Origin of the sequence: Sulfitobacter mediterraneus (assembly GCF_003054325.1) — a bacterium.
GTDB classification, from domain to species: domain Bacteria; phylum Pseudomonadota; class Alphaproteobacteria; order Rhodobacterales; family Rhodobacteraceae; genus Sulfitobacter; species Sulfitobacter mediterraneus.
The window spans coordinates 1-115,343 of the sequence record NZ_QBKU01000012.1 but is presented as its reverse complement, the minus strand read 5'-3'; the positions used below and the strand labels follow the sequence as shown (position 1 = coordinate 115,343).

At 58.4% G+C, this 115,343-nt stretch carries 98 protein-coding genes and 1 tRNA gene (1 of these 99 running past the window's edge); 42 read left to right on the top strand and 57 right to left on the bottom strand.

What is annotated here, in order from left to right; translation table 11 throughout:
* Window positions 1-797, bottom strand: partial view of an imidazolonepropionase gene (gene hutI, locus C8N31_RS17470; protein WP_025046400.1) — the 5' portion only. It extends 400 nt beyond the left edge of the window; only the first 797 of its 1,197 coding nucleotides appear in the window; its start codon is at window positions 795-797; its stop codon lies off the left edge, out of view.
* An 82-nt stretch (window positions 798-879) separates the two neighbouring features.
* Here hutI and C8N31_RS17465 point away from each other — a divergent pair, with 82 nt between their 5' ends.
* On the top strand, window positions 880-2,229 hold the full coding sequence (locus C8N31_RS17465) for a formimidoylglutamate deiminase (RefSeq protein WP_025046401.1): 1,350 nt from the start codon (window positions 880-882) through the stop codon (window positions 2,227-2,229).
* A complete protein-coding gene (locus tag C8N31_RS17460) occupies window positions 2,226-2,870 on the top strand; it encodes a GntR family transcriptional regulator (RefSeq protein ID WP_025046402.1) in 645 nt (214 codons plus the stop codon). The genes C8N31_RS17465 and C8N31_RS17460 overlap by 4 nt, the downstream gene beginning before the upstream one ends.
* Here C8N31_RS17460 and ptsP read toward each other — a convergent pair whose 3' ends face one another.
* On the bottom strand, window positions 2,871-5,117 hold the full coding sequence (gene ptsP / locus C8N31_RS17455) for a phosphoenolpyruvate--protein phosphotransferase (RefSeq protein ID WP_025046403.1): 2,247 nt from the start codon (window positions 5,115-5,117) through the stop codon (window positions 2,871-2,873).
* 202 nt (window positions 5,118-5,319) lie between these two features.
* Here ptsP and C8N31_RS17450 point away from each other — a divergent pair, with 202 nt between their 5' ends.
* Window positions 5,320-5,814, top strand: a complete 495-nt coding sequence (locus C8N31_RS17450) for a ClbS/DfsB family four-helix bundle protein (RefSeq protein ID WP_025046404.1) — start codon at window positions 5,320-5,322, stop codon at window positions 5,812-5,814.
* A 2-nt stretch (window positions 5,815-5,816) separates the two neighbouring features.
* Here C8N31_RS17450 and C8N31_RS17445 read toward each other — a convergent pair whose 3' ends face one another.
* The 4 genes from C8N31_RS17445 to C8N31_RS17430 all read right to left on the bottom strand — a co-directional run bounded on the left by C8N31_RS17445 (window position 5,817) and on the right by C8N31_RS17430 (window position 8,886).
* Window positions 5,817-7,055 carry an aspartate kinase gene (locus C8N31_RS17445; RefSeq protein ID WP_025046405.1) on the bottom strand — a complete coding sequence of 413 codons (1,239 nt, stop codon included), beginning with the start codon at window positions 7,053-7,055 and terminating at the stop codon, window positions 5,817-5,819.
* 191 nt (window positions 7,056-7,246) lie between these two features.
* On the bottom strand, window positions 7,247-7,891 hold the full coding sequence (locus C8N31_RS17440) for an SDR family NAD(P)-dependent oxidoreductase (protein WP_025046406.1): 645 nt from the start codon (window positions 7,889-7,891) through the stop codon (window positions 7,247-7,249).
* Window positions 7,892-7,909: 18 nt separating this feature from the next.
* The gene (locus tag C8N31_RS17435) at window positions 7,910-8,356 is read right to left on the bottom strand and encodes a DUF1178 family protein (protein WP_025046407.1); all 447 of its coding nucleotides are present in this window, start codon (window positions 8,354-8,356) and stop codon (window positions 7,910-7,912) included.
* Between the two features lie 59 nt (window positions 8,357-8,415).
* Window positions 8,416-8,886 (bottom strand): NUDIX hydrolase, encoded by a 471-nt coding sequence (locus tag C8N31_RS17430; protein WP_025046408.1) that lies wholly within the window; start codon window positions 8,884-8,886, stop codon window positions 8,416-8,418.
* Window positions 8,887-9,004: 118 nt separating this feature from the next.
* Between C8N31_RS17430 and modA the strand changes: the two genes are divergently transcribed.
* Genes modA through modC form a run of 3 tightly spaced genes read left to right on the top strand, consistent with a single transcriptional unit; the run spans window position 9,005 to window position 11,507 of the window.
* Window positions 9,005-9,736 carry a molybdate ABC transporter substrate-binding protein gene (modA, locus tag C8N31_RS17425; RefSeq protein ID WP_025046409.1) on the top strand — a complete coding sequence of 244 codons (732 nt, stop codon included), beginning with the start codon at window positions 9,005-9,007 and terminating at the stop codon, window positions 9,734-9,736.
* Window positions 9,733-10,422: a molybdate ABC transporter permease subunit gene (modB, locus tag C8N31_RS17420; RefSeq protein ID WP_025046410.1), complete on the top strand. Its 690-nt coding sequence runs from the start codon at window positions 9,733-9,735 to the stop codon at window positions 10,420-10,422. The genes modA and modB overlap by 4 nt, the downstream gene beginning before the upstream one ends.
* Window positions 10,419-11,507, top strand: coding sequence for a molybdenum ABC transporter ATP-binding protein (modC, locus tag C8N31_RS17415; RefSeq protein WP_025046411.1), 1,089 nt, complete (start codon window positions 10,419-10,421; stop codon window positions 11,505-11,507). The genes modB and modC overlap by 4 nt, the downstream gene beginning before the upstream one ends.
* A gap of 194 nt (window positions 11,508-11,701) precedes the next feature.
* Here the strand turns inward: modC and C8N31_RS17410 are convergent, their stop codons facing one another.
* Both C8N31_RS17410 and C8N31_RS17405 read right to left on the bottom strand, forming a co-directional pair.
* Window positions 11,702-12,469 (bottom strand): EcsC family protein, encoded by a 768-nt coding sequence (locus C8N31_RS17410; RefSeq protein WP_025046412.1) that lies wholly within the window; start codon window positions 12,467-12,469, stop codon window positions 11,702-11,704.
* Window positions 12,470-12,516: 47 nt separating this feature from the next.
* Window positions 12,517-13,038: a GNAT family N-acetyltransferase gene (locus tag C8N31_RS17405; protein WP_051544547.1), complete on the bottom strand. Its 522-nt coding sequence runs from the start codon at window positions 13,036-13,038 to the stop codon at window positions 12,517-12,519.
* A gap of 52 nt (window positions 13,039-13,090) precedes the next feature.
* Here C8N31_RS17405 and C8N31_RS17400 point away from each other — a divergent pair, with 52 nt between their 5' ends.
* A complete protein-coding gene (locus C8N31_RS17400) occupies window positions 13,091-13,696 on the top strand; it encodes a flavin reductase family protein (protein WP_025046414.1) in 606 nt (201 codons plus the stop codon).
* 60 nt (window positions 13,697-13,756) lie between these two features.
* On the opposite strand, the gene C8N31_RS17395 is transcribed toward C8N31_RS17400, so the two are convergent.
* On the bottom strand, window positions 13,757-15,427 hold the full coding sequence (locus C8N31_RS17395) for a SulP family inorganic anion transporter (protein WP_025046415.1): 1,671 nt from the start codon (window positions 15,425-15,427) through the stop codon (window positions 13,757-13,759).
* Window positions 15,428-15,679: 252 nt separating this feature from the next.
* On the opposite strand from C8N31_RS17395, the gene C8N31_RS17390 reads away from it, so the two are divergent.
* The 3 genes from C8N31_RS17390 to C8N31_RS17380 are packed head-to-tail and all read left to right on the top strand — an operon-like array spanning window position 15,680 to window position 17,752.
* Window positions 15,680-16,552 carry an S-methyl-5'-thioadenosine phosphorylase gene (locus C8N31_RS17390; protein ID WP_025046416.1) on the top strand — a complete coding sequence of 291 codons (873 nt, stop codon included), beginning with the start codon at window positions 15,680-15,682 and terminating at the stop codon, window positions 16,550-16,552.
* 43 nt (window positions 16,553-16,595) lie between these two features.
* The gene (locus C8N31_RS17385) at window positions 16,596-17,225 is read left to right on the top strand and encodes a LysE family translocator (protein WP_025046417.1); all 630 of its coding nucleotides are present in this window, start codon (window positions 16,596-16,598) and stop codon (window positions 17,223-17,225) included.
* Window positions 17,222-17,752, top strand: coding sequence for an adenine phosphoribosyltransferase (locus tag C8N31_RS17380; protein WP_025046418.1), 531 nt, complete (start codon window positions 17,222-17,224; stop codon window positions 17,750-17,752). Before C8N31_RS17385 ends, C8N31_RS17380 begins: the two co-directional genes overlap by 4 nt.
* Before the next feature lie 6 nt (window positions 17,753-17,758).
* On the opposite strand, the gene C8N31_RS17375 is transcribed toward C8N31_RS17380, so the two are convergent.
* The 10 genes from C8N31_RS17375 to coxB form a co-directional block, all read right to left on the bottom strand.
* Window positions 17,759-19,180: an FAD-binding oxidoreductase gene (locus C8N31_RS17375; RefSeq protein WP_025046419.1), complete on the bottom strand. Its 1,422-nt coding sequence runs from the start codon at window positions 19,178-19,180 to the stop codon at window positions 17,759-17,761.
* Window positions 19,181-19,247: 67 nt separating this feature from the next.
* Window positions 19,248-19,832, bottom strand: a complete 585-nt coding sequence (locus C8N31_RS17370) for a GNAT family N-acetyltransferase (protein WP_025046420.1) — start codon at window positions 19,830-19,832, stop codon at window positions 19,248-19,250.
* Window positions 19,832-21,094, bottom strand: coding sequence for a M16 family metallopeptidase (locus C8N31_RS17365; RefSeq protein ID WP_025046421.1), 1,263 nt, complete (start codon window positions 21,092-21,094; stop codon window positions 19,832-19,834). Before C8N31_RS17365 ends, C8N31_RS17370 begins: the two co-directional genes overlap by 1 nt.
* Complete coding sequence (gene thrC / locus C8N31_RS17360; RefSeq protein WP_025046422.1) at window positions 21,091-22,479, bottom strand: threonine synthase; 1,389 nt, start codon at window positions 22,477-22,479, stop codon at window positions 21,091-21,093. The genes C8N31_RS17365 and thrC overlap by 4 nt, the downstream gene beginning before the upstream one ends.
* A 3-nt stretch (window positions 22,480-22,482) precedes the next feature.
* Window positions 22,483-23,160: an SURF1 family protein gene (locus tag C8N31_RS17355; protein WP_025046423.1), complete on the bottom strand. Its 678-nt coding sequence runs from the start codon at window positions 23,158-23,160 to the stop codon at window positions 22,483-22,485.
* A gap of 102 nt (window positions 23,161-23,262) precedes the next feature.
* Window positions 23,263-24,072 (bottom strand): cytochrome c oxidase subunit 3, encoded by an 810-nt coding sequence (locus tag C8N31_RS17350; protein WP_025046424.1) that lies wholly within the window; start codon window positions 24,070-24,072, stop codon window positions 23,263-23,265.
* 25 nt (window positions 24,073-24,097) lie between these two features.
* Window positions 24,098-24,673, bottom strand: coding sequence for a cytochrome c oxidase assembly protein (locus C8N31_RS17345; protein WP_025046425.1), 576 nt, complete (start codon window positions 24,671-24,673; stop codon window positions 24,098-24,100).
* On the bottom strand, window positions 24,673-24,852 hold the full coding sequence (locus C8N31_RS17340; RefSeq protein ID WP_025046426.1) for a cytochrome c oxidase assembly protein: 180 nt from the start codon (window positions 24,850-24,852) through the stop codon (window positions 24,673-24,675). The genes C8N31_RS17345 and C8N31_RS17340 overlap by 1 nt, the downstream gene beginning before the upstream one ends.
* Window positions 24,852-25,787 carry a heme o synthase gene (cyoE, locus tag C8N31_RS17335; RefSeq protein WP_025046427.1) on the bottom strand — a complete coding sequence of 312 codons (936 nt, stop codon included), beginning with the start codon at window positions 25,785-25,787 and terminating at the stop codon, window positions 24,852-24,854. The genes C8N31_RS17340 and cyoE overlap by 1 nt, the downstream gene beginning before the upstream one ends.
* A 134-nt stretch (window positions 25,788-25,921) precedes the next feature.
* A complete protein-coding gene (gene coxB, locus C8N31_RS17330; protein ID WP_025046428.1) occupies window positions 25,922-26,845 on the bottom strand; it encodes a cytochrome c oxidase subunit II in 924 nt (307 codons plus the stop codon).
* Window positions 26,846-27,024: 179 nt separating this feature from the next.
* On the opposite strand from coxB, the gene tldD reads away from it, so the two are divergent.
* The 6 genes from tldD to C8N31_RS17300 all read left to right on the top strand — a co-directional run bounded on the left by tldD (window position 27,025) and on the right by C8N31_RS17300 (window position 34,684).
* Entirely contained in the window at window positions 27,025-28,446 is a 1,422-nt protein-coding gene (gene tldD, locus C8N31_RS17325) for a metalloprotease TldD (protein WP_025046429.1), read from the top strand.
* A 104-nt stretch (window positions 28,447-28,550) separates the two neighbouring features.
* Window positions 28,551-29,735, top strand: coding sequence for a DNA-processing protein DprA (gene dprA / locus C8N31_RS17320; protein ID WP_025046430.1), 1,185 nt, complete (start codon window positions 28,551-28,553; stop codon window positions 29,733-29,735).
* Window positions 29,736-29,963: 228 nt separating this feature from the next.
* Window positions 29,964-32,600: a type I DNA topoisomerase gene (topA, locus tag C8N31_RS17315; RefSeq protein ID WP_025046431.1), complete on the top strand. Its 2,637-nt coding sequence runs from the start codon at window positions 29,964-29,966 to the stop codon at window positions 32,598-32,600.
* Window positions 32,601-32,699: 99 nt separating this feature from the next.
* Window positions 32,700-33,263: a L,D-transpeptidase gene (locus C8N31_RS17310; protein WP_025046432.1), complete on the top strand. Its 564-nt coding sequence runs from the start codon at window positions 32,700-32,702 to the stop codon at window positions 33,261-33,263.
* A gap of 98 nt (window positions 33,264-33,361) precedes the next feature.
* Window positions 33,362-34,057, top strand: coding sequence for a CoA transferase subunit A (locus C8N31_RS17305; protein ID WP_025046433.1), 696 nt, complete (start codon window positions 33,362-33,364; stop codon window positions 34,055-34,057).
* A 3-nt stretch (window positions 34,058-34,060) separates the two neighbouring features.
* Window positions 34,061-34,684 (top strand): 3-oxoacid CoA-transferase subunit B, encoded by a 624-nt coding sequence (locus tag C8N31_RS17300; protein ID WP_025046434.1) that lies wholly within the window; start codon window positions 34,061-34,063, stop codon window positions 34,682-34,684.
* 145 nt (window positions 34,685-34,829) lie between these two features.
* Here the strand turns inward: C8N31_RS17300 and C8N31_RS17295 are convergent, their stop codons facing one another.
* On the bottom strand, window positions 34,830-35,582 hold the full coding sequence (locus C8N31_RS17295; RefSeq protein ID WP_249031129.1) for a lytic transglycosylase domain-containing protein: 753 nt from the start codon (window positions 35,580-35,582) through the stop codon (window positions 34,830-34,832).
* Window positions 35,583-36,002: 420 nt separating this feature from the next.
* Here C8N31_RS17295 and C8N31_RS17285 point away from each other — a divergent pair, with 420 nt between their 5' ends.
* From C8N31_RS17285 to C8N31_RS17220, 13 genes are all read left to right on the top strand, one after another.
* Window positions 36,003-36,188, top strand: coding sequence for a Flp family type IVb pilin (locus C8N31_RS17285; protein WP_025046436.1), 186 nt, complete (start codon window positions 36,003-36,005; stop codon window positions 36,186-36,188).
* A 493-nt stretch (window positions 36,189-36,681) separates the two neighbouring features.
* Window positions 36,682-37,539 (top strand): Flp pilus assembly protein CpaB, encoded by an 858-nt coding sequence (gene cpaB, locus C8N31_RS17275; RefSeq protein ID WP_025046438.1) that lies wholly within the window; start codon window positions 36,682-36,684, stop codon window positions 37,537-37,539.
* A gap of 206 nt (window positions 37,540-37,745) precedes the next feature.
* Entirely contained in the window at window positions 37,746-39,182 is a 1,437-nt protein-coding gene (locus C8N31_RS17270) for a type II and III secretion system protein family protein (RefSeq protein ID WP_025046439.1), read from the top strand.
* A complete protein-coding gene (locus tag C8N31_RS17265; RefSeq protein ID WP_025046440.1) occupies window positions 39,169-39,864 on the top strand; it encodes an OmpA family protein in 696 nt (231 codons plus the stop codon). The genes C8N31_RS17270 and C8N31_RS17265 overlap by 14 nt, the downstream gene beginning before the upstream one ends.
* A gap of 280 nt (window positions 39,865-40,144) precedes the next feature.
* Complete coding sequence (locus C8N31_RS17260; RefSeq protein WP_025046441.1) at window positions 40,145-41,383, top strand: CpaE/TadZ family protein; 1,239 nt, start codon at window positions 40,145-40,147, stop codon at window positions 41,381-41,383.
* 22 nt (window positions 41,384-41,405) lie between these two features.
* On the top strand, window positions 41,406-42,845 hold the full coding sequence (locus C8N31_RS17255) for a TadA family conjugal transfer-associated ATPase (RefSeq protein WP_025046442.1): 1,440 nt from the start codon (window positions 41,406-41,408) through the stop codon (window positions 42,843-42,845).
* A gap of 11 nt (window positions 42,846-42,856) precedes the next feature.
* Window positions 42,857-43,819, top strand: a complete 963-nt coding sequence (locus C8N31_RS17250; RefSeq protein ID WP_025046443.1) for a type II secretion system F family protein — start codon at window positions 42,857-42,859, stop codon at window positions 43,817-43,819.
* A gap of 12 nt (window positions 43,820-43,831) precedes the next feature.
* Window positions 43,832-44,806: a type II secretion system F family protein gene (locus C8N31_RS17245; RefSeq protein WP_025046444.1), complete on the top strand. Its 975-nt coding sequence runs from the start codon at window positions 43,832-43,834 to the stop codon at window positions 44,804-44,806.
* Window positions 44,806-45,384 (top strand): tetratricopeptide repeat protein, encoded by a 579-nt coding sequence (locus C8N31_RS17240; RefSeq protein ID WP_025046445.1) that lies wholly within the window; start codon window positions 44,806-44,808, stop codon window positions 45,382-45,384. Before C8N31_RS17245 ends, C8N31_RS17240 begins: the two co-directional genes overlap by 1 nt.
* A 42-nt stretch (window positions 45,385-45,426) precedes the next feature.
* Window positions 45,427-46,278: a tetratricopeptide repeat protein gene (locus C8N31_RS17235; protein WP_025046446.1), complete on the top strand. Its 852-nt coding sequence runs from the start codon at window positions 45,427-45,429 to the stop codon at window positions 46,276-46,278.
* A 4-nt stretch (window positions 46,279-46,282) separates the two neighbouring features.
* On the top strand, window positions 46,283-46,777 hold the full coding sequence (locus C8N31_RS17230) for a prepilin peptidase (RefSeq protein WP_025046447.1): 495 nt from the start codon (window positions 46,283-46,285) through the stop codon (window positions 46,775-46,777).
* 69 nt (window positions 46,778-46,846) lie between these two features.
* Window positions 46,847-48,154: an ATPase gene (locus C8N31_RS17225; RefSeq protein ID WP_025046448.1), complete on the top strand. Its 1,308-nt coding sequence runs from the start codon at window positions 46,847-46,849 to the stop codon at window positions 48,152-48,154.
* A gap of 219 nt (window positions 48,155-48,373) precedes the next feature.
* The gene (locus C8N31_RS17220) at window positions 48,374-50,827 is read left to right on the top strand and encodes a ligase-associated DNA damage response DEXH box helicase (RefSeq protein WP_025046449.1); all 2,454 of its coding nucleotides are present in this window, start codon (window positions 48,374-48,376) and stop codon (window positions 50,825-50,827) included.
* Between the two features lie 18 nt (window positions 50,828-50,845).
* Here C8N31_RS17220 and C8N31_RS17215 read toward each other — a convergent pair whose 3' ends face one another.
* Window positions 50,846-51,781, bottom strand: coding sequence for a LysR family transcriptional regulator (locus tag C8N31_RS17215; protein ID WP_025046450.1), 936 nt, complete (start codon window positions 51,779-51,781; stop codon window positions 50,846-50,848).
* A gap of 131 nt (window positions 51,782-51,912) precedes the next feature.
* Here C8N31_RS17215 and C8N31_RS17210 point away from each other — a divergent pair, with 131 nt between their 5' ends.
* The 3 genes from C8N31_RS17210 (at window position 51,913) to C8N31_RS17200 (ending at window position 54,779) form a co-directional block, all read left to right on the top strand.
* Entirely contained in the window at window positions 51,913-53,571 is a 1,659-nt protein-coding gene (locus C8N31_RS17210) for a BCCT family transporter (RefSeq protein WP_025046451.1), read from the top strand.
* 117 nt (window positions 53,572-53,688) lie between these two features.
* Window positions 53,689-54,351 carry a ligase-associated DNA damage response endonuclease PdeM gene (gene pdeM, locus C8N31_RS17205; RefSeq protein WP_025046452.1) on the top strand — a complete coding sequence of 221 codons (663 nt, stop codon included), beginning with the start codon at window positions 53,689-53,691 and terminating at the stop codon, window positions 54,349-54,351.
* A gap of 8 nt (window positions 54,352-54,359) precedes the next feature.
* Complete coding sequence (locus C8N31_RS17200; protein WP_025046453.1) at window positions 54,360-54,779, top strand: PaaI family thioesterase; 420 nt, start codon at window positions 54,360-54,362, stop codon at window positions 54,777-54,779.
* An 18-nt stretch (window positions 54,780-54,797) separates the two neighbouring features.
* On the opposite strand, the gene C8N31_RS17195 is transcribed toward C8N31_RS17200, so the two are convergent.
* Window positions 54,798-55,550, bottom strand: a complete 753-nt coding sequence (locus tag C8N31_RS17195; protein ID WP_025046454.1) for a LytTR family DNA-binding domain-containing protein — start codon at window positions 55,548-55,550, stop codon at window positions 54,798-54,800.
* 92 nt (window positions 55,551-55,642) lie between these two features.
* On the opposite strand from C8N31_RS17195, the gene C8N31_RS17190 reads away from it, so the two are divergent.
* A complete protein-coding gene (locus C8N31_RS17190; protein ID WP_025046455.1) occupies window positions 55,643-56,041 on the top strand; it encodes a DUF2306 domain-containing protein in 399 nt (132 codons plus the stop codon).
* Here C8N31_RS17190 and folD read toward each other — a convergent pair.
* The 17 genes from folD to ruvC form a co-directional block, all read right to left on the bottom strand.
* Window positions 56,038-56,940, bottom strand: coding sequence for a bifunctional methylenetetrahydrofolate dehydrogenase/methenyltetrahydrofolate cyclohydrolase FolD (gene folD / locus C8N31_RS17185; RefSeq protein ID WP_025046456.1), 903 nt, complete (start codon window positions 56,938-56,940; stop codon window positions 56,038-56,040). The two genes, C8N31_RS17190 and folD, sit on opposite strands and share 4 nt — an antisense overlap.
* 12 nt (window positions 56,941-56,952) lie before the next feature.
* Entirely contained in the window at window positions 56,953-57,834 is an 882-nt protein-coding gene (locus C8N31_RS17180) for a bifunctional 5,10-methylenetetrahydrofolate dehydrogenase/5,10-methenyltetrahydrofolate cyclohydrolase (RefSeq protein ID WP_025046457.1), read from the bottom strand.
* Window positions 57,835-57,918: 84 nt separating this feature from the next.
* Window positions 57,919-59,595, bottom strand: a complete 1,677-nt coding sequence (locus tag C8N31_RS17175; protein WP_025046458.1) for a formate--tetrahydrofolate ligase — start codon at window positions 59,593-59,595, stop codon at window positions 57,919-57,921.
* A gap of 146 nt (window positions 59,596-59,741) precedes the next feature.
* Entirely contained in the window at window positions 59,742-60,323 is a 582-nt protein-coding gene (locus C8N31_RS17170) for an MOSC domain-containing protein (RefSeq protein ID WP_025046459.1), read from the bottom strand.
* Between the two features lie 168 nt (window positions 60,324-60,491).
* The gene (gene ftsH / locus C8N31_RS17165; protein ID WP_025046460.1) at window positions 60,492-62,420 is read right to left on the bottom strand and encodes an ATP-dependent zinc metalloprotease FtsH; all 1,929 of its coding nucleotides are present in this window, start codon (window positions 62,418-62,420) and stop codon (window positions 60,492-60,494) included.
* Between the two features lie 102 nt (window positions 62,421-62,522).
* Window positions 62,523-63,779 (bottom strand): tRNA lysidine(34) synthetase TilS, encoded by a 1,257-nt coding sequence (gene tilS, locus C8N31_RS17160; RefSeq protein WP_025046461.1) that lies wholly within the window; start codon window positions 63,777-63,779, stop codon window positions 62,523-62,525.
* Between the two features lie 4 nt (window positions 63,780-63,783).
* On the bottom strand, window positions 63,784-64,611 hold the full coding sequence (gene ybgF / locus C8N31_RS17155; RefSeq protein WP_025046462.1) for a tol-pal system protein YbgF: 828 nt from the start codon (window positions 64,609-64,611) through the stop codon (window positions 63,784-63,786).
* Window positions 64,612-64,626: 15 nt separating this feature from the next.
* The gene (pal, locus tag C8N31_RS17150; protein ID WP_025046463.1) at window positions 64,627-65,148 is read right to left on the bottom strand and encodes a peptidoglycan-associated lipoprotein Pal; all 522 of its coding nucleotides are present in this window, start codon (window positions 65,146-65,148) and stop codon (window positions 64,627-64,629) included.
* 91 nt (window positions 65,149-65,239) lie between these two features.
* Entirely contained in the window at window positions 65,240-66,502 is a 1,263-nt protein-coding gene (gene tolB, locus C8N31_RS17145) for a Tol-Pal system beta propeller repeat protein TolB (protein ID WP_231014073.1), read from the bottom strand.
* A gap of 199 nt (window positions 66,503-66,701) precedes the next feature.
* On the bottom strand, window positions 66,702-67,814 hold the full coding sequence (locus C8N31_RS17140; RefSeq protein WP_025046465.1) for a hypothetical protein: 1,113 nt from the start codon (window positions 67,812-67,814) through the stop codon (window positions 66,702-66,704).
* A gap of 3 nt (window positions 67,815-67,817) precedes the next feature.
* Window positions 67,818-68,297, bottom strand: coding sequence for a protein TolR (tolR, locus tag C8N31_RS17135; protein ID WP_025046466.1), 480 nt, complete (start codon window positions 68,295-68,297; stop codon window positions 67,818-67,820).
* A gap of 3 nt (window positions 68,298-68,300) precedes the next feature.
* Window positions 68,301-68,996 (bottom strand): protein TolQ, encoded by a 696-nt coding sequence (gene tolQ, locus C8N31_RS17130; RefSeq protein ID WP_025046467.1) that lies wholly within the window; start codon window positions 68,994-68,996, stop codon window positions 68,301-68,303.
* Between the two features lie 116 nt (window positions 68,997-69,112).
* On the bottom strand, window positions 69,113-69,511 hold the full coding sequence (locus tag C8N31_RS17125) for a YbgC/FadM family acyl-CoA thioesterase (RefSeq protein ID WP_025046468.1): 399 nt from the start codon (window positions 69,509-69,511) through the stop codon (window positions 69,113-69,115).
* Window positions 69,508-70,137, bottom strand: coding sequence for a hypothetical protein (locus C8N31_RS17120; RefSeq protein ID WP_374755756.1), 630 nt, complete (start codon window positions 70,135-70,137; stop codon window positions 69,508-69,510). Before C8N31_RS17120 ends, C8N31_RS17125 begins: the two co-directional genes overlap by 4 nt.
* Before the next feature lie 28 nt (window positions 70,138-70,165).
* Window positions 70,166-71,185: a Holliday junction branch migration DNA helicase RuvB gene (gene ruvB / locus C8N31_RS17115; protein ID WP_025046470.1), complete on the bottom strand. Its 1,020-nt coding sequence runs from the start codon at window positions 71,183-71,185 to the stop codon at window positions 70,166-70,168.
* Between the two features lie 42 nt (window positions 71,186-71,227).
* On the bottom strand, window positions 71,228-71,899 hold the full coding sequence (ruvA, locus tag C8N31_RS17110; protein ID WP_025046471.1) for a Holliday junction branch migration protein RuvA: 672 nt from the start codon (window positions 71,897-71,899) through the stop codon (window positions 71,228-71,230).
* Window positions 71,896-72,399 (bottom strand): crossover junction endodeoxyribonuclease RuvC, encoded by a 504-nt coding sequence (gene ruvC / locus C8N31_RS17105; protein ID WP_174233520.1) that lies wholly within the window; start codon window positions 72,397-72,399, stop codon window positions 71,896-71,898. The genes ruvA and ruvC overlap by 4 nt, the downstream gene beginning before the upstream one ends.
* Window positions 72,400-72,734: 335 nt before the next feature.
* Here ruvC and C8N31_RS17100 point away from each other — a divergent pair, with 335 nt between their 5' ends.
* On the top strand, window positions 72,735-72,953 hold the full coding sequence (locus C8N31_RS17100; protein ID WP_025046473.1) for a DUF1127 domain-containing protein: 219 nt from the start codon (window positions 72,735-72,737) through the stop codon (window positions 72,951-72,953).
* A gap of 125 nt (window positions 72,954-73,078) precedes the next feature.
* Here C8N31_RS17100 and C8N31_RS17095 read toward each other — a convergent pair whose 3' ends face one another.
* The 5 genes from C8N31_RS17095 to C8N31_RS17075 form a co-directional block, all read right to left on the bottom strand.
* Window positions 73,079-73,390 (bottom strand): hypothetical protein, encoded by a 312-nt coding sequence (locus tag C8N31_RS17095; RefSeq protein ID WP_170116173.1) that lies wholly within the window; start codon window positions 73,388-73,390, stop codon window positions 73,079-73,081.
* 147 nt (window positions 73,391-73,537) lie between these two features.
* The gene (locus tag C8N31_RS17090; RefSeq protein WP_025046475.1) at window positions 73,538-74,410 is read right to left on the bottom strand and encodes a 50S ribosomal protein L11 methyltransferase; all 873 of its coding nucleotides are present in this window, start codon (window positions 74,408-74,410) and stop codon (window positions 73,538-73,540) included.
* Window positions 74,410-75,801 carry an MATE family efflux transporter gene (locus C8N31_RS17085; protein WP_231476669.1) on the bottom strand — a complete coding sequence of 464 codons (1,392 nt, stop codon included), beginning with the start codon at window positions 75,799-75,801 and terminating at the stop codon, window positions 74,410-74,412. Before C8N31_RS17085 ends, C8N31_RS17090 begins: the two co-directional genes overlap by 1 nt.
* A 3-nt stretch (window positions 75,802-75,804) precedes the next feature.
* Window positions 75,805-77,037 carry an MFS transporter gene (locus C8N31_RS17080; protein ID WP_025046477.1) on the bottom strand — a complete coding sequence of 411 codons (1,233 nt, stop codon included), beginning with the start codon at window positions 77,035-77,037 and terminating at the stop codon, window positions 75,805-75,807.
* A 118-nt stretch (window positions 77,038-77,155) separates the two neighbouring features.
* Window positions 77,156-79,351, bottom strand: a complete 2,196-nt coding sequence (locus tag C8N31_RS17075) for a primosomal protein N' (protein WP_025046478.1) — start codon at window positions 79,349-79,351, stop codon at window positions 77,156-77,158.
* Between the two features lie 103 nt (window positions 79,352-79,454).
* Between C8N31_RS17075 and fsa the strand changes: the two genes are divergently transcribed.
* From fsa to C8N31_RS17060, 3 genes are all read left to right on the top strand, one after another.
* Window positions 79,455-80,108 (top strand): fructose-6-phosphate aldolase, encoded by a 654-nt coding sequence (fsa, locus tag C8N31_RS17070; RefSeq protein WP_025046479.1) that lies wholly within the window; start codon window positions 79,455-79,457, stop codon window positions 80,106-80,108.
* Window positions 80,109-80,337: 229 nt separating this feature from the next.
* On the top strand, window positions 80,338-81,045 hold the full coding sequence (locus C8N31_RS17065) for a DUF484 family protein (RefSeq protein ID WP_025046480.1): 708 nt from the start codon (window positions 80,338-80,340) through the stop codon (window positions 81,043-81,045).
* A gap of 29 nt (window positions 81,046-81,074) precedes the next feature.
* Window positions 81,075-81,992: a tyrosine recombinase XerC gene (locus C8N31_RS17060; RefSeq protein WP_025046481.1), complete on the top strand. Its 918-nt coding sequence runs from the start codon at window positions 81,075-81,077 to the stop codon at window positions 81,990-81,992.
* Between the two features lie 15 nt (window positions 81,993-82,007).
* On the opposite strand, the gene meaB is transcribed toward C8N31_RS17060, so the two are convergent.
* Window positions 82,008-82,982, bottom strand: coding sequence for a methylmalonyl Co-A mutase-associated GTPase MeaB (meaB, locus tag C8N31_RS17055; protein WP_025046482.1), 975 nt, complete (start codon window positions 82,980-82,982; stop codon window positions 82,008-82,010).
* A gap of 78 nt (window positions 82,983-83,060) precedes the next feature.
* Between meaB and hrpB the strand changes: the two genes are divergently transcribed.
* Window positions 83,061-85,475 (top strand): ATP-dependent helicase HrpB, encoded by a 2,415-nt coding sequence (gene hrpB, locus C8N31_RS17050; RefSeq protein ID WP_025046483.1) that lies wholly within the window; start codon window positions 83,061-83,063, stop codon window positions 85,473-85,475.
* Between the two features lie 92 nt (window positions 85,476-85,567).
* Here hrpB and C8N31_RS17045 read toward each other — a convergent pair whose 3' ends face one another.
* The 6 genes from C8N31_RS17045 to C8N31_RS17020 form a co-directional block, all read right to left on the bottom strand.
* Window positions 85,568-86,059, bottom strand: coding sequence for a hypothetical protein (locus C8N31_RS17045; RefSeq protein ID WP_051544550.1), 492 nt, complete (start codon window positions 86,057-86,059; stop codon window positions 85,568-85,570).
* Window positions 86,056-87,699: a hypothetical protein gene (locus C8N31_RS17040; RefSeq protein WP_025046485.1), complete on the bottom strand. Its 1,644-nt coding sequence runs from the start codon at window positions 87,697-87,699 to the stop codon at window positions 86,056-86,058. Before C8N31_RS17040 ends, C8N31_RS17045 begins: the two co-directional genes overlap by 4 nt.
* The gene (locus C8N31_RS17035; RefSeq protein WP_025046486.1) at window positions 87,696-88,676 is read right to left on the bottom strand and encodes a membrane dipeptidase; all 981 of its coding nucleotides are present in this window, start codon (window positions 88,674-88,676) and stop codon (window positions 87,696-87,698) included. The genes C8N31_RS17040 and C8N31_RS17035 overlap by 4 nt, the downstream gene beginning before the upstream one ends.
* Before the next feature lie 186 nt (window positions 88,677-88,862).
* Window positions 88,863-89,390, bottom strand: a complete 528-nt coding sequence (locus tag C8N31_RS17030; protein ID WP_249031128.1) for a fasciclin domain-containing protein — start codon at window positions 89,388-89,390, stop codon at window positions 88,863-88,865.
* A 152-nt stretch (window positions 89,391-89,542) separates the two neighbouring features.
* Window positions 89,543-90,235 carry an anti-sigma factor gene (locus C8N31_RS17025; protein ID WP_025046488.1) on the bottom strand — a complete coding sequence of 231 codons (693 nt, stop codon included), beginning with the start codon at window positions 90,233-90,235 and terminating at the stop codon, window positions 89,543-89,545.
* The gene (locus tag C8N31_RS17020) at window positions 90,232-90,774 is read right to left on the bottom strand and encodes a sigma-70 family RNA polymerase sigma factor (protein WP_025046489.1); all 543 of its coding nucleotides are present in this window, start codon (window positions 90,772-90,774) and stop codon (window positions 90,232-90,234) included. The genes C8N31_RS17025 and C8N31_RS17020 overlap by 4 nt, the downstream gene beginning before the upstream one ends.
* Window positions 90,775-90,907: 133 nt before the next feature.
* On the opposite strand from C8N31_RS17020, the gene C8N31_RS17015 reads away from it, so the two are divergent.
* The 4 genes from C8N31_RS17015 (at window position 90,908) to C8N31_RS17000 (ending at window position 93,945) form a co-directional block, all read left to right on the top strand.
* Window positions 90,908-91,519, top strand: a complete 612-nt coding sequence (locus C8N31_RS17015) for a 2-hydroxychromene-2-carboxylate isomerase (RefSeq protein WP_025046490.1) — start codon at window positions 90,908-90,910, stop codon at window positions 91,517-91,519.
* 42 nt (window positions 91,520-91,561) lie between these two features.
* Window positions 91,562-92,404: an NAD-dependent epimerase/dehydratase family protein gene (locus C8N31_RS17010; protein WP_025046491.1), complete on the top strand. Its 843-nt coding sequence runs from the start codon at window positions 91,562-91,564 to the stop codon at window positions 92,402-92,404.
* 216 nt (window positions 92,405-92,620) lie between these two features.
* Window positions 92,621-93,592, top strand: a complete 972-nt coding sequence (locus C8N31_RS17005) for a response regulator (RefSeq protein ID WP_025046492.1) — start codon at window positions 92,621-92,623, stop codon at window positions 93,590-93,592.
* The gene (locus C8N31_RS17000) at window positions 93,589-93,945 is read left to right on the top strand and encodes an Hpt domain-containing protein (protein ID WP_025046493.1); all 357 of its coding nucleotides are present in this window, start codon (window positions 93,589-93,591) and stop codon (window positions 93,943-93,945) included. Before C8N31_RS17005 ends, C8N31_RS17000 begins: the two co-directional genes overlap by 4 nt.
* An 83-nt stretch (window positions 93,946-94,028) precedes the next feature.
* Here the strand turns inward: C8N31_RS17000 and C8N31_RS16995 are convergent, their stop codons facing one another.
* From C8N31_RS16995 to C8N31_RS16970, 6 genes are all read right to left on the bottom strand, one after another.
* Window positions 94,029-94,406 carry a response regulator gene (locus C8N31_RS16995; RefSeq protein WP_025046494.1) on the bottom strand — a complete coding sequence of 126 codons (378 nt, stop codon included), beginning with the start codon at window positions 94,404-94,406 and terminating at the stop codon, window positions 94,029-94,031.
* A gap of 12 nt (window positions 94,407-94,418) precedes the next feature.
* Complete coding sequence (locus tag C8N31_RS16990; protein WP_025046495.1) at window positions 94,419-96,074, bottom strand: PAS domain-containing sensor histidine kinase; 1,656 nt, start codon at window positions 96,072-96,074, stop codon at window positions 94,419-94,421.
* Window positions 96,075-96,221: 147 nt separating this feature from the next.
* Window positions 96,222-99,326, bottom strand: coding sequence for a PAS domain S-box protein (locus tag C8N31_RS16985; protein ID WP_249031127.1), 3,105 nt, complete (start codon window positions 99,324-99,326; stop codon window positions 96,222-96,224).
* A gap of 372 nt (window positions 99,327-99,698) precedes the next feature.
* The gene (locus C8N31_RS16980; protein ID WP_025046497.1) at window positions 99,699-100,748 is read right to left on the bottom strand and encodes a TIGR03032 family protein; all 1,050 of its coding nucleotides are present in this window, start codon (window positions 100,746-100,748) and stop codon (window positions 99,699-99,701) included.
* A gap of 103 nt (window positions 100,749-100,851) precedes the next feature.
* Window positions 100,852-114,957 carry an Ig-like domain-containing protein gene (locus C8N31_RS16975; protein ID WP_025046498.1) on the bottom strand — a complete coding sequence of 4,702 codons (14,106 nt, stop codon included), beginning with the start codon at window positions 114,955-114,957 and terminating at the stop codon, window positions 100,852-100,854.
* Window positions 114,958-115,252: 295 nt separating this feature from the next.
* Window positions 115,253-115,329, bottom strand: a tRNA-Met gene (locus C8N31_RS16970).
* Between the last annotated feature and the right edge of the window lie 14 nt (window positions 115,330-115,343).

Genomic DNA, 115,343 nt, shown 5'->3' with positions numbered 1-115,343 from the left:
GCGGTGGCATATTCAACATGATCTGCCGAGATCGCCCCATATTCAGCCGCCAGTTTGGTGCCGCCGATATGTGAAAGTTGTTCGGCATGCAGTTTGACCGGCAGGCCAAGTTCCCGCGCAACGTCAAAGACCCGCGCGATCTGTGCGGTGTCAAAGGCGATGCCTTCGCAAAACCCGTCCACCGCATCCACCAGCCCTTCGGCATGGGCGGCACGCAGGGCCGGAATGCACATTTCGTCGATGTAAGCATCTGCGCGGCCAGCAAATTCCTTTGGCACCGCATGTGCCCCGAGGAAACTGGTCACTACACGAATTGATCGCATCTCGCCCAGCTTGCGGGCCGCCCGGAGCATCCGCAGTTCTGTCTCAAGGTCCAGCCCATAACCCGACTTTATCTCAACGGTACAAACCCCTTCGGCGATCATCGCATCAAGGCGCGGCAAAGCGCTGGCGATCAGGCTATCGAGATCCGCATCGCGGGTCGCGCCAACGGTCGAGACAATTCCGCCCCCTGCCCGCGCGACCTCTTCATAGCTGGCCCCTTGCAGTCGCATTTCAAATTCACGGGCCCGGTTGCCGCCATGCACCAGATGGGTGTGGCAATCCACCAGGCCGGGGGTGATCAGACGCCCGCCCATATCGCGGCGTTCCGCGCCGGCAAACTCTTCTGGCAGCTCTGTTTCAGGCCCGGCCCAGCCGATCAAATCGCCGTCCAAGACAACACAGCCTGTCTCGACCAACCCATAATCAGCCCCCACCATCGTCGCCAATCGCGCATTGCAGAGCAGTTGATGCATGAATTTCCCTTTATCTCGCGGCTGATTTGTAATTATGTATAGACATATTCAGATCACACCCTGAGTCGTCAAGAGGCAAGACATGACAAAAATTAAGGCCAAAACCGCGTTGCTGCCCTCTGGGTGGGTCAATGACGTCACCCTGACCCTCAAGGACGGACGCATCGCCGCGATTGGCGAGGGGCCCGCAGACACGCAGGTTGATATCCTCTTGCCCGCGCCCACCAACCTGCACAGCCATGCGTTTCAAAGGGCGATGGGCGGGCTGACAGAACGGCGCGGAGCAGAGCCAACGGACAGTTTCTGGACATGGCGGCAGTTGATGTTCCGGTTTCTGGATCAACTGACGCCAGAGGACATTCAGGCCATCACTGCTCAGGTCCAGATGGAGATGTTGGAGGCAGGATATGCCGCCAGCGTCGAGTTCCACTACCTGCATCATCAGCCGGGCGGTCATGCCTATGACAACCGCGCCGAACTGGCCACGCGGATCGCCGCTGCGGCAGAACAGACGGGCGTTGGACTGACGCTGTTGCCGGTGCTTTATGCCCAAGGCGGCGTGGACGGGCGCGCGCTTGGCCCCGGTCAAATCCGTTTTGGCAATGATCTGGATGGGTATCAAACCCTTTGGGATGGGGCACAGGTCGCCGTGAAAGGTTTGCCAGCGGATGCAAACATCGGCGTGGCGCCACATTCCCTGCGTGCCGTAACGCCAGATCAGATCAGAGCGCTGCAATCATTTGGCGGTCCGATCCATATGCATTTGGCCGAACAGGTCGCGGAGGTCGAAGAGATCGAGACGGCCTATGGCGCCCGCCCCGTCGAATGGGCATTGGCCAATGTCGAGGTTGATCCACGTTGGTGCATGATCCATTGCACGCAGATGACCGAAGCCGAGACACGTGGACTGGCGGCCACCGGCGCGGTTGCCGGGCTGTGCCCCTTGACCGAAAGCTCGCTTGGGGATGGCATTTTTAACGGGGTGACATGGTCAGATGCCAAGGGGATCTGGGGCATCGGGTCAGACAGCAACATTCTGATTTCATTGGCACAAGAACTGCGGACGCTGGAGTATTCCCAACGCCTGAGCACTCTGAACCGGGCTGTGATGGCGACCGAAGATCGCTCAACCGGGCGGGTCTTGTTTGATGGCGCTTGCCGGGGCGGCGCACAGGCCGCTGGGCGCAAGTCCGGCGCCATCGAAGTGGGCGCCTGGGCCGATCTGATGGCGCTGGACGGCAATGCAACGGATTTGATTGGCCGGGAGGGCGACAATGTGCTGGACACTTGGATCTTTGCGGGGACCGACACCCGCGTTACGGATGTTTGGGCTGCGGGCCGCCATATGGTACAAGACGGCATGCACATTGCCCGCACCGAGATCACAAATGCCTACCGCGAGACCCTTCACCGGCTCAAGGACGTGATGTGAAACGCGGCTGGCAGGACATCCAGACCGAGGCCTTGCGGCGCATTCAAAGCCGCGAATGGCCTCCCGGCGGATTGATCCCCAACGAGGCCGAACTGGCCCGCGAGCTGGGCTGTGCCCGCGCCACGGTCAACCGTGCGCTGCGGGCTTTGGCCGAGGATGGCTGGCTCGAACGGCGGCGCCGCGCTGGCACCCGCGTGGCCCTGTCGCCGCAACGGCGCGCGCAAATGTCGGTGCCGATCCTGCGCCAAGAGGTCGAAGGACTGGGCAAAGCCTATTCCCACCGCGTAATCAGCCGCAAAATCAAGGGGGGTCTGCTGCATCTTGAGGGGCTGCATTTTGCGGACAAGGCCCCCTTTGCCGCCGAACAGCGACAGGTCAACCTGTCCGAAGTGCCGCAGATGGCCGATGTCGATCTGGACCAGATCAGCGCCAATGAATGGCTGGTTCAAAATGCCCCGTTTGACCGGGGCACCTTGGAATATGCCGCCGAGCCGGCCAGCGGTTTCGACACCAAACACCTCGAATGTGCACCCGCCGCGCCCTTGATGGTCTTGCGCCGCGAAACCTTTAGCGAAACGGCCATGGTGACCGCGGTGCGCATGTCCTATGCCCCCGGCCACGCGGTGCGACTGGTGATCTGATCAGCCCTGATGCTGGGCGCGAACATAGTCCATCACGGCGGATCGGACCGACATTTCACCGCGATCACGCGCCTCATGGATGACTTGGCGTACCTCATCCAGATTGCAGCGCCGCAGCAGGCTTTTAACCGGCCCGATGGAGGCAGGCCTCATCGACAGGCTGCGAAATCCGATGGCTGCAAAACACAGCGCTTCAACCGGACGCCCCGCATCCTCGCCGCAGAACGACAGGGCGGTGTTGGTCTCGGCGCAGCGGTCCGCGATACCTTCGAGAAAGCTCAGGAAACTGACGTTCAGCGTATCATAGCGCCGCCGCACCCGTTCGTTTTCGCGATCAGCCGCAAAGAAAAACTGTTTCAAGTCATTGCCGCCGATGGACAGGAATTCGACCTCTTCAAAGAATTTCTGCGGGGCAAAGGCAAGGCTGGGTGTCTCCAACATCGCGCCCACCTCGACGGTTTCGGGCAGGACGTGGCCCAAACGCTCTTCTCGCGCCAGCGTTTTGTCCACCTCGGCGCGGGCAGCGCGAAATTCTTCGAACTGCGCAACAAAGGGGAACATGACCGTCAAAGGCCGCCCCGCCGCTGCACGAATAAGCGCTTGAAGCTGCATCCGCATGATACCCGGTTTGTCGAGGCCCACGCGGATCGCACGCCAGCCCAACGCCGGGTTCGGCTCGTCGTTGGGTTTCATGTAAGGCAGTACCTTGTCAGACCCGATATCGAGGGTCCGAAATACCACGCGCTTGCCATGTGCCGCGTCCAGAACCCGCGCATAGAGCGCCGAAAGTTCGGACCGTTTGGGCATCTGGTTGCGCACGAGGAATTGCAGTTCGGTGCGAAACAGCCCCACCCCTTCTGCACCAGAGCCATCGAGCGAAGGCAAATCGGCCATCAATCCGGCGTTCATATGCAACGCCACAACTGACCCGCATTTGGTCTGCGCCGGTAAATCACGGATCGAGGCATAGCGTTCCTGCGCCTCTGCCTGCATGGCGATTTTGTCGCGGAAGGCCGTGGCAACGGTGTCATCAGGGCGCAGATGAACGATACCCTGTTCGCCGTCCACCATGATGTGATCGCCGTTGAGCGCGTCTTCGGTCACACGGCCTGCCCGTACAATCAGCGGAATCGCAAGCGCCCGCGCAATGATCGCGGCATGCGATCCAACAGACCCGTTATCAAGCACGATCCCGCGCAGCTTTCGCCCGTAATCCAACAATTCTGCGGGCCCAATATTACGCGCCACCAAGATCGGATCATCGGGCATCTCGGCGCCGGTATCGGCCCCCTGCCCGGTCAGATTGCGCAGCAACCGGTTGCTCAGATCGTCCAGATCACTCAGCCGTTCGCGCAGGTAAGCATCCGTAGATTGCCCCATCCGCGCCCGCGCCAGCGATTGTTCCTTTTCCACTGCCGCCTCTGCCGACAGACCACTGGCGATGTCTTCCAGCATCCGCCGCATCCAGCCTTTGGAATTGGCAAACATCCGGTACGCCTCAAGCACCTGTTGCTGGTCTTTGTCGCCCACTGCCATCGTCATCATCTGATCAACGCTGATGCGCAATTGCTCCACCGCTTCGGTCAGGCGTTCCTCTTCGCGCTGCGGATCATCGGCAATCGGATTGGACACCACAACCCGCGGCTCGTGCAGCCAAACATGGCCCTCGGCCACACCTTCCTGCCCGACAATCCCGCGTATCATCACCGGCTGGCTGTGCCGCGCCGACATCGCCGCACCTTCGCCGACAAAAGCGCCCAGCTCTGTCATTTCGGCCAGCACCATCGCCACCACTTCAAGGGCATAAACCTCATCGGCAGAGAACTCGCGCGCGGATTTCGATTGCACCACCAAAACACCCAGCGCTTCGCCCAAGCGTTGCACAGGCACACCCAGAAAGCTGGAATAGATCTCTTCACCGGTTTCCGGCATAAACCGGAACCCCGGCGCTTGCGGCGCATCGGGGGTGTTGATCACATGGCGTTTTTTTGCGACGCGCCCGACAAGCCCTTCGCCCAGACGCATCCGCGTCTGGTGGACCGCATCCGCGTTCAGCCCTTCTGTCGCGCAAAGCTCTAGCGTCTCTTCATCGCGGAAAAGATAGATCGAACAGACCTCACAGCCCATCGAATTGGCAATCAGATGCGTGATCTTGTTGAGCCGCGCTTGCCCGGCGTCATCGCTTGCCAATGCATCACGCAAACGGCCCAGCAATTTGCGGCTCTCTGTTTCAAAACGCTCTGCCATACTGGCGCGTCCCCCGGTTTGACCGTTCCCAGCTTAGACCACAGGCCGCACCAAAGCGAAATGGCTGAATTCCCTGACGTCAGGCCATTTTGCCACATGTGCCCGCTTTTTGGGCAGGCCTGCGGGCCTCGGCTCTTGGGGTTGATCTGCATCAATGGGTCAAGGATGTCCACACGCTATAATTGAGCAAAGGAGCCAAGCCATGCCCGCAACCTGCAAGTCCGATCTGATCGCCGTCACCCAACGCGAGTTTGACAAACTGATGACGCTCGCCTCCCCTTTGGAGGCCGAGGGCGCAATGCAAAAGGATGCAGATGGCGTTTCCATAAAAGACGTGGTCGCCCACCGCGCCCATTGGATTGATCTGTTCCGCGGCTGGTATCACGACGGCCAGGCCGGAAATCCGGTATTCTTCCCCGCCGAAGGCTACAAATGGAACGAATTGCCCCGCTACAACAGCGAGCTTCGTGCGCGGCAAGCCGGCCTTAGTTGGTCCAATGCGTTGGCCCAACTGGAGACCGCCCATGGCCACCTTTTGCACTTGATCGAAAGCCTCGACGAGGACGCGCTTTATGGCGGGCCGATGAAAGGCGCGAAGAACGCATGGACCACAGGCCGCTGGGCCGAAGCCGCCGGGCCAAGCCATTATCGTTCAGCCCAGAAGTTCATCCGCCAACGTTTGAAAGCGGCAGCCTAAAATCAGGCCGCCTTGTCCAGATCAAAGGCGTCATGCAGCGCCTGTACCGCCAGTTCCATGTATTTGCGATCAATCAGCACCGAGATTTTAATCTCGGAGGTGGTGATCACCTTGATGTTGATGCCCTCTGCGGACAGCACCTGAAACATCTTGGCGGCCACACCTGTGTGACTGCGCATCCCAATGCCCACAACCGAAACCTTGGCCACATCAACATCCGCAATCAGCTCATGATAGTTGATGATCTCGCCATCCTTGGCGTCTTGCATCGCCTTTTCGGCGCGTTTGACCTGATCCACTGGGCAAGACCACGTCATATCCGTGCGTCCCTCCTCAGAGATATTCTGAACAATCATATCAACGTTCACGCCCGCATCGCTCAGCGCGGTAAAGATCGTGGCGGCAATGCCCGGACGGTCCGCAACCGACACCAGTGTCATCTTGGCTTCATCACGGCTGAACGCCACACCTGCAACAACATTGCTTTCCATGATTTCCTCCTCATCACAAACGAGCGTCCCGGCATCGTCTGATTGTTCTTCAAAACTTGAGAGCACCCGCAGCTTAACTTTATAGCGCATGGCCAATTCAACGGACCGTGTCTGCAAGACCTTGGCGCCCAGGGATGCCAGCTCCAGCATCTCTTCGAACGCGATCTTGTCCAGCTTGCGGGCCTTGGCACTGACCCGTGGGTCAGTGGTGTAAACGCCGTCCACATCCGTATAGATGTCACAACGTTCGGCTTCAAAGGCTGCGGCAAAGGCCACCGCTGTTGTGTCAGATCCACCCCGGCCCAATGTGGTGATCCGCCCCTCCGGGCTGACCCCCTGGAAACCGGCCACAACCGCCACCTTCATACCTTCGGCAAACTTGGCGCGAATATTGGCGGGCGGAATATCTTCGATCCGCGCGGCGGAATGTGCCGAGGTCGTCTGCACCGGCACTTGCCAACCCTGCCAGGACCGTGCGGGCACGTCCATTTCTTGCAAGGTCAGGGCCATCAAACCCGCCGTGACATTCTCACCGCTGGACACCACCGCATCATATTCACGGGCATCATACATCGGCGAGGTTTCACCAACCCAACCCACCAATTCATTGGTTTTGCCGGACATGGCAGAGACAATGACGATCACGTCATAGCCTTTGGCAACCTCAACCCCCACACGCTTTGCCGCGCGGCGGATCCGGTCCAGCGTGGCCACCGATGTGCCACCAAATTTCATCACAAGAACAGGCATCAGACCTCCCGCCGTTCAACACGCACGCGGTCTAGCCCCATGTCCGCCCCGGCGCAAGGCGGCATCCTGTCCCTTTTTGCCGCCTTTTTGGCATTAAATACTCTGGGGGTTTGGGGGCAAAGCCCCCATTCACGCAATTGGGCAGGCCCAATTGCCAGCATCACCTGGCGGGCCTGCCCGCCTCCGCCTCTTCAATAGGGATGTGCGCGGCCATCCCAGGTCTCGAAACATCCTGTGGTTTCAAGGCTCAAAGCATCAAACCGGGCCGCCAGCCCATTCACGGCTTCATCCGTGGTGATATCCGCGGCATCCCCGCCCATGTCGGTCTGTACCCAGCCCGGATGATAGATCCCCACAGCGATGCCTTCGGGCTCAAGATCCTTGGCAAGGTTGAGCCCCAGATTAAGCGCCGCTGCTTTGGAAGACCGATAAATATAGCTGCCACCGGGCGCCCGGTTGTCAGAGGCCATCTGCGAGGAAATGATTGCGATCTTGCCAGCCTTGGCCCGTCGCAAATGCGGCATAAGCGCCTGAATGCTCAGGAAAACCCCTGTCACATTGGTGGCAAAGCTTTGCGCCCATAGATCCGCGCCATAACCGCTGTCCAGATCATGGCCCTTGTCCAGATAGACCCCGGCATTACAGACCAGCAAATCCACGGCCCGATCGCCCAATGTCTCTGCCATGGCCTTATGGCTGGCGGGCTGGTTCACATCGAGCTGCAGTTGCGCCGCTGCAGACCGGCCCGTGCCGATCACTTCATGTCCGGCGTTTTGATAATGCGCGGCCAAGCCCGCGCCGATGCCGCGACTTGCGCCTGTGATAACAACCGTCATGATCTATCCTTTTCGGGGTCAGGTGAGTTTCTGTTTGGGCCGAAATGGCAGCGGCACCAGGGGCACGCCATCCTCGATCAACTCTTTCGCCTGATCCAGACGCGCCTCGCCATAGATCGCACGCTCCGGCGCGTCACCCAAATGCATGGCGCGGGCCTCTTTGGTGAAATTCTCGCCCACGTAATCAGAGTTTTCTTCAACCTTGCGGCGCAGATCGCTCAGCGCCTGCTCAACTTCGGTGGGTAGATTGTGCAGTGCAGGCACGCTCGCCTGCTCCGGTTCTGGCGGCGCGGCCTTGGCTTTCGTGGCAACTCGCGGTGCCATGATCGCTTTGCTCACCTGAGATGATCCACAAACCGCACAGCTCAAATGCCCGGCCTTGGCCAGAACATCAAAGGCCGACGCCGATTGGAACCAGCTTTCAAACTGGTGGCCCGCCTCACATTTGAGCGCATAATGGATCATTCTACCGCGCTATCCTCTGCCACGTTGTCTTTGAAAAATGGGGCGCGCGCCGCCATAGGTCAAGCTTTTGCCATGCCGCTGCGGGGATCAAAATCCAATATCATCCGCGCAAGTTCCGGCTCCGAGACCAACCGCGCTGCCTTTTTGCGCGAAACCCAGCGCCGGCGGCGTTGACCGCGTTCAGGGAATTTCTTGGCAAGCGATTTGACTGCCACCGGGTAAAGCATCGCAAGGCAGGGCAAATCATCCGCCGCGCCCACATCCTTGGCATAGGAATAAACGCCCAGACAACTGCCAACCGACCGGCCATAGACGCCCGCTTCTTCCCAGGCCTCCTGCTTGGCTGAAGCCGCCGGTGTTTTGCCCTCCATGGGCCAGCCCTTGGGCACGATCCACCGCTTGGACCCGCGTGACGTGACCAGCAGCACCTGCACCTTGCCCCGCTTGATCCGGTAGCACAGCGCAGCAAACTGGCTGCGCACCTCGCCTTTGCGCGCCCCATGCAGCGATATGGGAAGTTGCTTGATCATAAATGTCCCATGTTCAGCGCCTGCTCGTTTTGACTGAAATATAAAAGCTCTTGCCCGCAATGACCAGCGATCAGCAATGCGCTTGTGCCGTCTTTGTGCATCGCGGATAGTGCGGCTGATGAAACGCGTCTTTGCCCTTTTGATCTGGCTCTTGGCCTTGCCGCTTTTGGCCGCTGCGCAATCGCCGCCCGTGACGGTCTTTGCAGCTGCCAGCCTGCGCGGCGCCTTGGATGACCTTGCCGCCCGATACGGCGCTCCGGTCACAGTGTCCTTTGCCGGGTCAGGCACCCTTGCACGGCAAGTGGCCGCCGGCGCCCCGGCTGATCTGGTGGTTCTGGCCAACCCCGTATGGATGGATTGGCTGGCAGAGCAGGACGTTACCTTTGCTGGGCCGACCACAGCAATTGCCAGAAATCGCCTCGTGATGATCAGCCACCAAGAAATAGAACCCTTAAATGATATCAGCGCCTTACCAGTCAAACTTGACACAGAACGCTTGGCTATGGGCCACCGCGATGCGGTGCCCGCTGGTGCCTATGCGCGGCAATGGCTGCAATCGATAGATCTGTGGAACACGCTGGAGCCGCAACTGGCCGAAACAGACAACGTGCGGTCCGCCCTCGCCCTCGTCGCACGGGGCGCGGCCCCCTTTGGCATCGTTTATGCCACTGATGCGATGGCCGAAACGCGTGTGCATACTGTCTTTGACGTGCCTGCAAGTCTGCATGATCCAATCCTCTATCCCGCCGCCGCGCTCAGCGCAGGTGGCCAAGCCTTTCTTGAGTATTTGGCCAGCCCCGCCGCGCAAGTCGTCTTTGCTGCCCATGGCTTTGCCGAGGCACCCAAATGACCGCTGACAGCGCCGCATGGGAGGCCCTCCGCCTGTCGCTTTGGGTCGCATGCTGGGCCACTGTACTGGCCGTTCCGCTGGCCCTTTGGGTGGCTTGGATCCTTGCGCGTAAATCCTTCTGGGGAAAATCCCTGTTAAATGCGGTTGTGCATCTTCCACTGGTTCTGCCTCCGGTGGTCACGGGGTATCTGCTGCTGATCAGTTTCAGCCCGAACGCGCCGATGGGCCAAGCGCTCAGCGCGATGGGTCTGCAATTGGCCTTCCACTGGACCGGTGCGGTGCTGGCCGCCATCGTGATGGGTTTTCCCCTGATGGTACGGGCCATGCGGCTGGCGATAGAGGCCGTTGATCCCAAACTGGAAGAGGCTGCTGAGACCCTCGGCGCGGGTCGCATTTCGGTATTTGCCCGCGTGACATTGCCCCTGATCGGACCGGGCATTCTGGCCGGGGCTGTCATGGGGTTCGCCAAGGCCATGGGCGAATTTGGCGCGACCATCACCTTTGTCGCCAATATCCCCGGCCAAACCCAAACATTGCCCGGTGCCATCTGGGCGGCATTGCAGATCCCCGGCGGTGAAGGGCAAGCGGTCACGATGGTCTTGATGGCCAGCGCCGTTGCGGTGGCCGCCGTGCTGCTGTCGGAGGTTCTGGCACGGCGGGTCTCGGCACGGATTGCGGCCAAATGACCTTGCAGGTGGAAATAAAGCATCAGCTTGGCGGGCTGTCCCTCAAGGTGGGCTTTGAGGCGGCAGGCGGGATCACCGCGATCTTTGGCCGCTCCGGCACCGGCAAGACCACGGTGATCAATGCGGTGGCCGGGCTGCTGCGCCCGGATGCCGGGCGGGTCAGCCTTGGTGGCGATGTGTTTGTCGATACGGCGTCGGGGCGGTTTGTGCCGCCCGCCAAACGCAGGCTTGGCTATGTGTTTCAGGACGCGCGGCTGTTTCCGCATCTCACGGTGCGTGACAATCTGACGTTTGGTGCGCGTTATGCACCGCCGGGCGCACAAGGTGCGGGCCTTGACGATGTAGTGGCACTGCTGGGTCTCGCGCCCCTAATGGCGCGGCGGCCCGGCACGCTGTCTGGCGGTGAAAAACAACGGGTCGCCATCGGCCGCGCCTTGCTCAGCCGGCCACGCATGCTCCTTATGGACGAACCGCTGGCCAGTCTGGACGCTCCGCGCAAGCAAGAGATCCTGCCCTATCTGGAACGGCTGCGCGATGGACCGCTGAACCTGCCAATCCTCTATGTCAGCCATGCAGTGGACGAAGTTGCCCGTTTGGCGGACCGGTTGGTGCTGTTGCAAGACGGCGAGGTACAGGCGCAAGGACCGCTTTATGACGTGATGGCCGATCCCGCAGCAGTGCCGCTGCTGGGCGTGCGCGAGGCAGGCGCGGTGATTGAGGCCGAGGTTATCGCCCACGCCGATGATGGGTTATCGACCCTGCGCATCAGCGCCGGAACACTTGAATTGCCGGGCGTACAAGCGGATGTCGGCGCGCGCATCCGCCTGCGGGTGTTGGCGCAGGATGTGATCCTGTCGCTGTCTCGCCCAGAAGGGCTGTCATCTGTGAATGTCCTGCCCGTCCGCGTCGAAACGGTACATCCCGGCGGAGGGCCGGGCGCCGCGATTGGACTGCGTGCAGGCAAAGATCGGGTGTTGGCGCGGGTCACAGCGCGGGCTGTCGCCGAAATGCAGCTGGCGCCGGGGCTGGATTGTTACGCGATCCTCAAGGCAACCAATGTCGCGCCCGGCAGCATCGGGCGCTGATCCTGCCGATATACCGACCACTCGGGCCAAACCGCTTGGGCAACCTTCACCGCCAAGGGGGCCAGCCCCCACCGCCGCTGCGCGGCGCTCCCCCCGGAGGTTTTTTAGCCAAATGAAGACAAGAGCGCCTTTTTCTTCATTTGGCCCTTAAACCTCTGGGGTCCGGGGCAACGCCCCGGGTGTCTGCGCCTGGGCTATACTTTTGCCGGAATTTTCCCCATCTTTTGGGCCAGCGTCGCGACCAGCATGTCGTGCGGCACATCGCCGTCTATCGCCAGTTTGCGCAGGCCAAAATGCACATGGGCCATATCTTCGTAATAGCTGGTATAGGCGTAATTTGTCGCAGCGCCCGCCACAGCGCCCAGCACAGGCACCGCTTGCGCCGCCAATTTCTGACCCATTACTACGGCCAGCTTCGGCGCGATTTTGGCAATCACGGCCTGCATCGCGCGGCCCGTCAGGGCCATACGTGCCGACAAAAACCCGAGGTCTGCGCCGTCATCGCCGGATAGGGGCCCGGCCGCGGCGAAGATATGGACGCAGTCAAACTGGACGTTCTCTGCCTCCGGATCAAACCCGTGTTCCACGGCCACCCCCTGGATCACCCGCAGCAGCAGCGTGGTCGTCACAGGCAGTTCGGCCAACGCCGTAGGCAGACCGCCCGCCCCGCCTGCCGCGCCCATGGCGGCGGTCACGGTTTGGTTGAGCCAGCTTTTCTGATCCGGCACCACCGTGCGGCTGCTATGGGCCGCCTTCATCGCGTGGTTGAGCGCCTTGACCGTCGCCGCTTCGAGGTTGCTGCGTACGCCGGAGGGCAACCGGTCGAGCAGATTTTCAGCGCTGCCGCCGATCAGGTTCAGGACATTGATCCCCAAACCGCCCGCCTGTTTGTAACGCAATGCGATTTCATCAAGCCTTGCGTCAACGTCGATCGGGGCGGGCAGATTGCTGGAAATGTCCATGGTGGTCCTTCTCTTTGCCTATGATGTGGGGCGGGACCGGCATGATTTCAATCGCTCCAGCGCCGCACATGCCCTTTGACACCACGCCAGGAATCTTTTGACAGGGTGCGGCCCAGCACCCGTTCGGGGTTTGTGGGCGGCGGCATGATCACATCTTGCAGCCGGTCAAAGCCAAAGCGATTGTAGTAGGGCGCATCCCCCACCAGCATCACTCGGTGCCAGCCAAAGGGCGTGGCCGCATCAAGGCTTTCTTCGATCAGGGCGCGGCCCAGCCCTTCGCCCTGCCGGGTGGGGTGCACCGCAACAGGCCCCAGCAGCAGCGCGTCATGAGCGCCGATATGCACCGGCCAATAGCGGATCGCGCCCGCCAGAATGCCATCCGCGTCCCGCGCCACGTGGCTGAGCCCTGCCACCGAAGGCACCCCGTCGCGCAGGCGGTATGACGACAACGCCTCGCGCCCCGGCGCAAAGCAGGTGTCATATAGCGCCTCGACCTCCCAATAATCATCAGGGGTTTCTGGGATGAGCTGGTACAAGGTGCGGTTCCTGCCCCGAATTGCGGTGGCCATGCCCCTAACATGACGTTAGCCATAGGTGCAATTGACCAAGGAGAGCGCCCCTATGTTCTATCGCCCGGAAAATGGCCACGGCCTGCCGCACAACCCGTTCAACGCCATTGTCACGCCCCGCCCCATCGGCTGGATATCTACCCGTGACGCGGACGGGCGCGACAATCTTGCGCCTTATTCGTTTTTCAACGGCGTGGCCTATGTGCCGCCACAGGTGATGTTTGCCTCCACCGGGGTGAAGGACGATGTGGATGGCACCAAGGATTCGGTTGCCAATATTCGCGAGACCGGCGTCTTTTGTGTGAACATCGTGGAATATGCGGCGCGCGAGGCAATGAACCTCAGCTCTGCCACCCTGCCCCATGACGCGGATGAATTTGCCCATGCGCAGGTCGAAAAGGCGGGGTGTGATGTGATTGATTGTGCCCGTGTGGCCAATGCTCCGGCCAGCCTTGAGTGCCGGATGACCCAGATTGTCAGGATCGAGGGCGAGGCCAATTTTGTGGTGTTTGGCGAGGTTGTTGGCGTGCATCTGCGCGACGATTGTGTGGTCGATGGCCGCTTTGACGTGACCCGGTATGAGCCGCTGTCGCGGTTGGGGTATCGCGATTACACCCGTGTCCGTGAGGTGTTTGAGATTATCCGCCCCGACGACTGATCGCGGGGGCGGAAAAATTCGCAAATGGATATGCGGTTTTTCGCGGCGGAAACGGGCCGATCAATGCCCGCCCAAGATCCCTGTGCGCACTGAATAATCCACCGCCAGTTCGTAATCAGGGTCATCATCGCTGTCGATCATCAGATGGCCCGCTTTGGTCAGCAGTTTGTGACAATCGCGGCTGAGGTGACGCAGGGCGACATGTTTGCCCGCGGCCTCGTATTTACCGGCAATCGCTTCGATCGCTTGCAGCGCGGATTGATCCACAACCCGGCTGTCTGCAAAATCGATGATCACGCGGTCCGGGTCGCCTGCCACGTCGAAGAGTTCGGCGAAGCCATCGGAGGAGCCAAAGAACAATGGTCCGTGGATCTCATAGACCTTGGCGCCTTCTTCGGAATGGGAATCGCGCGTGGTCGCGTCGATGCGCCGGGCGTTGTTCCATGCGTAGGCCAACGCCGATACAATCACGCCAACCACAACCGCCACGGCCAGGTCTTCATAGACTGTGACAACCGTTACCAGCAGGATCACAAAGGCATCTGTCAGAGGCACTTTGCGCAGGATTGTCAGAGAGTTCCACGCAAAGGTGCCGATCACCACCATGAACATCACACCGACCAGTGCGGCCAACGGGATCTGTTCGATCAGGGGGGATCCGACAAGAATGAACAACAGCAAGAACACCGCCGCGGCGATTCCGGCCACGCGGGTGCGCCCGCCGGATTTGACGTTGATCATCGACTGACCAATCATCGCACAACCGCCCATGCCCGCGAAAAAGCCGGTCACGGTGTTGGCCACACCTTGGGCAATACATTCCTGACTGGCACCGCCCCGGGTGCCGGTCATGTCACTGACCAGATTGAGGGTCAGCAGCGATTCAATCAGACCAATCGCGGCGAGGATCACCGCATAGGGCGCAATAATATAGAGTGTTTCAAGGTTGAACGGCGCCAGCGCCGTGCCATAAAGGCCGATCCCTTCGCCAAAGGGCATGTGCAACATCGGCAGGCCACCTTCGATAGAGGCCAGATCGCCCACGCGCGGCACATCCATACCGGTAAAGATCACCACAGCGGCGACGATGCCAATGCCTGCCAGCGGTGCGGGGATAAACTTGGTGATGCGCGGCATCACCCAGATGATTGCCATCGTCGCGCCCACAAGCGCCAGCATCAGGAACAGCGGCGTGCCCGACAGCCATTCACCGCCGCCCATGCCATGCCCGGTGTCCACCATGGTGCCGGGCACCTTGAACTGGCTCATCTGGGCGAGGAAAATCACAATCGCCAACCCGTTCACAAAGCCCAGCATCACCGGATGCGGCACCAGACGGATAAACTTGCCCCATTGCATCACGCCAGCAAAGATCTGGATCAACCCCATCAAAACCACGGTGGCAAAGAGGTATTCCACCCCGTGCTGTGCCACCAGAGCCACCATTACAACCGCCAAGGCGCCTGTCGCGCCAGAGATCATACCGGGGCGGCCACCGATCAAGGCAGTGATCAGGCCAACCAGAAACGCCGCATAGAGCCCAACAAGGGGATGCACACCGGCGACAAAGGCAAAGGCCACCGCTTCGGGCACCAGCGCCAGCGCGACGGTCAGGCCCGACAACAGTTCAATGCGCAACCGACCGATGGAAAACCCGTCTTCGGGCATCCAGCGCAGATCGGTGACTTCCAGATTTTTTGTAAAACTATGCAGAAGTGAGGCGCGCGCCATGGGGCATCCTTTGTCGTGAGGGATCGGAGGGGGCCTTGTTGCGTCGCAAGGCGTTGGCCGCTGCCTAGACCAGAACCGCCCAAATGAAAACCCTTTCGGCCTTGCGGTGCTGCCCCCCATGGCCATAGCGCCGACCGGTGCCGCCAAATGCTCACCCATCTGTCATCCGCGCCGCCCGTTTCCGGGGTTGAAATCAGTCCGGCGCTCTGCCTTCCTGTCGGCTGGATGCGCAGGACGTGAAAAGGGGCCGCAATGACACAGACCAAGATTGCCGTGATCGGAGGATCGGGCATTTACGAGATTGACGGCCTTCAAAACGCCGATTGGGTACAGGTGGAAACCCCGTGGGGCGATCCGTCCGATCAGCTTTTGACCGGCAGTTTGGACGGCGTTGAGATGGTGTTCTTGCCCCGCCACGGACGCGGCCATGTGCACGCGCCCAGCGATGTGCCCTACCGCGCCAATATCGACGCACTCAAGCGGCTTGGCTGCACCGATGTGATCTCTGTCTCGGCCTGCGGTTCCTTCCGTGATGAAATGGCCCCGGGAGATTTTGTCGTTGTAGATCAGTTCATTGACCGCACCTTTGCGCGGCCCAAGTCATTTTTCGGCACGGGTTGTGTGGCCCATGTCAGCGTGGCGCATCCGACCTGCCCGCGCCTTGGAAACGCCTGCGAGGAAGCGGCCAGAGACGCCGGTATCAACGTGCATCGTGGCGGCACCTATCTGGCCATGGAAGGCCCGCAGTTCTCGACATTGGCCGAATCCAAGTTGTACCGCGAAAGCTGGGGCGCGGATGTGATCGGGATGACCAATATGCCCGAGGCCAAACTCGCCCGCGAGGCAGAGCTTTGCTATGCCTCCGTTGCGATGATCACCGATTATGACAGCTGGCACCCGGACCACGGTGAGGTGGATGTGACCGCGATCATTGCCACCCTCATGGGCAACGCCGACAAGGGCCGCGCCTTGGTGTCCCGATTGCCAAAACTGCTGGGGACAGACCGTGCGCCCTGCCCGCATGGGTGTGACCGGGCGCTGGAATATGCGATTCTGACCCAACCGGATGCCCGTGACCCCGAAGTGATGGCCAAGCTGGACGCCGTGGCAGGCCGGGTGATTTGATGAACGCGCGCCCCCGCGCGGGCGAAGAACAGGAAAAACGAACATGACATTCGAATTATGGCTGACCTTTGTCGCGGCATCCTTTGCCCTGCTGTTGATCCCCGGTCCCACGGTTCTGCTGGTGCTGAGCTATGCGCTCAGCAAAGGCCGCTCTGTTGCCGTGGCCTCGGCGGCGGGCGTGGCCTTGGGTGACCTTGTCGCGATGAGCGCGTCGCTGGCGGGATTGGGCGCATTGGTGCTGGCCTCTGCCACGCTATTTACCGCGCTGAAATGGGTGGGTGCGGCCTATCTGGTCTGGCTGGGATTCAAATTGATCCGCTCCGCGCCCAGTGAGGGGCTCTCGGTGCCAGCGGCAGACAACATCACCGCAAGCCGGGTGTTTGGTCACACCGCAGCAGTGACGGCGCTGAACCCCAAATCCATCGCCTTTTTCATCGCCTTTGTGCCGCAGTTCCTGTCGCCTGCCGCGCCGCTCTTGCCGCAGTTTGCAATTCTCATTGCGACCTTTGTCACACTGGCGGCGCTGAACGCTTTGGCGTATGCGCTTCTGGCAGACCGGTTGCGCCAGATCATTGCGCGGCCATCCATCATTACCTGGATCACTCGGGCGGGCGGTGCCGCGTTGATCACTATGGGTGTATTGACCGCCACATTGCGCCGGAGCATGCCATGAAGAACGTACAGGATTATATCCGCACTATCGTCGATTTCCCACACGAGGGGATCATGTTCCGCGATGTGACCACCCTATTTGCCGATCCACGGGGCTTTCGCATGGCGATTGACCAGATGTTGCACCCCTACGCGGGCATCAACATCGACAAGGTTGTGGGGCTAGAGGCACGCGGCTTTATCCTTGGCGGCGCGATCGCCCATCAGCTAAGCGTTGGGTTTGTCCCGATCCGCAAGAAAGGCAAGCTGCCCGGCACCACGATCAGTCAGGACTACAAGCTTGAATATGGCGAGGCGATTGTGGAGATCCACGACGATGCCATCAAAGAGGGCGAAAAGGTTCTGGTGGTGGACGATCTGCTGGCAACCGGCGGCACCGCAGAAGCGGGGATCAAGCTGATCCACCGTTTGGGCGGCGAGATTGTATCTTGCGCCTTTATCATTGATCTGCCCGAACTGGGCGGCCGCAAAAAGCTGGAAGATATGGGCATGGATGTGCATGCCCTCTGCGCCTTTGACGGATTGTGATCAGACCTACCGCAGAACCGCGCCGGGGTTCATAATCCCCTGCGGGTCCAGCGCCGCCTTGATGGCGCGCATCGCCGACAGTTTGGCCGGATCGCCATAGCGTTCCAGATCGCCAACCTTAAGCCGCCCGATGCCGTGTTCGGCGCTGACCGATCCGCCCATCCGGTCGACAAGATCATGGATCAGATATTTCATCTCTTCGCGCTGGTTCTGGTGATCGGCGCGGGATTTGCCCGGCATGGGAAAGACGTTGAAATGCAGGTTTCCGTCACCCACATGGCCAAAACAATTGATCCGAAACGCGCCGAGTTCCGAAATTTGCGCAGTGCCTTGGGTGATAAAGTCAGGGATCGCGCTGAGCGGTACAGAAATATCGTGGCTGGAGATAGAGCCGATACGGCGGTTTGCCTCGGGGATCATTTCGCGGATGCGCCAGAAATCGTCTGATTGTTGCTGGTTCTGCGCGATCACGCCGTCCGTTACCAGACCGGCCTCATAGCCAGCAGCAAACAGGGTTTCCAGCGCGTCTGCGGGGATCAAACCGCCGCTCAGACCCACGTCAATCAACACCGTCCATTCCGGCGCCTCATCAAAAGGCAGCCGCACATCAAGGCCGGCTTCGGCAAGGAAACGCATCCCTTGCCCGTGGATCAGCTCAAAGGCGCTGACCATCTCGCCCAAATGATCGCGGGCCAGTGACAGCAGTTTCAGCGCCGCTGCCGGGCTTTGCACCACCAACATCGCGCTGCCGGTTTGGGCAGGCACAGGAAAGAGTTTGAGCGCGGCACCGGTGATCATCCCCAATGTGCCCTCGGCCCCGATCAACAGATGCCGCAGGTCATAGCCGGTGTTGTTCTTGCGCAGGCGCGTCAGCCCGTTCCAGATCTGACCGTCCGGCAGCACGGCCTCAAGCCCCAGACACAGATCGCGGGCATTGCCATAGCGCAGCACGCCAGTGCCGCCCGCATTGGTGGCCAGATTGCCGCCGATCCGCGCCGACCCTTCGGAGGCCAGCGACAGCGGGAACAGCCGGCCCTGAGCATCCGCTGCGCTTTGGATATCGGCCAGAATCGCACCGCCATCAGCGACCAGCACGTTTTCGTCGGCATGGACCGCGCGGATCTGGTTCATCCGTTCCATCGACAGGATCAGGGGCACTGAGCCATCCTGCGCGACCTGCCCGCCGACAAGACCTGTGCCGCCGCCGTAAGGCACCACGCCGACGCGGGCCGCGCCTGCATGACGGATCACTGTTGCAACCTCCTCTGTGCTGCGCGGCAGCGCCACGGCGGTGGGCTGACCTTTGTAAATGCCACGCGGCTCTTCAAGGTATCGCACATCTGCGGCACGCAGGGTGTCTGCGGGCAAGGCCGCCTCCAGCGAGGACAGGAAGGACGCATCAGCGGAATTGAGTGGTTTTGGTGTCATGCCCTATCAATCAGCATAGGCCGATGAGGATGCAAGGGGGTATTGCGCCGCGCCTGCCGCTTGCGGGCTATCCGGCCTCGGTGCGCCCGCGCCGGTCACCGCGCAGGCACGCATAAAGCACATGGGTCCGCCAGCGCCCGTCAATCTGAAGATAGCTTTGCGCGACACCTTCGTATTTAAAGCCCGACTTTTCCAACAGCCCGCGCGAGGGTTTGTTTTCGGGCAGGCAGGCCGCTTCGATCCTGCTGAGGTCAAGGCGGGTGAAGGCTTGGTGCACCACGGCTTCAATCGCCTCGCGCATGTAGCCTTGGCGGGCAAAGGGGGCGCCGGTCCAATACCCCAAGGTGCCCGCCTGCGCAGGGCCACGGCGGATGTTATCAAGGGTAATGGCCCCGATCAGGGTCTGATCTTCGCGGCGGATCAGGAACAGCGGCATCGCAGTGCCGGAACTGATTGATCTTGAGGCCCAATAGACCCGATTGGAAAACGCCTTGCGGGTCAGATGATCATCTGCCCAAGCGGGTTCCCATTGTTTCAGGTAGCTTTCGCTTTTGACCCGCAGTGCGGTCCAAGGCCGGAAATCTGCCTGCACAGGGGTACGCAGCGTCAAACGCTCTGTTTCGATCTTCAGCTTGCGTTTGATCAGCAACATCAGGCCGCGCGGCGCTCCTCTAGTTGCTGGAGGGTCGGGGCGCCATCAACCGGACCATACAGCGCTAGCGCGGCAGGTGCCTGCGCCGCGATCCGCTCTGCCATGTCGCGCACGTCACCCGTGGTCACCGCGTCGATCTTTTCGATGGTTTCCTCAAGCGGCGGAATGCGGTCCCAGATCTGGATCAACCGCGCCAGACGTTCGGCGCGGTTGGACGGGCTTTCCAGCCCCATCAGCAATCCTGCCTTCATCTGCGCACGAGCGCGGGCGACCTCGGCCGGGGACATATCCGCAGCGGCACGTTTCATCTCGTCGATGGTGATGCCTGCCAGTTCCGGCAGTTGTTCGGCAGAGGTCCCTGCATAGACCGTCATCATGCCCGTGTCGGCATAGGCCCCGGCCTGCGCAAAGATTGAGTAGCACAGCCCGCGGTTTTCCCGAATTTCCTGAAACAGACGCGATGACATGCCGCCACCCAGCGCAGAAGCATAGATCTGCGCCACATAGATATCGTCAGCGCGGTAGCCGGGCGATTCGAACCCAAGCGCAAAATGCGCCTGCTCCAGCGGTTTCAACTGGCGTGTTTCGCCACCCTTGAATTGCGCAGGCGCGGTCTGAAACAACGGCTTGGCGGGCATATCGCCAAACAGCGCTTCGGCCAGTTTGACGATCTCGTCATGATCCACGGCGCCAGCGGCGGCGAGGATCATCTGTTCGGGGCCATAATGATCGTCAATGAACGACCGCAAATCTGCTTGCCCAAAGGCCGAGACCCGTTCTGCCGGACCTAGGATCGTACGGCCAAGCGGTTGGTCGGGATAGGCCTCTTCTTGCAGCCAGTCAAAGATCACGTCATCGGGGGTGTCCAGCGCCTGACCGATCTCTTGCAGGATCACCCCGCGCTCAACCTCGATTTCCTTGGGGTCCAGCACAGGGTTGCGCAGGATATCGGCAATCACATCCAGCCCCAGCGCCACGTCGTTTTCCAGCACCCGCACGTAATAGGCAGTCACTTCGCGCGAGGTATAGGCGTTGATATAGCCGCCCACGTCTTCAATCGCCTCGGCGATTTGCAAAGACGTGCGCCGCTCCGTGCCTTTGAACGCCATATGTTCAAGGAAATGCGCGATACCGTTTTGATTTGGTGTCTCATGGCGACCGCCCGCCGACACCCAGATCCCGATAGACGCCGAGGCAAGCCCCGGCATGTTTTCCGTGACAATACGAAATCCGTTTGGCAGGCGGTGCTGGTTCAGGCTCACGCGTTGAGTTTCCCTTTGATAAGCGTTTTCAGCGCATCAAGATCATTGTCCACGCGGGTCAGGCGTTCGTCGCGGTCAAACAGGTCCGCCATGCGCGGCGGCAGGCCCGGACGCACCCCTGTGGCCGCCTCAACCGCATCGGGGAACTTGGCCGGATGCGCGGTGGCCAGCGTGATCATCGGGATTGCCGGATCGCGCTGTTCGTTGGCCACTTTCACACCAATGGCGGAATGCGGGCATAGCAGCTCAGCCGAGGTTTTCAGTGTGTCTGCGATGGTCGCTGATGTTTCCTCTTCGGAGGCGCGGCCAGAGTGGTAGATCTCTTGCAACGCCTGCAACGCCCCTTGCGACACATCAAAGCCGCCCTGCCCCAGCTCGTCCATCAATTGTTTGATCGCAGCGCCGTCGCGGCCATATGCGTCAAACAACGCCCGTTCAAAGTTGGAGGAAACCTGAATATCCATCGATGGGCTGATCGAAGCATGCACACCGCCCTTGTGATACCCCTGCCCCTTGAGGCACCGGTCCAAGATGTCGTTTTGGTTGGTTGCAACCAGTAGATCTGCAATGGGCAGGCCCATTTGACGGGCGATGTAGCCCGCGAAAATATCGCCGAAGTTGCCGGTTGGCACGGTAAAGCTGACCTCGCGATCCGGTGCGCCCAAGGACACGGCGGAGGAGAAGTAGTAAACCACTTGCGCCAGTACCCGGCCCCAGTTGATCGAATTGACCCCGGCCAGTTTCACGCCGTCGCGGAACTCAAAATCGTTGAACATATCCTTGAGGCGGGCCTGACAATCATCAAAATCGCCATCAACGGCCAAGGCATGCACATTCGATTCTGTTGGCGTGGTCATCTGGCGGCGCTGCACTTCGGACACGCGGCCATGTGGGTAAAGGATAAACACATCGACATTATCGAGGCCGCGGAAGGCCTCGATCGCGGCTGATCCGGTGTCGCCGGAGGTCGCGCCGACAATCGTCACCCGCTCACCCTTGCGGCCCAAAGCCTTTTGGAACATCTGGCCGATCAACTGCATCGCAAAGTCTTTGAACGCCAGTGTCGGGCCGTGAAACAGCTCAAGCAGGAAATGATTTGGCGCAAGCTGCACCATCGGCGCACGGGCGACATGGCCAAAACTGCCATAGGCCTTGGCGATCAGATCGCGGAATTCCTCATCCGTAAAAGTGTCACCGATGAAGGGGCGCATCACGGTAAAAGCGACCTCTTCGTAGGACTGGCCTGCCATTGCGGCGATCTGGTCTTTGCTCAGGGTCGGAATTGTTTCTGGAACATATAGTCCGCCATCGCGGGCCAGCCCGGTCAGCATCGCTTCTTCAAAGCTCAGAACAGGGGCCGTGCCACGGGTGGAAATATAGCGCATGGGTCAGCTTTCGAGTTTGGCACCGCGACGGCGGCGCATAAATAGAATGGACATGGCCAACCAGATGGCAGCCAGCGAAAACCATGTAATGGCGTAATTCAGGTGATCGTTGGGAATACGGCTGGTGTCTACGGGCAATGGCGTCACGACACTGTCTGGCACCGACAGATCGCGGGCCACCACCAGAATCGGCTCCGCTGCCAATGCCGCTGCCAGATCGTCCACATCACGGGCAAACCAGATGTTCAGGTCAAAGTCGGCCTCGGGGGTGAATTGATCGGTTTCCTGCGGCCAGTGCAGATTGCCCGTGACGGTCACCAAACCCTCTGGGGTTGCCACACCCTTGTCGTCCACCGCAACAAAACCGCGGTCCACGAGGATGCGGTCATTAACGGTTTCCAGTGCCGTGATCAGACGATACCCCGCGCCGACTTCCTTTTGAGAGACCAGCACCCGCAGGGTGTCGCCATCAAAGGCCCCTGTCACAGTCACCGGCAAAAAGGCATCGTTTTCGGGATCAGGCTGCGCGGGCAAGGTTACGGGATCGGCAAGGATGCGGGTGTTGATATCCGCAATCAGCGCCTCTTTCCACGCGAGGCGCTGCATCTGCCAAACACCCAACGACAGCAAGATAGCGGCGCCGCCAAGTCCAACAATAATAAGAAAAAGCACGCGGCTCATGGGCGGTAATCTCTGCATCAAAGACAAAGCGCGCGAAGTCCCCTTCGCGCGCCTTGGGTTTTCAGGGATCGAGGCCGCAGATGCAACCCCGTCTGCACGTTCTTAAGCAGGAACGCCCCAGATGTAGACGGCGAAGAACAGGAACAGCCAGACCACATCAACGAAGTGCCAGTACCATGCGGCGGCCTCAAACCCGACGTGTTGTTCGGGGGTGAAATCACCGCGCATCGCCCGGATCAGGCAGACAAACAGGAAGATCGTGCCGATCACAACGTGGAAGCCGTGAAAGCCTGTGGCCATGAAGAACGCCGAGAAGAAGGCATCGCCGCCAAATACCCAGTCATGATGCAGGATCAGTTCGGCATATTCATAAGCCTGAAGCGCGGTGAACGCGACGCCCAGAATAACCGAGATGGCCAACCCGTTGATCAGGTCTTTGCGGTTGTTTTCATGAACAATCGCATGGTGCGCCCATGTCACGGCACAGCCGGACAGCAGCAGGATCAACGTGTTGATCAGCGGCAGGTGGAAGGCGTTGACCGGATCAAATACCGGCGGCACATATTCAGAGCCGACATATTCGTTCATCGGGTACATGGCCTGTTTGAAGAAGGTCCAGAACCACGCCACAAAGAACATCACTTCGGACATGATGAACAGGATAAAGCCATAGCGCAGGCCAAGGCGGACAACACCGGTGTGATCGCCCACGTGGCTTTCGATGACGACTTCGCGCCACCAGCCGAACATCACATAAAGCACGGCGACAAAACCGCCGAGGAACAGAAACGGTGTGACATCGTGCATCCAAAGCACAGCGCCAAAAAGCATCGCAAAGCCGGCAAGTGCGCCCAGCAGGGGCCAGCTTGACGGGCTTAGGATGTGGTAATCGTGGTTCTTAGCATGTGCCATATCGCGGGCGTCCCTCAGCTTTTCTTTAGTTCAGGTCTGTTGTTTTGTCCTGCTCCAAGGCGGCATAGCCTTCGGGCAAGTCAATTTCATAGAATGTATAAGACAGTGTGATGGTATGTACAAACTTCCCATCGCGGTCTTCGACGATTTCTGGGTCTACAAAGAAGCTGACCGGCATCTGCACCCGCTCACCGGGGGCCAAAACCTGTTCTTCAAAGCAGAAACAGTCGATTTTCTCAAAAAACGCGCCCGCGGTGTAGGGGGTCACGTTGTAGCTCGCTTGCCCTGCGATGGGCTGCGAGGTTGGGTTGTACGCCTCATAAAAGGCCAGTCCGGTCTCGCCGATGCGAATCTCCATCTCGCGCACGACCGGCGTAAACTCCCACGCCATGCCGCTGTTGAGCGATGCATCAAAGCGGACCTTGACCGTTTGATCGAGAATCTCGTCCGATGCCGTTTCCACCTGCCCCGGCACGCCGCCAAAGCCGGTGACCCGGCAAAACCAATCGTAGAACGGCACCGACGCCCAGGCCAATGCGCCCATAACCACGACCAGCGACACTGTTTGTGCAACGGTTTTTTGTGGTCCGGTCATTGCCATCAATTGCTCTCCTGAGATTGGGGTGCGGGTGCGCCCATCGCCTTGGTGAAATCTGTTTGGGTGATTTTGACGAAAGTGAGAACCATCACCAATATGACAAAAGCGCCCAGCATCAGGCCCACACCCACATTGCGGCCGCGGCGGCGGTTGTGGATTTCATGTTCGGTCCGCATATTCATCACCAGCCTCCAAGGCCCCATGGCCGCAGCGTTGCTTCGACCAGTATCGCACCAAAGTGCAAGAAGAGGTAAAACAGCGATAGGCGGAAGAACTTGCGCTCTACCTTGTAGTTGTCTGCCTCGGATGCATCTTCGTCGCGTTGCCAGATCCGGTAGGCCCCCAAAAGGAACATCGCGTTGAGCACAATGGCAAAGCTCAGGTAGATCCAGCCGCCGATGGCGGTGAAACCGGTGCCGACAGCCAGAACTGCCAGAACCATTGTATAGGCCAGAATATGGCGGCGCGTTGCCGGACGGCCGTGGGTCACGGTCAGCATCGGCACATCAGCATCGTCATAGTCAGAACGCATGAACAGCGCCAGAGCCCAGAAATGCGGCGGCGTCCACATGAAGATCAGCGCGAACATCAGCCATGCCTCGATGGAAAAGCTGCCGGTGGCGATGATCCAGCCGATCACCGGCGGGAAGGCCCCTGCCGCGCCGCCGATCACGATGTTCTGCGGCGTGCGCCGCTTGAGCCACATGGTGTAGAACACCGCGTAAAAGAGGATCGTAAACAGCAACATCGCCGCTGCCAGCAGATTGGCGGCCAGGCCCAGCATCATCACCGACATGCCCGACAAGGCCACGCCCAGCGCCAATGCCTCGCCCGGTTGCACTTTGCCAGCCGGGATCGGGCGGCTTTGGGTGCGGCGCATAATCTGGTCGATGTCGGCATCCCACCACATGTTCAGTGCGCCAGAAGCACCGGCCCCGATGGCAACAAACAAAATCGCGGCAAAGCCAACCACCGGATGCACGGACACCGGTGCCGCCAACATGCCCACCAATGCGGTGAACACGACCAATTGCATGACGCGTGGTTTGAAGAGGGCAAAATAATCGCCCAATTGTGCCTCGTGTTCTGCTGCAGGAGTATTGGTGATGTCAGTCATCCCATGCCTTTGCCGAAAAGAGATCCCGCCAGGGGATCCGCCAGATTGCTGATGGTCGGAAGGGTGGACCGCAGCCCACCCTTTTCAAGTCTCAGTACCAACAGGGTGCGGTTTCGCCGCACCCCGGTTTCGATTTAGTTGGACGCAACTGTCAGCGGCTGAGGAATACCTGCGTATTCCTCTTTCGCGCGGCCCAGCCATTCCTGATAGGCCGCTTCGGACACCACTTTCACGGTGATCGGCATATAGGCGTGTGCCTGACCGCAAAGTTCCGAACACTGGCCAAAGTAGACGCCTTCTTTGTCGGCGTTGAACCACAGCTCTGCCAAACGGCCCGGAACACCGTCTTGCTTGACGCCGAAGGCCGGGATGGTCCAGGCGTGGATCACGTCGGATGCCGTCACCTGCATCACGATGGTCTTGCCGACAGGCACCACAACGGCGGCGTCCGTGGCCAGCAACCATTCGTCGCGGGAATAGCCTGCCGCCTCAAGCTTGGCGATCATCACGTCGTCCAGACGGTTGGCAATGGCGCCAGCGGCCTCTTCTTCGGAGGTCATCGTCGCAGGGGCACCGATCATGTAGCTGTCAAAGCCAAAACCATCATCGACGTATTCATAGGACCAGTACCACTGGTTGCCGATGGCCTTGATGGTCACGTCCGCCTCAGGAATTTCCTGCTGGCGGAACAAGATCGGCAAGGAATAAGCACCGATCAGGACCAGAATCAGAATAGGCCCGATGGTCCATGCAATTTCCACAGGTGTGTGGTGGGTGAAGGACGCAGGTTCTGGATTGCGTTTTTTGTTGTAGCGCACGATCACCCAAAGGAGCAGTCCGGTCACAAAGACGGTGATCAGGGTGATGATCACCAGAATCAGATAGTCCAGATCGTGAATGTCTTGCGCCAGCCGTGTCACGGCAGGCTGAAAGCCCATTTCGCCGTCAACTGGTGTACCGATCACTTCCAGACCGTCGATGCGCAGATTGTCCTGAGCCAATGCTGGAAGGGCGGAGAAGCTGGCCAGAAGCGCGCTTGCAGAGAGAAGTTTTTTCATAAGTCGTCCTGATCTTGTGACCATTTGTTCTACGGGTTCAACCAAGCGGAGGCCGTTTGGCAGCCGCCCGTTGTAATCTTGATGCTTACAATCATATTCTAAGCTCAAGATAAAGCCATTCGATTGCGTCAAACAGACGCTAAATTCGTTTTTGTGGCTGGAATACAGGATATATCCCCATGAGCAGCAGTGCCTTTCTACCATTTGAAGCGGATTTAGACCGCGACACCGCCCTTTCAATCCTGCGCAGCGCCGTGGCAGGCGCGGACGATGGCGAGCTGTTTTTTGAACGGCGGCGGTCCGAGGCGCTGGTTTTTGATGACGGGCGGCTCAAGACCGCCAGCTATGATGCCTCTGAAGGATTCGGCCTGCGAGCGGTGCGCGGTGAGGTGGCAGGCTATGCCCATTCCACCGAGATCAGCGAAGCAGCTTTGCGCCGCGCCAGCGAAACCGCGCGGCTGGCGGTTGGTGAGGGCGGCGGCACCTGGGCCGATGCGCCCGAAGGCACCAACAAAAAGCTTTATACCGATGATGATCCGATTACGGGTGCGGCCTTTCCTGTCAAGGTCGAGACTTTGCGCGAGATAGACGCCTTTGCCCGTGATCTGGACGCGAGGGTGGTACAAGTCAGCGCGACGATTGCCGCCAGCATTCAGGAGATCGAGATTTTGCGCCCCGAAGGCACGTCAGTGCGGGATATGCGCCCGATGACGCGGGCCAATGTATCGGTGATTGTCGAACAAGACGGCCGCCGCGAAAGCGGCAGCGCGGGCGGCGGCGGGCGCGTCGGCCTTGACGGTTTGCTCGATCCCGCCGACTGGCAGGCCAAAACCCGCGAGGCTTTGCGCATTGCTGTGGTCAACCTTGATGCAGTGCCGGCCCCTGCGGGTGTGATGGATGTCGTGCTTGGCCCCGGCTGGCCGGGTATTTTGCTGCACGAGGCGATCGGGCATGGGCTTGAGGGCGATTTCAACCGCAAAGGATCAAGCGCCTTTGCCGGGCTGATGGGGCAACAGATCGCCGCCAAGGGGGTCACGGTTCTGGATGATGGCACGATCCCGGACCGGCGCGGGTCTATCTCTGTCGATGATGAAGGTACGCCATCGGCCAAAAACGTGCTGATCGAGGATGGCACACTGGTCGGCTATATGCAGGACCGCCAGAACGCGCGTTTGATGGGGGTTCAATCCACTGGCAACGGGCGGCGGCAGTCCTATGCCCATATCCCGATGCCGCGCATGACCAACACCTATATGCTGGGCGGTGACACGGCGCCGGGCGATATTGTGGCGGATCTAAAGGATGGCATTTATGCCGTTGGCTTTGGCGGCGGTCAGGTGGATATCACCAATGGCAAGTTTGTGTTTTCCTGCACCGAGGCCTACCGCGTTGAAAACGGCAAGGTGGGTGCGCCCGTGAAAGGGGCAACGCTGATCGGGGATGGGGCCACCGCGCTCAGACAAATCCGTGCCATTGGCAATGATCCCGCGCTGGATCCCGGCATGGGCAATTGCGGCAAGCAGGGGCAATGGGTGCCGGTAGGCGTGGGCCAACCCACCTTGATGATCGGCGGCCTGACCGTTGGCGGGTCTGCGGCATAGCTTAAAATTAGCGGGCCGGTTTAGTGCTAATCGGCCCTATTCGATTCATCCGTTGTTAACCGTGCGTACCTATACCTGATTCTGCAACGGACGGAGACAACGGGATGACTGACAAGGACCTACATCCTTCTTCCACTCACCCCCCACTCCCACCCACCCCGGAAGACGAACAGTTTGCCCGACTTCGTCTGTTGCGCTCGCGCCGGGTCGGCATTTCGACGTATAAACGTCTGCTGGCTGAACACGGCACGGCGCAGAACGCGTTGGCCGCGCTGCCTCAGGTGGCGCGCGCCGCGGGCGTTTCAGGATACGAGATTTGCCCCGAAGATGTGGTGCGGGCCGAATTGCGGGCGGGCCGCGCCGCCGGTGCGCAGTTGCTGATCCATGGCACGCTTCCCTACCCTGCTGCACTGGCGGAATTGGACGATGCGCCGCCCTTTCTTTGGATGATCGGACAGCCCGATGTATTGGCCCGCCCGATGATCTCGCTTGTGGGGGCGCGCAATGCCTCTTCGCTTGGTACCCGTATGGCCAAGGCACTGGCAAAGGATCTGGCGCAAGCCGGTTATGTTGTTGTTTCTGGTTTGGCACGCGGCATTGATGCCGCCGCCCATCATGCGGCGCTGGAAACAGGCACCATTGCCGTGCAGGCTGGCGGGGTTGACGTGATGTACCCGGCAGAAAACACCGAATTGGCAGGATTGATCACCAAAACAGGGCTGCGTCTGTCTGAACAACCCATGGGCTTGCAACCGATGGCGCGGCATTTCCCGGCCCGCAACCGGATCATTTCGGGCCTGTCGCGGGCCACAGTTGTGGTCGAGGCGGCCGGAAAATCCGGCAGCCTGATCACCGCCCGCGATGCATTGGACCAAGGCCGCGAGGTGCTGGCGGTGCCGGGGCACCCCTTTGACGCACGTGCATCGGGCTGCAACATGTTGATCCGCGATGGTGCGGTATTGGTCCGCTCTGCCGCTGACGTGCTTGAGGCATTGGCGCCCTCACTGGCCGCCGCACCGGAGCTTGCTTTGCCTGCACCGGATCAACAGGCCGCCCGAACCGGCACGGCATTACCCCCGAAAACCGGCAAAGCCAAACGCGGCCTGAGAGAAACCGCATCACTGCATCTGCAGATCCTGTCGCGGCTTGGGCCGTCACCCATGGCCGAGGACCAGTTGATCCGCGATCTGCAAGCCCCGGCGGGCCGGGTCGGCCCCGCCTTGGTTGATCTTGAGATGGATGGTCAGATCACCAGACGGCCCGGCGGTCTGGTGACCAAAGCGGTTTGAACGGCCAGAACAAAACCGCCCTAAAACTGCCCAGCCAGCTCCACCATAACGAGAACTCGCGCCGCTGCCAAAAGGCCATCTTCTATGGCATCATAACGGCAAAGCGCCTTTGCACAGCTGCAAGAAAATCGTCGGCATGCGCACAACACTGCATTGACAATCCCCCCTCCCATCCCACATGAGACAGCGCAACCGCCCACCCAAAATTGATGTAAGGTGCCTTATTTTATGCCCGTAGTTGTTGTCGAATCCCCTGCCAAGGCCAAAACGATCAACAAATATCTGGGCGATAATTACACCGTTCTCGCGTCCTATGGCCACGTTCGCGATCTGCCGCCCAAGGATGGCTCTGTCGACACCGACGCCGACTTTGAGATGAAGTGGGAAGTGGCCAGCGACAGCAAAAAACACGTCAAAGCGATTGCCGATGCGCTCAAAGACGACAACGCATTGATCCTCGCAACTGACCCCGACCGCGAGGGCGAGGCGATCAGCTGGCATTTGCAGGAGGCCCTGACCAAACGCAAATCCATCAAGAAAGACACCCCCGTCAGCCGTGTGGTGTTCAACCAGATCACCAAAAAGGCCGTGACCGAGGCGATGCAGAACCCGCGTCAGGTCGATATGCCCTTGGTTGAGGCCTATCTGGCCCGCCGGGCGCTGGATTATCTGGTGGGGTTCAACCTGTCGCCTGTCTTGTGGCGCAAACTGCCCGGCGCAAAATCGGCGGGGCGCGTGCAATCTGTGACCCTGCGCTTGATCGTGGAACGCGAGATGGAGATCGAGGCGTTTCGCGCCCGTGAATACTGGTCCGTCAAGGCCTTGCTCAGCACCCCGCGCGGTCAGGAGTTTGAGGCGCGGTTGACCACGCTGGTGGGCAAGAAGCTGGACAAATTTGATCTGTCCGATGCCACGCAGGCCGAAATGGCCGTGCAGGCGATCACCAGCCGGGATCTGTCGGTCATGTCGGTTGAGGCCAAACCGGCCAGCCGCAACCCGTCTGCCCCGTTCATGACCTCGACCCTACAGCAAGAGGCCAGCCGCAAGTTTGGCATGGGTGCACGTCAAACCATGAGCACCGCCCAGCGCCTGTATGAAGCAGGCCACATTACCTATATGCGAACCGATGGCATCGACATGGCGCCCGAAGCCGTGACAATGGCCCGCGACGCGATCAAGGATCGCTATGGCGCGGAATATGTCCCCGCGGAACAACGGATCTACAAGAACAAAGCCAAGAATGCCCAAGAGGCGCACGAATGTATCCGGCCCACAGATATGACCAAGGATGCAGGATCGCTCAACCTCGAAGCGGATCAGCGTAAGCTTTATGATCTGATCTGGAAACGGACCCTGGCCTGCCAGATGGCTTCGGCCCGGATGGAACGCACCACGGTTGAGATCGGCAGCAAGGATGAACAGGTCGGCCTGCGGGCCAATGGGCAGGTGGTTCTGTTTGACGGGTTCCTGCGTGTCTATGAAGAGGGCCGCGATGATGTGGTCGATGAAGATGACAAGCGTCTGCCGCAAATCTCTGAGGGTGACAAGATGGACAAACGCGCCGTCACGCCCGAACAGCATTTCACCCAACCGCCGCCCCGCTATACCGAGGCGACGCTGGTCAAACGCATGGAAGAGCTCGGCATTGGCCGCCCGTCCACTTATGCCAGCATCGTCACCACGATTCAGGATCGCGAATATGTCCGCAAGGATGGCAATCGCCTGATCCCCGAGGACAAGGGCCGTTTGGTCACCGCCTTCCTTGAGAATTACTTCCGCCGCTACATCGGCTATGACTTCACCGCCGATCTGGAAAACCAGCTCGATCAGGTCAGCGCGGCAGACGCCGATTATAAAGAAGTGTTGCACCGGTTCTGGCGCGATTTTTCTGCCGCCATCGGCGAGACATCAGAGCTGCGCATCACTGAAGTCTTGGAAAAGATCAACGAGGTGCTTGAGCCGCATCTGTTCCCACCGACCGAAGATGGCACAGACCCACGGCTTTGCCCGCATTGCGGTGCTGGCCGTCTGAGCATGCGCACGGCCCGGTCCGGCGGCGCGTTCATTGGTTGCTCAAACTACCCTGAATGCCGCTACACCCGCCCCTTTGGCCCGCCGGACCCTGAGGCAGAGAAATCTGCGATCCCGCCCGATGGCAAGCTGCTTGGCACGGATGAGGGCGACGAGATCCGCGTGTTCAAGGGCCGCTTTGGCCCATATGTGCAGCGCGGGCCGGTGACCGAAGAGAACAAGAAGCCGCCACGCCAGTCGGTGCCAAAAGACTGGCCCGCCGAAGAGCTGGAGCTGGACCGCGCCTTGATGCTGCTGTCCCTGCCGCGGCAGATTGGCCCGCACCCCGAAGACGGGATCATGGTTTGGTCCAACATCGGGCGCTATGGTCCCTATCTGAAACACGCAGAAAGCACATCGGATCGCGGCGGCACCAACGCCAATCTGGAAAGCCTGGATGAGGTGTTTACCGTCGGGATGAACCGTGCCGTGCAGTTGCTGGCGGAAAAAGTCGCCAGCCGCGGTGGCCGCGGCAAGGCGGCCAAACCGATCCGCGAGATGGGCGAACACCCTGATCTGGGCGGTGATGTGAACGTCATGGAAGGCAAATACGGGCCTTATGTGAAGTGGGAAAAGGTCAACGCGACGATCCCCAAAGAGATTGAGCCTGCGGATTTGACCATGGAACGCGCGGTTGAGCTGATCGAAGAGAAGCTCGCCAAATCCCCGGCCAAGCGGAAGGCGGCGACCAAGAAGAAGGCCCCCGCCAAGAAAGCCGCCGCGAAAAAGCCCGCTGCGAAGAAAGCGCCGGCCAAAAAGCCTGCCGCCAAAAAAGCGGCGCCAAAAACAGACTGACATGACCAGCGGCGCGATGCCGCTGGTCATAGGAATGTGATTTGTCCCGTCATTCTTGTTTTGCCACTAAGAGGCAAAACAAGAATGACGAGGCAAACGATGACAGATCTCCCGATATCCCGCCGCAGTGTCCTTTTGGGCGCAGGAGCCTCAATGCTCATGCCGCAGGTCTCACGGGCCGAACCAAGCGCCCTGCCCCCGGTCCGCCGCAATGCCACCAGTTTCACCATGCAGCATTGGCAGGATCATTTCGATGATCTGGGCAAGGCCGCGATTGTTGCCGATACCACCTCCCGCGCGTTGCATTTCTGGGGCGGCGACGGCGAGACCTATATCGTCTATCCCACATCGGTGCCGCGCAGTGATGAGCTGACCAAGCGCGGCTATACCAAGATCGTGCGCAAACGCGTTGGCCCGGATTGGACCCCGACGCCCTCGATGATGGAGCGCAATCCAGAGCTTAAATACATGCCGCCTGGCCCGGACAATCCGCTGGGCACCCATGCGATGTATCTCGGCTGGCCCGCCTATTTGATCCACGGCACCCATGACACCCGCAAGATCGGGCGGCAATCCTCGGACGGCTGTATCGGTCTTTATAATCACATGATCGAGGCGTTGTACCAGATCGCGCCCATTGGCACGCAGGTGCGCATCATCTGACCAATAGGCCATTTCTGGCTGAATAATTTGACTTCGCCGCGCTGCGGCGTCAAAAGGTATGCCAGTGTATTCTGGACAGCCAAAGGGGAGTGTTTGCCATGAAGAAAGTCTACGGCTCAGCAGCCGAAGCATTGGAGGGTGTGCTGTCAGACGGCATGCTAATCGCCTCGGGCGGTTTCGGGCTTTGCGGCATTCCCGAACTTTTGTTGCAGGCCATCAAAGAGGCCGGCACCAAGAACCTGACCTTTGCGTCTAACAACGCTGGCGTTGATGATTTTGGCATCGGCATCCTGTTGCAGACCAAGCAGGTCAAGAAGATGATCAGCTCTTACGTGGGTGAAAACGCGGAATTCATGCGTCAATATCTCAGCGGCGAGTTGGAGCTTGAGTTCAACCCCCAAGGCACATTGGCTGAACGGATGCGTGCCGGTGGTTGCGGCATCCCTGGCTTTTACACCAAGACCGGTGTTGGCACCGTGATCGCCGAAGGCAAGGATCACAAAGACTTCAACGGCGAGACCTACATCATGGAAGAAGGCATCTTTGCCGATCTGTCCATCGTCAAGGCGTGGAAAGCGGACGCGACAGGCAACCTCGTGTTCCGCAAGACGGCCCGCAACTTCAACCCGCCCGCCGCGATGTGCGGCAAGGTCTGCATCGCCGAGGTCGAAGAGATCGTGCCGACAGGGTCACTTGACCCCGATACGATCCATCTGCCGGGCATCTATGTGCATCGCATCGTGCAGGGCGATCATGAAAAGCGGATTGAACAACGTACAGTGCGGAAGGGTTAAGCCATGTGGGATCGTGATCAAATGGCGGCACGCGCCGCACAAGAACTGCAAGACGGCTGGTATGTGAACCTCGGCATCGGTATTCCGACCTTGGTGTCCAACTACATCCCCGAGGGGATCGAAGTGACGCTGCAATCGGAAAACGGCATGCTGGGCATGGGCCCCTTCCCGACCGAAGATGAGATCGACGCCGATCTGATCAACGCGGGCAAACAGACCATCACCGAACTTCCGCAAACCGCATACTTCGACAGTGCGCAATCCTTTGGCATGATCCGCGGCGGCAAAATCGCCATGGCGATCCTTGGGGCGATGGAAGTGGCCGAAAATGGCGATCTGGCCAACTGGATGATCCCCGGCAAGCTGGTCAAGGGAATGGGCGGCGCGATGGATCTGGTTGCGGGCGTGGGCCGCGTGGTGGTTGTGATGGATCACACCAACAAACACGGCGACAGCAAGGTGCTGAAAGAATGCACGCTGCCCCTGACCGGCCAAAAGGTCGTGGACCGCATCATCACCAATCTGGGCGTGCTGGATGTGGTTGAAGGTGGCCTGCGCATCGTTGAAACCGCCGAGGGCGTCACCGAAGACGAATTGCGTGCCGCCACACAGGCGACAATCGTTTAACCGCGCCCTTCACTAGTAGAATGCAAAAGCACCGCCTGCATCAGGCGGTGCTTTTTTGTGGGGCCGGGCCGCTGCCCCCCTCTTCATTTGGCAAGAAAAACTCAAGAGCATCCGCAGATGCAAACGCGCCCTGTCGTTGGTGCGTTTACTTCATCGCGGCAAACACACAGCCATCGCTGATCAGCTCCGGCGGGCTTTTGCATAGACCGCGTGCCACCTGAAAGGCCGCCAGCACTTTGGGCACATAGTCGCGGGTTTCTGCAAAGGGCGGTACGCCTGCATGTTTGCGTACAGACCCTTCGCCAGCATTATATCCGGCCAGAACCAGAATAGGGTCGTGTTCAAATTCGCCCATCAGCCAATCCAGGTATTTCACCCCGCCCAGAATGTTCTGGTCCGCATCAAAGCTGTCAGAGACGCCAAACCGTGCAGCGGTATCCGGCATGAGCTGCATCAGCCCTTCCGCCCCTGCCCCGCTGATCGCGTCCGCCTTGCCCGCAGATTCGACTGTGATCACCGCCAACACCAAGGCCGGAGACACCTGTGTGCCAATCGTGGCCCGCAAGATATCGATGCCGTTGGTCTTGGCTATGTCCTGCATCTGCTGCAATCGCGGCGCAGGCACCTTGCCCCCGGCCAATGTATCAAGTGCAGGCTGCAACCGTCCGGGGCCTGACCGGGCCGCATCGGGCGATACCTTATCCCAGAACCAATCATAGCGGCCCGGCGCCGATGCCGCGATGGCGCCAGATGGGGTTGTCACAGCCTCGGGGGTGGCTGCCACAGCCGGTGCATCATCAATCTGAACGGTGATGCGACCGGTTTTGCCCGCTTTTGGCGCTTTGATGCGTTTGGATTCGAACTCGGGAAAGGGTTTGGGGCCATCTGCCAGGGCCATTGGGGCCGCCAGACTCGCCAAAAGGAGCGAATATCCAAAAAATCGGTACATGCCTGCCTGCTTTTTTGTGCTTATGGGCTCGATTAAGCGGAAATATCCCATGATTTGCTCCCTCAAACCAGCCAATCGTGGCGAAGAACGTGGCGATTTCGCCCCAATTGACCCTATTTTGCAGCCTTCAAAACCGAATTTCAATTTTATTGAGGAAAATTATTCATCAAAAACATAGAGTTAAAACATTTCTTCAAATTTCTTAACCGGTAAATGGAAAAGTCACATTTGGTGCCAAATTCATGCCCCATTCACCCGGCTATATAGCGTCATACCAAGTCGGACAGGCAGCCAACTGAGAGAGACGGCGCCACACACGGACGGCAGGGTTAGAACTTTAAAACCAAATGATCCTTGGAGGGACATACCATGATGAACTTTATCAAAAACTTCCGCAAAGACGAAAACGGTGCTGTGACTGTTGACTGGGTTGTGCTGACCGCCGCCGTTGTTGGTCTGGCCGTTGCTGCCTACTCTTCCATCTCCGGTGGTGCGACCACACTGACTGGTAACACATCTACCTACCTGGACGGCCGTAACCCTAACACACCTTAAGTTAGACACGACGACCTAGAACGAACAAAGGGGTCGCGCTCTGCTTGACAGGACGCGGCCCCATTTTTCGAAAAGCAGGCAGAAGCCGCTCCCAGCGATTCACAGGTGAAGCTATGGTTAGTGCGATAAAGAAATTTTTTAAATCTGATGACGGTGCCGTCACAGTCGATTGGGTGGTTCTGACCGCCGCTGTCGTTGGCCTTGCGGGAGCTGCGATCATCTCCATTCAAGGCAGCTCAGATTCTTTGGGCGAAGGCACAGGAAATTACATGTCCGGCAGAGATGCGGGCAACTTCTGATAGACGACCCAACGGGGCTGCTTTGGCGGCCCTTTTGAACATCCGGTCGGGCGCATGACATCCGATCAAACAGTGTAATGGTCCTCTTCGCACCTTGGACACACCAAAGTATCGCCACATTCATGCGCTAAAGATCAGAGCAGAGACGATTGCACCGGGATCAACCTGGCTGCGACAAACATGAGGTGAATGAAATGCGGATGGTATTTGGACTGGTCCTTTTGGTGGGCATCGCGCTTGCCGGTGGGGCTGTATATCTTGCCAAGGATCGGATCGCGCAATACCAAGTAGCGAATGCGCGCGCTCAGGAAGCCTTGGCCAAAGTTGTTCCGACAGTCACAGTATATGTGGCCCAGGACGCCCTTAAATATGGTCAGCGCCTGACCAAAGATGACGTGCGGCCCGTTGATTGGCCCGAAAACGCCATCCCCGAAGGCGCCTTTGTCGAAGAAGCCGTGCTGTTCCCAGAAAATACAGATGAATTGCGTGTGGTTCTGCGTGCCATCGAAAAGGACGAAGCCATTATGGCTGTAAAGGTCACCGAGCCGGGCGAAGACACCGGTCTGACCTCGCGCCTTGAACGCGGCAAACGCGCCTTTACGATCAAAGTGGACGTATCCAGCGGCGTGTCCGGTTTCTTGCGTCCGGGTGACCGGGTAGACGTCTATTGGACTGGCCGGGCCGACTTTGGCCGCAACGAGAGCAAAGGTGACATCACCAAACTGATCGAGGCCGGCGTCAAATTGATCGCCATTGACCAAAGCGCTGGCGGCGAAGTGAACGAGGCAACCATTGCCCGCACCGTCACCGTTGCCATCAGCCCACAACAGGTGGCCGCACTGGCCCAGGCCCAATCAACCGGCAAGCTGAGCTTGTCGCTGGTGGGCGCCGAAGACGACACGATCGCAGAGGCGATCAACGTCGACCAACGGTCTTTGCTGGGATTTGAAGCACAAGAAGCTGCGGCTGAAGTGGAAAAAGAAAAGGTTTGCACCATCCGCACCCGCCGCGGAGCCGAGGTGGTGGAACTGCCCATTCCCTGCACAAACTGAATCAAATCCGCTGGTTTACCTCATATTCAGAACAGCGCCGCATCCCTGTGCGGCGTTGTTTGCATTTGAACTATGTTGCCAATTGCCCACATGGGCAGAGACCATCAAGTCAATGATTCTTGCAATAAAACATAATCTAACGCAAAGTGACGCCAACGACGGGCGAAAAGACCCATCATTGAGGCGTGATCAAAAAGGCAGGTCACATGAAAATCGATAGATTTCTACGAGCGGCCCTTGTCGGGCTGACGATTAGCGCAATGCCATTGGCACTGTCCGCGCCCTCACCGGCGATGGCGGATACTTTGCGTGTGGTCAAAAAGGGCGTGAACACCAAGCTCAACGTTCCCATGAACCGCGCGGTGGTTGTCGAAAGCGACATCCCCTTTGCAGAGCTGAGCATCGCCAACCCGAATATTGCGGATATTTCTTCGCTGTCTGACCGGACAATTTATGTTCTGGGCAAATCGCCGGGTCTCACGACATTGACCCTGCTTGATGCAAGCGGGCAGTTGATTGCCAATGTAGACGTCCGCGTCGCCGCAGAGGTATCTGAATTCAAAGAACGTCTGCGCCAGATCCTTCCGGGCGAGAAAATCGAAGTACGCACCGCCAATGACGGCATTGTTTTGTCTGGTGTGGTGTCTTCGACCCAACGTTTGCAACGTGCCCTTGATCTTGCGGAACGTTATGCGCCGGAACGTGTTTCAAATTTAATGAGCGTTGGCGGCATTCAACAGGTGATGTTGAAAGTGCGCTTTGCCGAGATGCAGCGCAACGTGTCGAAATCGCTGGGCGCGTCCCTGTCTTTGAACGGGGCGGTCGGTGGCACTGGCATCAACGGCGGCACGGGAACAACCAATACCTCGGGCAGCGTGGCCACGGCTTTGGGCGGCAATATCCCCAACCTCAACCAAAACGCCGGTGCTGTGCTGTTCGGGTTTAACGCCGGGTCAACACAAGTTGGCATTCTGCTTGAGGCGCTTGAGCAAAAAGGCGTTGTGCGCTTTTTGGCCGAGCCGAACCTTGTTGCCCTCTCCGGGCAAGAGGCAAAGTTCCTTGCAGGTGGTGAATACCCTGTGCCAGTGGCGCAGTCAGAGAACAGAATTTCCATTGAATTCAAACCCTTCGGCGTCGAGCTTTCCTTTATCCCGCGCGTGGTCGACAAAGACCTCGTGAACCTGGAGCTTAAGGCCGCCGTATCCGCGATTGACCCGACAACCAGTTTGCAGCTGGGCAACGGTATCGAGATCGCCGCCTTTACCCGGCGCGAAACCTCCAGCACCGTTGAACTGCGCGATGGCGAAAGCTTTGCTATTGCTGGCCTGTTGAAAGATGACTTTACGGACAATGCGACACAGCTCCCATGGCTGGGTGATGTGCCGGTTTTGGGCGCCCTCTTCCGGTCTGCGGATTATCAACGCAACCAAACGGAACTGGTGATCATCGTCACCGCGCATCTGGTCACCCCGACACGCGGCGAAGCTTTGGCGCTGCCGACAGATCGGATCAGACCGCCTACCGAAAAAGACCTGTTCCTTTATGGACGCACGGCTGATGGCACCCGCACACCGAAAAAAGGTGCCGCAGGCGAAGTAGCCAAGCAAGACTTTGGCGGTTCATACGGCTATGTATTGGATTGAAACGATGAAAAGCGTGATGACCAAACGACTTAAGACAACAGGTCTGGCCGTGAGTGCCGCGGCCTTGCTTGGCTGTGCGCCAAGTTCGGATCCGGTCTATACGCAATTTTATCGTGAGGCTGGTGCGCTGGCCGACACGGGCTCTTTTGGGGATGCAAACCTCAACAATCGCTTGGTTATGACCGGGGAACGACAATACACCGTTGATTTGGCCAACAGATTTGCCGCTGAGGTCGATTCCACGGTCAATTTTGCTTTCAATTCATCAAAACTGGACGCCCAGGCACAGGCCATCCTGCGCCAGCAGGCCGGGTGGATCCGGCAATTCCCTGAAATTCGCTTTCGCGTCTATGGACACACGGATGCAGTAGGATCCAACCGCTATAACCGCACATTGGGCCTGCGCCGCGCCAATGCGGCCGTTGCCTATTTGACGTCGCAAGGCATCAGCAGGCGCAGACTTGAAGCGGTTGCATCCTTTGGCGAGACACAGCCACTGATCGTCACGCAAGGCCGCGAACGCAAGAACCGGCGCACCGTGACCGAGGTCAGCGGCTTTGTGAAACGGCACCCAACCGTGCTGGATGGCAAATACGCACAGATCATCTACCGCGACTATGTCGCCAGTGCCATACCGCCGTCCGAACTGACCGGAACCGCGCTTGGCAATGTCGCAGAGTAGCAATAGAATCAAATAGTTGGATGTAATTCAGCCTAAAAGGCCGGCACCTGTGCCGGCTTTTTTGCGTTTGATCAATCACCACTTTGACGGGTGATCGTTTCAACATACCCAACAATGGAGGTTTTTTAGCCCCAATCTCGCCCAACTTGGCTGCGATACCACTGTGTGAGAACAAATGTGTCTGCGCAAAATGCCAGACATGGGTCAGTGCAAAGACAGGCAAGCCAAATTGGTGCGCATTAACTCTTTGCCCAGCCCTTGCGAGTAAAGGAATATGGCTATGAGCAGCAGTATGCCGCAACCCGAAACAGCAGCAATCGTCGCCTGCACCGTCAGCCGCGACGTGCAGAACTTCGATCTGTTGATCGAGGATATGGAAGATGCGCTTGGTGAAAGCTGGGGGGATCTCGGATTTGCCGAGGCCCTTGCCTTCTTTAGCCAACCGGAGGCCGAAGCGATGGAGTTTATCGCACTGGCTTTGGATGAATCAGACGAGGAAAACCTCGTTCTGATGACTGAGATTATTACGCAGGCCAAAGCGCGGGACATCAAGGTGATCCTGATCGCCGAGGATGTGACCCCCGCCGCCTTGCATTCGCTGTTGCGTCAAGGCGCGGATGAATTTGTCCCCTACCCGCTTCCCGAAGGGGAATTGACCCAGGCCATTTCACGGGTGCGCGCCGGTGAGACCGCCGAAGCGGAGCCGGAACCCGCTGCACCGCAACTCAAGGCGGGCGCAAAAAAGGACGGCGCCCTGCTGGTCGTGCATGGTTTGGCGGGCGGCACGGGTGCCACCACGATGGCAGTGAACCTCGCTTGGGAACTGGCCAACGTAGACAAGAAAAACCCACCTTCAGTGTGCCTGCTGGATCTTGATCTTCAGTACGGCTCTGTTGCGACTTTCCTCGATCTGCCGCGCCGTGAGGCCGTTTATGAGATGTTGTCCGACACCGAAAACATGGACGAAGAGATCTTTGGCCAGTCGCTGGTCACATTCGAGGACCGCTTGCAGGTTTTGACAGCCCCGGCTGAAATGCTGCCGCTGGATCTGATTACATCCGAAGACGTGGACCGTATTCTTGATATGGCCCGCAACCAGTTTGACTATGTTGTGGTCGATATGCCTTCGACACTGGTGCAATGGTCGGAAACTGTTCTGTCCAATGCCCATGTTTATTTCACGATGATCGAACTTGATATGCGGTGCGCGCAGAACGCGCTGCGGTTCAAACGCGCCCTTCAGGCCGAAGAACTGCCGGTTGAAAAGCTGCGTTATGTTCTGAACCGCGCCCCCAAGTTTACCGATCTGAACGCCAAAAGCCGGGTCAAACGGATGGCAGAATCGCTGGATATTTCCATTGATTTGCAAATGCCTGATGGCGGCAAGCCGGTCACACAAGCCAACGATCACGGTTTGCCGCTGGCCAATTCCGCACCCAAAAGCCCGCTGCGCCGCGAAATCGCGAAGCTGGCGAACTCTATTCATGACCTCAAGGGAGATCAGGCGCAGGCCGCCTGACCCCTGACCGAAAGGCACTCCGATGTTTTCGAAGTACAAAAAACCATCCGCAGCCTCCGCACCGGAAAAGGCAAAGGCCACGGCCACCGTCACTCCGATCAAAGAAGCGGAAAAAGCGCCGGTGACAACCGTCACGCGCAAGGCATCCCAGCCTGCCGCGGCGGCCCCCGTTGATCGGGACGTCAAGCGCAAGCAGCGGATGAGCGACATCAAGTTGGAGCTGCATCGGTCTTTGCTCGACAACCTGAACCTGTCCGCGCTTGAACACGCGACAGAGCAGGACTTGCGTCAGGAAATCAATGCGATTTCCTCCGAGATCCTGGCTGAAAAAAGCATCGTTCTGAACCGCGAAGACCGAATGACACTGAATTCGGAACTTTTTGACGAGGTCACGGGTCTTGGCCCGCTTGAGACCCTGCTGAAGGACGAAACGGTCAACGATATTCTGGTGAACGGCCCGCAGCAGATCTTTGTGGAACGCGCCGGTAAACTGGAACTGACGGACATCACATTCAAGGATGAACGCCACCTGTTGCGGATCATCGACAAAATCGTATCCGCCGTTGGTCGCCGTGTGGACGAAAGCAACCCGTATGTGGATGCGCGTTTGCAAGATGGCTCGCGTTTCAACGCCATGGTGCCACCTGTGGCCGTTGACGGCAGCCTTGTCTCCATTCGTAAGTTCAAAAAGGACAAGCTGGGCATTGATGACCTGGTGAACTTTGGTGCCTTCACCGAAGAGATGGCCGCCTATTTGCAGGCCGCCGTTGCGACACGTCTGAACATCATCGTGTCTGGCGGTACAGGCTCCGGTAAAACGACAACCCTGAACGCGCTGTCGTCCTTTATCGACAACGCCGAACGCATCCTGACGATTGAGGATACGGCGGAACTTCAGCTGCAACAGACTCACGTTGGCCGGATGGAAAGCCGCCCGCCAAACGTTGAGGGCAAAGGCGAAGTGTCCCCGCGCGATTGTTTGAAGAACGCCCTGCGTATGCGTCCGGACCGGATCATCGTGGGTGAGACCCGCGGCGAAGAGGTTATCGATATGTTGCAGGCCATGAACACCGGCCACGACGGATCAATGACCACGATCCACGCCAACTCCGCCCGTGATGGCGTGTCTCGTTTGGAGAACATGATCGCGATGGCCGGTATCGAAATGCCTCTTAAGGCGGTCCGCAGTCAGATTTCTTCGGCTGTGAACCTGATTGTACAGGCCTCGCGTCTGCAAGATGGCTCGCGCCGCATGACCTCCATCACCGAGATTACCGGGATGGAAGGCGATGTGATCTCGATGCAGGAAATCTTCCGCTATCAGCGGGTTGGCCTGACACCGGACAACAAGATTATCGGTCATTTCACAGCCACAGGCGTGCGCAGCAACTTTGCCGAACGTTTCCGCATGTGGGGTTATGATCTGCCGTCTTCTATCTACGAACCTGTCGCAGCTCAGTAAGGATTGTTGTCATGAGTGCCGAACCAATTATCTATGGCCTGATCTTCATCGGCGTGCTGGTGCTGGTCGAAGGCATTTATCTGGTGGCTTTTGGTAAATCCATCAGTCTCAACAGCCGCGTCAACCGCCGGCTGGAGATGCTTGAAAAAGGATCGCGCCGCGAAGAGGTGCTGGACCAGCTGCGCAAAGAGATGCAGCAGCATATGGATAGCAAGACCATTCCGCTCTATTCGCTGCTGTCGGAAAAGGCGCAAAAGGCGGCAATTGCCTTTACGCCCAAACAGCTGATCATGCTGATGGGCGGCGTTGCCGTTCTTGCCTTTCTCGGGCTGACCATCGGTACCGAAACGGAACCACCTGTGCGTGCGTTGATCTCTGTTGGCATTGGCATTGGTGCGATTTATTTCTGGGTCTCTTCCAAGGCGGGCAAACGCATGGGCATGATCGAGGAACAATTGCCTGATGCGATTGAACTCATGGTGCGATCCTTGCGGGTGGGCCATCCGTTCTCCAACGCAATCTCCATCGTATCCAAAGAAATCCAGGATCCGCTGGCCTCTGAATTTGGCGTGATCGCAGACGAAAGCGCCTATGGCCGTGACGTGGGCGAGGCGCTCAAGGACATGGCGGAACGTTTGGATATGCAGGATTTGCGCTTCCTTGCTGTGGCCGTGACCATTCAGCAGCAATCGGGTGGTAACCTCGCCGAGATCCTTGCGGGTCTGGCCAAGGTCATCCGCGCCCGTTTCCGTCTGTTCCGCCGCGTCAAGGCGATCACGGCGGAGGCAAAATGGTCTGGCAAATTCCTGTCTGCCTTCCCGATTGTGGCGCTGATCGTGATCAACGTGAGCGACCCTCACTATTATGACGATGTGAAGGATCACGCGATGTTCATTCCCGCATGTTTCCTTGTTGGCATCTTCCTTGCGGTCAATCTGTTCGTGATGCGCGTGCTGACCGACATCAAAGTTTAAGGAACCAGTGAGATGGAATTTCTTCAAGAGATAGATGCGCAGCTGGGCGGACTAGGCCTTGTGATCGGCGCCGGTGTGATCGGGTTCCTGATGATCCTGACCATGGTGGTATTGATCCTGCGCCAGCCCGAAGATCCGCTGAACAAACTCAAGCGGGCCTCAGCCAGCCCTGCCGGTCAGGACAAGGGCAAACGCCTGCGTCAGTCCGAGGGCAATGAGCAACTGCAGAAGTTTGCCAAGTTTCTTGAGCCCGAGGACGTGGCCGAGCTGAGCGCCAAACAATTGATGTTGCGTCAGGCGGGATACCAGTCACGCGATGCGGTGCGGATGTTCTATTTCGCACAGATGGCGTTGGGTCTCATCGGTCTGGTGGGCGGCGTTGTCTACATCAACTTTCTGGGTGGCGGCGAAGGACTGAGCACGCAAAAGACCATGATGTGGACCATCGGCCCCGGCGCGATCGGTTATTATCTGCCAAAGTATTGGGTCACACGCCGGGTCGAGGCCCGCAAAGAGGAAATCACCCGTGGTTTTCCAGATGCGCTTGATATGATGCTGGTCTGTGTTGAGGCCGGTCAATCCTTGGATCAATGTATCGTTCGTGTGGCCAAGGAATTGCGGGCTTCCTATCAGGCCTTGTCCGAAGAGTTTGAAGTCGTCGCCTATGAGATGAAGGCCGGTAAGGACAAGATCACCGTTCTCAATGACATGGGCGAACGCTGCGGCGTGCAGGACGTTTCATCTTTCGTGACAGTTCTGGTGCAATCTGCCGCTTTTGGTACGTCCATCGCAGACGCTTTGCGGGTTTATGCAGGTGAGATGCGGGATAAACGTGTGATGCGCGCCGAAGAGGCCGCAAACAAGTTGCCAACAAAGATGACCCTTGCCACAATGATTCTGACGGTGCCGCCGTTGTTGATCATTCTGGTTGGTCCTTCGGTCCATGGCATCACTGAATTGGGCAAGATGAGCGGACCTGGACAATAATGATAAAAGCATTTCGGCGCGGATCACTTCGCGCCCTGCTTCTCACAACGTCATTCGGATTGGCCGCCTGTTCTACGGGCGGCTTTTCTGCGCAAGGCGAAAGCCCGTTTGCCCCCGGTGTAAACCAACACGCTGACGCCGTGGATGGGATCGAAGTGGGCCACCGCTTGATCGCTGCGGGGCAATATGAGCTGGCAATCAAATCATTCAATCGCGCAGCTTTGGAACAGGGGGTTGATAGTGAAATCCTTTCTGGCCTTGGCACGGCGAACCTTGGCTTGGGCCGGTTGGGACAGGCCGAACAATTGTTGCGCCGCGCGGTCAAACGCACGGATGCCCTGCCAGAAGCATGGAATAATCTCGGCGTTGTCCTGATGGAACGGGGCAAAACCGTCGAGGCGGAACAGATTTTCCGAAAGGCCTATGCGCTGGACAATGGCGAAAGTGACGCAATCCGCGACAATCTGCGCTTAGCACTCGCAAAATCCGAAAATTCTGGTATATCTGAGCTTGACGACAATAATTATAAGTTGGTGCGTCGGGGCGGAGGGGACTACTTGATCAGTTCTTCGCTGTGACGATGCCAAACGTCTGAATTGAGCAGTAAAAGGACGCACAAAATGCGCCACCCTATCGTTTTGGCCGCCTGCCTTGCAGGCGTCACCGCTGTTGCAGGCTGCGGTGAAAAAGACGCAAACGCCACCGTTGAACGGGCCTTCAAGGACGTGAACGTTGTCGATGAAAGCAATCTTTCCGATGTGATGCTGACCGTCGCGGACCCGAATGAGGCCGTGAACTACTTTGCCCGCTCCATCAAAGAAGATCCCAGCCGCATTGATCATCAGCGCGGGCTGGCCTCGTCCTTGATCCGGGCCAAGCGCGTCACCGAAGGCGTGATTGCCTGGGAAAAGGTCACCAAGATGGAGGGCGCTACCTCTGAGGACAGCGTGAACCTCGCCGATGCTTTGATCCGTGCCGGAAACTGGACCAAAGCCGAAAAGGTGTTGGACGACGTGCCGCCAACCCATGAGACTTTCAAGCGCTATCGGCTTGAGGCCTTGGTGGCAGACAGCCAGAAAGAATGGAAAAAAGCCGACAGCTTTTATGAAATTGCTGTGGGCCTGACGACGACCCCCGCGTCCGTCATGAACAACTGGGGTTATTCCAAGCTGACCCGCGGCGAATACGCCAAGGCAGAACGACTGTTTTCAGACGCGATCCGTCAGGACGACACGCTGTTCACCGCCAAGAACAACCTCGTGATTGCCCGTTCCGCGCAGCGCGACTACACCCTGCCCGTCATTCCGATGGACCAGACAGAACGTGCGCAATTGCTGCATACGATGGCCCTTTCGGCGATCAAACGGGGCGATGTCGAGATTGGCAAGAACCTGCTGCGTGAGGCGATCGATACACATCCACAGCACTTTGAGGCGGCTGTTCGGTCCCTGCGTGCCCTAGAAAACGGCTAAGCGGATGGCCATCGTCGCCGCTCATGCCTTGTGGTTTCTACCGTTTGTTCTGCCGATCTGCCTTTATGTGGCATTTACGGATATGGCTGAAATGCGCATCACCAACCCTTCCGTGCTGCTTTTGGCGCTTATCTTTATTGTGCTTGGCTTTTTCCTGATGCCTTTTGACGCCTACCTTTGGCGGCTCGCGGCCTTGGTGATCGTTCTGGTGGTTGGCATTGTGTTAAACGCCGCAGGCGCCTTGGGGGCCGGTGACGCAAAATTTGCGGCCGCCGCAGCGCCTTACATTGCTCTTGGTGATCTCGGCATGTTGACGATGATCTTTATGGCCACATTGTTGGCCGCCGCCGTGACCCATCGCGGCGCTATGTATACCCCCCTGCGTCATCTGGCCCCACATTGGGAAAGCTGGACACAGGGCAAGAAATTCCCGATGGGCCTCGCGCTTGGCCCGGCATTGGCCATCTATCTCATTCTCGGGGCCATCTACGGTGCCTGATAAACGCCATATTCAGGCCTTAGCCTGCAAGATGAGAAAAACCGGTCTGATCACGCAAGGAACCATGTCATGAACATGCAATCCACCAATGTTATGGCCCCTCCTCCGCCCAAGCGGATTGAGGAAATGCTGCTGCCCACCACGATGATGCGGGATATCCTGCTCAAGACCATATTCCGCAAGAATATCGACATGGTCAGTGATCTGGCACAGGCGGTTTGTCTGCCGATTCCGGTGACGCAGGAATTGATTGATATGGGCCGTGACCAACGCCTGATTGAGGCAACAGGCACATTGAACGCCAACAACGGCAATGAAATGGGCTATCAGCTTACCGATGCGGGCAAGGCGCGAGCGCTGGATGCATTGGCGCAGTCCGAATATTTTGGCCCGATGCCGGTGCCGCTTGATGTTTACCGTGAACAGGTCAAACGCCAATCGGTGCGCAATCTGCAAATCACCCGCGAACAATTGACCGGCGCGATGGGGCATCTTGTCCTGCCCGACAGCTTGCTTGGCCACCTTGGGCCTGCGGTTTCTGCCGGTCGCTCGATCTTGATGTATGGCCCTCCGGGCAACGGCAAATCCTCTATTTCCAATGGGATACGGGATGCATTGGGGGACAAGGTGTATGTTCCCTATGCCATTGAATATGCCGGACAGGTGATCACGGTCTATGACCCTATCGTGCATTCCCAAGCCGAAGCGGACGTGCAAGATCCGACATCCCTGCGCCGGGTGACCCGGTTTGACACGCGCTATGTCTGCTGTGAACGGCCCACGGTGATCACGGGCGGTGAACTTTCGCTCGATATGCTGGATCTGGTTTACAACCCCACCGCGCGGACCTATCAGGCGCCGCTGCAGCTGAAATCGACGGGGGGCATCTTCATCGTGGATGACCTTGGCCGCCAGAAAGAGCCACCGCAAAGTATCGTCAACCGGTGGATTGTTCCGCTGGAGGAAAGCAAAGACATCTTGGCGCTGCAATCGGGTGAAAAATTCGAAGTGCCATTTGATACGTTGGTGATCTTCTCCACCAACTTCCACCCGAATGAAATCTTTGACCAAGCGGCCCTGCGCCGGATCTTCTTCAAGATCAAGATTGACGGGCCGAACCAGCAAAACTTTCTCAAGATTTTTGCGATGGTCGCCAAGAAGCGCGGTATGCCGTTGGACGAGGCGACATTGGTGCAATTGCTCAAAGTCAAATACCCGACCATCGACAATGTCTATGCCAATTATCAGCCGATTTTTCTGATCGACCAGATGATTTCGATCTGCGAATTTGAGGGCATCCCCTATCAGATGTCCCCTGACCTGATTGATCGCGCATGGGCCAATATGTTCGTCAAGGACGAGCATATCGTCAAATGATCACCGTTGCGGGCTGCGGCCGGGCCTATGTATGCGGTACGAGGGGTGCCGCTGTTGGTTTTGATCCGTACCGGATAGATCATGCGGATGCGACAGGAAAACAGCCCGATCTATAGCTGATGACGCCCCGGATTGGGCTGTTAGGAATGTGCCAGTGAAATTTGCACCCTTGTGCCGATCTCGCTGGTCCACCTTGCCAGCGGTGCTATCTTACCCGGCATGAACGCCCTGCCCCCCAAGTTTGACCAATGGTTTGCCAGCAAAGGCTGGTCGATCCATCCGCATCAGCAACAGATGCTGGACCGCGCTGATGCGCCCGCGTTGCTGCTGATTGCGCCCACGGGGGGCGGGAAAACTCTCTCTGGTTTTTTGCCGACGCTGGTGGATCTGGCCGACGGGAACCATCAGGGGATGCATACGCTTTATATCTCGCCGCTCAAGGCCTTAGCCGCTGACATCAAACGGAACTTGACCACCCCGGTCACGGAAATGGGACTGCCGATCACCATTGATGAGCGTACCGGCGACACCACCGCGACCCGCCGCAAACGGCAAAGGGCCGATCCGCCGCATATCTTTCTGACCACGCCAGAAAGCCTTGCCCTATTGGTCAGCTATGAAGATGCGCCGCGCATGTTTAAGGGGTTGAAACGGGTGGTCATCGACGAAATTCACGCCCTCGCCGAAAGCAAACGTGGCGATCAGATGATGCTGGCGCTGGCGCGGCTGCAGACGATCTGCCCTGATCTGAAACGGGTGGGTTTGTCAGCCACGGTCGAAGATCCGCAAGCGATTGCACATTTCATGGCGCGGCATCCCGATCCATGTGAGATTTTGCAGGCCGATCCCGGCCCTGCGCCGGACATCCGAATGCTTAGCACCGAAGAGGCGCCGCCGTGGTCGGGCGGCGGCGCGGCCTATGCCATCCCTGCGGTGCTTGAGGAGATCAAGAAGCATCAAACCACTTTGATCTTTCATAACACCCGTGCGCAGGCAGAGATTTTCTTTCACAACCTGTGGCTTGCCAATGAAGACAGCCTGCCCATCGGCATTCATCACGGATCTCTGGACCGCGAACAACGCGCCCGTGTCGAGGCGGCGATGGTGCGCGGGGATTTGCGGGCGATTGTTTGTACGGGCAGTCTGGATCTGGGGATCGACTGGGGCGATGTGGATCTTGTGATCCAGATCGGTGCGCCCAAAAACGTCAAACGTCTGGTGCAGCGGATTGGCCGCGCCAATCACCGCTATAATGCGCCGTCCAAGGCGCTGCTGGTGCCTGCAAACCGGTTTGAGGTGGTGGAATGTGTGGCTGCATTGGATGCGGTGCTGGCCGGTGATCTGGACGGTGATCCGCGCGGCCCCGGCCCACGTGATGTTCTGTGCCAGCATATCCTGATCGCGGCCTGTGCCGGCCCTTTTGATGCCGATGATCTGTTCGCCGAAATGACCAGCGCGGGTGCCTATGCCGCCCTGTTCCGCGCAGAATTTGACGCCTGCCTCGAATTTTGTGCCACGGGCGGCTATGCGCTTCAGGCTTACGACCGTTGGCAGAGGCTGTTGCAGCGGCCCGACGGACAATGGCAGTTGCGCGATCCCCGCGCAGCGCAGCGCATCCGCATGAACATCGGCACCATACAGGACACCGACACGCTCAAGGTTCGGATGCGGCGCAATCGCGGTGGCAAACCTTTGGGTGAAATCGAAGAAGGGTTCGCCGCCACTCTGACACCCGGCGATACCTTTTTGATCGGCGGGCAGATCGTCAAATACGAGGGCCTGCGCGAGATGACTGTTGAGGTCAGCCGTGACGCCGCTAAAAAACCCAAGATCGCCACCTTTATGGGCACGAAATTCGCCACCTCCACCCAGCTTTCTGCGCGGGTGCAGCAGATGTTCACCCAAGACAGTTGGCCCGAACTTCCGCGCCATACGGCCGAGTGGTTGACCCTGCAACGCGAAGTCAGCCAGCTGCCGCAGCCGGGGCGTTTGCTGATCGAAAGCTTCCCCCATGACGGGCGCGAACAGACTGTGATTTACGGCTTTGCGGGCCGTAACGGGATGCAGACGCTCGGGCTGCTCCTAACCAAACGGATGGAGGAATTGGGCCTGCATCCAATGGGCTTTGTCGCCACGGATTATGCCACGTTGATCTGGGGGCTGGATGCCCTGGATGACCCGGCGCCGCTGTTTGATCTGGGCGCATTGCAGGATGGGCTTGAGACATGGCTGGCAGGGAACGCGGTGATGAAACGCACCTTTCGTGCCTCGGCGACCATTGCGGGCTTGATCGAACGCAACACGCCTTCGGCCCGCAAATCGGGGCGGCAAGCGACGTTTTCTTCCGATATCCTGTATGACACGTTGCTACGCTATGATCCTGATCATCTGATGATGCAGATCACCCGCGAGGAGGCATTGCGCGGCTTGGTTGATTTTGGCCGCATCGAAGAGATGATTGCCCGTGTCGATGGCCGGATTGATCACAAACGGCTGTCGCGGGTGACCCCGCTTGCCGCGCCGTTGTTCCTTGAGATGGGGCGCGTGCCGGTCAAAGGCGCAGCAGAGGAACGCTTGCTGGCCGAAGAGGCGACCCGATTGATGGAAACCTCTGGCCTTGCGCAGATCACACCGCCGCCTTCGGACAAACCGCGTTGGCGGGCGGGCTTTTGAGCCGCCTCGCAGCGCCGGTCATTTTGCCCCGCTTTCATTGACGATCCAGTCCTGAACCCGCGAGGTGATCGACCCCTTGCGCGGCGCGGCGTGGTTGATCTTGATGAAATATCCCCGACCAGAGGTCACAACATGCGGCAGCACCTCGACCAGCTCGCCACTGGCGATATGATCGTCGATCAGGCTGTGCCAACCCAGCGCGATCCCCTGCCCCGACACGGCGGCGCGAATAATCATCTCATAGGTGTTGAACGTTGCCCCCTTTTGCAAAACCCCGCTGCGCCCGCCTGCGTGAGACAACCATTCCAGCCAGTCGAACCAAGGCGCTGCGGTGCTCCCCGACCCCAGATGCAACAGTTTGGATTGATGATCCCACAGATCATTGGCACTCGTCAGGGGGCCTGCCGTTTCCAAAAACTGCGGGCTTGAAACCGCTGAGACGGCCTCGGGGAACAACAAATGGGCTTCGGGACCGACATCGGGTTTGGCGGCCATGAAAATCGAGATGTCAGGCTGAACCTCGCTTTCCTGTAGGGGGTCTTGCGAGGCCAGAACCCTTAGATCAATTTCCCCCAAATGTTCGCGCAACATCGGCAGGCGCGGCAACAACCAGAAAGACGCAAAAGCATAGTCAACGGCGATCAAAACACGATTGGGCGCGGTGCGGCGGCGGCGCTGGTCAAATTGATGGGCAACAGTATCGAGCGGTTCTGCCGCCATCTGAAACAGCGCCGCACCACTGCCTGTCAGTTCGATCCCGGTTGAGCGGCGAAAGAACAATTTGGTCTGCAAAGTGTCTTCGAGGTTCTTGATGCGTTTGCTCAAACTGGGTTGCGACACGCCCAGTTCTTTGGCCGCGCGGGTGATACTGCCGTTGCGGCAAACCACAACAAAGGCACAGAGATCGGCCACGCTCCACAACAGATGGCGATAGCTATTGGTTATGGCGGCCATTCAATTCTCTCACTTCAACGGCAAAAAACCATACTCTACACATTTCCCTCATAGGAAAAAGCTTTGCCATTCATATCAGCGTCGGTCGCAGATCATGCACAGGCAAGGCGGCACAGGGGGGAATAACCAAGATGCAACCACCATTAACCGATCTGCCGATCAAGACGGCGGACAAGGGATTTTATTCAGGCTTCAACGTCGATGTCACAGTGACATCAAAACTGGTCGTTGGCGCACTGGTCATTTGGGCCGTCGCCTTTCCTGAACAGGCCGGTTCGGTCCTCTCGGGGTTCAACACCTTTATTCTGGCCAACTTTGGCCTTTGGTACATCTATGTAATGGCCTCATTTGTTCTGGTTTGTCTCGTGCTGGCCCTGTGGCCCGCAGCCGGACGGCTCAAGCTTGGCCTGCCTGACGATGTACCGGAATTTTCAAACTTCTCGTGGTTCTCGATGATGTTTGGCGCGGGCATCGGGGTCGGCATGTTGACCTGGGCCGTGGCCGAACCGATTTACCATTTCCGCAACAACCCCGAGGTTATTCAGGGCGCGGTTGAGGGCGGCACGGCAGAGAATTTCATCAATGCCTACCAATGGTCATACCTGCACTGGGGCTTCTCGGCTTGGGCCTCTTATGCCATCGCGGGCCTGTCTTTGGCCTATTTCGCCTATCGTCGCGGTTTGCCGTTGACCATCCGGTCATCGCTGACACCGCTGTTCGGCAAGGCCCTGTCGGGTCCGCTGGGCACCGTGATTGATATCGTCGCGGTGATTGCGACAATCCTTGGGGTTGCGCAGACGCTGGGCTTTGGCGTGGAACAATTTGTCGCCGGGATGAGCCGGATCGGCATTGGTGAATGGCTGATGAACGACGAAGGCACAGCGTCCTCGCTGGGCATCATCGTTGCGATTGTAATCATCATGGGCGCATCGACCCTGTCGGCGCTGTCTGGCGTGGGCAAAGGCATCAAGTGGCTGTCGAATATCAACATGGGACTATCGATCTTCCTGCTTGGGTTCTTGATGCTGTTTGGCTCCACCTGGTTTGGCGTTCAGGCGTTGTTCGTGGGCATGTGGGAATACATCATCAACCTGCCGTCAATGATGTTTACCGTCTATTCCGGTGACGGCACCGGCGGCGTGGCAGACAAGCTTGAAGGCTGGCAGGGCGCATGGTCCGTGTTCTATTGGGCATGGTGGGTGGCGTTTGCACCCTTTGTTGGCCTGTTTCTTGCACGGATCTCGCGGGGGCGGACCATTCGTGAGTTTGTTCTGGGCGCGTTGATTGTGCCTGCGATCATGTGTTTTGTCTGGTTCTCCTTTGCGGGCGGCACGGCGATCGACATGGAGTTGAACGGATCTGCCGGTGGCGCGATCTTTGGGGCCAGCGACGGCGACAAGATCTTTGCCATGACCGGCCTGATGCTGGGTGAGGTTCTCGGTTGGGGCATGGCGGTGATCATCGTCGTTCTGCTGATGACCTATCTTGTCACCTCTGCGGACTCGGCTGTGTTGATCGTCAACACCATCAATGCTGCGGGCGACGAAGGGCCAAAGGCGCGTCCGCACATCCTGTTCTGGGGTGCGGCTCTTGGGGCTGTGGTGGCTGCGCTGTTGCTGGTGGGCGGTTTGACCGCGATCCAGACGGCGATGGTGATCGGGGCACTTCCGTTCTCGCTGGTGATGGTGTTGATGTGGATCGCGCTGATCAAGGCGATCTACAACGATGGCCGGCGCGAAGCGGCGGGCGTGACCACCACCTTTGATCCGGACACATCCGAAAGCCAGTAATAACACGTCGAGCAGTTGCGCGGCCCGCCGACCTTTGGTCTGGCGGGCCGTTGCGTTTTTGAAAGGCGGCTCACCACGGCCCTTGCCAAAGCCGCAGATTTCCAACATGAAAATAGGATGAACGGATTTGATTTCACTTTGGCAGGCGCGCAATTGATGGCGCTTGGCTCCGGTGCGCTGTGGTGGGCCGAACAAAGCCTGCTTTGTGTCAGTGATCTGCATCTGGGCAAGTCCGAACGGATCGCGCGGCGTGGCGGTGCGGCCCTGCCCCCCTATGACACCCGCGATACGCTGACCCGGCTGGCGGCGGATCTGACCCTAACCAACGCCCGCAGCGTGGTGTGTCTTGGTGATAGTTTCGATGATCTGGGCGCGGCTCTGGCCCTGCCCGAAGAAGAACGCCTCTGGATCACTCGCCTGCAAGCGGGGCGGCGTTGGGTCTGGATTGAGGGCAACCACGACCCCGGCCCGGTGAACCTTGGCGGCAGTCATCTGTTTGAACTGCCCATCGCGCCGCTGACCTTTCGGCACATTGCCCTGCCTGGCGCCAGCGGCGAAGTGTCGGGGCATTACCACCCCAAGGCCAGTGTCAGCCTGCGCGGGCGCAGTATCACGCGGCCTGCGTTTCTTTTTGACAGTGACCGTCTGATCCTGCCCGCCTATGGCACCTACACCGGCGGTTTGCGCAGCCGTGCCGAACCTTTGGCCGATCTAATGCGCCCCGAGGCGCAGGCGATCATGACCGGCAAAAACCCCATTGCCATCCCCATGCCGCGATAGGACGATGCATGACCCCCGAAGAGATTGACCGCATCCACAGCAGCTTTGGCGCGCAAAGCATGATGGAGACGCTTGGCGCGACGCTGGAGGATGTCACGCGAGGCAGCGTCACGATCACCGCACCCATCCTGCCCGGCGCGATGCAGCAACAGGGCTTTGGCCACGCGGGGCTGACCTTTTCCATTGGCGATTCCGCTGCTGGCTATGCGGCCCTGACCACCCTGCCGCTGGACAGTGAAGTGGTGACCGCCGAGATCAAGATCAACCTGCTGGCGCCTGCCATGGGGGATCGGTTGATCGCAGTGGGCAAGGTTGTGAAACCCGGCAAACGCCTATGCGTGGTCACATCCGAAGTGTTTGCCGAAACGGATGGCACCCGCAAATTGATTGCGATTTTGCAAGGCACCATGGTGCCGGTTGCCGGTTAGGGTCTAAGGGCAGACCCCCTAGAGCAATCCCGCCGCTTTGGCCGCCGGGCGATTGCTGCGGCTTACGGGCACTTCGCTGCCGTCGGACATCACAAGCAAATCCCGTCCGTTGCTGCGCCGTTGGCCCGTAACCGCTTCCAGCGCAATCCAATGGGACCGGTGCACAACCAGCCCCTGCGCCTTTTCCAGCTCCGCTGCCGCATCGCTGAACCGCATGAGGATCAGGCTTTCGCCTTTGGTTGTCACCACATTCAGGTAGTGATCCTGCGCCTCAATCCGGACCAGCGGACCGCGCTGTGCATATGGAATGCGCTCCAGAAAACGTGCTGTGCCGTCCGGCTCATTCTCAGGGCCTGCGGCGGCGGGGTAGGCTTGATGGATCATCCAGATGAACCCGGTGATCAGCAGGACAACAATGACGATCAGCCCCAGCAGGTAAAAGAAAAAGCTCCACCCCAGATCAATGTCAAACACCCAGCGGTTCAACATCACGATGAACCCGCTTAGCCCAAGGGCAAAAACACCCCAAAGCACGCCGCGCTGCCATGGCGCTTTGCCTTTTGCCAAATCGGGCAGAAAGCTGCCCCAGACCGAAACGCCGACCACCAGCGCCCAATAGGCAAAACGGCCCGGCAGGGACAGGTAATCGATCGTGCCAAACGGCCCCGATAGGGCGCAGACCACCGTCACCAAAACCCAGATCGCCGCAGCCAGAACCAATCCGCGCCGTTCACGAAGCGCCAGATGCAATTGGCCCGGTTTTGTCGTCATTCGCGTGTCCCTCATGTCAGCCGCGCAAGGGGTGTCGCGGCCTTTGGCTGGTTTCTGTCACAACCCTCCCCAGTTGATCAATGGAGCCTGACATGACCCTTGCACCGCTGCTGCGTGCCGACCCGATAGTCCAGATCCACGCCATTGCCGCAATGCTGGCCTTGGGGATAGCCGTTTTGATGTTTACCCTGCCCCGCGGCACGCCGCTGCACAAGCGGATGGGGCGCGTTTGGGTGGCATCCATGGCGGTGACTGCGCTCAGCAGTTTTGGCATTTGGGGGTTTCGGCTGATTGGCCCGTTCAGCCCAATTCACCTGCTGTCGGCCTATGTGCTTTATGGCCTTGTTGGCGCGGTGCGGGCGGCGCGGTTGGGCCGGATCGCCGAACATCAGGCGATTATGAAAAGCATCGTCTTTTGGGGGTTGATCGTGGCCGGGGCGTTTACCTTTATCCCCGGCCGGATCATGTTTTCTGTGGTGGGCGGCGGTTAGGCCGTCAGGCCTTCGGGCTCTTCCAGACCGTTGGCACGGCAGCAGGCCGTGACCGTATTGGCCAGCAAACAAGCAATCGTCATTGGACCAACGCCGCCCGGAACTGGCGTGATGGCCCCGGCGCGCGCGGCGCAGCTTTCGAAATGCACATCGCCGACCAGCTTGGTCTTGCCTTCGCCCTTTTCCGGCGCATCCAGACGGTTGATGCCCACGTCGATCACGGTTGCGCCTTCTTTGATCCAGTCGCCCGGCACCATTTCGGGGCGGCCCACGGCGGCCACAACGATATCGGCCCGGCGTACCACATCGGCCAGATCTTTGGTGCGGCTATGAGCGATGGTCACGGTGCAGCTGTCGTTCAGCAACAGCTGCGCCATCGGCTTGCCCACGATGTTGGAGCGGCCAATGACAACGGCGTCCATACCCGAGATCGACCCATGGTGATCGCGCAGCATCATCAAACAGCCCAGCGGCGTGCAAGGCACCATGGATTTTTGACCGGTGCCCAGCAGGCCCACGTTGGAAATGTGAAAGCCGTCCACGTCTTTGGCGGGCGAGATCGAGTTGATCACCAGATCTTCGTCCAGATGGCCGGGCAGTGGCAATTGCACCAGAATGCCGTGGATTTCTGGATCGTTGTTCAGATCGTCAATCAGCTTGAGCAGATCCGCTTCGGAAGTGCCTGCATCCAGCTTGTGCTCAACTGATTTCATGCCAACTTCGACGGTCTGTTTACCCTTGGACCGGACATAGACCTGGCTTGCGGGGTCTTCGCCCACCAGCACCACGGCCAGGCCGGGCGTGATGTCGTGATCGGCTTTCAGGCGCTGCACATGCCCAGCGACCTTTTCGCGCACGGTGGCTGCAAAGGCTTTTCCGTCAATGATCTGAGCTGTCATCAGGCTCTCCCTTTAAAAATCTGTCCGGGCATAGGCGTCCCGGTAGTGGTTCATTTGCATTTCTGTGGCGTGGACCGCGTTGGACATCAGCGTCGCAACCGTCACGGGGCCAACCCCGCCCGGCACCGGTGTGATCCAGCCCGCGACATCCTTGCAGCTTTCGTAGTCGGCATCGCCAACGGTCTTTCCATCGACCCGGTTGATGCCAATGTCAATGACAACGCATCCCGGTTTGAGCATCTCGCCCGTCACCAGCCCCGGCTTGCCCACCGCTACAAAAACCGCATCGGCGGCGCGGCTGTGCATCGCAACGGATCGGGTCATGTGGTGGCAAACAGTGACAGTCGCGCCAAGCCCCATCAGCAGAAATGCGATGGGTTTGCCAACGATCTCGGAGTGGCCAATCACCGCGACGTTCAGGCCCTCGATATCCAGCGGAAGGGTTTTGAGGATCTCAACCGCGGCCACAGCCGTACAGGGGCCAAGCGCCAGATCGTTGTAGACAATATTGCCGATAGACGCGGGGTGCATGCCTTCGACATCCTTGAGCGGATGTACAAGCTTTTGCAGGGTTTTGACCGGGATGTGGTCCGGCAAGGGGCGCTGAATGATGATCCCGTTCACACGTGGGTCGGCATTGAGGCCCTGAATGATACCGGTGAGCTGCTCCAGCGAGGTTTCGGCGTCATAGTTGCGCGCTTCAAAGTCCACACCGGCACTTTGCGCCGATTTTTGCTGGTTGCGCACATATAGTTCGGCAGCGGCGACATCGCCCACAGAGAGGGACACCAGTTTGGGTTGCCAGCCTTTGTCCGCCAATTCGCCAGCACGCGCCGCGACGCCCTTGCGCATAGTCGCTGCAATGGCTTTGCCGTCGATGATCGTTGCACTCATGTAAATTGGTCCTTTGCTGGCGCGACAATACGGCCAAGCAGGGTGGAATGGATAAGGGGGGCAAATTGCCCCCCTTGGTGTTGTTTAGAACAGGCCTTCAACCTCGCCTGCATCGTTCAATCCGATGCTTTCGGCGGATGGCACGCGGGGCAGGCCCGGCATGGTCATAATCTCACCGCAGATCGCAACGACAAAACCGGCACCGGCGCTCAGGCGCACTTCACGCACTGGGATGTCGAACCCTGTGGGCGCACCACGTTCGTTCGGGTCAGTGGTAAAGCTGTACTGCGTTTTCGCCATGCAAACCGGCAGGTTGCCATAGCCTTGATCTTCCCATTCTTTCAGCTGGTTCAGGATCTTCTGATCCATCTGAGCGCTGTCGGCACGGTAGATCTTGGTCGCAATCGTGTTGATCTTGTCCGCCAAGCCCATGTCATCAGGATAGATCGGGGCAAAGTTGCTTTCGTTGGCTTCGATGGTCTCGACAACTTTGGTCGCCAGATCGGCAGAGCCTTCGGAGCCCAGTTCCCAGTGGCGGGACAGAACCGCTTCGGAACCTTGGGAGGCCACGTAGTCCTTCACCGCCTGCACTTCGGCGTCGGTGTCGGTGACAAAGTGGTTGATCGCAACGACCACTGGCACGCCAAAAGATTTCATGTTCTCGATGTGACGGCCAAGGTTGGCGCAGCCGTTCTTGACCGCATCTACGTTTTCGCCGCCCAGATCGGCCTTGGCAACGCCGCCGTTCATTTTCATCGCACGCACGGTGGCGACGACGACGACAGCAGAGGGCGCGAGGCCCGCTTTGCGGCATTTGATGTTCAGGAACTTTTCAGCGCCCAGATCGGCACCAAAGCCGGCCTCGGTCACAACATAGTCCGCCAGTTTCAGCGCTGTGGTTGTCGCGATGACGGAGTTACAGCCGTGCGCGATGTTCGCAAACGGGCCGCCGTGGACAAAGGCAGGATTGTTTTCCAGCGTCTGTACGATGTTGGGCTGCATTGCATCCTTAAGCAGGACAGTCATCGCGCCGTGCGCCTTGATGTCACGTGCAAAGACAGGGGTTTTGTCACGGCGATAGGCCACGATCATGTCGCCCAGACGGGTTTGCAGATCTTCGAGGTTCTTCGCCAGGCACAGGATCGCCATAACTTCGGAGGCCACCGTGATGTCAAAGCCCGCCTCACGGGGGAAGCCATTGGCCACACCGCCCAAAGAGGTGGTGATCTGGCGCAGGGCGCGGTCGTTCATGTCCACGACGCGGCGCCACACGACGCGGCGGGTGTCGATCTCAAGCGAGTTGCCCCAGTAGATGTGGTTGTCGATCATCGCCGACAGCAAGGAGTGCGCGGAAGTGATCGCGTGGAAGTCACCTGTGAAGTGCAGGTTCATTTCTTCCATTGGAACGATTTGCGCATAACCGCCACCTGCGGCGCCGCCCTTCATGCCGAAGTTTGGCCCAAGCGATGCTTCACGGATACAAACGGCGGCGTTTTTGCCGATACGGTTCAGACCATCGCCCAGACCGACGGTTGTTGTGGTCTTGCCTTCGCCCGCTGGTGTCGGGTTGATCGCGGTGACAAGGATCAGCTTGCCATCTTTGCGGTCCTGAACGGAGTTGATGAATTGCTGGCTGACTTTGGCTTTGTCGTGGCCGTAAGGCAGCAGATCATCAGAGGAGATGCCCAGCTTCGCGCCGATTTCCTGAATCGGGCGTTTGGACGCTTCTCGTGCAATTTGAATGTCGGTCTTGAAAGCCATTTAGGAATCCCCTTTTGCCAAACTGGCGTTTTCTTTGCCCTGTCTTACAGGGATGCAGGCGGTGTCGGAGGTCGCATTTCCGACATATCCGCCTCTCGTTGCGGCGATGAGCCGATCAGGCGTTTCTTTTTGGAAACGCCCGGCGCTTATTGATGGGCCCAGGCCCGTTGTCCGGGGATGTGCAAACGCAAAGTGTCCCCAACCGATATTTGCCCTTCCCGTTCGATCCACGCACAGACGCCGCGGCGGCCCCGTGCGGCAGGCAGGAACCCCTTGCCGTGGCCGGGATGGTCCGTCTCAATCTCGCGGGCGGGATAGTTGCAGGGGCCGTTCTGCATATCCACCACAATGGTCGCGCCATTCTCGGCCTGAAGCCGGGAGTTGGGTGGCAGGTGGGTGAAATCATCAATACCCTCAACCACAAGTGACGCGCCCAGATGGACCGGATTGATCGCCTCAAGGCCGATCTCTTTGGCGATGATATCCAGCTCTTCGGCGGACAGGATCGACAACTGCCGCACATTGCGGATCTCGGTGCCTTTGGGATGCTGCGAGGTGACCCGCACACAGGACGCGCGGGTGAGGCCCGCGTGATAATCGCCCGCAATACCGGCATAGCTGGCAAAGGCGGTTTCAATGGATTGAGACCGGATGTTGGGTCGGTCTTGGGGCACACTGCCCATCCAGGTGATGCGGGCGTAATGATCTGTTGGTATCAATTCTGGCATTTTGTTCCTCAAATCTTTGAACCGTCCCTGCGTGTGGCGGCAAACTGCCGCAGGGTCACTTCATGCGGCGCACCTTGGCCAAAGCCCCGCAAAAAGAAAAGGCCCCGCCGAAGCGGGGCCTATGAATTCTTGTTTCAGAATGATCGCGGTTCGTGATCACCCAAACACTTAGACGGAGGGTTCAGGCTCCATCCCGCCGGAGGGCGGTGATTTCTTGCCTTTGCCCTTGGCCTTGGGAATGGCTGTGACGCTTGGCGCGCTGCCTTCGTCTGAATTGTTGTCATCATCGGGATCTTCGGCGGGCGGCTGTCCGGCCATCACGCGTTTGATCTCTTCGCCGGTCAGGGTTTCATATTCCAACAAGCCTTGCGCCAGACGCTCAAACTCTTCGTTGTTTTCGCTGATCAACTTGTAGGCCAGGTCGTAACCTTCATCGATGATCCGCTTCACTTCGCTTTCGATCAGCTCCTTTGTCGCCGCCGAAACGGAGAACCCGCCCGCGCCGCCATTGGCCTGATATCCAGCCGCAGCTTCTTGATAGTCGATGTTGCCAACCTTGTCGGACATGCCGTAGCGCATAACCATCGCACGGGCCAGCTGGCTGGCCTGCATGATGTCGCCGACAGGGCCCGATGACACGGATTCAGCGCCATATTTAAAGATTTCAGCCGCTTTGCCCGCCATGGTCATGGCAATTCGCTCTTCGGCTTCGTCCTTGAACATCTGCAGCTTGTCCATCTCCGGCAGGCTCATCACCATGCCCAAGGCGCCGCCGCGCGGGATGATTGTCGCCTTATAGACCGGATCACATTTCGGCAGTTTGATGCCCACAATGGCGTGACCTGCTTCGTGATATGCGGTTTTCTCTTTCTGATCCTGCGTCAAAACCATCGAACGGCGTTCAGCACCCATCATGATTTTGTCTTTGGCAGATTCAAAATCCATCATCGCCACGAACCGGCGCCCCAGTCGCGCTGCGGTCAGCGCCGCCTCGTTCACCAGATTGGCCAGATCGGCACCGGAAAAGCCCGGTGTGCCGCGGGCAATGATGCGCAGATCCACATCAGGGCCAAGCGGCGTTTTGCGCGCATGCACGCCAAGGATCTTTTCGCGGCCCTTGATATCGGGATTGCCGACTGTGACCTGACGGTCAAAACGGCCCGGACGCAGCAAGGCAGGGTCCAGAACATCCTTACGGTTGGTCGCGGCGATGATGATCACACCTTCGTTCGATTCAAAACCGTCCATCTCGACCAGCAATTGGTTCAATGTCTGTTCTCGTTCGTCGTTGCCGCCGCCGTAACCGGCACCACGGTGACGACCCACCGCGTCAATCTCGTCGATAAACACGATGCAAGGCGCGTTCTTTTTGGCCTGTTCAAACATGTCGCGAACACGCGACGCGCCAACACCGACAAACATCTCAACAAAATCGGAACCGGAGATGGTGAAGAACGGCACACCCGCCTCACCCGCGATGGCGCGGGCCAGAAGTGTTTTACCAGTACCGGGAGGGCCCTCAAGCAGAGCACCCTTGGGGATCTTGCCGCCGAGCCGCGAGAATTTCTGCGGGTTGCGCAGGAATTCGACAATTTCTTCAAGCTCTTCCTTGGCTTCATCAATGCCTGCAACGTCATCAAATGTGACGCGGCCATGCTTTTCCGTCAGCATCTTGGCCTTGGATTTGCCAAAGCCCATGGCCCCGCCTTTACCGCCGCCCTGCATCCGGTTCATGAAATAGATCCACACACCAATCAGCAGCACAATCGGCAGCAGCGACATCAGGAACGTCTGGAAACCAGATTGTTCCTGAGGCGTGGCTTTGACCGGCACTTCATTGTCAATCAAAAGCGTTGTGATTTCAGCATCTTCCGGTTTGATCGCGATGTATTCGGCACCATCCGCTTTGCGGAAGCGCACCTGCTCGCCATCCAGCGTCACCTGACGCACCTCACCGTTTTGAACGGAACTTACAAACTCTGAATAAGTGATCTCATTGCTTTGCAGATTTCCGCTGGAACCGCTGAACAGATTGAACAGCGCCAAAACCAGCAAAAGCAAAACAACCCAGAAGGCGAGATTACGCACGTTGCCCAAGGACATTCTCCCAATTTCTTCGGGTTGCGCGGATGCGCGAACCCCTAGGTCACACCGAAATGGCGCGGCCACCATACTAAGATAGAGATGATGCGCCCATGTTCAATGCGATAATAATGCGCCGTAGAAGGACTCTGCGCCGCCGTCGACCTCCGCATGCCAGTTTTGGCCGTAGCCAGCAAGAGGGGCTGCAACAAGTTCATCGCCCCGCCAGACCGCAGGCGTTGACAATAGAACCGGATGCGGGCGGCCCGTTTGGCGCCAATTGGGGCATGCGGCCAGCCCCTCTTCTCCCAGCACCCCGACATGCAGACCGGCAAAATCCTGCGCGGTGTCCTCGTTTGTCAGCTCCCAGCGGCCGTCCCACAGATCCTGTAGCGGGGCAGTGATCGCACTGACGGGTTTGTATTCCCTGAAGATCCAGATCTCGCCGCCCACCCGGCGCAGCTGGCATCCATCCGCCGTTCCCGCCTGCCCTTTGCGCATGGCGCCCATCATCGCACTGACCGCGCCGCGCCGGGCCGGGTATTCCTCGCCGCTGATCCAGCTCAGCGCCTGCACGATCAAACGGCGCTGGATCTCGTCTGGCTGCACCCGCAGTTGTCTTTCTTCAATGACCACAGCGCCTGCATCAATCGAAACGATATCCCGCGCCACCAAAAAGCACTGCCAATTCAGTGCCTTGCGCGCCTCAGCCATTTGCCCTGCCACCTGAGCCAGCCCTTGGGCGTCAATTCCCAAAGGTTCCAGCACCTTGAGCGCTTCGCGGGTACGGACCCTTTCAAAGCTAGGATCTTCGTTGCTGGGGTCGTCGATCCATTTGATATTCTGATGCAACAGGTAATCCCGCAGATCGGTTCGGCCGGCCCGCAAAAGCGGCCGCACCCAGATGACGCTGTGACGGGTCATGCGCGGTGCCATGCCGGACAGGCCATCGACCCCCGCCCGCCGCGCCAACCGCATCAGCAGGGTTTCCGCCTGATCATCGGCTGTGTGGCCAAGCGCAACAGTGGAAATTTCATGCTGTTTTGCCCAGCCAGCAATCAATCCATATCGGGCTTTGCGGGCCTCGTTTTGCAAATTGCCGGTCCCGTCCCAACCCGACCAATGCAAGGTGTCATGGGCAATCCCGTGGCGTTCACAGAAATCGGCAACGGATTGTGCTTCAGTTTCGGCTTCGGGGCGCAGGCCATGGTTGACCGTAACGGCGCGAACTTTTGTGCCATGCAATGTGCAAAATCCGTGCATCAGATGCAAAAGCGCAACGGAATCGCCGCCGCCCGACACTGCCACGCCGGTGACCGCAGGGGGATGCGGAAGAAACGCATCCGAAACCTGCTGTGTCAGGCGTCTGAACATCGGCTTAGGAACAGCCGATGGTCTGCCGGCGCTGTTCGGCTTGGGCCACCATAGGGCTATTGGGAAAACGCACGCCAATCTCGCTGAGCGTCACGCAGGCCTCTTGGGTTTGACCAAGATTTGCCAGCGCACTGCCAAGTTCATAAAGGGCATGGGGGGCCATCGGCCCTTCGGGTTCGGTGCTAAAGCTGGCGAGGAATGCGCGGGCGGCCTCGCGGGTGTCGCCAAGCGCGGTCAGGGCCTCGCCGCGGCGCAATTCGGCCTCGGCGGCTAGTGGTCCGCCCGGATAGGTCTGATTGAAGGTCGCAAAGAGGTCTGCGGCGGCGCGAAAGTCACCGGAGGCGAGCACCTCCTGCGCCCGCTTGAAATCATCCGCTTCGCCAATGGCGAGCGATGCTTGATCGGTGGGCGTTGAGGGCGCGGTGATAGGGGCAGACACGGATGTTTGTGTCTCACCGCCCAGTGTCGTTGTCTCGCCCAATGTGGACAGATCGCCGCCTTCAAGCTCAACCAAACGGAACTCCAGATCGCCGATCCGGTTGGTGCCATCGGCCACGATGCGGTTGATACGGTTCTCCAACTCTTCGGTCTTTGAGGTCAGGCGTTGCAGTTCGCTTTCCATCGCGCCGACACGTTCCAACACGCTCACGCCCGCTGCATTGACCGACGCGCCGCCCGTCGTTGACAGCTCCCGCTTGAGCTTTTGCACCTCGACAAACAGCACGTTCAGTTCCTGGCGCACATCAGCCAGTGTCTGATCATCTTGAGCCAGCGCCGCCATGGGGCACAAAAGAAGCCCAAAGATCACGCCGCGTAGAATTGCCACTGTCATGGTCTCTTCCTTAGGTTAGCTGGTCAAACCACCGGCCAGCACTGTAACCGCACGGCGGTTGTTGGCATAGCAGGCCTCGTTGGAACACACTTCGATCGGCCGTTCTTTGCCGTAGCTGACAACCCGCAGCCGCGATGCAGGCACCCCTTTGGACACCAGGTATTCGCGGGCCGCATTGGCGCGGCGTTCGCCCAGCGCGAGGTTATATTCGCGCGTGCCTTGCTCATCCGCATGGCCTTCGATCACGGCCTGATAGTCGCTGTTGGTCAACAGCCAGGTCGCCTGCCCGTCGAGTGTGGTGCGGCCTGTGGCCGTCAGGTTGGACTGGTCCACCTCAAACAGCACCCGGTCGCCGATCGCCTGCTGGAAATAGGCTGTTGAGGCCGGGTCATTGGCACTGCCCGGAACGATGCCCGTGTTCACAGGTGCGGCAGAGCCGACATAGGTGCCATCCTCACCGCCAAAACGGCCAGGGTTGGTACAGGCCGACACGGCCAAGGTTGCGATCAGGATCGTGCTTGTCGTTATGCGTTTCATGGTCTGCCTCTCATGGGTGGCGTTTTTGTTGTTTGTTTGTTGTTTAACACAGCCCTTGAGGGCAATGGAATTTTTTACCGCACAGGGCCGATCACTTTTGCAAGGGCGACCACGACGGGTCGGACCCACCTTCGGGGGTGCGCACCGGGCGCAGGTTGCGGCCCGAGACATCCACCGAATACAGCGTTGATGATCCGCTTGCCCCTTGGGTTTCACGGGCAAACATCAACACCCGCCCATTTGGCGCCCATGTTGGTCCCTCATCAAGGAAGGATGCGGTCAAAAGGCGCTCTTCTGATCCATCCGTGCGCATGACGCCGATATGAAACCGGCCCTTGTTCTGTTTGGTAAAGGCAATCAGATCGCCGCGCGGCGACCAGACCGGCGTGCCATAACGCCCCTCGCCAAAGGAAATGCGCGTCGCCTCGCCGCCGGTTGCGGGCATGATATAAAGCTGTTGTGTGCCGGAGCGGTCGCTTTCAAAGACAACGCGCCCGCCGTCCGGTGAATAGCTGGGCGCGGTCTCAATCGCCGGCGTGTTGGTCAGGCGCACCGATTGGCCGCTGGCGATGTCCATAGAGTAGATATCGGTGTTGCCGCCCTGCGAGATCGAGAACACCACCGTTTGTCCGGATGGTGAAAACCGCGGCGCAAAGCTCATGGTGCCATCGGCACTTTCCAACACCCGCCGCTGCACCGATCCGACATCCAGCACATAGATACGCGGAAAGCCGGTCTCGTAAGACGTGTAAAGAACCCGGTCGCCAGTGGGCGAGAACCGCGGCGCCAGCACGATGGAACCGCTGTCCGTGAGATACTGCACATTCGCGCCGTCATAATCCATCACCGCAAGGCGCTTTTTGCGGGCGTCCTTGGGGCCGGTCTCGGACACATAGACAACGCGGCTGTCAAAATAGCCGCCCTCGCCGGTGATCCGGCTATAAACCGCATCGGCAACCTTATGCGCCATGCGCCGCCAGCCATCGGTTGTGCCGGAGAACTGCAACCCGCTGCCCAATTCTGCGCCCGAGAACACATCGTAGAGGCGGAATTTCACCGTGAGGTTATTGCCTTGCACGTTCACCGCGCCGGTGACCAGGGCCTGCGCGTTGATCGCCTTCCAATCGGCGTATTGCACAGGCGCGTTGAAATCGCTGACCGTAGAGATGAAAGCAGAAGCCGGAATTTCGCGGAACAATCCGGTGCCGGTCAGGTCATCCGAGACCACCCGTGCCAGATCATTGGCCATCTGCCCGGCCTCGGCGCTTTCGGGTTGAAAGCTGGGCACGGCAAAGGGCAAGGGTTCAATCACACCTTCGGTGATTTCAATACGCAACGGCCCCTGCTGGGCCATGGCCGCACCGGCCTGAAAGCCAAAGATCGCCACCGCCGCGGCAAGACATTTCAACGTAAACCTGACACTCATCTGATACGCATCCTTTCGGGATTGAACGTGATCTTACTATTCCGCCAAATGCGGCGGTTTTCGAGGGGAAGTTTGCCCGCGCCGACACCATAGCGAAACGCCGCCGGTAAAAGATGCGATACCCCGATCATTTGACCCGCATCTTTTCTGGATTGAAGGTCATTTCGATGCTCTGCCACTGGCCGTATTTGTTTGCTGGCAGATCATAGCCTTTTGCACCGCAGCGGATGATCGCGCGGCGGGCCGCTTCGAATGCCTGTTTGGCTGATGCCGCCGTCCCGCCAGAGCTGCCCTCCATACGGATCGAACCCACAAGAGGTTTGCCGTTCTGCGCCATCTCGACGCTGACAACCACCGTTGTTTGCAAAGCGGCTGTGGAAAGTGACCCGACATTCCAACAGCTGCTGACCGCGACGCGCAGGTCTTCCTTTTCGCCTGCGGTCAACGGCGGGCCGCTGGGCGTGGCGGGTTTGGGCGTTTCGGCGGGCGTCTGCGCGGCGGCAACTGCGGCCGCAATCGCAGCGGCGTCATCGTCTTCACTGCTGCCACTTTCCGGCTCAGGCTTGGCGGCCGCAACCTGCGGTTTGGGCGCGGCGGGCCGCCGGCCCGGCGGACGCGGCGAGGCTTTGGGCGCTTGGGTCGCTTCGGTCACGATCTCGGTCGTCGCCTCTTCGGGCGCGGTTGCCTCTTGCGGCTCTTCAGGCGGCGCTTCGGCGGCTGGCTCTGGCGTCACGGCCTCTTGGGTGTCCGGATCTGGCGTTGCCTCCGGCGCAGGCAGCGCCACCGGCTTGGGCGCAACACGTTCAACCGGGCGCGGCACAGAACGCGGGGCCAATTCGGGGATAATAACGGCAACATCACCGCTGGGCTGATCCAGTTCGGGCGGTGTGTCTATAACCTCGGCTTCGGGTGGCAAAGCGACTTGCTCGGTCACCTCTGGCGCCGGATCTGCGGGGGGCGTTTCGGTCTGGATGGGTTTGGGTTGTTCAATCACCTGATCCGGTGTCGCCGCGATCTCGGGCGCGTCCGGTGCTACGTCTGGCGCAGCGGGCTGTGCCACCTCTGTGGGGGTCTCTGGCGCTTGCTGGGCGGCCAGCATCGCCTCGAACTCTGCACCGGTGATCACCGACACTTCCGTCATTTCAAATGGCAAAGGCTCTGACTGGAACACGCCACCCAAAAGCAACCAGCCAATCAAGCCAATGTGGCCCGCGCCAGAGATATAATGCCCGGCATGCACCGCCTAGTTCCCCGATGCAACGTCACCGTCCAGCGCCGGACCGCCAATGTCCGTCACCAAACCAATGTTGGAAAATCCGCCTGCATTCAGCGCGCCCATGATCTCCATCACGGCGCTGTAGCGCACCTTGCCATCCGCCCGCAGGAACACGCGGTCGCTGGTCCGCTCTGCCGCTATGGCGCGAAGGCGTGTGACAAGCGCGGCCCGTTCCACCTGTGTTGTCTGGATCTGCACCGCACCTTCTGCGGTGATTGTCACGGTCAGCGGCTCTTCTTGATCGGCGGGCAAGGCACCTGCGGCGGTTTTGGGCAGTTCCACCGGCACCCCGACCGTCAACAAAGGCGCGGCCACCATAAAGATGATCAACAACACCAGCATCACGTCTACAAAAGGCGTCACGTTGATCTCTGACATCGGCTGAACCCGGCCACGCCTGCGGCCGCGTCCGCCCCCGCCTTGCTTTTTGACTACACCTGCGCCCATGGATCAGCTGTCCAACTGGCGTGACAGGATCGTGGCGAACTCATCCGCAAAGGCCTCATGCGTGCCCAGCACCCGGTCACTGTCTGCCGACAGTTTGTTGTAGAAAATCACCGCCGGGATCGCGGCCAACAGGCCAAGACCCGTCGCCAAGAGCGCCTCAGCAATGCCGGGCGCCACCACCGCGAGGTTGGTGTTTTGTTGTTCCGCAATTTCGATAAAGGCGTTCATGATGCCGATCACGGTGCCGAAAAGGCCGATGAAGGGCGCAGACGAGCCGACCGTCGCCAAAACCGTCAGCCCTTTTTGCAGGCGCTCGGCCTCTTTGGCGATAGCCACATCCATGCTGCGGTCAATCCGTGCGGTGGCACCGGGGATCAATCCGCCATCATCGCGGTGCGAACGGCGCCATTCCGACATGCCTGCCGCAAAAATCTTTTCCGACGGTCCATCAGGATCTGCGCCAATGGTGTCAAACAGACCATCCAGCGGCTCCCCCGACCAGAACGCCCGATCAAACCGCGCGGCCTCGCTTCGGGCGCTGCGATACTGGATCAGTTTCTGGACGATGATCGACCAAGACCAGAACGACGCGATGATCAACATGATCATCACCAGTTTCACCGTCAGCGTTGCCCGCGCAAACAGACCCCACATGGAGAAATCAATCTCCTGCGCCAATGCCAGCGTTTCTGCTTCCATTTTTCCCGCTCATTTTTGTGCCGTTTACACGGCGTGCTGCCTCAAGGGCCCTGTTTTCAAGGCTCCATTTCGCCTGAATCTAGCGAAGTGCAAGAGTGAAAGCTAGTGCAACGGCCTTATTCCGCCGGATCGGCCAGCATTGAGCGGAGTTTTGCTGGCAAACGGGTCGGTTTACCGGCGGTTGTCATGCAGACGGCTGTGACCTTGGCGCGAAAAATCATCTCTTCGCCGCGCAGCACCTCTTGGTCAAAGATCCAACGCGTTGCGCCCTTGCCGTGATGGGTCGTGCGCACCTCCAGCCGGTCGCCAAAGCGGCCAGAGCCGAGGTAATCCGCCTCGACCCGTGTGATCACGAACACCAGATCCTCGTCGCGCATGGCGCGTTGATCAACGCCCATCTGTTCCACAATGTCAGAGCGGGCCCGCTCAATATAGCGCAGGTAATTGGCGTAATAGACAATACCGGCCATATCGGTGTCTTCATAGAACACTCGGACAGGGAAACTGTGGCTCATTGCACTGCCCCCATCCGCGCGGCCAGTCGCAGTGCATGCGAGGCATCCTGCGCTGCATGGGGCAGAACCGGATCATAGGCGGCCCGGATCAAGGCCGCCACGTCCGGGCGCAACACGGTGGTGTCCGCCGCCATCGCCAATGGGCTTTGGTCCTGAAACGCCTCATCCGACCACAGCAACATGGATTGCACAATCTGGCTCAGCGCTAGGGTCTGCGCCGGCACATCGGCAAGATGATCATCCATGCGCAGAAACACAAAACACGCCTTGATCGCGCCCGCCTCATCGAACCGGAAAAACCGGTATTGATTGGCATCCGCTGCCTGCAACCGCGCCACCATTTGATCCAGATCCGGCACCAGCCGGTCCATGCCCGGCACCTCGATCAACTCGGCCCAATCGGAGAAGAAGAACATCATCAGGTTGCTGCCCAGCTCGGCGTCCATCTCACCCATGTCATGGCCCGCCAATTGGCAGGTCGCCTCAATCGCGCCTTTCACAACCGCCAGCGTGGCGTCATCCACGCCAAACACGATGGGGCACACCGGCCGCCCCCAACGCGCAAAGGCAAAGCCACCATCACTGCGGGTGAACAGGGTTTCAATCTGCGCTGCATCCATCTTCATTTGGCCCTTAAAACTCAATTCCTACGGATCATCCAAACAGATCGCTCTGCGATTTGGGCGGGGTCATGCCCAGATGCGTCCATGCTTTTTGCGCCAGCATCCGCCCGCGCGGAGTGCGCTGGATCAATCCTTGTTGCAACAAGAACGGCTCGATCACCTCCTCCAAGGCATCGCGGCTTTCGGACAGGGCTGCCGACATGGTCTCAATGCCCACTGGACCGCCTTGGAAATTCTCGGCAATCAAACGCAGATACCGCCGGTCCGCGCCATCAAGGCCCAGATGATCCACGCCAAGCCGCGTCAATGCCATGTCGGCCAATGCGCGGGTTACCCGTCCGTCGCCCTCAACAACTGCAAAATCCACCACCCGGCGCAGCAACCGGCCCGCAATACGCGGCGTGCCGCGGGCGCGTTTGGCGATCTCACGGGCACCGCCCTCATCTGCGGGCGCACCCAACTTGCGGGCGTTGCGGTCCACGATGACGAACAGCTCGTCTTCGGTGTAGAACTGCAACCGTGTGGGAATGCCAAAACGGTCGCGCAGCGGCGTGGTCAATAGACCCATGCGTGTGGTCGCGCCGACCAATGTGAAGGGTTGCAGTTCGATACGCACCGTGCGGGCCGCAGGCCCCTCGCCGATCACCAGATCCAGTTCAAAATCCTCAAGCGCGGGGTAAAGCACCTCTTCGACCGCCGGGTTGAGCCGGTGAATTTCGTCGATGAACAGCACATCGCGGGCCTCGAGGTTGGTCAGGATCGCCGCCAGATCCCCCGCCTTGGCCAGCACCGGACCAGAGGTCATGCGAAATCCGACCCCCAGTTCGCGCGCCATGATCTGTGCCAGCGTGGTTTTGCCAAGACCGGGCGGGCCGTGAAACAGTGTGTGATCCATCGCCTCGCCGCGTTGGCGGGCAGATTGAATGAACACCTTGAGGTTTGCTCGTGCCTCTGCCTGCCCGACAAATTCGTCCAGCATCTGCGGACGCAACGCGCGGTCAAAGTCTTCCGGCAACGCCTCGGGGCGGACTGTGGGGTCAATTTCTGTCATTCTTTATCCAAACAGGATCAGCGCCGGGGCCGATACGGCAGTCTACCCTTTGGGGGCCAGAAGTTTCAACGCCGCACGGATCAGGGTGGGCGTATCCGCGCCCTCCTGCTCTCCTGCGGCTTGGGCTACCGCGCCTGCGGCATCGCCGGGGGCATATCCAAGGTTTGCCAGCGCCGACAGCGCCTCGGCCTGCGCCGAGGCATTGGGCGGGGATGCGGCGGTCTTCGCGGGTGCGGCGGCGGGTTCGATCACGTCAAAGTCTGCGGCGCTTTCACCTTGGGCCTGCGCCATGGTGCCGCCCAGCGCCATCACGCTGGGCGCTTTGTCTTTGAGGTCCAGTACCACACGCTGCGCAATCTTGGGGCCAACACCTTTGGCGGCCTTGACCGCGTTCCAATCGCCCAGCGCAATCGCACGGCTGACGCCATCCGGGCCAAGCGTGCCAAGGATCGCCAGCGACGCCTTTGCCCCGACCCCTTGAACAGAGGTCAACAAACGGTGCCATTCCTTTTCGACCAAGGTTTGAAAACCGAAAAGCTGCAACACATCCTCGCGCACCAGCAAATCGGTATAAAGCGCGGCGACCTCTCCTGTGCCCGGCAAAGCGGCCAAAGTGCGTTCGGAACAATAGACCAGATATCCAACCCCGCGCACGTCGATCAAAACATGATCCGTGGTGCGGTATTCGATGCGGCCCGAGATTTTGCCAATCATGCGCTTGCCTTTGCGATTGCGGCGGCCAGCGTGCTGGCGGCGCCGTGGTGGGCATGACAGATGGCGATCGCCAAGGCATCGGCGGCGTCCGGTCCGGCGATCTCAACCCCCGGCAATTGCATGCGCACCATATGCGCGATTTGCCCCTTGTCGGCATGGCCCACACCCACAACGGTTTTCTTGACCTTGTTGGGCGCATATTCGCCCACAACCAAACCGGCCTGCGCCGGAACCAGCATCGCGATGCCCCGCGCCTGCCCCAGTTTGAGCGTGCCAGCCCCGTCTTTGTTCACGAATGTTTGCTCTACCGCCGCTGCCTCGGGGCGGTAGGTGGCCAAAACACGGGTCAATTGCCCGTGCAGAGACAATAAACGAGTCGCCAGATCATCCCCTTCTGAACAACAGATTCCATTCGCGACATGCGAAATCCGGCTTCCTGCCACGTCGATCACGCCCCATCCGGTGTTTCGCAACCCCGGATCAATGCCAATAACCCTGATCATCTGCCCGCCTCGTTCAATTTTGTTGCTTTTTTGATGCACTAGCACGAAACGCGAACATCCGCCAAGCATTTCGACAAATCATCCGATTGCGACACGCCAATTGTCGCTTTCAGGCCGCAGGGTTCGTTTTCGCCAATTCCGACGTCAAAAACGACAACGCCGAGCCATGATTTTGCCTTACTTAACGGTAGCTTAACCACGGCTTTGACCTATGCAAAAAACGCAGATCACACATGCGTTTCCATGTGTTGTGCAAAGCCAAACTTCGGCCTATCTGCCCCTCACACCGCCGGGGAAACCGGCCCAACGATTAGACATAAAGGACGGCTAACATGGCATCTTTCGACACATCCCGCACCGCATACGGCTCCGCGACAGCCGTTTCTTCAATCTCTGCATTCATCGCAGGCGTAGTGGCCTCTGTTGTTGCATGGAACGACGCGCGCGTCACACGCGCCGCACTGGCATCCCTCTCCAACCGTGAGCTGGAAGACATCGGTCTGGTCCGCGGCGACATCGACTACGTCGCACAATCCAACATCATCCGCTAAGGGTTGAAGTGGCGCTGCCCAGCGCCACGACACTGCCGCACAAGAAAAAGCCGCGCTTCTGAAAATCAGAAGCGCGGCTTTTTTCGTTTGGAGGGATCCGACCCCATGTGTGGGGCCGTTCCAGATTATTTCAGTTTGGTCACCGCTGTTTCTGCCAGCTTAGCTGTCACCGGATCGACAGCCAGGGCAAAGGCGCCAGCTTTTTCGATGATTGTGCCGTTTTCCAGCTTGGCCAGACGATCATTGTAGGTCTCAGGACCCACTGTCGCCAACATAAATACCTTGAAGCCCAAAAAGCCGAGCAGCGCCATCATCACCAGCTTGACCGGAAACGCCCAATTGCGACGTTCCTCTTTCGGTTCGATAACAATCAAACCGCTGGTACTGATCTTGGTACCGTAGCCACGCGTCATTTTGGCGTGCTTTTCGCCCAGCATTTCTAGCCGGTTCACGAAGTGATCATGCGTTTCTACCATGACAGTCTCTCTCAACAGTCGGCCCCCACCGCTGTTAAGAAAGTATTAGCCATGAAATGTGGCGAAAACTGGGCAAATCGGGAAAATAAGACCGAAAATGGCCGAAAGTTAAGACCCAATCCGTAAGGTTAATGTCGTCCAGTCAACAATGCTTTCGCGGTGGACCAGATTGATGCCAGATCGTGCATAAACCTCAATCACCTCGTCCGCCTGTTCGTTCAGAATCCCCGAAAGAATCGCATAACCGCCCGGTTGCAGGGCTTGCGCCATATCCGGGGCCAAGGCGATCAACGGCCCTTTAAGGATATTTGCAAACACCAGATCAAACGGTGCTGCCGCTGCGAGGTCGGGATGATCAAAGCCTGCGGCCTCGACACATTTCACCCGGCCCTCAAGCCCATTGGCCAATACATTTGCAGCCGCCACATCCACGGCAACCTCGTCGATATCACTGGCCAGAACCGTTTCGGGCCAGATCCGTGCCGCGCCCATCGCCAAAACCGCCGTGCCGCACCCGATGTCGACCACATTGCGTCCGTGAAAGCCATCATTCGCCAACCGGTCCAGCGCCCGTAGACATCCCAGCGTTGTGCCGTGATGGCCTGTGCCAAAGGCCATCGCCGCCTCAATCAACAATGGCTCACTGCCCTCGGGCACTTTGTCCGCGTCATGGCTGCCGTAGACAAAGAAACGCCCTGCCTCGACCGGGGCCAGTTCGCGGCGCACATGGGCCACCCAATCGGTTTCCGGCAGCTCGGACACAACAAAGGGTTTTGCCCCCATCGCCGTGGCCAGCAACGTCAGGGCTGTTTCATCGGGCGCCTCTTCGAAATAACCGCCGACCTCCCACAGGCCCGATCCGTCTTCCATCTCGAAAACGCCGACGCCTGTTGGCTCCGGCTCCAGCCGCTCCATCGCATCGCCAAGGGCATAGGCCTGATCGCGGCCTGTCAAAGTGGTGAGCGCAGTGAATGTGGTCATTATCTTCTCCGATGTCTGTCGGGGTTCGGGTAGGGCCGTGGATGGGCGGGGTCAAGGGCCAGAGGTGGCTGCCCTTCAAGGCGGGCCACGTAGTGCCAGCCCCAGATCGCGGCAATCAGCCCCATCACAGCGCCAGCAGCCGCCTGTCCATAGATCACCCCCGGTGCGCCAAACAGCGCCGCGAACCCGGCGGCGGCTGGCCAGCTGATCGCGCCGTCCTTGATCCAGTTCACCAAGGTTGATCGCCCCGGTTTGCCCAGACTGTTGAACGCCGCGTTGGACACAAAAAGCGCCCCGATAAAGACAAACCCGCCCACCCCGACGAGGGTAAAGGCGCGCAGCACCTCGGCCCCCTGTCCGTCCAGCGCAAAGACCTGCACCACCAGCGGCGTCGCGGCATAAAGCAAAGCCCAAGCCACCAGAGTATAGCACAGGCAAAACAGCAACGCGTCACGGTAGGTGCTGCGCACACGGTCCATCTGGCCCGCGCCGTAATTCTGGCCAAAGATCCCCCCGATTGCGCCGGACAGCGCAAAGATGCCACCAAAGACCACCACGGTCAGGCGCCCCACCACCGCCCAAGCGGCCACCGCATCATCGCCAAACTGCGCCATCACAATGGTCAGGATGTAATTGCCCGCCGGCGTTGACATTTGCGTCGCCACCGCAGGGATCGCCACCGCGATAAAAGGGGCCGAGATATTGCGCAGGGTTCGCAGGCGAGGCCTGTCTACCAACCCGCATTGATGCACCGCATAGAAAAGGCCAAGCCCCATCAGGCTGAACCGGAACAGCACCAAACCGATGGCCGCACCATCCAGCCCCCATTCCAGCCAGAAGATCAGGATCGGGTCCAACACCAGCAACACCAGCCCCGACAGCAGCGTGATATACATCGCCTTGGCGCCAAACCCTTCGGCCCGCAGTGCCCCCGAACAGATCAGCGAGACCGCCATCGGCAGCAGCGATGGCACTGTGATTGCCAGATAACGCGCCGCCAGCCGCGCCGTTTCTCCTTCGGCGCCCGCAAGGCCAACCAATTGATGGCGTAGCACAACTATCACCGCCGCCACCAAGGCCATGACGCAGACCGCAATTGCAATGCCTGCCCCGGCCTGCCGCCGTGCCTGATCGCGCCGCCCTTCGCCGATAGATCTGGAAATCACGGCAGTGGCCGCAATCATCAGGCCGACATTGACCGAGACAGAAAAGAACTGCGCCGCATAGGCAAACCCGATGGCGGCAACCAATTGCGGATCACCCAGCTGCGAGACCCACAAAAGGTTCGCCGCATCCACCAGAAACACAAAGGTAATGCCCATCGCGCCGGTGGCCGTCATCCTCACCACATGGCCCATCGTGCCGCCGGTCAGGAAACGCCCCTCGGACATCGGTTATTCCGCCGCCTGCGCCAGCGGGCGGGAAAATATCGTCTCATGCCCCGGTTCGGGGTGGCGCGGGATCAACATCGCCAGCATGAGCGATATAGCCGCCATCGCAGCGGCCAGCACAAACACCAACGCAGGCGAGATCAGCCACAAAAGACCCAGCCCAACCGGCAGAAATACCGCCGCGATATGATTGATGGTAAAGGCCACCGCCGCCGTGGGCGCGATATCCGCCGGATCGGCGATTTTCTGGAAATAGGTTTTGAGCGCCAGCGCGAGGGCAAAGAACATGTGATCCAGCACATAAAGTGTGGCCGCCACAACCACACCCCAACCCAGGTAGTAAACCCCACCATAGCTGAGAAACACCAAGATCAGCCCGACATATTCAAAGCCCAGCGCCTTGCGTTCACCAAAATAGCCCACAGCGCGGCCCATCAACGGGGCAAAGATCATGTTCGCAATCAGGTTGATCAGATAGAGTGTGGTGATCTCATGCACTTCGAACCCGAACCGTTCGACCATCATAAAGCCCGCAAACACCACAAAGATCTGCCGCCGCGCGCCCGACATGAATTGCAGCGCATAATATAGCCAATAGCGGCGGCGCAGGACCATCTTTTTGATCTGCACGGTCGGCGCTTCGAACTGTGGATAGGCGAGCATCGCAACTATGGCGATCAAAACAGTGACACCGCCGCCGATCAGATAGACTATGTTATAGGTTAGGTTCAGCGTCTCCCACAGACCCATAATCGCCAGATAGGCGATCAACGTGGCAAGTGATCCTGCCGCCATCAACCAGCCCAACATGCGCGGCGCGTCTTCGATCTTGAGCCACTGCAGCTGCAACGATTGATTGACGGTCTCGTAATAGTGAAATCCGATGGAGCTGAGCATGGTGATCGTCAAAATCCCGCCCATCGAGGGGAACCACGCCGTCACGGCGGTGGCAACGCCCAACAGGATCAAGGACACCAGCCCAAGCACCTGTTCGCGCACAAAAATGATAATGGCGATCACACCAACCGCCAGAAACCCCGGAATTTCCCGCACAGTATGCAGCAGCCCGATGTCAGAACCGTCGAACTCCGCGACCTCAATCACAAAGTTATTCAGCAACGCCGACCATGTGTTGAAGGCAATCGGCATCGCCAAAGCCATCAAGAAAAGCAGCGCAACCGGCCGCCGCCAAAAGGGCAGCGTCTTGGCGTCTTCGAGGGTGATATACTGTGCCATGGGGGTTCAATACGCCTGCAACCAAGAATTGACGAGACCCAAAACACAGGTCCATCCGTGCAAGGGCGCACAGCCCCCCTGCTTCATTTGGCTAAAAAACTCATCCAACCTTTGCGAATTAGTAAAAGCTTTGCGGATCGATATCCACCGCCAGCCGTAAATCCCCCTTCAACCGGACCTGTGCAACCCAGCGGGCCAGAGCATCCTGCAGGGGCGCGGATTTATCCGCCTTGACCAGCAATCGCACCCGGTGCCGGCCGCGCACCCGCGCGATCGGGGCGGCGGCCGGGCCAAAGACCTGCGCCCCGATGGCCCTGAGCGGGCCGTCTTGGCGGGCCAGAAGATTGCCTGCATCAAACACCTGCGCCACGTCCGGGCCGCTTAGGATGATCCCAGCCATCCGGCCATAGGGCGGCACCCCTGCTTGTTTGCGCTCGCTCGCTTCGGCGCTCCAGAAGGCTTCTTCGTCACCGGCCAGAATGGCGCGGATCACCGGATGCTCCGGCTGGTACGTCTGCAAAAGGGCCGTGCCCGCCGCTTCGGCCCGGCCCGCACGGCCCGCCACCTGCCGCATCAGTTGAAAAGTGCGTTCCGCTGCGCGCAGATCCGATCCCATCAAACCCAGATCCGCGTCGATCACCCCCACAAGCGTAAGGTTGGGAAAGTTATGCCCCTTGGCCACCAGCTGTGTACCAATGATGATATCCGCCGCGCCATCGGCAATACCTGCAATCTCGGCCTTGAGGGCGCGGGCAGACCCGTACATATCCGAGCTGAGCGTGGCGACCTTGGCACCCGGCCACAGCGCCAGCGCCTCTTCGCCCAGCCGTTCCACACCCGGCCCAACCGGGGCCAGTTTGTCCACCGCTTCGCAGGACGGGCAAGCCTCTGGCATCGGTTTGCTTTCGCCGCATTGGTGACAGACCAGACGTTTCAGGAACCGGTGTTCTACCATTCGCGCGTCACAATGATCACAGCCGATCTGATGCCCGCAGGCCCGGCAGAGCGTGATTGGCGCATAGCCGCGGCGGTTGATGAACAACATCGCCTGTTCACCCTTTTCCAGCCGTTTGTTGACCTCGGCTTGCAGGCTGGGCGACACCCATTTGTCACTTGGCAGGGCCTCGCCCCGCATATCAATCGCGCCCATGGTCGGCATCACCGCCGGGCCAAAACGGGAGGTCAGGTCAAGCCGCCGGTATTTGCCCGCCTCTACGTTGGCCCATGTCTCAAGGCTGGGTGTGGCGGAGGCCAGCACCACCTGCGCCCCGCAGATCGCCGCCCGCAGCACGGCCATATCTCGGGCATTATAAAGAACGCCCTCTTCTTGTTTGTAGGAACTGTCGTGTTCTTCATCCACGACGATCAGGCCAAGGTTCTGATAGGGCAAAAACAAGGCCGAGCGTGCCCCGATCACCAATTGCGCCTTGCCCTGCCCGACCATCCGCCAGATGCGCCGCCGTTCCGTCATCGTCGCGCCGGAATGCCATTCGGCAGGTTTCGCGCCAAAGCGTTCTTCGACACGGTGCAAGAATTGTTCGGTCAGGGCGATCTCTGGCAAAAGCACCAGAGCCTGCCGTCCAGCGTGAAGGGCGGCGGCCACCGCTTCGAGATAAACCTCAGTTTTCCCCGATCCCGTCACCCCGCGCAGCAAGGTTGTGCCATAGGTCTCTGATCGCACAGCCTCGGCCAGCATTTCCGCGCCCTTGGCCTGATCCTCGGTCAGCTGTTTGCCCGGCAGTGCGGGATCAAGCCGGGGAAACGGCAGATCGCGCGGGCTGTCTTCTTCGAACACTGCGCCGCTTTGCGCCAATCCTTTGACCACCGAGGGCGTGACCCCGGCCATTTCGGCCAGTTCCTTGAGGGTGAAGGCCAGATCGCCGTATTCCTCCAGCGTTTCCAGAACACGGGTGCGGGCATCGGTCATGCGCGGCGGCGTACCAGTGCCGCGCCGATAGATCTTGCGCATCGAAGGTGAATCGCCCAGCCCCGGTGCACGGGTCGCAAGGCGCAGCATTGCGGGCATTGGTGTGAGGGTATAGGCCGCTGCGCGGGTCAGAAATTCGCGCATCTCGCTGCGCATGGGCGTTGCGTCCAGCACCCGGATCACATGGCGCACCTTTGATATGTCATAGTCGCCCTGCCCCGGCCCCCAGACCACGCCCAGAACCTTGCGCGGGCCCAGCGGCACCTCGACAAAAGCCCCCAGAAAACATCCGCCCTCGGGCGCTTTATAATCCAGCGCCTTGCCCAAGGGCTGCGTGGTCAACACCGCGACCAAGGCGCCATGGTCATAATATTCCGGTGTGCTCACCAAGGGCTCCGATCAGGCAAAGGGGTTTTCAGGGTTTAAGCAGGTCAGATCATGCGGTAAAGGCAGGATCAAGGCTCCCTTCCTCAAGCGCAAGGACACTGAGATGAAATTTTTCGTAGATACCGCCGAAATCGACGCCATTGCCGAACTGAATGATCTGGGCATGGTGGACGGCGTCACCACCAACCCGTCGCTGATCCTGAAATCAGGGCGCGACATTCTGGAAGTCACCAAGGAGATCTGTGATCTGGTGGATGGCCCCGTGAGCGCCGAAGTGGTCGCTATGGAAGCGGACGCAATGATCGCCGAGGGCCGCAAGCTGGCCGAGATTGCAGACAACATCACCGTCAAACTGCCCCTCACATGGGACGGGCTTAAGGCGTGTAAAGTGTTGTCTGGCGAAGGCAAAATGGTCAACGTCACCTTGTGTTTCTCTGCCAATCAGGCGCTGCTCGCCGCCAAGGCCGGCGCGACCTTTATCAGCCCCTTCATTGGCCGATTGGACGACATGCACCTTGATGGGCTGGAACTGATCCAGGACATCCGCACGATCTATGACAACTACGGCTATGACACCCAGATCCTCGCCGCCTCGATCCGGTCAGTGAACCACGTGCAGGATTGCGCCTTGATCGGCGCTGATGTGATGACCGCACCGCCAGAAGTGATCAAAAAGCTGGCCGGTCACATGTTGACCGACAAGGGCCTTGACCAATTTATGAAAGATTGGGCCAAGACAGGTCAAAATATTCTCTGATTTAAAATCTCCGCTTTAGGTGGACCCAACCCGCCGCTGCGCCCGTCGCAGCGGCGGGTTTGAGTTTTTTGGGCCAAATGAAGCCAATGGGCGCGGCACAGCCATGGCCTGGCCAGCCCGAATGACGCGGAATGGCCACAGCGCCAAGGCCCGATAAAAAAGAACGCCGCAGGGGGCAGATTTTGTTCTGCAACCATGCTATACGGGCGCAAATAAAAAAGAGACGACCATGAGCAGCAATCCCAAGATTGATGACGCCCTGCGCGAGGCGATCATCACACAGCCCGATGTCATTCTGGATGACAGCGATGTGATGCAGGCCCTGATCGCGGCCAATGAAAAGGCGATGGGCGGTAATATCGTCGATCTGCGCGGCATCGCGATGGAACGGCTCGAAGGTCGACTGGATCGGCTTGAGGACACGCACCGTAGTGTCATCGCCGCCGCTTATGAAAATCTGGCCGGTACCAATCAGATCCACCGTGCGATCCTGCGGATGCTTGATCCGGTAGAATTTGAAACCTTTCTGCGCGATCTGGGCGGCGAGGTTGCAGAGATCCTTCGGGTGGACGCGGTCAAGCTGGTGCTGGAATCGGTGCAGAACGACAATGATCCGGCGGTCAAACGGTTGGGCGAGGTTCTCAGCGTGGCCGAGCCGGGGTTTATTGACGACTACCTCACGCGCGGACGCAGCACGCCGCCCCGGCAGGTCACCCTGCGCGGTGTTCAGGACGGTTCCGAAGAGATCTTTGGCGAAAAGGCGGATTGGATTCGCTCCGAGGCCTGTCTCAAGCTGGACTTCGGCGAAGGCCGGCTGCCCGGTTTGCTGGTCTTTGGTGCAGAAGATCCACATATGTTCGGCCCGCAGCAAGGCACCGATCTGCTGTCATTCTTTACCGGTGTGTTTGAGCGTGCGATGCGCCGCTGGCTGTCTTGAGCGGCCCTGCCAAATCTGAACATCCCGGGTTGATCAGCCTTGCCGCGCGAGATGCCTTGCAAAACTGGCTGTCCCAGCAACGGGCGCTGAAAGGTGCGGCGGAGAACACATTAACCGCCTATCAGGGTGATGTTGCCGATTTTCTGGCCTTTATGACCGTGCACAAGGGCGATGCCCAAGGCCTTGGCGCGTTGTCCAAGATTACCATTTCCGACATGCGCAGCTGGATGGCGCAGACACGTGCAGGCGATGTTGGCCCGAGGTCGATGGCCCGCAAGCTGTCTTCGGTCAAAGCCTTCTATCGCTGGCTGTCCGAACGCGAAGGGTTTGAACCAACCGCGGTTCTGTCCACGCGGTCACCCAAGTTCACCAAAAAACTACCCCGCCCCTTGGCAGTGGATGCGGCCAAAGCATTGCTCGACTGTGTCGAAATCCAGTCAGACCGGCCATGGGTCTCGGCGCGGGATGTGGCTGTGCTGACCCTGCTGTGGGGCTGCGGTTTGCGTATTTCCGAGGCTTTGGGGCTGCGCGGGGCCGATGCACCCCTCCCCGAAGTTTTGCGGATCGTAGGAAAAGGCGGCAAGGAACGGGTCGTGCCGGTCTTGCCTGCCGCACAGGCGGCGGTGGCAGAGTATCTGCGCCTTTGCCCACATATGCAGTCGGACGATGCGCCGCTGTTTCGCGGTATTCGGGGCGGTGCTTTGGGCGCACGGGCCATTGCGCAGGTGATGGCAGATGCGCGGATGCAGCTTGGCTTGCCTGCCACGGCAACCCCGCATGCCATGCGCCACAGCTTTGCCACCCATCTGCTGGATGCGGGGGGTGATTTGCGAGCTATTCAGGAACTTTTGGGCCATGCGTCCCTGTCCACGACACAGGCCTATACGGCGGTTGATACCGCGCGTTTGATGGACGTCTACAACAAGGCGCATCCCAAAGCGGGCTAGGCGCCAATACGTGGGTTATCCCTTACCAAGCTGATCCACAAAATCCTGCGCTGCTGCGGACGGATCGACTGCGCCTTCAGCGACCTTATCCCCCAGATCGGCCAATGCGGCCTGTGCGGCGGGCACCTGCAAGCGTGCCAAAAGCCGCTGTTTCACATCTTCATTGAACCAATAGCGGGCCTGCGCTGCGCGGGTGCGATCCCAAAACCCATTGGCGCGGCGCCAGTCAGTGAGGGTTTCCAGCGCCTCCCATGCTTCGCCCAGCCCGTTCTCTTGTAGGGCAGAAACGGTCATCGCCTTGGGGTAGCCGTCCGGATCTTGCGGGCGTTTGCGGAGCAGTCTAAGGGCACCGGCATAATCGGCGCAGGTGCGGGTTGCGGCGGCTTTCAAATCGCCGTCGGCCTTGTTAACCAGGATCACATCGGCCATTTCCATGATGCCGCGTTTAACGCCCTGCAACTCATCCCCGCCCGCCGGAGCCAGCAGCAGCAAGAACAAATCAGACATTTCCGCCACCACCGTTTCGGATTGGCCAACGCCGACAGTCTCAATCAACACCACATCAAATCCGGCTGCCTCGCACAGGCGCACGGCCTCGCGGGTGCGGCGGGCCACGCCGCCCAGATGGGTCTGGCTGGGGGACGGGCGGATAAAGGCATTTGGATCACGGCTGAGATGGTCCATGCGGGTCTTATCGCCCAAGATCGACCCGCCAGAGCGCGACGATGACGGATCAACAGCAAGCACCGCCACGCGCTTGCCCTGCGCGGTCAACATCATGCCAAAGCTCTCGATAAAGGTGGATTTGCCCACCCCCGGCGTGCCGGACAGGCCAACGCGCAGCGCCTGACGGTCTTGCGGCAATGCGGCGAGCAGCGTGGTGGCCGCCGCGCGGTGATCATCGCGGGCCGATTCAACCAATGTGATTGCACGGGCCAGGGCGCGGCGCTCTCCGGCGGTGACCCGTTGGGCAAGGTCTTGAATATCCATGGTGCTTTTTCGCGGGACGGCGGTGAAATGTCCATCCCCTGCCCTTGGCGCGGCCCTTTCTATGCCCGATAAAGCGCTATGTCATTTGCTTCGCCCATCGACGACGTATTGCCGCAGGTTATTGCCGCCCTGCGCAGCACGGGCCGCGCGGTGTTGCAAGCGCCGCCCGGCGCAGGCAAGACCACCCGCGTGCCACTGGCAATGCTGGAGGCAGATCTGACCAAAGGTCGCATCCTGATGCTGGAGCCGCGCCGCCTTGCCGCGCGCGCGGCAGCGGAGCGGATGGCGGCCACGTTGGGTCAAGAGGTCGGACAGACCGTTGGCTACCGCGTGCGCGGCGCCTCTGCGATCGGCAAGAACACCCGGATCGAGGTGGTAACCGAGGGTATTTTGACCCGCATGTTGCAGGGCGATCCTGATTTGCCGGGCGTTGGCGCGGTGATTTTTGACGAATTTCACGAACGGTCCCTCAATGCCGATCTGGGGCTGGCCCTGTGCCTTGAGGTGGCCGGGGCGCTGCGCGACGATCTGTTGTTGGTGGCCATGTCCGCCACCCTGGACGCCGCACCGGTCGCCGAGCTGATGCAGGCGCCGATTGTCACATCCGAGGGGCGGTCGTTTCCTGTTGAGCCGCGCTGGTTGTCTCGCCCGATTGGCAAAGAGCGCTTTGAGAATGCGGTCTCTGATCTGGTTCTGACCGCGCTGGCGGAGGCGAAGGGATCGGCGCTGGTGTTTCTACCGGGCGAAGGCGAAATCCGGCGGGTTGAAAGCCTGCTGGCGGCGCAGGTGCCTGCCAATTGCACCATCGCACCACTGTTCGGTGCGATGGATTTCAAGGCGCAACGGGCCGCGATCCGCCCGGCGCAGAATGGGCGCAAGGTGGTTTTGGCCACGTCAATTGCGGAAACCTCTCTCACGATTGAGGGGATTACCATTGTGGTGGATGGCGGACGGGCGCGGCGGGCGCGGTTTGATGCGGCCTCTGGCATGTCCCGGCTGGTCACGGAAAAAGTCACCCGCGCCGAGGCCACGCAGCGGGCAGGCCGCGCGGGGCGCGTGTCCGAAGGGGTGGCCTACAAGCTTTGGACCAAGGGCGAAGAAGGGGCATTGGCCGCCTACCCGCCCGCAGAGATCGAGGCGGGAGACCTCACCGGATTTGCGCTGGAACTGGCGCTTTGGGGGACGCAGGCGGATGAGCTGGCCTTTGTCACGCCGCCCCATGACGGACGACTGATTGAGGCGCAGAATGTGCTGCGCATGCTTGAAGCTTTGGATGCGCAAGGCCGGATCACCGCGCATGGGCGGGCGCTGGCGCGGCTGCCGCTGCATCCGCGTTTGGCGCATATGGTGGCCAAGGGCGGCCGGCTTGCCCCAACTTTGGCAGCGCTGCTAGCGGAACGTGATCCGCTGCGCGGCGCTGGCGTTGATCTGTCGTTGCGCATGGCGGCCATTCGCGGCCAAGGCGGCGCCGCGCAAGCCCACGCGCCAACGCTGGCCCGGATCCGTCAAGAGGCCAAGCGGCTGGCGAAAGGGCAAGACGGGCACGGCTCTGACGACATCGGGGTTTTGGCGGCATTGGCCTATCCGGATCGTGTGGGCCTGCGCCGCAAAGGTGACGCGCCGCGGTATGTCCTGTCTGGCGGCAAGGGCGCGGTGATGCCGCAAAGCGATGCGATGGCGGGGGAGCATTTGATTGTTGCCACCGACCTGGATGGTGATCCGCGCGAGGCCAGAGTCCGGCAAGCCGCCCGGATCAGCGAGGCCGAACTGCGGGCGGTCTTTGCAGATCAAATCCAATGGCAGGATGTCTGCATCTGGTCGCGGCGCGAAAACCGCGTGTTGACGCGCCAGCAGGAATGTTTTGGTGCTTTGGTTCTGGAGGATCGCAACTGGCCCGACGCAGCGCCCGAGGCTGTGGCCCTGGCCATGCTGGACGGTGTGCGACAGCTTGGGCTCTTGCCCTCCGCCGCGGCCCAGCGGTTTTTGTCTCGTGCGACATTGATGGGCGATGGGTTTCCTGATTTCTCTGAGGCAAATTTGCTGGAGACGTTGGAGGAGTGGCTGTTGCCGCATCTGACCGGGGTGCGCAGCGCGGGGGATTGGAAGGGGTTTGATCTGTTGCCAGCCCTGCGCGGACGTTTGGATTGGGATCAGACCCAAGCACTTGATCGTGCTGCCCCGGCGCATTTCGAAACGCCGCTGGGCCGCAAGGTTCCGATTGATTATTCCGGTGCGCAGCCGCAAATTTCGCTGCGTTTGCAGGAGGTTTTTGGCGTCACACGGCATCCGCTGGTCGCCGGGCAACCCTTGCAGATCACCCTGCTGTCTCCCGCCCAGCGCCCTGTGCAGGTGACAACAGATTTACCGGGGTTTTGGGTCAGTTCCTATCTGGATGTGCGCAAGGATATGCGCGGGCGTTATCCGCGCCATCCTTGGCCCGAAGACCCCACTGTGGCCGATCCGACCTTGCGGGCCAAGCCGCGCGGGACGTGACACATGCGCGGCTGCGCCGCATTCCTTTTTGATGATGGGGGGCTGTTTGCCCCCCAAACCCCCCAAGAATATTTGGAGCCAAAAAGGGCAGATCAGTCGTTGTCGGTGAGGCCCGCGCCTGCGCCTGCGCGGCGGGAGGCTTCGGTTTCGGGGACCAGAAGGCCTGCGGCAAGGGTCTGCATTCTCGCGGCCAGCGCATCGGGCAGAGTGACGCGTTTGACGGGCAATTGGGCTGCCGGCTGATCGAAGGTCTGCGATAAGGTGATTTGACTGCCCGAACGTGTCGCGGTGCAGGCGAAAGACTGGCTTTGGGCATAGCTCAGCGTGAGGTCGGGCAGTGGACCAGCAGGGATCTCTGCCTCATTCTGCCGGGCTTCGGCGCAGGCCATCAGCAGCAAGGGCAGATCGAGGATGGGGCCCTTTGGCAGGGCATCAAACGCTGCGTTCAAATCCGCCGCGGGTCGGTTCGCGATGAGGTGGCAGGCTGCCGCGCGGCCAAAGGCATAGGCTTGTGCCACGGGGGCGCCGCCGCCGCGTGCCGCCTTTGCGGCGAGGTTCATCACTTCGTTTGCGGAGCCGATCATGGGGCAAACACCGGCAGCCACCAATCATCGGCCGCTGCGTTCAATTCATCCGCGAGCGGCGCACCTTGGCATAGGGTGATCCGGGTCCAGCGGTCCGACTTTGGGTCAAACTTGGATGCACCAAAGAACGACAGTTTGCAGCGCAGCATGTCGATGGGCAGGCAGGAGGTCGCGATCAGGTTATCGCGGATCTCCGCATAGGGATGCACCGCGCCCAGTTGCACCCGGTCTACCGCCATGGCGTGCTGGGGAAACGCGGCCAGAAAGGCGGAGACCGGCTGGCTTTGCTCTGGCAGAGCGGCGTTCAGCGCTTTGATCTGGCGTCCGATGTCCAGCGGGCTTTCCAGTTCTGCGCCGGGCTCAGAAAACCGCAGTCCGAGGCGGGGTTCCTGTTTCGCTTCGGACACATACCAGAACTGGCCGCAGCCGGTCTCTGCGTCATAGTCCGGCACAAGCGCCCAGTTGAAATGGTCCCGGATGGCGGCACGCAAGGCGTCGGTATCGCTCAGCGGTGGGCAAAACGGGCCTTGCGGGTCGGCCATACAATCGCACAGACCATCGACCAGTTCTGCAAAGGGTTCGATTACCAGCGCCGCCATCAATTCCTGCACATCGAAGCTGTAGCGGGCGGCCTGTTCCATGGCTTTGTCCAGCGGGCGCGTGCCGTCAAATTTCAGATCTGACAGGATCGACTGCCAGTCCGCCCGCAGCGTGACGATGCGGGCCTGATGGCTTGGATCAGGCACATCCCATTCCGCCAGATGTTTGGCCGCCCGATGAGACAGGTCCGCGAGGCGGTCTTGCTGGGCTTTGGTCAATGTTTCGATAGCGCGGACCCGCGCCAATGCAGTCTCACGCGCCATCATCCAGTTGTTCAGCAGCACCGGATGGGTCACCAGAAAGGGTGCCATGCCTAGGCCCGTGGAATTGCCGATCCCTAGGTGACGTTTGATGTGGAGGGCCAGTTGGCCACCGCCCACATGTTCGACCAGATCATGGGTGAAATGACGGATCAGCCAGACCGTGAGCATTTCGGCGGCGAACGGCCCTTCCAGACCGGGACGATCCGCGATCAATGCGCGGTCGGCAATGCCAAACTTGCCGTTGCCATAAACCGCCGTGGTGCGCATCAGATAGCCAACGTCGCGGATCATCTTTTCATCCGGTTGCTGGCCGTCCTGCAAGGCTTGCACCACATGGGCAAACAGGCGCACGGATTTGTTGGCGCGGCTCAGGACCAGATCACGTTCGCTAAAGCGGGCTGCCTCTTGTTTGGGGGCGGCGGCGGCGATGCGGGCGATCTCATTTGCGTCCGGCACCCCGTCATAAAGGACATAGGCGCTGTCCCATGCAGTGGCGATTACGCGGTCGGTGCGCAGTTCAGGTGGCAGATCGGTGGAGATCGCCACCAATGAGTATTCATGGCCGCCAAAGCGCAGCGAATAGACTGCATGGCCAAAACCTCCCTCATCCATATTCCAGACCGGGCGAGTGATTTGGGCGTTTTCCCGTGCCAGCCGCCGGATCATGCTGCGCAGAAACGACAGGCGCGTGGGAAACATGGACCCCATCCGCGCCAGACGCATCACCTCATCCGGTGGGCGCAGGGGCACATGTGGTGGAATCACCTCGTCCTTCATGCCGGACCAAAGCTATGGGCGTAGAATCGCGCCCAATTGCCGCCCATGATCCCGTCGACATCGGCAACGCTCAGTCCAGCATCAGTCAGACCTTTGCGAATGTTTCCAAAATCGCGGTTGTCGTTGAACCAACTTGGCATTGGGGGGAAACCTGCGTTGTTGGCGGACCCTTCGCCATAGTCGATGCCTTTGGTCCAGCGGCCCACACGCATCCATGTGACGATGCTGTCGGGCTGGTCCTGGCAAAGATCTGTGCCAATTCCGAGATGCTGCGCCCCGTAGCGGTCGGCAGCTTCGGCGATCATGGTGCAGAAGCTCTCAAGCGTACAATCAGAGCCGCCGGCAAGGTGGTGTGGATAGACCGAAAAGCCGAGCATGCCCCCTGCCCCGGTCAGCGCCTTGAGCACCTCATCCGATTTGTTGCGCAGTGCGGCGTGCCACCAATGCGGATTGGCATGGGTGATGGCAATCGGGCGGGTGGAATGGTCAATGGCTTCGAGCGTGGAGCGGTCCGCCGAATGGGACATATCCACAACCATGCCAACGCGGTTCATCTCGGCCACCACCTCGCGGCCCATACGGGTCAGGCCGGTGTCGTCATCCTCATAACACCCCGTGGCGAGCAGGGATTGGTTGTTATAGGTCAGCTGCATAAAGCGAATGCCAAGCTGATGGCAAATCTCGACCAAGCCGATGTCATCTTCGATGGGGCTTGGGTTTTGAAAGCCGAAAAAGATCGCGGTGCGTCCGGTTGCTTGGGCCAGCTCCACATCGGCGGCGCTTGTGCCTTTGAAAATCAAATCGGGATGGTCCTCGAACCAGCGGTTCCAGCGTTCAAGGTTAAGGACCATTTCACGGAAGTTTTCGTGATAGGCGATGGTCACATGCACCGCATCCACGCCGCCCTGCCGCATCTGTTCAAAGATCGCGGGGGAAAAATTGGCGTATTGCAGGTTATCAATCAGGGGGGCTTTCATATCACCAGCATGCGCCCGGTGCTGCATTTTCTCAACACAGAAAACGACCTGTTGGGCAAAATGCAGCGTCGCTCATGATCAAGTGGCGTGGCCGGGGATGCCACAAAAACACTCCGGACCGACATGCAGGGCACATCGGTCCGGCGGTACCAATTAAGCAAGCGGGGTGGTTGCTTGCAGCACTGGTTACTTCGGCACAAGAACGTGATCGACCACATGGATCACGCCGTTGGATTGTTTGACGTCAGCGATGGTAACTTTGGCCGCGTTGCCACTTTCGTCGTAGATATAGACATTACCGCCGCGCACCTGCGCAGAAAGCGCGTCACCTGAGGCCGCGTTAAAGTGGTAGAACCCGTCGTGGGAGGCTTTGGCCTTGGCCGCGATGGTCGCGGCGGACCAATCACCCGGCACCACATGGGCGGTCAGAACCTTGACCAGCATGTCCTTGTTTTCTGGCTTCAGCAGGGTTTCAACGGTCCCGGCGGGCAGCGCCTCAAAGGCGGCGTTGACAGGCGCAAACACCGTGAACGGGCCCTCGGAATTTAGCGTATCTACGAGACCGGCGGCTTGAACAGCGGCCACAAGAGTTGTGTGATCGGCAGAGTTCACAGCGTTTTCAACGATTGTCTTTTGCTCGAACATCGCGGCGCCGCCCACATCGGGGTTGGCTGCGAAAGAAGCGGTTGCCATCAGGGCTGCTGCTGCGGTCATTGCAATTTTATGAAACATTGTAGTCGTTACCTCCAAAAACACCGCCTCCTTGGCGGCCTCTGATAAAGATACGGAGCGAGGCGCGACGTAGTTTCAAAATTGTTTGAAATTTTTTTGCAGAAACCCGAAAAACGCTTAAAAATCAGGTGATTTTAGATCTCTTCCAAGGCACCAACGGCGCGGATCTCACCCGTCGGGCTGCCGTCCGGCGCGCCGCCTACGGGCTCATCTGTGATGGCGAGGGTGACTTGACCCAATTTCCCGGCCAGAACCGCAGGCAGGGCAATGCGCATCACTTCTGTTTGGGGCAAAACACCCAATGACAGGGGCGCCTGCTCTGGCAGAATTGCCCAGAGTTCAAGAACCCGGCCTTCGGGCGCGGTGCCCGCGATGCGGCGCAATCCAACCTCGGTGCCACCCGCCTCAACTATCGCCAAAAGCTCAAGCGGGCCAGATTGCCCTTTGAGTTGCGCTGCCAACACAGGCATCGGCACCTCTGGCGGCACGGGACGCAACATGGGGATAGCGAGGTAGGCCAGCAACCCAAACGCGGCAAAGCTGATGCCCTTCCACACCCAGAGCCGTTCCAGCAAAGGCAAACGCTGTTTTGAGAAGAGGCTTTTCAGCAGTTTCTTCTTGATCCTGCGGGGCGGTTTTACCGGTGCGATATCATCTGTCAGGTGGGCAAAGCTTTCCTGCCATGCAGCGACTTTGATCGCGAATTGACGGTCATTGGCGAGTTTGAACCGCGCATTGGCGAGATCCTCGCCTTCGGCAAGGCCCAGCGCAAATTCTGCGGCCAGAAAACTATCATCATCCGGTGGGGTATCTTGCGGGTCGGTCATTGGCTCATACACTCACGCAGGGCCAACAACCCACGGCGCAGCCATGTGCGCATGGTGTTCAGTGGCACGTTGAACCGTTCTGCAAGATCGGCATAACTTTGACCGTCAAGATAGGCCCCCCGCACGGCAGAGGCGCGGTCCGGCTCCAGCCCGTCGAGGCAACCAATCAGCCGCTTGGCCTCTGATCCGGCAACCGCGGCCTGTTCCGGTGATGGGCCGGGCGCAGACAGCTCAAGCCCCGGCGTATCAATATCCTGATGTCCACTTTTACGCGCCCGCAGGCGGTCAATCGAAGTGTTTCGGGCAATGGTGATCAGCCAAGTCATTGGCGACAGACCATTCGATTGATAGCGGTCCGCGTTATTCCAGATCTTGACAAAAGTGTCCTGCATCGCATCCTCAGCCGCGGCTCGTTTGGACAAGACACGCAGGCAGACCCCAAAGAGTTTCGCGCTCACTTGATCATAAAGCACGTCAAAGGCAGCGCGATCCTTGAGCGCGACACGAGCAATGAGATTTTCAATTTCGCGGCGGTCCATGCCGGTGCTGCCTATTCCCTTTGGTTTTGTTCTGAAATGACCCGCGCGGCGCAGAAGTCAAATCTAAGGTGTTCTCCCTGCGCCAGACCTGATTAGGTTGCCGCATCCGCAATTTGCAACAGAAAGATCCGCCATGCCCGCGACGCCGATCATTGAATATTTCTATTCCGCGCATTCCGCCTATGCCTATCTCGGCGCCTGGGAGTTGGAGCGTATTGCAAAGGCCGCAGGGGCGCAGGTGCAGCATCGCCCGTTCGATTTCATGCCGGTGATGGATGCGGCCGGCGGCAGGCGGTTCAAGGACCGGACGCAGGCCCATGTGGACTATTTTTTCGGGCGCGAAATGGTGCGTTGGGCGGAGTGGCGCGGACTGCCTATGATCCGCCACCGGCCAACATTTCATGACAATCCGTTGCATTTGGCCAATGGCATGATCATTGCCAGCGGCGCCGATGCCGCAGCCCTGAGCCAAGCAATTTTGCAGGCCCATTGGCGGGACGATGCGGATATTGCGGATCGCGCTACATTAAACGCCATCGCACAAGCGGTTGAATTGGACGGAAGTGCCCTGTTGCTGGCCGCCGAAACAGACACGGTGCAAGCCCAACACAACGCCAACACCCAAGCGGCGATTGCGAGAAACGTCTTCGGCTCACCCACCTATTTTGTCGGCGGCGACATGTTTTATGGCCAGGACCGGCTGGACATGGTTGCGCGGGCATTGGACAAACCGTTTGCGGCCTAGGCGCTGATTGCCGAAGTTTCACACCATTCGAAAGGACATCTCATGAAGCTCAAGAAAATCGTTCTCACCGGTGCCGCGGGGCGGCTTGGCTCTTACCTGCGCGAACCGCTGAGCCAGATGTGCGAGGCTTTGGTCAGCACCGATATCACTGATGATCTGGGCAAACTACACGCGAATGAGACCTATGTGCAGGCCGATCTTGCCAGTTATGATGCGATCTTTCCGGTTCTGGAAGGTGCTGAAATGGTTGTACATTTTGGCGCAATCGTTGACGAAAAACCCTTTGAGGAACTGCTTGGCCCGAACTTTGTCGGCTCCTACAATATTTGGGAGGCAGGGTATCAGCAGGGCGTGCGCCGCATCGTTTATGCCTCGTCCATCCACGCGGTTGGAATGCACAAGAAGGCAGACTTTATCGGCATTGATGCGCCGCATCGGCCCGATACGTTTTACGGCCTCGCCAAATGTTTCACCGAGGATCTGGGCAGCATGTATTGGGACAAACGCGGCCTTGAATCCGTGCATCTGCGCATCCTGAGCGCGGCGCAGGTGAACAATGCCCGCGCTTTGGGGTCTTGGCTGTCGTATGACGATTTGATCCAATTGGTCACAAGGGCCGTCGACACGCCGTCGGTCGGGTTCAGCATCATCTATGGTGTGTCCAACAATGATCGTGCGCCAGTGGACAACGCCAAGGCATCCTTCCTCGGCTATCGGCCCAAAGACAACGCCGAGCAATTTGCCGAAGCCGTGTTGGCAGAGACCCCTGCCCCCGATCTGACCGATCCAGGCGAAATGTTGCAGGGCGGACCCTTTGCCAAGGTCGATTTGGGCCAAAGCGGCATCGCGCAGATGAAGATCGTGAATGACAAGAAAACCGTGTAGTCCGCCGATAAATGAGACCAAACGTTCCAGTTTTCACAGACCCACCCCCCAATGCAGGGGGGGGGCTGGGTTAAAGCTATGTAAATGTTTGCAAATAATTTGACCCGAAATTCAGAATTTTCCGATCTTCGCCCAAATTAGGCCATGTTTCCCGTTCAGATTGGTACCATAGCCGCCAAAGCCTTTGGCGCTGATAAATGGTTTTTGGAGTTTGAGATGAGAATCCTGGCGGTAGATGATGATCCGATCATTCTCGAGTTGCTCACGCAATTCGTAATGGCGATCGGCGATCACGATCTGACCACCGCTGATAGTGCGACGGAAGCGCTGGTTGTTCTTGAAAACCCCAACACTCCCGAATTCGATTGTTTTCTGTTTGACGTACAGATGCCCGCAATGGACGGCATCAGCCTGACCCGGTCTGTGCGCAGCATGGCGACCTATGCCGACACGCCGATCCTGATGCTGACGGCGATGGCCGACAAACGTTATGTGGACGCGGCCTTTGCCGCGGGTGCCACCGATTACGTGACCAAGCCGTTTGACATCGCCGAGTTGACCGCACGGGTCACGATGGTCGAAGGGCTTGTCGAGTCGCGCCGGGAACGTAATCGCAAAATCTTTGCCACACAAAATCTGGCAGAACCCGAAGCCCATGTTGAGCTTTATGAGCCGATTTCGATCTATGACGTTGAGAACGTCATCGACTACATGGCGATGGAAAACTACGTCGAGCAATTGTCGCGCAGCGCGCTGTTCGGTTCGACCACATTTGCCTTCACCATCCGTGAGGCGCTTCAGTTCCATCAGAGCCTGAGTTCGTTTGAATTTTATAGCCTCGTATCCGATGTGGCCGAGATTATCTCCGACACGCTTGAGGGGCATCAATATCTGATGTCCTACGCCGGTAACGGCACTTTTGTGTGCATCACCGAAAGCGGCTGGCGTCCTGATATGGCCCGGTTGATGGATGCGGTGAACCTATCGCTGGCTCAGACTGAGCTTTACAACAACAAAGGCGAACGGTTGCAGGCCCGCGTGAGCGCAGGCCAAGCCGTGCGTTTGATTTGGAAATCCGGTGCCTCCTTGATGGATGCGATGGCGCAGGCCCATGCCAGTGCCGAAGATGCCAGCATGGCCTTTGAACAATCCAAACATGACTTTTGGCAGATGGGACAAACAGCGTGAAACGGTTCACTTACGAATTGCCCGGCATGTCCGAAATTCGGACCCGGTTCATCGATCTTCTGGCCGAACGCCGCGAGCACATCGCGTCACATACTGTAGCGGCCTGGGATGCAAAAAATCCTGCCGACATCAAAACCAACCTTGCTGCGGCGCAAGCGACATTGCACCAGATTGCCGGCACCGCTGGATCGCTGGGCTTTGGACCTTTGGGCGACACCGCCCGCGCCTGCGAAATTCGCATTATCAAACACCTGGAGGACAACGATACGACATCGTTGACCTGCCCCGGTGATCTAATTGTTGAGCTGGATGACTTTGTCGCGCAATGCCGCACGGTATCACACCCGAACTGATTGATCTGCGATGAGTAGAACAACAAAGGGCCCGCGCGGGCCCTTTTTGCATTTCTCAATTTACCATGAAAGTGATCGTACTGTCAGGCGTCGATCTTTGCCATCGCCTCTTTGATCTGGTCGGACAGCGTCATTGGATCAAACGGCTTGGTGATCACCTCGACATTGCCCATCGCCCGCAGTTCGTCTACGTCAGATTGCTGGGTCCGTGCGGTCATAAAGATCGCCGGAACCTCGGCCAGATGTGGCATCTTGCGCATATGTTGAAGCGTTTGAAGTCCGGTCATGCCCGGCATCATCATGTCCAGAAGGATCACATCAGGTGTTGAGTTCTCAACCTCGGACAATGCCTCATCACCGGATTCACATTGAATGATGGCAAACTCTCCCGAGATGCCAAGCGCCATCATCGCTATTTCCCGGATATCAGCATCGTCTTCGACATGAAGTAAGTTGATCATCTGCGTTCCCTTTTACGAGGCTTCGCGGAACTCTTCTTCTGCCCTGTCGCCATCTTCTGCGCACTGCGCCTGCGGGAGAACAAAATAGAACGTCGTGCCGACATTCTCTTCCGTTTCAAAGCCTATAGTGCCTCCTAGACTTTCCACGATGGCTTTGCAAATACTCAAACCCAAACCGGTGCCACCTTTGGAAGATCTATCTGAATTTTCCAGATCTGCAAAGCGTTCAAAAATCTTGTGATGATCGCTGCTTGGAATGCCCGGCCCCTCATCGGTGACCGACACGCGCAGGCTTTCGTCAAGCTGCTGCACTTCGATAACAATCTTGCCATTTGGTTTGGAAAACTTGCAGGCGTTGGACATGAAATTCGTCAAAACCTGAATGATCCGAGTGGAATCAGTCTTGATTGGCAATGGCTTATCGATGCCCTTGGTTTCAACCTTAAGCGCAAAGCGTTGTTGCAGCATTTCGGTGGCGTGGTTGGTCTCGCGCACCAGTTCGGACATGTCACTGTCCTGAAGGTCAAAGTCCATCCGACCGGCCGATATTTTCTCAAGGTCAAGAATATCGTTAATAATCAAAACCAAGCGATCTGCGTTGCGGTGCGCGATGCCCAGCAGCGCCAGCGCTTTGTCTGGCAACTCACCCGTGGCGTTGGACAGCAACAGCCCCATGGAGCCTTTGATGGATGTCAAAGGAGAACGCAATTCGTGGCTCACCATTGCGATAAAGTCAGACTTCTTGCGCTCTTCTGCCAAACGGTCAGAGATGTCGTTCAGCAAGATCAGGAAACGGTCTTCGGCATTCTTGACCCGCAACAGCTTGATGCTCGCATAAAACGGCTTGCCTTTCAGCACCGTTTCGAAATGGGTCATGCCCTCGCCGTTTTCTTTCAACTCACGGCAAGCGCTGACAATCGCCTTGGCGCCGCGATCCTGAGCAATATCGCCCAATGATTTTTCTTTATAGTTCTGCTTGGTCCAGTCGGTGCGGCGCATCGCCGCCCTGTTCATATAGGTAAACCGTTCGCTGTCAGCATCGACGATCCAGATGTCGTCGCGCAGCTCTTCCAATGTCTCCATTGTTTCCTGCTCGGCCAACAGCTTTTTCGTGCGGGTGATATCGGTCCGCGCGGCGATGGATCCAGTCCATTCGCCCATCGCGTCAAACAGCGGGATAACCGTTGTATGGGTGTGCATCACCGTGCCGTCCTTGCGGCGCAGCGGCGTCTCACCCTGCCATGTCTCACCGCGCAGCAATGTTCCGCGGATCTCGTCCGCTTTGGATTGGCCGTTGCTTTCGCAGTATAGGATCTTGACGGGTTTGCCGATCAATTCGTCACGGCGATAGCCGGTGACGTCAAGAAACTGGTCATTGGCCTCGCTCACGCAATGATTTGTATCGACAACATTAACCATCACGTGACGGTCCAGAACGCCCAACCGTTGGGTCAAGGCGACATTATCAATGTTGGCTTGTTGTCTTACGGCATGTCGGTTCAGCAAGATCGGGATCAGCCCCGCCAGTGTAACCGCGCCGCCGATGGGGATGAAATAATCCAATGGAGCAGCAAGCAGGGCACTGGTGGTGGCATACCAACCGGTTGCCGCCACCGTACCAAACGCAAATGCCTTGGCGGAGGTCTTGCTAGAAGTAATGTCTGCCACAATCCTGCCCTCATACTCAAATCTGTATCGTCTTCGCCCGCTTAAATGACCGGGACGCAACTCAACATTTTTGAAACCATGCACAGGTAAACTGGCAAGAATGTGGCAGTCGCAATGATTTTGTCAAAAAGATCGCAGATCCGGCCTTTATGATGCGTTTGCCACACGCGATGAGACATATTCTGCAATGGTCGACAGCTCCGTCCGGGATTTCTCCAGATTGACAGTCACGCGGCTGTCGCGGCGTCTATTGCCGTCAGAAGACAGCCCAAGAACTGTGACATTGGGTAAACGCTCGTTGATGTCATCCAGCAAAACGGCAGCATCCCCGTCCGGCAAAGACCAATCAACGATGAGCATGTCCAGATTGCCGTTTTCGATACATCTGCGTGCCTCTTCGAGGTTGCCCGCATGAGTGACATCGGCAACCTTGGATAGGCCAGATTTCACCACTTCGGCAAAGTCGAAATCATCTTCGATATGCAGCACACGGGCCTTGCCACGTCTTGGCAGGCGTTTAACTTTCGGCGCAGCGACCGGATCGTTCATGTCATCCTCGTCGTTCGAGGGATAGGTGAACCAGAACACCGTGATGCCATCCGGAGCGCTTTCAAAGCCGATCTCGCCCTGATGGCGCGATACGATCTGTTTGGTGATGTTCAGGCCAAGTCCGGTGCCGCCCTTGGCGCGGGTGTCCGAACTGTCTGCCTGAGAAAACGCCTGGAACATCAAAGGTTTGAAATTTTCAGGAATACCGGGGCCGCGGTTTTGGATGTAGACGATGATCTTGCCATCCAGTTGCTCTGCCTTAATCAGCACCTCGGTTTCCGGGTCCGAGTATTTGCAGGCATTGGAGATCAAATTTGCCATCACTTGCTTGGTCCGGTTGAAATCGGCACTTACGTTCAGGGGCAAGTCCGGATGTTCAAACCGCAAAGTGTTCTTGTGGGTGGTCGCAAAGGGCGAATTCTCCTTCACCGCCTCGTTGATCAACGAAGTCATATCGAGATCCTGAAAGACAAAATCCACCTCACCGGAAGAGATTTTCTCAAGATCCAGAATGTCGTTTACAATGGTTGTCAACCGTTCGGTGTTGGACAGCGCGATATCAATCAAACGCTTTTTGGCGTCCTCCATCTGTTCCGTGCCGGTGGCCAGAACCAAGCCCAGGGCGCCCTTGATCGAGGTCAGTGGCGTGCGCAATTCATGACTGACGGTGGAGACAAATTCATTCTTGATCTGCTCGATTTTTTTCTGATCCGTGATGTCGATGATCTGCGAGATGAAGTAATGTTCACCTTTGTTTTTGTCATAGGCCCATGTGATGTGAAACAAGCCCCAGCGTTCGCTGTTGTTGCGCGTCACGATGCGATGTTCGGCAGTATAGACGTGATTGTCATCGCTGTTCATGAGATTGCTGATCTCTGAATACAACTTTTTACGCTCATCCTTTGACATCATGTCTGGCATACGCACCGTGGTCAAAAGCTCGTCTTCCTTATAGCCGGTGAGCTTGCAAAAGGCATTGTTCACGCCGAGAAAATGGCCGTTGTTGTCCATCAAGACCATGCCGATCGGTGCGGCGGACAACACCTGACGGAAGCGTTTCTCGCTGGCCTCAAGGGCATGTTGGGAATTGTGCAGTTCGGTGATATCGGCCTGCGTTCCGATCATTCTCAGGGCTTTGCCCTCTTTGTTGCGATTTACCACAACCGCCTCGGATCGCATCCAACGCCATTCGGTGTCCGAGAACTTGATCCGGTACTCGGAAATAGAACGGGCTGTTCGCCCTTCAATGCAGGCGGTGTCATTGGCAGTGAGCGCCGGCAGATCATCGGGATGGACGCGGCTCATGAAGTTGTCTTGCGAGTCAAAGTCGTTTCGGTCGGGGTCGATCCCCATAATCTCGCACCAGGTATCCGTGACGTTGGAATGGCCGGTCTCAAGGTTCACATCAAAAACGCCGATCCCTGCCCCTTGCAGGGCCTGATCATAGCGGATCTTGGTGATCCGGATCTCTTCGCGTGCTTCTGTTTCGCGCGTGAGGTCACGCACAATCGCTGTGACACGCGAGGCGCCTTCGAATGTGGTCCATTCATTGTAATGAAGATCCAGAACCAACTCTGCCCCGTCGCGGGTCGTGCCGCGTGCATTGACCCCTGACGTTTCCTCTTGATCGTCCGAAGCCGACACCAGATCATCAAAGAGCAAGCCCTTGATCTGCTGCGGCGAATATCCAAAACCCTCTTGGGCGGCCTGGTTGGCAAACAGGATCTTTCCTTGTCCATCAAGGATAAAGACAGCCGTTACAGCGTTTTCGACAACAGCGCGATTTTCTTCTTCGCGGGCGTTGATCTGCCGCTCGCGCAACTGGGCCAGCTCATGTGTTGCGTCACCGCGAATGCGCAGGCTGCGCACCGAAAACACAAGCATGCCCGAAAGGATCAGCCCACCAATCAGAAGCGTCCAAGCCATTGTGTTGCGGAAACTTGCCTCAAACGGTGTAGTGCTTTCATAAAGGACGGTCCATTGGCGCCCATAATTCTCAAATGTATAGGTTGAGGAATACCGCCCGCTTGGCGCCTCGCTGTCGGATTCGCTGGCGTAGATCAGTTGATCCATATCCGCCGTAGGGCCATCGAAAACGGAAAACTGATATACGACCCCTTGATTGGCGGTCAGATTGGTCAGCAGATTGCGCCCCACAAACGGGGCATAGACGAAGCCTTTGAATGGCGAGGTTGCCGGATCAGGCCGCGATGTGGGATCATCATTAGCATAGACAGGCCGCAGCAACAAAAAGCCCGGCTGGCTGCTGTGTTCCTGCACGAGCAAAATGCGCGGCGTCAGCTGCGGCTGCCCGGTGTCCCGCGCCGCATTCGCCGAATTTCGGCGACCTTCTTCAAATGAGATATCAAGGCCAAGCGCCTCAACATTGGGGCCGATCGGGGAAATCCTGTTGATGATGTACTTTTGCGCATTGTCCGTCAGCGGATGAATATCGAGATCCGGCTCACCCAGTGCGGCCATCTCATCAATCAGTTCTTGTTCCTGCCCGGCCTTTATCGGGGTGATGTAGCCAATACCATTGATCCCCGGCAGATACTTTTCAATTTCCAGCTGTGCGACAAAGCCATCAAATTCATCGCGGGTGACTTCATCCGAAGCGCCCAGAAACGCGGCAGTCGCATTGAGACTGCTCAGATAGGTGTCCATCCGAATTTGCAGGCTTTCGAGGCTGTCATCGGTCAAGCGCCGGAATTCGGCGTTTGCAACCATGGCGTTCGTTCGAACGCTGTTTGCAAAGAGGCCCAGAATGACCAGAACACAAACACATCCCAGCAGTATCTCAAGTTTGCGCAATTGATCGCACCTTGTTTTTGTGACTGCCGAGCGATGCAAAGCTTCTGCTTCAATCACGACCCTGCATCAAATCAAGTCAATTGTTACGTTCTCGCCTTAGTTGATAGGTAGCTTTTTTAAACCAATCAATCAAATTCCCCGAGAGGACAGACAAGAGCAGTAATCTGCGGCACTTTCGCCCCTCAGAATTAACCCAAGATTAACTTGGTCGGAATTTCTTCTATTCATGATTGAGGTAAGAACACTGCCGTTGAGGGGCCTTCAGCGATCAAGCTGGCTTTCGGGCCGAACAAAGAACCGGATTTCGTCGTTTCGAAAGCCCAGCGCCCTTGGCCGTTTCACATCGGGCAGCACGGCCACGTCGTATAGTTCCTGCACCACGCCTTCTATTTCCAGCAGATGTTCCAGTGCACCTGTTTTCAGGTTTACTACACAAAGTCCGCATTTGGGGGTGAGCCCCTTTTGCGCCAAACGTTCGTTTAGCTTGAGCCCGTCAAACGTGCGGTTCTCACGCGGACGCGAAAGGCCAATGACTGCGTAGTCCCCGACAAAGCACAAACCACGGGCAAAACCGGGCAAGAAACAGATCGGATTGAACTGCCCCGTTGCGATATGCACTTCGCCAAATTCGCCGGTGCCGGTTTGCAGCAGCCAAAGCCGCCCTTGATGCAGGCGCGGGGAATGCGGCATCGACAGTCCCGCCGCAACAGGCGCGCCGCTTGCCACGTCAAGAACCATGCCGCCGTCCCGGCGATGGTCGCGCCAGCCATCCGCGACATTGGATTGGCCAACACAGCTGACAAAACGTGCGCCCATGTCATCAGCGGCCATGCCGTTCAGGTGGCACCGGTCTTCTGCGGTCAGCCGGTCAATGAACGGGGGGCGCCACACTTCGGTGAAACTGCCGGTTTGGCTGAGCGTGGCCAAACAATTGAACCGTGTCGCCACGAAAAGCGGTGTGCCGTCCGGCTGAACGTGGATGTCATGCACGTCAATATCGCCAGTGGTGTGCCCCGCAACCGGAACATAGGTCGCATCATATCCGCCTTGCATGACACCTGGGTCATGGAAATCCTCGAACTGCCAAAGCTGATAAAGCGATGACATCCAGAACCGGCGTTGGCCTACACCCAACCCCATGCAGTGATCAAAGGTGCGTTCAAATACTGAAAGCCTGCCGCCGGGCTGCGCACCGACCAAAAATAGCTTGCCCGCCTGATAAGTTGTAAATGCAATCGACAAATCTTGCCCTGCCAACCATTCGGCAAACGACGCTGATCCGATCAGATCAAACTGCGGGGTATCTGTCATGATCTCTCCTGCGCGATGGGGGGAGAAGCTATCTTAATGCTGCACATGGCTATGGCCATCCGCAAACAGGTCGTCGGCCCCCCCTGCCCCATCATCGCGGCCCTTACGCAATCGCAAACGGATCGTCGATGACACCAACCAGCTGCATCAAGAACTCACCCGTGTTGGGATCAAGCGCATTTTCGAAATAGGCGTCGATGGCAAAAAGTGTATCTGCAACGCTTTGCGCTGACCCGTCATAAAGCCCCATCGCGGTCTTGGCATTGTTGACCTCGGACATGCCTTTGAGAACTGCGAAATAGGCCCCGATGTCTGTCTTGGTCTCCAAATACGCCTGATCTGCCTGCTGCTGGTCGATAAACTCTTGCGTTGAACCGGGCGCAGGATCGGCCTTGGCGCCCCGCAAAACCTCAAGAATAAACGCATCACGCGCGACGAACCCGTTGTCGAGCAGCCCGACCCAGAAGTCGAAACCAGCGGCATCCGGCGTCCGGCCAAGAACATTGTTGTAGACGGTTTCAGCAAACACATTGTTGGCTGTGCCTTCGGGGTATTCCAGCTGGGTTTCCGGCTGGCCCACAAACAGTGTCGCCATCTCTTCAAGCGAGGTGCCAGTGGTAAAGGACGTCGCCCAGAAGTAGAGGCCCAGCGCATCCGGGGCGCGGTTGAAATACGCGATATAAAGCTCAATGATCGGCGCAAATTCTTCTGCCGTCAGTGAAGCCGGACCGCCAAAGATGTTCAGCGGCATAGGCTGGCCGCCAAAGATCGGCAGTTCGGTCCCGAAATCCAGGAACTCAACATCGATCAGCTCATCCGTGCCGTTGCCGCCTGGACGGCGATCAGTGATCAGCGTCCCGTCGGGGGAGAAGGTCAGAGTATAGCCCAACTGGTCACCGGAATAGGTAGCGCGGTCAATGCCCTCGCCGCCATCGACGGTGTCATTGCCCTTGCCTGGATGGATCACGTCATCGCCATCAAGGGCGCGAATGACGTCTGATCCTGCGGTGCCGTCCAGTGCCTCCGACCCTGTACCGCCGGTGATCTCTTCGCCGGTTGCGATGATCGGTCCGACACCTTCGCTGGTGACGGTTTCCGGCGTGCCAAAGCTGTCTTCGAACATGTAGATCACGGTAATGGTCTTGCCCACGTCCTCTTCGGTGAGAACATAAGTAATTCCCGTTGCCCCCGGAATATCAACGCCGTCACGTTGCCATCGGTAGGTAACGGTGTCTGGGTTGATCTTCTCGACATCCTCGACCGTTGTTGGGTCCGCCTCTAGCACCGCACCCTGTTCGGTCTCGCCGTTCACATCCGGTGTGCCGGTGGGTTCGATGTTGCCGTCGGCAAACAGGAAATCGTCAAACGTCAAAGTGTCCGGGCTCACGCCTTCGCCTTCGATCCGCAGGACGCTGCCATTGTCAAAGGTCAAGATCGCACTGCCGTCTGCGGCATTGTTCACGGCGCTCAACGCGTCAAGCAGGGCCACATCACGCAGGTCAATCCGATCCCGGCCCAGCTCAAACCCTTTCAGATCTACAAAACCGGGGATTGCCCCATTCGGGCCAGCAGTCCCATCAAAGGGGTCAAACAGGTCATCCACGCCGGGTTGCAGGTTATAAAAAATAATGACCCGCACATCAGGCACGGCAATGGCCGCACTCTGGACAAAGCTGGTGTTTCCTTGGTTGTCTGTCAGGGTGGCCTCGACCGTCAGCTGTTTTTGCGCATCATCCAGTGCCGGAAAATATTGCTCGTCAGTGTCGCCAGCAACGACACCATCAATTCGCCACACCCAATTGTCGAAATAGCCAAATTCATCATTCGTGGGCGTTGCGCCATCCAGCAGGTCATCCAACGACAGGGCCGGCAATCCATCGGCATCTTCAAGCTGGGACGCATCAAGCATGTACTCTGGATTGCCAAACACATCAAAGCTGGTCTGGATCAACAACGCCCCGGTGACGGGATCATCTTGAGGTGCCACATTGAAGGTCATGGTCGACGTCACGGACCGACCAAAGCTGTCGGCGATTCTATACTCCACCACGTCCAAAGCATCGCCAAACAGGTTTGCGTTTGGTGTGTAGGTGATTGTGTTCATATTTGCGTCGAACTGAACCACCCCATTGGCCGCAGCGCCCACATTGGTCACTGAGAACGGATCCCCTTCGGTGTCATCGTCGTTGGCAAGCGGGCTGGTGTTGCCTGCCAGGTCGATGGTGATTGTGGTGTCTTCGGCAAGGTCATAGCTGTCTGGCCGCGCAACGGGGGCGTCATTGCGGCCAACGGTGACGCTGATGGTGGCCTCGTCGAACCGTCCGGTGCCGTCACCTATTCGGTAGAGGAATGTGTCCTCACCGCTAAAGCCCGCGTCGGGGGTGTAGATCAGCTGTGTGAAATCGTCCGAGAAATCCAGCGTACCGTTCTGGGCGGTCGCATGGGCATCCAGAAAGATCGTATCGCCATCGGGGTCATTGTCGCCATCCTCAGGATTGCCCGTCGTCGATTGCAGCGGATCAAAGGTCAAGCTGCTGTCTTGTTGGACAAAAACGGATTTGTCGATGGCATTGGGATCGTCCGGAAGCGCCGCGACGTCGATGGATACGGTTGCTGTGCTTTCTTGGCCAGCGTTGTCGGTGATCACATAGGTAAAACTGTCAGGCCCGTTGAAATCCTGATCAGGTGTATAAAGCAGATTGCCGTTGGCCAGCTCGATCACACCGCCCGAATTGCCTTCGGAGAAACCAAGGATCGAGATGTCATTTTCGCCAAAGTCTAAATCATTGGCCAGCACATCAATCTCGATAGCGGTGTCTTCGTCGGTGGCGGCCGTGTCATTGAGCGCAAGCGGCGCGTCGTCCACAGCGGCAAAGTTGACGGTGATCTGTCCTTGGCTCTCTGCGCCCGTATTATCGCGCAGGGTATAGGTCAGAACCTCTGTGCCAAAAACGCCAATGGTCGGTGCGACTGTAATCGTGCCATCCTGATTGATCACAGAGGTGCTGAACGAGCCATTTGTGACGCTCACAACGCTCAAGGTGGCACCTGTGTCGGGATCGCTGTCATTGGCCAGCACGTCAATCACCAAAGGAACGCTTTCCGTGCCCTGCGCGGTGTCGTCATTGGCAATCGGATCGTCTTGAACAGAGGTGACGTTTACTATGACTGTGGCCGTACTGGTGTTGCCGCTTGTGTCCCTGATCCCGTAGGTAAAGCTGTCTTGGCCGTTGAAATCGGCATTGGGTGTGTAATGCAATGTGTCATCTGACAGCAAAACAACCCCGCCGAACGCCCCTTGCGAGAAGCCGTTCAAAGACACATCGTCTTCGCCGAAGTCGTCATCATTGGCCAGAACATCAATCGCGATCGCGGTGTCTTCGTCCGTGGTGGCCGTATCGTCAAACGCCACCGGCGCGTCATCCACAGCGCCAAAGCTGACGGTGATCTGCGCCTGACTTTCCGCACCAGCGTTATCGCGCACGGTATAGGTCAGGATTTCCGTGCCAAATGCACCCGCATTCGGCGTCACGGTGATGGTTCCATCCTGATTGATCGCAGATGTGCTGAAGGTGCCGTTGGTCACATCAACTACCGTCAAAACAGCGCCTGCATCCGGGTGCGTGTCGTTGCCAAGCACGTCGATCACCAGCGCCACATCTTCACTGCCTTGGGCTGTGTCATCATTGGCCGTTGGCGCGTCTGGCTCATCTGTTACGTTCACGGTAACCGTGGCCGTGCTGGTGTTGCCAGCGGTATCCCTGATCCCGTAGGTAAAGCTGTCTTGACCATTGAAGTTCGCGTTGGGCGAATAGTGCAACGTATCATCGGACAACTGGACAACACCGCCAAAGGCACCTTGCGTGAACCCGTTGAACGACACGTCCCCCTCACCAAAATCCTCATCATTTGCAAGGACATCAATGGCAAATGGCGTGTCTTCGCCCGTGGTGGCCACATCATCGAACGCCACTGGCGCGTCGTCTTGGCCGATCACGTTAAAGGTGATGGTCGATGTCACAATGCGCCCGAAACTGTCGATGATGGAATAGTCAACCGTATCGAGGCCCGCGCCAAAGATATTGGCGTTTGGCGTATAGGTGACCGTACCTTCAATCGCGTTAAAGGCAATCTCGCCATTCACCGCCGTGCCGATGCTTTCAAAGGCAAACGGATCGCCCTCGTTGTCGTCGTCATTGTCCAGAATGCCGCCGGGATAGGCCTCGTAGACATCAATGATAATGTTGGTGTCCTCGGTCAGATCAAAGCTGTCGGGCCGTGCGTTGGGCACATCGTTGCGATGGACAGTGACAACAATGTTGGCCGTATCAGTGCGCCCGGTGCCGTCGTCGATGACATAGTCGAAGGTATCGGTGCCAAAGAAATCCGCATCCGGCGTGTAGATCAGGCCGGATGCGTCATCTTTGAACGCGACGGTTCCACCTGCGGCTTCGGTAAAGCTGCTGATGCTGAGTGGATCACGGTCAGGGTCGCTGTCTGCATCCGCCGCATTGCCCGTCGCGGACAAACGTGGATCAAACATCACCGTGCTGCCCTGCTGAAGCTCGACGGTGAAATCCTTGGCAACCGGATCATCCGGCTGCGGGTTTACGGCGATGAACACCTTTGCGCCGCTGACCTTGGCATCATGATCGGACAGGACGTATTTGAAACTGTCTTCGCCATCAAAATCCGGGTCCGGCGTGTAAAGCAGGTTGCCGTTACCAAGCAGCTCAACCGCGCCATGGCTCGGCGCTGTGAAGCTGTCCACAAAGATATCTTCTTCGCCAAAGTCTTCGTCATTGGCGCGCACATCAATTTCGATAGAGGCATCTTCATTGACCGCAACATGGTCATCAAAGGCGACCGGCGGATCGTTCACCTGGTCAAAGGTCAGCGTCAGCGTGGCCTGTCTTTCGACGCCATCGGCATCGCGCATCGTGTAGGTCAGAACTTCGGTGCCGAACTGTTCTGCAATTGGCGTCACGGAAATGGTGCCGTCTGCGTTGATCTTTGAGGTGCTGAATGTGCCGTTTGTAACATCCACGACAGTCAGAACATCACCCTCATCCGGGTCGATGTCATTGGCCAACACATCCACGATCTGGACCAAGTTTTCCGGCCCTCTGGCAAAGTCATCCACTGGCATTGGCGCATCATTGACCGGCGTGATTGTCACCGCGATGTAGGCTGTTGCTTCGGCGCCTCTTGCGTCACGAACGGTATAGGCAACGATGTCATCACCCGTTGCGTTCAGATCACCGGTGATCGTGATCGTATCGTCGGTAAAGCTGATCTCGGTCTTGTCTCCGAGATAGGCATCGACAATCGAAAAGGCATCGTCCTCTTCATCCGTGACACCCACCAAGGGCGACAGCGTCACAGAGTTTTCTTCGACAATTGTAACCGCCAGATCGGTGATCTCGGGTGCATCATTTACCTCGACCACGTCGATATTTACGGCTGTGGCGACAGAAGCCACGCCGTCTTCGTCGATCAGCTGGTAGGTAAAGAACACCGGCCCGAGAAACTGATCTGCCGCCGTGAATGTCACTGTCTTGTCGTCATTGACAGTGAGTGTTCCCGCCCCGCCAATGGTCGCGGTGAAAAAGCTGTAGGTCAGATCATCGCCATCGGCATCAAAATCATTGGCTTGCAGATCCATCCGCAGCGGCATGTCCTCAAAGGCGGTATAGCTGTCCGGCTCGGCCATTGGTGCGTCGTTGACGTTCTCAACCGGGCCAAGCAGATCACTTTGCACTCTGCCCGCATTGCCGAAGTTATCGACGTAATCCAACGTCACATAAAACTCGCCGTCCACATCGGCCTGCGTCAACAGATAGGTCGCCTCTGTCGCCCCCTGTACCGGCGTGCCGTTGCGATACCATTGGAAATCCAGCGTCGCAAAGCCGTCACCGTCCGAGAGGCCATCCATATTTGCGGTAAGCGTTTCGTCTTCTTGCGCCAGCCCCGTGATCTCAATCGTGCCGAGGGTTGGCAGGTCAGAAAACGGCGTGCCGAAGATCAGCTTGCTGGGCGAACTGCTTGCCCCGATAAGGAAATCCGCGCCGCCATCGTTGTTCACATCGCCCGCATAACGCACGATGCGGCCCGATCCATCGCCCTCAAATCCGTCGACAACAAACCCGTCCAGATCGGTGAGGTCTTCAAGCTCAAAGACACCGCCAAATCCTTCGGTGCGCCCGTAAAGGACAAAAGTTTGGCCGGTGTTGAGGTTAGTATTAGTGCTCTCGCCCGTGTCCTGATCGTAAACAACCTCGCGCGAAAACGTGCTTGTTCCGATCACAATATCCGCAATCCGGTCATTGTTCAGATCATCCACGATCTCGATTGCACCGCCGCCGGTGATGGATTTGAAATCACTCGGGGTATTGGGATTTGGTGAATTGTACCCTTCGGGGAGCGCCAGCGTGAAGACTGTGCCATCTGTCCCGTCCAGATCTGCCAGACTGACCCGCCGGCCCGTACCGCCATCATCCAGATCAAAGCTTTCGCCCATCGGATCGCCCGACCCGAACAACACATAAGCCCGTTCATTCAGATCACCCTCAACCGCGCTGCCGAAGGGGCCTTTGTTGATCGCGCGGGAAACCATAATGACAACGTCATCAAACCCGTCCCCGTTGACGTCACCGCCGCCTTGGACGACGCCGCCCGTACGGCTTTGGCCACCGTCAATGTCACCGTCGATCAAAAAGCCCTGATCGGCGGTCATCTGTTCCAGGTCGATGCTGCCTGCGAAGGGCTGGTCACTGCCAAAGAGGATGAAAGCCCCGCCGGTCCATGTGTAACTAGAGCCATCGGGGGAAGCGACGCTGTGGAAGCGCGATCCAATAATGAGGTCGTCAAAACCATCGCCGTTGACGTCACCGGCAGATGCAAGTGAATCGCCGGGATTGGTGAAGTAGTTGGGGCCAAGCAGGGTAAAGCCGTTGGTGCCATCCAGATCCGCACCCGTGATCGTCGCAGGCAGTGGATCAGCCGCGTCAGAGCCGAACACAACATGTGTGGTACTGCCGTAATATGCCCCGTCACTAACGATCATGTCGTCGATGCCGTCGCCGTTGATGTCAAAACCGCCCTCAATGAACTGCTGGCCGTTTGCGCCGTCCATCGCCAGCTTGACGCCTTCTGTTGCGCCTAGGCCACCAAGATCGACGTGATCTGCAAAATCACCATCTCGGCCAAAGATGACGTGGGTGGATCCTGAGGTGCCCACCATGAAATCATCAATGCCGTCGTTGTTGACGTCACCCGCCGCAGCAAGGGAAATGTTAGCATCCCCCGTTTCTGCAAGAACCGAGAAACCTTCATCAAGATCCAGCAGGAATGGCTGGGTCAGCGGGTCAAAATCCGCGTCATCCTTGCCATAGACCACATAGGCAATCGGCGTAATCGTGGCATTGAAGGTCCGATCAGTCCAACCCACCATGAAATCGTCTATGCCGTCGTTGTTGACGTCACCCGCCGCCGAGACCGCAATGATCTCGGGGAATTCAAAGCCGTTGCTGCCGAGGCCCAGATCGATCTCCACAGGGTCGGTTTCGCCGGTGTCAAAGGGCACAATCGGCAGATCGTTGATCTGCGTTCCAATCAAACGAAGGGAACCGCCATCGGACAATCCGATCAGGGTATCCGCGTTATCAATGGTGACCGTCATCAGATCGCGCTCGGCTTCGGTCAGCAGGGACGTGTCGATGAAATCTTTGGCCCCGTCGAAATCATAGGCAACATCCGCGCCCATGTCTGCGTGCACAAAAATCGTGTTAACGCCGTTGCCGCCAAAATGCGTATCGTCGCCCTCGCCGCCATTGTAAAAATCGTTGAAAACGCCGTTGCCGCCCACAAGGGAGTCTTCGCCCGCGCCGCCAAATAGGGTGTCATCCCCCTGTCCGCCAGTGATACTGTCGTTGCCACCATCACCTTTGATCAGGTCGTTGCCGTCATCTCCAGAGAGGGTGTCTTCGCCTTCAAACCCTCTGAGGGTATCGCCCAAATGGGTGCCGTCCAGATCATCATCGCCGCCAAACACCGCGACCTGATAATAGGTCCAATTGGCTTCGGTCATTAGATCTAGAGGTCTGAAAATTCCTGACAGATAAAACTGCACGTCTGACGGCGCATCGCCCGGCACGACCGCCAGAACGTCTACTTGGCTCGTGGCCGGATCCGAGAAACCGGAGCCAAGGAAGGTGCCCGCGCCATTGGCACCAAAGGCGGTTGAGAAGTTGTAGATAACGTCGTTGGCGCCGGGCGCACTGGCCACATGCACAAATTGCGCGCCGTTTGAAGCATCCGACATGTCGATGCCGTGGATGATATCACCCTCGACGCCCGGCACAATCACGCTGCCCGTTGGAGCAAAAACCGTGGTGGTCAGATCGTCCCAGGTTAGGAACTGGTCGGTGAAATCAAATTTTTCGATGTTGGCCGCACGGTTTGTAACGTCATCGAAAGTGATAGTCAGATAGCCCTGATCGTCAAAATCAAAGGTGCTGCCTTCAAAATCATGGCCAAGGACCAGAATATCCGCGCCCGCCTTGCCATCAAATGTGCTGCCGCCGGTGCCGTCGGTTGGGTTGCTGTTGCCATCCAAAAGCCGCAGACCGGTATAGAACTCGTTCACACCATCATTGCCGATGGCATGCACGCTGGCCCCATCTGCCACCGCGAGCAGTTCGACATTGTCCGGCAAAGTATAATCAACGGTCGTATGGACCGCATCATAGCCGCCATCGGCCGCTTCACCAAAGATAACGTCGATGGTTTCGTTGATCAGATAAGTGTCGCCATCGGCGCCGCCAAGAAGGGTATCCTCGCCCAATCCGCCATCCAGCGTATCGCGCCCGCCCTTGCCGACCAGCACGTTTGCCGCGTCAGAGCCGATGATCGTATTGGCCTCATCGTTGCCTGTGCCTGTGGTCACGTCTGTTCCGGTCAGGATCAGCGTTTCCACATGATCTGGCAGGGCAAAATCCACTGAACTTTCGGCAGTATCGTCGCCTTCATTCTCCAGTTCGGTAACAATCTCTGTGCTGTCATCAATGATGAACGTGTCATCGCCCATACCGCCGATAAAACGGTCGCGCCCTGTGCCGCCAATGAGACGATCATCGCCGCCCTGGCCTTGCAACAAATCGTTTCCTTCACTGCCAAGCAGCAGGTCCGCACTGTCCAGGCCTTGCACAATGTCGTTGCCGCCACGCCCGTCAAGCGTGTCGGGTACCGGCGTCCCGACCAACACATCGGACCCTTCGGTGCCATCCTTTGCCAGCGCTTTTATCTCGGCAAATGTTTTGTCACCGTCCTCAAAAGACAGGATCTCAATATCGTCCGCGATAAAGTCGACCGACGTCAGAACATCGCCCTCAAAGCGCATGATGTTGACGCCATCGGCAAAGCCCTGAATTTGACTGATATCTCTGAAATCAAAGCCAAAGACGACCGTATCGACGCCATCATAGCCGCGGGCGTTGTCGTTGCCGTCGCCCAGCACGATGGTGTTGTCCAAATCATTCCCGCTTAGTGCGTCGGACTGCCCTGACCCGATCAGGTTCTCCATATTGGAGATCTGATCACCTTCCGCTTCGCCGCCCGCGAAGGTCATCATCTTGAGATCAACCGAGACGCCAAATTCGGAGAAGGCATAGCTCATTGTGTCGATGCCATCGCCTCCATCGATCACATCGCCGCCCAGACCGCCATAAAACACTGTGTTCTCGGCGTTGCCTACGATCCGATCCGCGCCCTGTGATCCGGCAATCCGTTCGATATTGGTAAATATATCAACAGCTTCTTCAAAACGTTCGACAACATCGACTTCTTGCTCTGGCAACAACAGGTTTGGCAGGAATGGAATGTCATCCGCGTCGCTTGTCTGGGTTGCATAGTTCAGGTTCAGGAACTTCCAAACACGTTCCGGCGTGATGGTGCCGCGCGGAACATAGACATCATCGTCCGGGTCATCATCGCCTTGATCAAAGACCTCATAAGTGTTGCGCAGCTCGGTGGTGCCGGTGCTGATTGTGGTTTGCTCAACATAGCCGTCAAACGTGGTTTCTGTTAGGCTGTCGCTCCAGATGAACAGATCGACGGGTGTGTATGACCGCGCAATACCGGACGTATCGCCTGCCCGTTCGCCAACACCTGCCATGGTGATCTGAACGCCGAGTTCCAGAACGCCATAGTCGATCGTGTCGAAATCCGCGCCCCCATCCAGGAAGTTGATACCCGCCCCGCCAAAGAGCGCATCATCGCCTGCGCCGCCTTCAACCGTGTCATCACCAACGCCCCCAATCAGCAGATCCTCACCATCGCGGCCCTGCAACAGGTCATTGCCGGTAGAACCAGCCAGCAGGTTATCGCCTGAATCACCGCGCAATGTATCGTGGCCCACACCGCCGGTGAGGTTTTCGATGCTGATCAGAATGTCCGTGCCCGCTTGCCCGGTTTCGAGATCCGCAACGATGTCAGAGGTGTCATTGGTCAGACGTTCCACACCGCCCTTGGGGTGAACCTGATAGAAGTTCCACGATGCCGTATCAATCCCGGCGCCACCGTCCAACAGATCGCCGCCATTGCCGCCATGCAGGTTGTCATTGCCGGCACCGCCATAAAGAAAATCGTTGCCATCCCCGCCAAAGAGGTTGTCCGCACCGCCCAGTCCCAACAACACATCAATGCCGTCCCAGCCGACAATCTCGTTGAACTCTTCGTCGCCCGTGATCGTATCTTCGAATTGGGTGCCTGTGACGTCTTCGATGCCCCCCACCAGAATATCGCCCTCGGCATAGCCACCATCGAGTTGTTTGGTACTGAGATTGACGATGACACTGGCGCGGCTGGTCTCGAACGTGAGCCTGTCCAGCCCCTCGCCGCCCTCAAAGCTTTCGCGGAAATCGCCCGCGACAAAGACATCATTGCCCGCCCCGCCCGACAGTGTGGTGATCTTGTCTTTCTCATAAAGACGTTCAAATGTGATATCGCCATTGGTGGGGTTGTAGGTGCCCAACACGTCATCGCCATCGCCGCCAAACAGCTCACCAGTGGTGAACTGACTGACATAAAGCACGTCGTCGCCGCCATTGCCCTCAAAGATAACCGGAGACAGAATATAACCGCCGGTGATGATATCGCGTTGTTCTGATCCGATGATATGCTCGAACGCAGAAAACTCAGACGCAACACCGCCCGCATCTGGGGTGCTCGGATTGGCCTGAAAGGCCAGTGGCACATCGCCAATTTCCGTCGGGACGATATCGCCTTCTTCAACGCCGTTCACGCCAACAGTTTGCTGAATAAACAGCGGATCATCCACATCAGAGCGCAGGATATCCTCTTTGCCGATCAACGACCCCAGAGGGGTAAGCGGACTGATGTGGACATGCCACGCAAAATCGCTGTTGCGCAGATCAAGAACATCGACGCCCTCCATCGGCAGACGCAGGTCATTGGGCGCGTCGTCACCATGAAGCTCATCGCCATCAACGGTGTTTTCGTCCCAAATGCGGACCGTGTCGCTTTCGCTGCCGCCATAAAAAAGGTCCGGCGAAAAGGCATGTGAGGTGAAGACGTCCGCGCCTTCACCGCCATAAAACACGTTGCCGATATCTGTCTCATCGGCAAACAGCTGATCGTCACCACCATTGCCGTAGATGTGCTGACTTTTGCCGCGCAGTGAAAAGATGTAGTCGCCACCCGTGCTGCCGACGATGAACTCAATATCTTCAAGGTAATCAACGCCGTAGCGATCACCGACAGACACGCTGGTCTGGTATTTGGCGACCTGCTGCTGGCCCGGATCCGAGGTTTGCACAACCACAATACCGCCCGGCATGTCGTTGACATTAAAGGCATCAAAACCAGTTGTGGCGAAATCCGGGAATTCAACGCTTTGGTCGTAGAGGGACGAAATCGCGAAGGTCGAGTATTTGACCGTGCCGTATCCGCCTGCCGTATCGTTAAAGTCATCATCGCCCAGACCGCCGATGTATACGTTAGCGCCAGTGCCGCCTTCGATATAATCGTCACCCCAATCACCGATCAGAATGTCGTGGCCAGAGCCGCCATAGATCTCGTCATTGCCATCAAGGCCGCGGATCATGTCGTTGCCGGCGCCGCCATCAAGGCGGTTTACCGCGTCATTGCCGATGATGATGTCATGATTGTCGGACCCGACAACGTTTTCGATGCCTTGGATCACACCTGCATTGTAGGTCACGGTCTCTGATGTGATGCTACCATCGGGATGCTGAGTGTTGATGGTCACGGGGTCATTGATGTCATTGCCATCATAATCCGCGTGAAATTCCACAGACGGTGGAATATAGAACGCCTCTCTGTCGTTTGGATTTGTCGAGCCGAGATAGACCCGCACGTCACCGCTCGCCAGATTGTAATCCACTGTGTCGATGCCGCCGGAATCGATAATCAAATCACGGTCATAACCATCAGGGCTGACCACATAAACATCGTCACCCTCGCCGCCGAACAGCGCATCGCCATCATACTTGCGCCGCGTGATGCGCCCATTGCCCCCACTGGACAGCTGATCATTGCCGCCACCCGTAATGAGGATATCAAGCCCAAAGGCGCCATAGACCCAATCGCGTTGCCCATCGAGCGTAAGCGGCAATTGCCCGCCAATGGGGTCTAGGTTGGTGGCATAGGGAGAGACATAAGCAATCTCGCCATCTTCGCTGCGGGTCTCGATCAGTTGGTCAAACAGCCGCAGGTCCAAACCGTCATCGGCAAAGATGATCAGTTCGATATTCTTGAGGATGTCCTTGCCGTCATTGCGCTGTGTGACAACGCCGTCCACAGTGATGGTCTCGCGGGTGTCGACAACAATCCAATCGCCGGTCGCCACGCCGTCGCTGATAACGGCAGTGTAATTGTAATCTTCGCGGTTGCCAGCGTAGATCACACTGTCGGGGCTCTCGTCGTCTTCGTCTCCGTTCGGGTTGTCCGTGCCGCCGTCGATAATATCATTGCCGCCACCGCCGGACAGAATATCCCGGCCCGTGCCGCCGTTCAGTGTATCGTCAAAATCACCGCCAAAAATGTTGTCGTTGCCGCCAAGCCCATCGAGGGTCAGGCTGCCCGTGGCATTCATGGACCCGTTAAGCGTATTGTCCTCATCTGTCCCGATGGACAGGCTTTCGGGGAAGTTCGGATTGTTGATCGTTGCGAGGATACTTTCATATTTCGCAACAATTTCAGTCTCGTAAAAGTCCTGAATTTCCTCAAGGAACAATTTTTCCAGCTTTTCGGCCAGACCGTCCAACAGATCAATATTTGGCAAAAGCGATGTGATTTCGTCAGCGGCCTTTTCCAGCAAGGCCGTGATCCCAATCTTGTCGATAATCCATTCCAGCGCCGCCTCAACCGGAGCCAGCAGGAAGCTAAAGAATGACCCCATCAGATCCAGCACCGGACCGAGGTAGTCCAGAACGGTCTCTAGTGGATCGGTGATCTTGCTGACCACATCGGTGATCGCGCCCAGCGATTCCGCAAGATCGACAATGATATCCAGAAGGTTATTGTCCAGCTTGGACGACAGCTCTTCCATGGCCTGGTCGATTTCTGACAATTGCGTGACAAGCACCAGCAGGGGGCCATTAATACTATCAGCTTGAGAAATGCGCACTTCGGCCAGTTGGACGGCAATCGCACGGGCATCAGAGGAGTTCTTATCCAGAAACTCAACCCCGGTTGAAAACTGCGATTCAGCAGGCGCAAGATTTTGTTCGGCGCTGGCGAGTTTGCGCGAGTAGGCTTCTGCTGCGACTCCCAAGGCATTTGTGGCCTTGTTGATGTTACCCAGCTGTTTTTGAACCTTGAAAAGGAAATCCCCGATCTTGGTTGACGTCCCCTCCAACGCGTCAATCTTGGTTTCCACCTTTTTGGTGTATTTGATGACCTTCTCAGCAACTTTGTCGGTCACCTTGGCTGCAGGGCGTGTAAAGGATACTGATTTCAGCGTATCTGAAATATCCTCAACGACCTTGGCGGCTTTTTCGAGCTTTTTGACCTTATCTTTGAGCTTTTCAACGGATTTGAAGGGTCTGGAGGCCAGCTTGACCACCTTTTTTGCGCTCCCTGCGGCGTCCGCCACGGACCATGAAATGCTGGCCGCGTCACGCAGCTTTACGGCAGCAGATTCTTGTAGTGTTTCGTCGTTTTCCATTCCGTCCCCACCAAAATAAGAGGGTCCAACGGTTCAAAATACGCCCCCGCCGAACGCTGCCATAGCCCCCGACAATCGAAATCTCGACCTGAATACCGGAACGACGTTACACAAGAAACTCTGGTATCTTGGGTAGCCGACAGCAATGTTGGCCGAGGCGCTGCATTTAATCAATGATATTATCGGCATGGACCGGAGTTAATAAGCAATTGCAACTACAGCAAGAAACCGCGTTACCGGCGCCACCCAACGACAAAACCCGCAGCGTCTTAGCTACGGGCGTATCAGGTATTTTTGGTTGCGGGAGTAGGATTTGAACCTACGACCTTCAGGTTATGAGCCTGACGAGCTACCGGGCTGCTCCATCCCGCGACACTTTTGTTGGC

Excerpts from the sequence above, each read along its gene's own strand:
- C8N31_RS17465 (WP_025046401.1), top strand. The coding sequence starts at position 880 with ATGACAAAAATTAAGGCCAAAACCGCGTTGCTGCCCTCTGGGTGGGTC.
- ptsP (WP_025046403.1), bottom strand. The coding sequence starts at position 5,117 with ATGGCAGAGCGTTTTGAAACAGAGAGCCGCAAATTGCTGGGCCGTTTG.
- C8N31_RS17450 (WP_025046404.1), top strand. The coding sequence starts at position 5,320 with ATGCCCGCAACCTGCAAGTCCGATCTGATCGCCGTCACCCAACGCGAG.
- C8N31_RS17445 (WP_025046405.1), bottom strand. The coding sequence starts at position 7,055 with ATGCCTGTTCTTGTGATGAAATTTGGTGGCACATCGGTGGCCACGCTG.
- C8N31_RS17440 (WP_025046406.1), bottom strand. The coding sequence starts at position 7,891 with ATGACGGTTGTTATCACAGGCGCAAGTCGCGGCATCGGCGCGGGCTTG.
- C8N31_RS17435 (WP_025046407.1), bottom strand. The coding sequence starts at position 8,356 with ATGATCCATTATGCGCTCAAATGTGAGGCGGGCCACCAGTTTGAAAGC.
- C8N31_RS17430 (WP_025046408.1), bottom strand. The coding sequence starts at position 8,886 with ATGATCAAGCAACTTCCCATATCGCTGCATGGGGCGCGCAAAGGCGAG.
- modA (WP_025046409.1), top strand. The coding sequence starts at position 9,005 with ATGAAACGCGTCTTTGCCCTTTTGATCTGGCTCTTGGCCTTGCCGCTT.
- modB (WP_025046410.1), top strand. The coding sequence starts at position 9,733 with ATGACCGCTGACAGCGCCGCATGGGAGGCCCTCCGCCTGTCGCTTTGG.
- modC (WP_025046411.1), top strand. The coding sequence starts at position 10,419 with ATGACCTTGCAGGTGGAAATAAAGCATCAGCTTGGCGGGCTGTCCCTC.
- C8N31_RS17410 (WP_025046412.1), bottom strand. The coding sequence starts at position 12,469 with ATGGACATTTCCAGCAATCTGCCCGCCCCGATCGACGTTGACGCAAGG.
- C8N31_RS17405 (WP_051544547.1), bottom strand. The coding sequence starts at position 13,038 with ATGGCCACCGCAATTCGGGGCAGGAACCGCACCTTGTACCAGCTCATC.
- C8N31_RS17400 (WP_025046414.1), top strand. The coding sequence starts at position 13,091 with ATGTTCTATCGCCCGGAAAATGGCCACGGCCTGCCGCACAACCCGTTC.
- C8N31_RS17395 (WP_025046415.1), bottom strand. The coding sequence starts at position 15,427 with ATGGCGCGCGCCTCACTTCTGCATAGTTTTACAAAAAATCTGGAAGTC.
- C8N31_RS17390 (WP_025046416.1), top strand. The coding sequence starts at position 15,680 with ATGACACAGACCAAGATTGCCGTGATCGGAGGATCGGGCATTTACGAG.
- C8N31_RS17385 (WP_025046417.1), top strand. The coding sequence starts at position 16,596 with ATGACATTCGAATTATGGCTGACCTTTGTCGCGGCATCCTTTGCCCTG.
- C8N31_RS17380 (WP_025046418.1), top strand. The coding sequence starts at position 17,222 with ATGAAGAACGTACAGGATTATATCCGCACTATCGTCGATTTCCCACAC.
- C8N31_RS17375 (WP_025046419.1), bottom strand. The coding sequence starts at position 19,180 with ATGACACCAAAACCACTCAATTCCGCTGATGCGTCCTTCCTGTCCTCG.
- C8N31_RS17370 (WP_025046420.1), bottom strand. The coding sequence starts at position 19,832 with ATGTTGCTGATCAAACGCAAGCTGAAGATCGAAACAGAGCGTTTGACG.
- thrC (WP_025046422.1), bottom strand. The coding sequence starts at position 22,479 with ATGCGCTATATTTCCACCCGTGGCACGGCCCCTGTTCTGAGCTTTGAA.
- C8N31_RS17355 (WP_025046423.1), bottom strand. The coding sequence starts at position 23,160 with ATGAGCCGCGTGCTTTTTCTTATTATTGTTGGACTTGGCGGCGCCGCT.
- C8N31_RS17350 (WP_025046424.1), bottom strand. The coding sequence starts at position 24,072 with ATGGCACATGCTAAGAACCACGATTACCACATCCTAAGCCCGTCAAGC.
- C8N31_RS17345 (WP_025046425.1), bottom strand. The coding sequence starts at position 24,673 with ATGGCAATGACCGGACCACAAAAAACCGTTGCACAAACAGTGTCGCTG.
- C8N31_RS17340 (WP_025046426.1), bottom strand. The coding sequence starts at position 24,852 with ATGAATATGCGGACCGAACATGAAATCCACAACCGCCGCCGCGGCCGC.
- cyoE (WP_025046427.1), bottom strand. The coding sequence starts at position 25,787 with ATGACTGACATCACCAATACTCCTGCAGCAGAACACGAGGCACAATTG.
- coxB (WP_025046428.1), bottom strand. The coding sequence starts at position 26,845 with ATGAAAAAACTTCTCTCTGCAAGCGCGCTTCTGGCCAGCTTCTCCGCC.
- tldD (WP_025046429.1), top strand. The coding sequence starts at position 27,025 with ATGAGCAGCAGTGCCTTTCTACCATTTGAAGCGGATTTAGACCGCGAC.
- dprA (WP_025046430.1), top strand. The coding sequence starts at position 28,551 with ATGACTGACAAGGACCTACATCCTTCTTCCACTCACCCCCCACTCCCA.
- topA (WP_025046431.1), top strand. The coding sequence starts at position 29,964 with ATGCCCGTAGTTGTTGTCGAATCCCCTGCCAAGGCCAAAACGATCAAC.
- C8N31_RS17310 (WP_025046432.1), top strand. The coding sequence starts at position 32,700 with ATGACAGATCTCCCGATATCCCGCCGCAGTGTCCTTTTGGGCGCAGGA.
- C8N31_RS17305 (WP_025046433.1), top strand. The coding sequence starts at position 33,362 with ATGAAGAAAGTCTACGGCTCAGCAGCCGAAGCATTGGAGGGTGTGCTG.
- C8N31_RS17300 (WP_025046434.1), top strand. The coding sequence starts at position 34,061 with ATGTGGGATCGTGATCAAATGGCGGCACGCGCCGCACAAGAACTGCAA.
- C8N31_RS17295 (WP_249031129.1), bottom strand. The coding sequence starts at position 35,582 with ATGGCCCTGGCAGATGGCCCCAAACCCTTTCCCGAGTTCGAATCCAAA.
- C8N31_RS17285 (WP_025046436.1), top strand. The coding sequence starts at position 36,003 with ATGATGAACTTTATCAAAAACTTCCGCAAAGACGAAAACGGTGCTGTG.
- cpaB (WP_025046438.1), top strand. The coding sequence starts at position 36,682 with ATGCGGATGGTATTTGGACTGGTCCTTTTGGTGGGCATCGCGCTTGCC.
- C8N31_RS17270 (WP_025046439.1), top strand. The coding sequence starts at position 37,746 with ATGAAAATCGATAGATTTCTACGAGCGGCCCTTGTCGGGCTGACGATT.
- C8N31_RS17265 (WP_025046440.1), top strand. The coding sequence starts at position 39,169 with ATGTATTGGATTGAAACGATGAAAAGCGTGATGACCAAACGACTTAAG.
- C8N31_RS17260 (WP_025046441.1), top strand. The coding sequence starts at position 40,145 with ATGAGCAGCAGTATGCCGCAACCCGAAACAGCAGCAATCGTCGCCTGC.
- C8N31_RS17255 (WP_025046442.1), top strand. The coding sequence starts at position 41,406 with ATGTTTTCGAAGTACAAAAAACCATCCGCAGCCTCCGCACCGGAAAAG.
- C8N31_RS17250 (WP_025046443.1), top strand. The coding sequence starts at position 42,857 with ATGAGTGCCGAACCAATTATCTATGGCCTGATCTTCATCGGCGTGCTG.
- C8N31_RS17245 (WP_025046444.1), top strand. The coding sequence starts at position 43,832 with ATGGAATTTCTTCAAGAGATAGATGCGCAGCTGGGCGGACTAGGCCTT.
- C8N31_RS17240 (WP_025046445.1), top strand. The coding sequence starts at position 44,806 with ATGATAAAAGCATTTCGGCGCGGATCACTTCGCGCCCTGCTTCTCACA.
- C8N31_RS17235 (WP_025046446.1), top strand. The coding sequence starts at position 45,427 with ATGCGCCACCCTATCGTTTTGGCCGCCTGCCTTGCAGGCGTCACCGCT.
- C8N31_RS17230 (WP_025046447.1), top strand. The coding sequence starts at position 46,283 with ATGGCCATCGTCGCCGCTCATGCCTTGTGGTTTCTACCGTTTGTTCTG.
- C8N31_RS17225 (WP_025046448.1), top strand. The coding sequence starts at position 46,847 with ATGAACATGCAATCCACCAATGTTATGGCCCCTCCTCCGCCCAAGCGG.
- C8N31_RS17220 (WP_025046449.1), top strand. The coding sequence starts at position 48,374 with ATGAACGCCCTGCCCCCCAAGTTTGACCAATGGTTTGCCAGCAAAGGC.
- C8N31_RS17215 (WP_025046450.1), bottom strand. The coding sequence starts at position 51,781 with ATGGCCGCCATAACCAATAGCTATCGCCATCTGTTGTGGAGCGTGGCC.
- C8N31_RS17210 (WP_025046451.1), top strand. The coding sequence starts at position 51,913 with ATGCAACCACCATTAACCGATCTGCCGATCAAGACGGCGGACAAGGGA.
- pdeM (WP_025046452.1), top strand. The coding sequence starts at position 53,689 with ATGAACGGATTTGATTTCACTTTGGCAGGCGCGCAATTGATGGCGCTT.
- C8N31_RS17200 (WP_025046453.1), top strand. The coding sequence starts at position 54,360 with ATGACCCCCGAAGAGATTGACCGCATCCACAGCAGCTTTGGCGCGCAA.
- C8N31_RS17195 (WP_025046454.1), bottom strand. The coding sequence starts at position 55,550 with ATGACGACAAAACCGGGCCAATTGCATCTGGCGCTTCGTGAACGGCGC.
- C8N31_RS17190 (WP_025046455.1), top strand. The coding sequence starts at position 55,643 with ATGACCCTTGCACCGCTGCTGCGTGCCGACCCGATAGTCCAGATCCAC.
- folD (WP_025046456.1), bottom strand. The coding sequence starts at position 56,940 with ATGACAGCTCAGATCATTGACGGAAAAGCCTTTGCAGCCACCGTGCGC.
- C8N31_RS17180 (WP_025046457.1), bottom strand. The coding sequence starts at position 57,834 with ATGAGTGCAACGATCATCGACGGCAAAGCCATTGCAGCGACTATGCGC.
- C8N31_RS17175 (WP_025046458.1), bottom strand. The coding sequence starts at position 59,595 with ATGGCTTTCAAGACCGACATTCAAATTGCACGAGAAGCGTCCAAACGC.
- C8N31_RS17170 (WP_025046459.1), bottom strand. The coding sequence starts at position 60,323 with ATGCCAGAATTGATACCAACAGATCATTACGCCCGCATCACCTGGATG.
- tilS (WP_025046461.1), bottom strand. The coding sequence starts at position 63,779 with ATGTTCAGACGCCTGACACAGCAGGTTTCGGATGCGTTTCTTCCGCAT.
- ybgF (WP_025046462.1), bottom strand. The coding sequence starts at position 64,611 with ATGACAGTGGCAATTCTACGCGGCGTGATCTTTGGGCTTCTTTTGTGC.
- pal (WP_025046463.1), bottom strand. The coding sequence starts at position 65,148 with ATGAAACGCATAACGACAAGCACGATCCTGATCGCAACCTTGGCCGTG.
- tolB (WP_231014073.1), bottom strand. The coding sequence starts at position 66,502 with ATGGCCCAGCAGGGGCCGTTGCGTATTGAAATCACCGAAGGTGTGATT.
- tolR (WP_025046466.1), bottom strand. The coding sequence starts at position 68,297 with ATGGGCGCAGGTGTAGTCAAAAAGCAAGGCGGGGGCGGACGCGGCCGC.
- tolQ (WP_025046467.1), bottom strand. The coding sequence starts at position 68,996 with ATGGAAGCAGAAACGCTGGCATTGGCGCAGGAGATTGATTTCTCCATG.
- C8N31_RS17125 (WP_025046468.1), bottom strand. The coding sequence starts at position 69,511 with ATGAGCCACAGTTTCCCTGTCCGAGTGTTCTATGAAGACACCGATATG.
- C8N31_RS17120 (WP_374755756.1), bottom strand. The coding sequence starts at position 70,137 with ATGAAGATGGATGCAGCGCAGATTGAAACCCTGTTCACCCGCAGTGAT.
- ruvB (WP_025046470.1), bottom strand. The coding sequence starts at position 71,185 with ATGACAGAAATTGACCCCACAGTCCGCCCCGAGGCGTTGCCGGAAGAC.
- ruvA (WP_025046471.1), bottom strand. The coding sequence starts at position 71,899 with ATGATTGGCAAAATCTCGGGCCGCATCGAATACCGCACCACGGATCAT.
- C8N31_RS17100 (WP_025046473.1), top strand. The coding sequence starts at position 72,735 with ATGGCATCTTTCGACACATCCCGCACCGCATACGGCTCCGCGACAGCC.
- C8N31_RS17095 (WP_170116173.1), bottom strand. The coding sequence starts at position 73,390 with ATGCTGGGCGAAAAGCACGCCAAAATGACGCGTGGCTACGGTACCAAG.
- C8N31_RS17090 (WP_025046475.1), bottom strand. The coding sequence starts at position 74,410 with ATGACCACATTCACTGCGCTCACCACTTTGACAGGCCGCGATCAGGCC.
- C8N31_RS17085 (WP_231476669.1), bottom strand. The coding sequence starts at position 75,801 with ATGTCCGAGGGGCGTTTCCTGACCGGCGGCACGATGGGCCATGTGGTG.
- C8N31_RS17080 (WP_025046477.1), bottom strand. The coding sequence starts at position 77,037 with ATGGCACAGTATATCACCCTCGAAGACGCCAAGACGCTGCCCTTTTGG.
- fsa (WP_025046479.1), top strand. The coding sequence starts at position 79,455 with ATGAAATTTTTCGTAGATACCGCCGAAATCGACGCCATTGCCGAACTG.
- C8N31_RS17065 (WP_025046480.1), top strand. The coding sequence starts at position 80,338 with ATGAGCAGCAATCCCAAGATTGATGACGCCCTGCGCGAGGCGATCATC.
- meaB (WP_025046482.1), bottom strand. The coding sequence starts at position 82,982 with ATGGATATTCAAGACCTTGCCCAACGGGTCACCGCCGGAGAGCGCCGC.
- hrpB (WP_025046483.1), top strand. The coding sequence starts at position 83,061 with ATGTCATTTGCTTCGCCCATCGACGACGTATTGCCGCAGGTTATTGCC.
- C8N31_RS17045 (WP_051544550.1), bottom strand. The coding sequence starts at position 86,059 with ATGATCGGCTCCGCAAACGAAGTGATGAACCTCGCCGCAAAGGCGGCA.
- C8N31_RS17040 (WP_025046485.1), bottom strand. The coding sequence starts at position 87,699 with ATGAAGGACGAGGTGATTCCACCACATGTGCCCCTGCGCCCACCGGAT.
- C8N31_RS17035 (WP_025046486.1), bottom strand. The coding sequence starts at position 88,676 with ATGAAAGCCCCCCTGATTGATAACCTGCAATACGCCAATTTTTCCCCC.
- C8N31_RS17030 (WP_249031128.1), bottom strand. The coding sequence starts at position 89,390 with ATGACCGCAGCAGCAGCCCTGATGGCAACCGCTTCTTTCGCAGCCAAC.
- C8N31_RS17025 (WP_025046488.1), bottom strand. The coding sequence starts at position 90,235 with ATGACCGACCCGCAAGATACCCCACCGGATGATGATAGTTTTCTGGCC.
- C8N31_RS17020 (WP_025046489.1), bottom strand. The coding sequence starts at position 90,774 with ATGGACCGCCGCGAAATTGAAAATCTCATTGCTCGTGTCGCGCTCAAG.
- C8N31_RS17015 (WP_025046490.1), top strand. The coding sequence starts at position 90,908 with ATGCCCGCGACGCCGATCATTGAATATTTCTATTCCGCGCATTCCGCC.
- C8N31_RS17010 (WP_025046491.1), top strand. The coding sequence starts at position 91,562 with ATGAAGCTCAAGAAAATCGTTCTCACCGGTGCCGCGGGGCGGCTTGGC.
- C8N31_RS17005 (WP_025046492.1), top strand. The coding sequence starts at position 92,621 with ATGAGAATCCTGGCGGTAGATGATGATCCGATCATTCTCGAGTTGCTC.
- C8N31_RS16995 (WP_025046494.1), bottom strand. The coding sequence starts at position 94,406 with ATGATCAACTTACTTCATGTCGAAGACGATGCTGATATCCGGGAAATA.
- C8N31_RS16980 (WP_025046497.1), bottom strand. The coding sequence starts at position 100,748 with ATGACAGATACCCCGCAGTTTGATCTGATCGGATCAGCGTCGTTTGCC.
- C8N31_RS16975 (WP_025046498.1), bottom strand. The coding sequence starts at position 114,957 with ATGGAAAACGACGAAACACTACAAGAATCTGCTGCCGTAAAGCTGCGT.